General features: G+C 71.3%; 96 protein-coding genes, 5 tRNA genes and 4 pseudogenes (1 of these 105 cut by a window edge). 76 read left to right on the top strand and 29 right to left on the bottom strand.

Annotated features, from left to right (window positions below):
• The 3 genes from ACFCZF_RS02175 to ACFCZF_RS02165 form a co-directional block, all read left to right on the top strand.
• Window positions 1-814: the 3' portion of a methionine synthase gene (locus tag ACFCZF_RS02175; RefSeq protein ID WP_376670004.1), read on the top strand. It extends 188 nt beyond the left edge of the window; 814 of the gene's 1,002 nt are visible here — the last part of the coding sequence; its start codon lies beyond the left edge, outside the window; its stop codon occupies window positions 812-814.
• A gap of 15 nt (window positions 815-829) precedes the next feature.
• Window positions 830-3,025 carry an NAD-dependent DNA ligase LigA gene (gene ligA / locus ACFCZF_RS02170; protein WP_376670003.1) on the top strand — a complete coding sequence of 732 codons (2,196 nt, stop codon included), beginning with the start codon at window positions 830-832 and terminating at the stop codon, window positions 3,023-3,025.
• 259 nt (window positions 3,026-3,284) lie between these two features.
• The gene (locus tag ACFCZF_RS02165; protein ID WP_376670002.1) at window positions 3,285-5,513 is read left to right on the top strand and encodes a putative bifunctional diguanylate cyclase/phosphodiesterase; all 2,229 of its coding nucleotides are present in this window, start codon (window positions 3,285-3,287) and stop codon (window positions 5,511-5,513) included.
• A 495-nt stretch (window positions 5,514-6,008) separates the two neighbouring features.
• On the opposite strand, the gene ACFCZF_RS02160 is transcribed toward ACFCZF_RS02165, so the two are convergent.
• Entirely contained in the window at window positions 6,009-6,599 is a 591-nt protein-coding gene (locus ACFCZF_RS02160) for a TetR/AcrR family transcriptional regulator (RefSeq protein ID WP_376670001.1), read from the bottom strand.
• Window positions 6,600-6,684: 85 nt separating this feature from the next.
• On the opposite strand from ACFCZF_RS02160, the gene ACFCZF_RS02155 reads away from it, so the two are divergent.
• The 11 genes and pseudogenes from ACFCZF_RS02155 to ACFCZF_RS02105 all read left to right on the top strand — a co-directional run bounded on the left by ACFCZF_RS02155 (window position 6,685) and on the right by ACFCZF_RS02105 (window position 18,392).
• Window positions 6,685-7,056 carry a DUF4267 domain-containing protein gene (locus tag ACFCZF_RS02155; RefSeq protein ID WP_375908701.1) on the top strand — a complete coding sequence of 124 codons (372 nt, stop codon included), beginning with the start codon at window positions 6,685-6,687 and terminating at the stop codon, window positions 7,054-7,056.
• Window positions 7,057-7,255: 199 nt separating this feature from the next.
• Complete coding sequence (gatC, locus tag ACFCZF_RS02150; RefSeq protein WP_003973500.1) at window positions 7,256-7,552, top strand: Asp-tRNA(Asn)/Glu-tRNA(Gln) amidotransferase subunit GatC; 297 nt, start codon at window positions 7,256-7,258, stop codon at window positions 7,550-7,552.
• 5 nt (window positions 7,553-7,557) lie between these two features.
• Entirely contained in the window at window positions 7,558-9,051 is a 1,494-nt protein-coding gene (gatA, locus tag ACFCZF_RS02145) for an Asp-tRNA(Asn)/Glu-tRNA(Gln) amidotransferase subunit GatA (protein ID WP_375908705.1), read from the top strand.
• Window positions 9,048-9,287, top strand: a complete 240-nt coding sequence (locus ACFCZF_RS02140; protein ID WP_121749321.1) for a hypothetical protein — start codon at window positions 9,048-9,050, stop codon at window positions 9,285-9,287. Before gatA ends, ACFCZF_RS02140 begins: the two co-directional genes overlap by 4 nt.
• A 15-nt stretch (window positions 9,288-9,302) precedes the next feature.
• Window positions 9,303-10,817 (top strand): Asp-tRNA(Asn)/Glu-tRNA(Gln) amidotransferase subunit GatB, encoded by a 1,515-nt coding sequence (gene gatB / locus ACFCZF_RS02135; protein ID WP_376670000.1) that lies wholly within the window; start codon window positions 9,303-9,305, stop codon window positions 10,815-10,817.
• 274 nt (window positions 10,818-11,091) lie between these two features.
• Window positions 11,092-13,338: an MMPL family transporter gene (locus ACFCZF_RS02130; RefSeq protein ID WP_376669999.1), complete on the top strand. Its 2,247-nt coding sequence runs from the start codon at window positions 11,092-11,094 to the stop codon at window positions 13,336-13,338.
• On the top strand, window positions 13,316-13,900 hold the full coding sequence (locus tag ACFCZF_RS02125; protein ID WP_376669998.1) for a GNAT family N-acetyltransferase: 585 nt from the start codon (window positions 13,316-13,318) through the stop codon (window positions 13,898-13,900). Before ACFCZF_RS02130 ends, ACFCZF_RS02125 begins: the two co-directional genes overlap by 23 nt.
• A 35-nt stretch (window positions 13,901-13,935) precedes the next feature.
• Window positions 13,936-14,532, top strand: coding sequence for a hypothetical protein (locus ACFCZF_RS02120; RefSeq protein WP_376669997.1), 597 nt, complete (start codon window positions 13,936-13,938; stop codon window positions 14,530-14,532).
• A gap of 212 nt (window positions 14,533-14,744) precedes the next feature.
• On the top strand, window positions 14,745-14,930 hold the full coding sequence (locus ACFCZF_RS02115) for a hypothetical protein (protein ID WP_376669996.1): 186 nt from the start codon (window positions 14,745-14,747) through the stop codon (window positions 14,928-14,930).
• A gap of 113 nt (window positions 14,931-15,043) precedes the next feature.
• Window positions 15,044-18,171: pseudogene (locus tag ACFCZF_RS02110) on the top strand (AAA family ATPase).
• 38 nt (window positions 18,172-18,209) lie between these two features.
• Window positions 18,210-18,392: a DUF6191 domain-containing protein gene (locus tag ACFCZF_RS02105; RefSeq protein ID WP_375908724.1), complete on the top strand. Its 183-nt coding sequence runs from the start codon at window positions 18,210-18,212 to the stop codon at window positions 18,390-18,392.
• Between the two features lie 9 nt (window positions 18,393-18,401).
• Here ACFCZF_RS02105 and ACFCZF_RS02100 read toward each other — a convergent pair whose 3' ends face one another.
• The gene (locus tag ACFCZF_RS02100) at window positions 18,402-19,571 is read right to left on the bottom strand and encodes a PQQ-dependent sugar dehydrogenase (protein ID WP_376669995.1); all 1,170 of its coding nucleotides are present in this window, start codon (window positions 19,569-19,571) and stop codon (window positions 18,402-18,404) included.
• A gap of 104 nt (window positions 19,572-19,675) precedes the next feature.
• Window positions 19,676-20,674, bottom strand: a complete 999-nt coding sequence (locus ACFCZF_RS02095) for an aldo/keto reductase (protein WP_376669994.1) — start codon at window positions 20,672-20,674, stop codon at window positions 19,676-19,678.
• Window positions 20,675-20,750: 76 nt separating this feature from the next.
• Here ACFCZF_RS02095 and ACFCZF_RS02090 point away from each other — a divergent pair, with 76 nt between their 5' ends.
• The 6 genes from ACFCZF_RS02090 to serA all read left to right on the top strand — a co-directional run bounded on the left by ACFCZF_RS02090 (window position 20,751) and on the right by serA (window position 30,750).
• Window positions 20,751-21,692, top strand: coding sequence for a 2-hydroxyacid dehydrogenase (locus ACFCZF_RS02090; protein WP_375908732.1), 942 nt, complete (start codon window positions 20,751-20,753; stop codon window positions 21,690-21,692).
• A gap of 407 nt (window positions 21,693-22,099) precedes the next feature.
• Complete coding sequence (locus ACFCZF_RS02085) at window positions 22,100-25,123, top strand: putative bifunctional diguanylate cyclase/phosphodiesterase (RefSeq protein WP_376669993.1); 3,024 nt, start codon at window positions 22,100-22,102, stop codon at window positions 25,121-25,123.
• Window positions 25,124-25,373: 250 nt separating this feature from the next.
• Window positions 25,374-27,239, top strand: coding sequence for an acetolactate synthase large subunit (locus ACFCZF_RS02080; RefSeq protein ID WP_376669992.1), 1,866 nt, complete (start codon window positions 25,374-25,376; stop codon window positions 27,237-27,239).
• Between the two features lie 20 nt (window positions 27,240-27,259).
• On the top strand, window positions 27,260-27,784 hold the full coding sequence (gene ilvN / locus ACFCZF_RS02075) for an acetolactate synthase small subunit (RefSeq protein ID WP_121749334.1): 525 nt from the start codon (window positions 27,260-27,262) through the stop codon (window positions 27,782-27,784).
• Window positions 27,785-27,902: 118 nt separating this feature from the next.
• Window positions 27,903-28,901: a ketol-acid reductoisomerase gene (gene ilvC / locus ACFCZF_RS02070; RefSeq protein ID WP_376669991.1), complete on the top strand. Its 999-nt coding sequence runs from the start codon at window positions 27,903-27,905 to the stop codon at window positions 28,899-28,901.
• Window positions 28,902-29,160: 259 nt separating this feature from the next.
• Entirely contained in the window at window positions 29,161-30,750 is a 1,590-nt protein-coding gene (gene serA / locus ACFCZF_RS02065; RefSeq protein WP_375908741.1) for a phosphoglycerate dehydrogenase, read from the top strand.
• A 57-nt stretch (window positions 30,751-30,807) separates the two neighbouring features.
• Here the strand turns inward: serA and ACFCZF_RS02060 are convergent, their stop codons facing one another.
• A complete protein-coding gene (locus ACFCZF_RS02060; RefSeq protein ID WP_376669990.1) occupies window positions 30,808-32,355 on the bottom strand; it encodes an MFS transporter in 1,548 nt (515 codons plus the stop codon).
• A gap of 110 nt (window positions 32,356-32,465) precedes the next feature.
• On the opposite strand from ACFCZF_RS02060, the gene ACFCZF_RS02055 reads away from it, so the two are divergent.
• A complete protein-coding gene (locus tag ACFCZF_RS02055) occupies window positions 32,466-33,056 on the top strand; it encodes a TetR/AcrR family transcriptional regulator (RefSeq protein ID WP_376669989.1) in 591 nt (196 codons plus the stop codon).
• On the opposite strand, the gene ACFCZF_RS02050 is transcribed toward ACFCZF_RS02055, so the two are convergent.
• Entirely contained in the window at window positions 33,037-34,242 is a 1,206-nt protein-coding gene (locus tag ACFCZF_RS02050; RefSeq protein ID WP_376669988.1) for a PucR family transcriptional regulator, read from the bottom strand. The two genes, ACFCZF_RS02055 and ACFCZF_RS02050, sit on opposite strands and share 20 nt — an antisense overlap.
• Before the next feature lie 164 nt (window positions 34,243-34,406).
• On the opposite strand from ACFCZF_RS02050, the gene ACFCZF_RS02045 reads away from it, so the two are divergent.
• From ACFCZF_RS02045 to ACFCZF_RS02025, 5 genes are all read left to right on the top strand, one after another.
• Window positions 34,407-35,333, top strand: a complete 927-nt coding sequence (locus ACFCZF_RS02045) for a proline dehydrogenase family protein (RefSeq protein ID WP_375908752.1) — start codon at window positions 34,407-34,409, stop codon at window positions 35,331-35,333.
• A 180-nt stretch (window positions 35,334-35,513) separates the two neighbouring features.
• Window positions 35,514-37,154: an L-glutamate gamma-semialdehyde dehydrogenase gene (gene pruA / locus ACFCZF_RS02040; protein WP_375908755.1), complete on the top strand. Its 1,641-nt coding sequence runs from the start codon at window positions 35,514-35,516 to the stop codon at window positions 37,152-37,154.
• Window positions 37,155-37,462: 308 nt separating this feature from the next.
• Entirely contained in the window at window positions 37,463-37,594 is a 132-nt protein-coding gene (locus tag ACFCZF_RS02035) for a hypothetical protein (RefSeq protein WP_007444772.1), read from the top strand.
• Between the two features lie 75 nt (window positions 37,595-37,669).
• Window positions 37,670-38,713 carry a 3-isopropylmalate dehydrogenase gene (locus ACFCZF_RS02030; RefSeq protein ID WP_376669987.1) on the top strand — a complete coding sequence of 348 codons (1,044 nt, stop codon included), beginning with the start codon at window positions 37,670-37,672 and terminating at the stop codon, window positions 38,711-38,713.
• 273 nt (window positions 38,714-38,986) lie between these two features.
• A complete protein-coding gene (locus ACFCZF_RS02025) occupies window positions 38,987-40,075 on the top strand; it encodes a branched-chain amino acid aminotransferase (protein ID WP_376669986.1) in 1,089 nt (362 codons plus the stop codon).
• Window positions 40,076-40,129: 54 nt separating this feature from the next.
• Here the strand turns inward: ACFCZF_RS02025 and ACFCZF_RS02020 are convergent, their stop codons facing one another.
• Complete coding sequence (locus ACFCZF_RS02020) at window positions 40,130-41,584, bottom strand: cytosine permease (protein WP_376669985.1); 1,455 nt, start codon at window positions 41,582-41,584, stop codon at window positions 40,130-40,132.
• Between the two features lie 144 nt (window positions 41,585-41,728).
• Between ACFCZF_RS02020 and ureA the strand changes: the two genes are divergently transcribed.
• From ureA to ACFCZF_RS01985, 7 genes are all read left to right on the top strand, one after another.
• Window positions 41,729-42,430: an urease subunit gamma gene (gene ureA / locus ACFCZF_RS02015; protein WP_376669984.1), complete on the top strand. Its 702-nt coding sequence runs from the start codon at window positions 41,729-41,731 to the stop codon at window positions 42,428-42,430.
• Window positions 42,427-44,142 (top strand): urease subunit alpha, encoded by a 1,716-nt coding sequence (locus tag ACFCZF_RS02010; RefSeq protein ID WP_376669983.1) that lies wholly within the window; start codon window positions 42,427-42,429, stop codon window positions 44,140-44,142. Before ureA ends, ACFCZF_RS02010 begins: the two co-directional genes overlap by 4 nt.
• Before the next feature lie 11 nt (window positions 44,143-44,153).
• Window positions 44,154-45,191 carry an agmatine/peptidylarginine deiminase gene (locus tag ACFCZF_RS02005; protein ID WP_376669982.1) on the top strand — a complete coding sequence of 346 codons (1,038 nt, stop codon included), beginning with the start codon at window positions 44,154-44,156 and terminating at the stop codon, window positions 45,189-45,191.
• 37 nt (window positions 45,192-45,228) lie between these two features.
• Window positions 45,229-45,723 carry a hypothetical protein gene (locus ACFCZF_RS02000; protein WP_376669981.1) on the top strand — a complete coding sequence of 165 codons (495 nt, stop codon included), beginning with the start codon at window positions 45,229-45,231 and terminating at the stop codon, window positions 45,721-45,723.
• Window positions 45,720-46,337, top strand: coding sequence for a TetR/AcrR family transcriptional regulator (locus tag ACFCZF_RS01995; protein ID WP_376669980.1), 618 nt, complete (start codon window positions 45,720-45,722; stop codon window positions 46,335-46,337). Before ACFCZF_RS02000 ends, ACFCZF_RS01995 begins: the two co-directional genes overlap by 4 nt.
• A gap of 343 nt (window positions 46,338-46,680) precedes the next feature.
• The gene (cimA, locus tag ACFCZF_RS01990) at window positions 46,681-48,285 is read left to right on the top strand and encodes a citramalate synthase (RefSeq protein ID WP_375914310.1); all 1,605 of its coding nucleotides are present in this window, start codon (window positions 46,681-46,683) and stop codon (window positions 48,283-48,285) included.
• Between the two features lie 96 nt (window positions 48,286-48,381).
• Window positions 48,382-49,734: a hypothetical protein gene (locus ACFCZF_RS01985; protein ID WP_376669979.1), complete on the top strand. Its 1,353-nt coding sequence runs from the start codon at window positions 48,382-48,384 to the stop codon at window positions 49,732-49,734.
• 63 nt (window positions 49,735-49,797) lie between these two features.
• Here the strand turns inward: ACFCZF_RS01985 and ACFCZF_RS01980 are convergent, their stop codons facing one another.
• Complete coding sequence (locus ACFCZF_RS01980; RefSeq protein WP_376669978.1) at window positions 49,798-50,913, bottom strand: MFS transporter; 1,116 nt, start codon at window positions 50,911-50,913, stop codon at window positions 49,798-49,800.
• A gap of 188 nt (window positions 50,914-51,101) precedes the next feature.
• Window positions 51,102-52,076, bottom strand: a complete 975-nt coding sequence (locus ACFCZF_RS01975; protein WP_376669977.1) for a DMT family transporter — start codon at window positions 52,074-52,076, stop codon at window positions 51,102-51,104.
• 99 nt (window positions 52,077-52,175) lie between these two features.
• Between ACFCZF_RS01975 and ACFCZF_RS01970 the strand changes: the two genes are divergently transcribed.
• A complete protein-coding gene (locus ACFCZF_RS01970) occupies window positions 52,176-52,823 on the top strand; it encodes a TetR/AcrR family transcriptional regulator (RefSeq protein ID WP_376669976.1) in 648 nt (215 codons plus the stop codon).
• A gap of 4 nt (window positions 52,824-52,827) precedes the next feature.
• A complete protein-coding gene (locus ACFCZF_RS01965) occupies window positions 52,828-53,406 on the top strand; it encodes a cysteine hydrolase family protein (RefSeq protein WP_376669975.1) in 579 nt (192 codons plus the stop codon).
• Here the strand turns inward: ACFCZF_RS01965 and ACFCZF_RS01960 are convergent.
• Together ACFCZF_RS01960 and hpnR are read right to left on the bottom strand one after the other, a co-directional pair.
• Window positions 53,393-53,950 carry a YceI family protein gene (locus tag ACFCZF_RS01960; RefSeq protein WP_376669974.1) on the bottom strand — a complete coding sequence of 186 codons (558 nt, stop codon included), beginning with the start codon at window positions 53,948-53,950 and terminating at the stop codon, window positions 53,393-53,395. The two genes, ACFCZF_RS01965 and ACFCZF_RS01960, sit on opposite strands and share 14 nt — an antisense overlap.
• A 91-nt stretch (window positions 53,951-54,041) precedes the next feature.
• Window positions 54,042-55,544, bottom strand: coding sequence for a hopanoid C-3 methylase HpnR (gene hpnR, locus ACFCZF_RS01955; protein ID WP_376669973.1), 1,503 nt, complete (start codon window positions 55,542-55,544; stop codon window positions 54,042-54,044).
• A gap of 145 nt (window positions 55,545-55,689) precedes the next feature.
• Here hpnR and ACFCZF_RS01950 point away from each other — a divergent pair, with 145 nt between their 5' ends.
• The 3 genes from ACFCZF_RS01950 (at window position 55,690) to ACFCZF_RS01940 (ending at window position 60,018) form a co-directional block, all read left to right on the top strand.
• Entirely contained in the window at window positions 55,690-58,065 is a 2,376-nt protein-coding gene (locus ACFCZF_RS01950; RefSeq protein ID WP_376669972.1) for a polysaccharide lyase 8 family protein, read from the top strand.
• Window positions 58,066-58,219: 154 nt separating this feature from the next.
• Entirely contained in the window at window positions 58,220-59,803 is a 1,584-nt protein-coding gene (locus ACFCZF_RS01945; RefSeq protein WP_376669971.1) for an acyl-CoA carboxylase subunit beta, read from the top strand.
• 17 nt (window positions 59,804-59,820) lie between these two features.
• Complete coding sequence (locus ACFCZF_RS01940) at window positions 59,821-60,018, top strand: acyl-CoA carboxylase subunit epsilon (protein ID WP_375914341.1); 198 nt, start codon at window positions 59,821-59,823, stop codon at window positions 60,016-60,018.
• A gap of 218 nt (window positions 60,019-60,236) precedes the next feature.
• Here the strand turns inward: ACFCZF_RS01940 and ACFCZF_RS01935 are convergent, their stop codons facing one another.
• The 8 genes from ACFCZF_RS01935 to ACFCZF_RS01900 form a co-directional block, all read right to left on the bottom strand.
• Window positions 60,237-60,818 carry an ATP/GTP-binding protein gene (locus tag ACFCZF_RS01935; RefSeq protein ID WP_009314218.1) on the bottom strand — a complete coding sequence of 194 codons (582 nt, stop codon included), beginning with the start codon at window positions 60,816-60,818 and terminating at the stop codon, window positions 60,237-60,239.
• Window positions 60,799-61,371 carry a DUF742 domain-containing protein gene (locus ACFCZF_RS01930; RefSeq protein ID WP_376669970.1) on the bottom strand — a complete coding sequence of 191 codons (573 nt, stop codon included), beginning with the start codon at window positions 61,369-61,371 and terminating at the stop codon, window positions 60,799-60,801. The genes ACFCZF_RS01935 and ACFCZF_RS01930 overlap by 20 nt, the downstream gene beginning before the upstream one ends.
• A gap of 94 nt (window positions 61,372-61,465) precedes the next feature.
• Window positions 61,466-61,879, bottom strand: a complete 414-nt coding sequence (locus ACFCZF_RS01925) for a roadblock/LC7 domain-containing protein (RefSeq protein ID WP_004983065.1) — start codon at window positions 61,877-61,879, stop codon at window positions 61,466-61,468.
• A 10-nt stretch (window positions 61,880-61,889) separates the two neighbouring features.
• The gene (locus ACFCZF_RS01920; RefSeq protein WP_376669969.1) at window positions 61,890-65,174 is read right to left on the bottom strand and encodes a nitrate- and nitrite sensing domain-containing protein; all 3,285 of its coding nucleotides are present in this window, start codon (window positions 65,172-65,174) and stop codon (window positions 61,890-61,892) included.
• A 412-nt stretch (window positions 65,175-65,586) separates the two neighbouring features.
• A complete protein-coding gene (locus ACFCZF_RS01915) occupies window positions 65,587-66,162 on the bottom strand; it encodes an ATP/GTP-binding protein (RefSeq protein ID WP_055421789.1) in 576 nt (191 codons plus the stop codon).
• Window positions 66,143-66,541 carry a DUF742 domain-containing protein gene (locus ACFCZF_RS01910; protein ID WP_003973454.1) on the bottom strand — a complete coding sequence of 133 codons (399 nt, stop codon included), beginning with the start codon at window positions 66,539-66,541 and terminating at the stop codon, window positions 66,143-66,145. Before ACFCZF_RS01910 ends, ACFCZF_RS01915 begins: the two co-directional genes overlap by 20 nt.
• 111 nt (window positions 66,542-66,652) lie before the next feature.
• Window positions 66,653-67,066: a roadblock/LC7 domain-containing protein gene (locus ACFCZF_RS01905; RefSeq protein ID WP_003973453.1), complete on the bottom strand. Its 414-nt coding sequence runs from the start codon at window positions 67,064-67,066 to the stop codon at window positions 66,653-66,655.
• A gap of 9 nt (window positions 67,067-67,075) precedes the next feature.
• Window positions 67,076-71,035: a nitrate- and nitrite sensing domain-containing protein gene (locus ACFCZF_RS01900; RefSeq protein WP_376669968.1), complete on the bottom strand. Its 3,960-nt coding sequence runs from the start codon at window positions 71,033-71,035 to the stop codon at window positions 67,076-67,078.
• Between the two features lie 601 nt (window positions 71,036-71,636).
• Here ACFCZF_RS01900 and ACFCZF_RS01895 point away from each other — a divergent pair.
• From ACFCZF_RS01895 to ACFCZF_RS01850, 10 genes are all read left to right on the top strand, one after another.
• Window positions 71,637-71,825, top strand: a complete 189-nt coding sequence (locus ACFCZF_RS01895; protein ID WP_375914355.1) for a hypothetical protein — start codon at window positions 71,637-71,639, stop codon at window positions 71,823-71,825.
• Between the two features lie 394 nt (window positions 71,826-72,219).
• On the top strand, window positions 72,220-72,996 hold the full coding sequence (locus tag ACFCZF_RS01890; RefSeq protein ID WP_375914358.1) for a fumarylacetoacetate hydrolase family protein: 777 nt from the start codon (window positions 72,220-72,222) through the stop codon (window positions 72,994-72,996).
• On the top strand, window positions 72,989-74,476 hold the full coding sequence (gene gltX, locus ACFCZF_RS01885; protein WP_376669967.1) for a glutamate--tRNA ligase: 1,488 nt from the start codon (window positions 72,989-72,991) through the stop codon (window positions 74,474-74,476). The genes ACFCZF_RS01890 and gltX overlap by 8 nt, the downstream gene beginning before the upstream one ends.
• A 107-nt stretch (window positions 74,477-74,583) precedes the next feature.
• Window positions 74,584-74,979, top strand: coding sequence for a Rid family hydrolase (locus ACFCZF_RS01880; RefSeq protein WP_376669966.1), 396 nt, complete (start codon window positions 74,584-74,586; stop codon window positions 74,977-74,979).
• Window positions 74,980-75,039: 60 nt separating this feature from the next.
• The gene (locus ACFCZF_RS01875; RefSeq protein WP_376669965.1) at window positions 75,040-75,774 is read left to right on the top strand and encodes an HAD family hydrolase; all 735 of its coding nucleotides are present in this window, start codon (window positions 75,040-75,042) and stop codon (window positions 75,772-75,774) included.
• A gap of 91 nt (window positions 75,775-75,865) precedes the next feature.
• Window positions 75,866-75,937 (top strand) — tRNA-Gln (locus ACFCZF_RS01870).
• A gap of 39 nt (window positions 75,938-75,976) precedes the next feature.
• Window positions 75,977-76,049, top strand: a tRNA-Glu gene (locus tag ACFCZF_RS01865).
• 62 nt (window positions 76,050-76,111) lie between these two features.
• A tRNA-Glu gene (locus ACFCZF_RS01860) sits at window positions 76,112-76,184 on the top strand.
• A gap of 20 nt (window positions 76,185-76,204) precedes the next feature.
• Window positions 76,205-76,276: transfer RNA gene (locus ACFCZF_RS01855), tRNA-Gln, on the top strand.
• Window positions 76,277-76,321: 45 nt separating this feature from the next.
• Window positions 76,322-76,394, top strand: a tRNA-Glu gene (locus ACFCZF_RS01850).
• A 47-nt stretch (window positions 76,395-76,441) separates the two neighbouring features.
• Here ACFCZF_RS01850 and ACFCZF_RS01845 read toward each other — a convergent pair.
• A pseudogene (locus ACFCZF_RS01845) lies at window positions 76,442-76,822 on the bottom strand (transcriptional regulator); the annotation flags it as partial.
• Here ACFCZF_RS01845 and ACFCZF_RS01840 point away from each other — a divergent pair.
• Window positions 76,785-77,216: pseudogene (locus ACFCZF_RS01840) on the top strand (monooxygenase family protein). The pseudogenes ACFCZF_RS01845 and ACFCZF_RS01840 overlap by 38 nt on opposite strands.
• A 101-nt stretch (window positions 77,217-77,317) precedes the next feature.
• Here ACFCZF_RS01840 and ndgR read toward each other — a convergent pair.
• Entirely contained in the window at window positions 77,318-78,034 is a 717-nt protein-coding gene (gene ndgR, locus ACFCZF_RS01835; RefSeq protein ID WP_121749358.1) for an IclR family transcriptional regulator NdgR, read from the bottom strand.
• A gap of 197 nt (window positions 78,035-78,231) precedes the next feature.
• Between ndgR and leuC the strand changes: the two genes are divergently transcribed.
• From leuC to ACFCZF_RS01815, 4 genes are all read left to right on the top strand, one after another.
• Window positions 78,232-79,662 carry a 3-isopropylmalate dehydratase large subunit gene (leuC, locus tag ACFCZF_RS01830; protein ID WP_376669964.1) on the top strand — a complete coding sequence of 477 codons (1,431 nt, stop codon included), beginning with the start codon at window positions 78,232-78,234 and terminating at the stop codon, window positions 79,660-79,662.
• 5 nt (window positions 79,663-79,667) lie between these two features.
• Window positions 79,668-80,261: a 3-isopropylmalate dehydratase small subunit gene (leuD, locus tag ACFCZF_RS01825; protein WP_375914374.1), complete on the top strand. Its 594-nt coding sequence runs from the start codon at window positions 79,668-79,670 to the stop codon at window positions 80,259-80,261.
• Window positions 80,262-80,538: 277 nt separating this feature from the next.
• The gene (locus ACFCZF_RS01820; protein ID WP_375914377.1) at window positions 80,539-80,769 is read left to right on the top strand and encodes a hypothetical protein; all 231 of its coding nucleotides are present in this window, start codon (window positions 80,539-80,541) and stop codon (window positions 80,767-80,769) included.
• A 137-nt stretch (window positions 80,770-80,906) separates the two neighbouring features.
• Window positions 80,907-81,566, top strand: coding sequence for an HU family DNA-binding protein (locus tag ACFCZF_RS01815; RefSeq protein WP_376669963.1), 660 nt, complete (start codon window positions 80,907-80,909; stop codon window positions 81,564-81,566).
• 141 nt (window positions 81,567-81,707) lie between these two features.
• On the opposite strand, the gene ACFCZF_RS01810 is transcribed toward ACFCZF_RS01815, so the two are convergent.
• Together ACFCZF_RS01810 and cofC are read right to left on the bottom strand one after the other, a co-directional pair.
• On the bottom strand, window positions 81,708-81,929 hold the full coding sequence (locus ACFCZF_RS01810; RefSeq protein ID WP_376669962.1) for a hypothetical protein: 222 nt from the start codon (window positions 81,927-81,929) through the stop codon (window positions 81,708-81,710).
• 9 nt (window positions 81,930-81,938) lie between these two features.
• Complete coding sequence (gene cofC / locus ACFCZF_RS01805; protein ID WP_376669961.1) at window positions 81,939-82,577, bottom strand: 2-phospho-L-lactate guanylyltransferase; 639 nt, start codon at window positions 82,575-82,577, stop codon at window positions 81,939-81,941.
• Window positions 82,578-82,720: 143 nt separating this feature from the next.
• Between cofC and ACFCZF_RS01800 the strand changes: the two genes are divergently transcribed.
• From ACFCZF_RS01800 to ACFCZF_RS01790, 3 genes are all read left to right on the top strand, one after another.
• The gene (locus ACFCZF_RS01800) at window positions 82,721-83,614 is read left to right on the top strand and encodes a 1-acyl-sn-glycerol-3-phosphate acyltransferase (protein ID WP_376669960.1); all 894 of its coding nucleotides are present in this window, start codon (window positions 82,721-82,723) and stop codon (window positions 83,612-83,614) included.
• Window positions 83,611-84,621 (top strand): NAD(P)H-dependent glycerol-3-phosphate dehydrogenase, encoded by a 1,011-nt coding sequence (locus tag ACFCZF_RS01795; RefSeq protein WP_310871018.1) that lies wholly within the window; start codon window positions 83,611-83,613, stop codon window positions 84,619-84,621. The genes ACFCZF_RS01800 and ACFCZF_RS01795 overlap by 4 nt, the downstream gene beginning before the upstream one ends.
• 103 nt (window positions 84,622-84,724) lie before the next feature.
• A complete protein-coding gene (locus ACFCZF_RS01790) occupies window positions 84,725-85,882 on the top strand; it encodes a D-alanine--D-alanine ligase family protein (protein WP_376669959.1) in 1,158 nt (385 codons plus the stop codon).
• A 93-nt stretch (window positions 85,883-85,975) separates the two neighbouring features.
• On the opposite strand, the pseudogene ACFCZF_RS01785 reads toward ACFCZF_RS01790, so the two are convergent.
• Together ACFCZF_RS01785 and ACFCZF_RS01780 are read right to left on the bottom strand one after the other, a co-directional pair.
• A pseudogene (locus tag ACFCZF_RS01785) lies at window positions 85,976-86,118 on the bottom strand (DUF3515 domain-containing protein); the annotation flags it as partial.
• Window positions 86,115-86,348 (bottom strand): Lrp/AsnC family transcriptional regulator, encoded by a 234-nt coding sequence (locus tag ACFCZF_RS01780; protein ID WP_053137604.1) that lies wholly within the window; start codon window positions 86,346-86,348, stop codon window positions 86,115-86,117. The gene ACFCZF_RS01780 and the pseudogene ACFCZF_RS01785, both read right to left, overlap by 4 nt.
• A gap of 233 nt (window positions 86,349-86,581) precedes the next feature.
• On the opposite strand from ACFCZF_RS01780, the gene ACFCZF_RS01775 reads away from it, so the two are divergent.
• Together ACFCZF_RS01775 and thiD are read left to right on the top strand one after the other, a co-directional pair.
• Window positions 86,582-87,550, top strand: a complete 969-nt coding sequence (locus ACFCZF_RS01775) for a thiamine-phosphate kinase (RefSeq protein WP_376669958.1) — start codon at window positions 86,582-86,584, stop codon at window positions 87,548-87,550.
• Window positions 87,547-88,347 carry a bifunctional hydroxymethylpyrimidine kinase/phosphomethylpyrimidine kinase gene (gene thiD, locus ACFCZF_RS01770; protein ID WP_376669957.1) on the top strand — a complete coding sequence of 267 codons (801 nt, stop codon included), beginning with the start codon at window positions 87,547-87,549 and terminating at the stop codon, window positions 88,345-88,347. The genes ACFCZF_RS01775 and thiD overlap by 4 nt, the downstream gene beginning before the upstream one ends.
• 176 nt (window positions 88,348-88,523) lie before the next feature.
• Here the strand turns inward: thiD and rpmB are convergent, their stop codons facing one another.
• Complete coding sequence (rpmB, locus tag ACFCZF_RS01765; protein ID WP_013000438.1) at window positions 88,524-88,709, bottom strand: 50S ribosomal protein L28; 186 nt, start codon at window positions 88,707-88,709, stop codon at window positions 88,524-88,526.
• A gap of 268 nt (window positions 88,710-88,977) precedes the next feature.
• Here rpmB and ACFCZF_RS01760 point away from each other — a divergent pair, with 268 nt between their 5' ends.
• The 9 genes from ACFCZF_RS01760 (at window position 88,978) to mutM (ending at window position 98,267) form a co-directional block, all read left to right on the top strand.
• Window positions 88,978-90,708 (top strand): DAK2 domain-containing protein, encoded by a 1,731-nt coding sequence (locus ACFCZF_RS01760; RefSeq protein WP_376669956.1) that lies wholly within the window; start codon window positions 88,978-88,980, stop codon window positions 90,706-90,708.
• Window positions 90,709-90,837: 129 nt separating this feature from the next.
• Window positions 90,838-93,054: an ATP-dependent DNA helicase RecG gene (gene recG / locus ACFCZF_RS01755; RefSeq protein ID WP_376669955.1), complete on the top strand. Its 2,217-nt coding sequence runs from the start codon at window positions 90,838-90,840 to the stop codon at window positions 93,052-93,054.
• Window positions 93,055-93,119: 65 nt separating this feature from the next.
• Complete coding sequence (rsmD, locus tag ACFCZF_RS01750; protein WP_376669954.1) at window positions 93,120-93,707, top strand: 16S rRNA (guanine(966)-N(2))-methyltransferase RsmD; 588 nt, start codon at window positions 93,120-93,122, stop codon at window positions 93,705-93,707.
• A gap of 26 nt (window positions 93,708-93,733) precedes the next feature.
• Window positions 93,734-94,213 carry a pantetheine-phosphate adenylyltransferase gene (coaD, locus tag ACFCZF_RS01745; RefSeq protein ID WP_121749373.1) on the top strand — a complete coding sequence of 160 codons (480 nt, stop codon included), beginning with the start codon at window positions 93,734-93,736 and terminating at the stop codon, window positions 94,211-94,213.
• A 120-nt stretch (window positions 94,214-94,333) separates the two neighbouring features.
• On the top strand, window positions 94,334-95,452 hold the full coding sequence (locus ACFCZF_RS01740) for a cell division initiation protein (RefSeq protein ID WP_376669953.1): 1,119 nt from the start codon (window positions 94,334-94,336) through the stop codon (window positions 95,450-95,452).
• Window positions 95,453-95,608: 156 nt separating this feature from the next.
• Entirely contained in the window at window positions 95,609-96,253 is a 645-nt protein-coding gene (locus ACFCZF_RS01735) for a DUF177 domain-containing protein (protein WP_375914415.1), read from the top strand.
• Between the two features lie 2 nt (window positions 96,254-96,255).
• The gene (gene rpmF, locus ACFCZF_RS01730) at window positions 96,256-96,429 is read left to right on the top strand and encodes a 50S ribosomal protein L32 (protein ID WP_006139588.1); all 174 of its coding nucleotides are present in this window, start codon (window positions 96,256-96,258) and stop codon (window positions 96,427-96,429) included.
• A gap of 7 nt (window positions 96,430-96,436) precedes the next feature.
• Window positions 96,437-97,297, top strand: a complete 861-nt coding sequence (gene rnc, locus ACFCZF_RS01725) for a ribonuclease III (protein ID WP_310871012.1) — start codon at window positions 96,437-96,439, stop codon at window positions 97,295-97,297.
• A gap of 109 nt (window positions 97,298-97,406) precedes the next feature.
• Window positions 97,407-98,267, top strand: a complete 861-nt coding sequence (mutM, locus tag ACFCZF_RS01720; protein WP_376669952.1) for a bifunctional DNA-formamidopyrimidine glycosylase/DNA-(apurinic or apyrimidinic site) lyase — start codon at window positions 97,407-97,409, stop codon at window positions 98,265-98,267.
• Here the strand turns inward: mutM and ACFCZF_RS01715 are convergent.
• Window positions 98,257-98,661: a winged helix-turn-helix transcriptional regulator gene (locus tag ACFCZF_RS01715; RefSeq protein ID WP_376669951.1), complete on the bottom strand. Its 405-nt coding sequence runs from the start codon at window positions 98,659-98,661 to the stop codon at window positions 98,257-98,259. The genes mutM and ACFCZF_RS01715 overlap by 11 nt on opposite strands.
• Window positions 98,662-98,744: 83 nt before the next feature.
• Window positions 98,745-99,962 carry a CAP domain-containing protein gene (locus ACFCZF_RS01710; RefSeq protein WP_376670127.1) on the bottom strand — a complete coding sequence of 406 codons (1,218 nt, stop codon included), beginning with the start codon at window positions 99,960-99,962 and terminating at the stop codon, window positions 98,745-98,747.
• 196 nt (window positions 99,963-100,158) lie between these two features.
• On the opposite strand from ACFCZF_RS01710, the gene ACFCZF_RS01705 reads away from it, so the two are divergent.
• The 4 genes from ACFCZF_RS01705 to ACFCZF_RS01690 all read left to right on the top strand — a co-directional run bounded on the left by ACFCZF_RS01705 (window position 100,159) and on the right by ACFCZF_RS01690 (window position 106,459).
• Window positions 100,159-100,440 carry an acylphosphatase gene (locus ACFCZF_RS01705; protein ID WP_376669950.1) on the top strand — a complete coding sequence of 94 codons (282 nt, stop codon included), beginning with the start codon at window positions 100,159-100,161 and terminating at the stop codon, window positions 100,438-100,440.
• A gap of 379 nt (window positions 100,441-100,819) precedes the next feature.
• On the top strand, window positions 100,820-101,032 hold the full coding sequence (locus ACFCZF_RS01700; protein ID WP_003973418.1) for a hypothetical protein: 213 nt from the start codon (window positions 100,820-100,822) through the stop codon (window positions 101,030-101,032).
• A gap of 260 nt (window positions 101,033-101,292) precedes the next feature.
• Entirely contained in the window at window positions 101,293-104,847 is a 3,555-nt protein-coding gene (gene smc, locus ACFCZF_RS01695) for a chromosome segregation protein SMC (RefSeq protein WP_376669949.1), read from the top strand.
• A gap of 193 nt (window positions 104,848-105,040) precedes the next feature.
• Window positions 105,041-106,459 carry a sugar porter family MFS transporter gene (locus ACFCZF_RS01690; RefSeq protein WP_376669948.1) on the top strand — a complete coding sequence of 473 codons (1,419 nt, stop codon included), beginning with the start codon at window positions 105,041-105,043 and terminating at the stop codon, window positions 106,457-106,459.
• Between the two features lie 527 nt (window positions 106,460-106,986).
• On the opposite strand, the gene ACFCZF_RS01685 is transcribed toward ACFCZF_RS01690, so the two are convergent.
• A complete protein-coding gene (locus ACFCZF_RS01685; RefSeq protein ID WP_376669947.1) occupies window positions 106,987-108,444 on the bottom strand; it encodes a cytosine permease in 1,458 nt (485 codons plus the stop codon).
• 218 nt (window positions 108,445-108,662) lie between these two features.
• On the opposite strand from ACFCZF_RS01685, the gene ftsY reads away from it, so the two are divergent.
• Window positions 108,663-109,877: a signal recognition particle-docking protein FtsY gene (gene ftsY, locus ACFCZF_RS01680; protein ID WP_375925129.1), complete on the top strand. Its 1,215-nt coding sequence runs from the start codon at window positions 108,663-108,665 to the stop codon at window positions 109,875-109,877.
• A 562-nt stretch (window positions 109,878-110,439) separates the two neighbouring features.
• On the opposite strand, the gene ACFCZF_RS01675 is transcribed toward ftsY, so the two are convergent.
• Window positions 110,440-111,111: a bifunctional DNA primase/polymerase gene (locus ACFCZF_RS01675; RefSeq protein WP_376669946.1), complete on the bottom strand. Its 672-nt coding sequence runs from the start codon at window positions 111,109-111,111 to the stop codon at window positions 110,440-110,442.
• 444 nt (window positions 111,112-111,555) lie between these two features.
• Between ACFCZF_RS01675 and ACFCZF_RS01670 the strand changes: the two genes are divergently transcribed.
• The 4 genes from ACFCZF_RS01670 to ACFCZF_RS01655 form a co-directional block, all read left to right on the top strand.
• A complete protein-coding gene (locus tag ACFCZF_RS01670) occupies window positions 111,556-113,049 on the top strand; it encodes a hypothetical protein (RefSeq protein WP_375925133.1) in 1,494 nt (497 codons plus the stop codon).
• A gap of 314 nt (window positions 113,050-113,363) precedes the next feature.
• On the top strand, window positions 113,364-114,710 hold the full coding sequence (locus ACFCZF_RS01665; RefSeq protein ID WP_375925135.1) for an ammonium transporter: 1,347 nt from the start codon (window positions 113,364-113,366) through the stop codon (window positions 114,708-114,710).
• Window positions 114,707-115,045 (top strand): P-II family nitrogen regulator, encoded by a 339-nt coding sequence (locus tag ACFCZF_RS01660; protein WP_019328769.1) that lies wholly within the window; start codon window positions 114,707-114,709, stop codon window positions 115,043-115,045. Before ACFCZF_RS01665 ends, ACFCZF_RS01660 begins: the two co-directional genes overlap by 4 nt.
• 114 nt (window positions 115,046-115,159) lie before the next feature.
• Window positions 115,160-115,343: hypothetical protein (locus ACFCZF_RS01655; RefSeq protein WP_376669945.1), on the top strand; the 184-nt coding region annotated here is incomplete at its 3' end.

Here is a 115,343-nt window from a genome sequence, read left to right as displayed (position 1 = left end):
GCGCGTGGAGCCCAGCGGCTGGCGGCTCGGCGACCGGCCGGGACGGGACACCAAGCGGGCCCGGGCCTGGCTGGGGGAGGACCTCGACGCGCTGGAGGAGTTCACCCAGGGCTACGAGGGGCCGCTGAAGGTCCAGGCCGTCGGCCCCTGGACGCTGGCCGCCGCCCTGGAACTGCGCAACGGCGAGGCGGTCCTCTCCGACGCCGGCGCGTCCCGCGACCTCGCCGCCTCGCTCGCCGAGGGTCTGCGCCTGCACCTCGCCGAGGTCCGGCGCCGCGTGCCGGGCGCCCGGATCGCGCTCCAGCTCGACGAGCCGTCCCTCACCGCCGTACTGCGCGGCCAGGTACGGAGCGCCAGCGGCTACCGCACCCACCGGGCCGTCGACCGCCAGGTCGTGGAGGCCGCCCTGCGCGACGTCGCCGGGGTGCACGGCGACGACCCCGTCGTGGTCCACTCCTGCGCACCGGACGTGCCGTTCGCCCTGTTGCGCCGGGCGGGCGTCGCGGGCGTCTCCTTCGACTTCTCGCTTCTCACCGAGCGTGACGACGAGGCGATCGGCGAGGCGGTCGAAGGCGGCACCCGGCTGTTCGCCGGTGTCGTGCCGGGGACGGACGGCGCATTGTCAGACCCTGCCGGTAGCGTCATGGGTGTCAGGACGCTGTGGCGCAGGCTGGGGCTGCATCCGGGGCTTCTCGCGGAGGCGGTCACCGTCACGCCGACGTGCGGACTCGCGGGCGCGTCCCCCGGGTACGCCCGCCGGGCGCTCGCTCACTGCGCCCGGGCGGCGAGATCCCTCGCGGACAACCCAGAGTAACGGGAGGACCACACGGTGGCCGGCGACAAGCAAGCGGAGACGACGAGCGTGCCCGCCGAGGCGCGCGAGAAGCACGTGCAGCTCGCTGAGCAGATCGAGGAGCACCGCTTCCGGTACTACGTGAAGGACGCCCCCGTCGTCAGCGACGCGGACTTCGACCGGCTGCTGCGTTCCCTGGAGGAGCTGGAGGAGGAGTATCCGGAGCTGCGCACCCCGGACTCCCCGACCCAGAAGGTCGCCGGCTCCTACGAGACCGAGTTCACGGCCGTGGAGCACCGTTCCCGGATGCTCTCCCTCGACAACACCTTCAACGACGACGAACTCGCCGCGTGGACCGAGCGGATCGCCAAGGAGCTGGGCGAGCAGGAGTACCACTTCCTGTGCGAGCTGAAGGTCGACGGACTCGCCGTCAACCTCACCTACGAGCGCGGCCGCCTCGTCCGCGCGGCCACCCGCGGCGACGGCCGCACCGGCGAGGACATCACGCCCAACGTCCGCACCATCGCCGACATCCCGGAGCGCCTCAAGGGGGACAAGGTCCCCGACCTCGTGGAGATCCGAGGCGAGGTCTACTTCCCGATGGAGAAGTTCCAGGAGCTCAACAAGCGGTTGAACGAGGCGGGGGACAAGCCCTTCGCCAACCCGCGCAACGCGGCGGCCGGTTCGCTGCGCCAGAAGGACCCGCGCGTCACCGCCACCCGGCCGCTGCACATGGTGGTCCACGGCATCGGCGTCCTGGAGGGCTTCAAGGGCATGACCCGCCTCTCCCAGGCCTACGACCTCCTGAAGACCTGGGGCCTGCCCACCTCCCCGCACAACAGGGTGGTCGACGGACTCGACGGCGTACGGGACTTCATCGCGTACTACGGCGAGAACCGGCACTCCGTCGCGCACGAGATCGACGGTGTCGTCGTCAAGCTCGACGAGATCCGCCTCCAGGGACGGCTCGGCTCCACGGCCCGGGCGCCGCGCTGGGCCATCGCGTACAAGTACGCGCCGGAGGAGGTCAACACCAAGCTCGTCGACATCAAGGTGGGCGTCGGCCGAACCGGCCGCGTCACGCCGTACGCGCAGGTCGAGCCGGTCACCGTGGCAGGCAGCGAGGTCGAGTTCGCCACGCTGCACAACCAGGAGGTCGTCAAGGCCAAGGGCGTGCTCATCGGCGACACCGTGGTGCTGCGCAAGGCCGGTGACGTCATCCCGGAGATCCTCGGGCCGGTCGCCGACCTGCGCGACGGCAGCGAGCGCGAGTTCGTCATGCCGACCGAGTGCCCCGAGTGCGGGACGCCGCTGAAGGCGATGAAGGAGGGCGACATCGACCGGCGCTGCCCCAACGCCCGTACGTGCCCCGCCCAGTTGCGTGAGCGCGTCTCCTACCTTGCCGGCCGGGAGTGCCTGGACATCGAGCACTTCGGCGGCGTCGTGGCGGCCGCGCTGACCGGGCCGCTGGAGCCGTCCCGGCCACCGCTGGTGGACGAGGGCGACCTCTTCGGCCTCACCGTCGAGAAGCTGCTGCCCATCAAGGCGTACGTCCTCGACCCGGACAGCGGGCTGCCCAAGCGCGACCCCAAGACCGGCGAGGAGAAGATCGTCACGGTCTTCGCCAACAAGGAGGGCGAGCCGAAGAAGAACACCCTCGCGCTGCTGAAGCACATCGAGGAGGCCAAGGCCCGCCCGCTCGCCCGCTTCCTCAACGGGCTCTCCATCCGGTATGTGGGACCCGTCGCCGCCCAGGCCCTCGCCCGGGAGTTCCGCTCCATCGACCGCATCGAGCAGGCCACCGAGGAGGAGTTGGCGAACACGGACGGCGTGGGCGGCACCATCGCCACCGCCGTCAAGGAGTGGTTCGCCGAGGAGTGGCACCGGGAGATCGTCCGCAAGTGGAAGGCGGCCGGAGTCCCGCTGGAGGACCGGTCGACGGGGGAGGACGAGGGGCCGCGCCCACTGGAGGGGCTCACCGTCGTCGTCACCGGCACCCTGGAGAACTTCACCCGGGACGGGGCCAAGGACGCCCTCCAGAGCAGGGGCGCCAAAGTGACCGGATCGGTCTCCAAGAAGACGTCCTTCGTCGTGGTCGGTGACAACCCCGGGTCGAAGCACGACAAGGCGATGCAACTGAAGGTGCCGGTTCTGAACGAGGACGGTTTCACCGTCCTGCTCGAACAAGGACCCGAAGCGGCGGCCGACGTCGCACTTTCGGCTGAGGAATAGCGGTTGAAGGCCACCCGATCGGCGCATACCAGATGCATACGGGTGGCCGGGTCGCATTCGGGCAACCGTCGACGACCGGTGCCCCTGGAAGCCTTCCGCGGCCTACTGTTGAGGTGTGCGCCTGCCGTGCCCAGCTGCGGTCGGGGCATCCCCCTGCCCCCGAGGGGCAGGGGGAAGGGTTCTCCAACGCGGAGCCGTTGATGGATGTCGGGCGTCGGGCCGCGTGGCGTGGGCACCGCCGGCCGTGAGAGGGACGGGAATGGAACCGACCGAGAGCGCCGCCGCGGGCTCACGGCTGAGCCTGCGTCGCATGGTGGGCGCGTGGCACGTGAGCCGGTGGCTCGGGCAGCGCGGTGGTGGCGCACCGCATCCCGCGGCGGCCGCCCGCGGCTCCGCGCCGCCGGGCAACCACCATGCCTCCGTCCTGTCCGACACCGAGACCGACGGCGAACGGCACCTGCACTGGCCGGCGTTGCCCTCGGGGGTCGTCGCGGCCGCCGCCTTCGTCCTGGGCGCCGGCTTCTACCGGGCGTTCACCGACGGCCACGCCCTCTTCCCGTCCGGCACCGCCGGCTGGTCCCTGGCCGTGCTGACCGGCATCGTCGTCGGGCACCTGGTCATGCTCGGCCGCTCCCGCTGGTGGGGCGGCACCGGATCCGGCGCCGCCCTCACCCTCGCCGTCCTGCTGCTGTACGGCTGGGTTCCGGCCGGCATGGTCAGTCTCACCGTCGTCGTCCTGGTCGGCATAGCCCGGCGGGGCCGCTGGCGGCAGGGCGTCCTGCACGGCGCGGTGGACATCCTCGGCATCGCCGCGGGCGCCGGGCTGCTGGGCGTCTGCGGCTCCGTACCCTCCGTCGAGGACCCCTGGGACCCCAACACCTGGGGGGTGTACGCGGCGCCCAAGGTGGTGCTCGTCGCGGTCGCCTACCTCGCCGTCACCCGCGCCCTGTTGTGGTACCTGCAGACACCGCGCGTCGGCCTGCCCACCGTCGCCCGCACCGCCCTGGTCAGACAGGGCCTGGTCGCCGTCGCCCTGCTCGGCATCGCCCCGCTGGTCTGCGTGGTCGCGGTCGCCAAGCCGCTGCTGCTGCCGCTGTTCTCCATCCCGCTGATCGCCCTCGACTCCACCCTGTGGATCGCCCGCGCCCGGGCCGAGGAGCAGCTGCGCGACCCGCTCACCGGCCTGCCCAACCGGCAGTGGCTCCTTGAGCGGACCTGGACCGCGCTGGACGACGCCGAGCGCATCGGCGCCCGCGCCGCCCTGATGCTGATCGACCTCGACCGTTTCCGGTCGGTCAACGACACACTCGGTCACCTCGCCGGCGACCGGCTGCTGCTGCAGACCGCCGACCGGCTGCGGCAGGCCCTGCCGCGCGGGGCGGAGGCCGCGCGGCTCGGTGGCGACGAGTTCGCCGTCTTACTGCCCGTCGCCGACTCCACCACGTCGGCGACCCGGATCGCCCGTGCCCTGGTCGCCGCGCTCAGCTCTCCGATGGACCTCGACGGGCTCACCCTCGTCCTGGAGGCCAGCGCCGGAGTCGCCGTCTTCCCCGACCACGCGCTGGACGCCGAAGGACTGCTGCGCCGCGCGGACGTGGCGATGTACCAGGCGAAGCGGGACCGCACGGGCGTCGAGGTCTACGAGTCCAAGCGGGACTCCAACACCCCGGACCGCCTCGGGCTGCTGGGCGATCTGCGCCGGGCCCTGGACGCCCATGAGGTGCAGCTGCACTACCAGCCCAAGGTCCGCTTCGACGGACAGGTCGCGGGCCTTGAGGCCCTGGTCCGCTGGGTGCACCCCGAGCGCGGCAAGGTACCGCCGGACGAGTTCATAGCGATCGCCGAGTCCTCCGGGCTGATGCCCCACCTCACCGAGTACGTGCTGGAGACGGCGCTCGGACAGGTCGCCCGCTGGCGCTCCCAGGGCCTGTTCGTGCCGGTCGCGGTCAACGTCTCCCCGCGCGACGTCCACACCCCCGGCTTCGCGGGCGCGGTGGCCGCCCGGCTGGCCCGGCACGGTGTCCCCGCGGGAGCGCTCCAACTGGAGATCACGGAACACGTCCTCCTGGAGGACCCGCAGCGTGCCGCCGACACCCTCAACGCGCTGACCGGGCACGGCGTCAAGATGTCCCTGGACGACTTCGGCACCGGCTACTCCTCCCTCGTGCACCTGCGCCGGCTCCCGGTCAGCGAGCTCAAGATCGACCGTTCGTTCGTGGCCCGGCTCGCCGTCGACACCGAGGACGCCGAGATCGTGCGCTGCACCGTCGACCTCGCGCACTCCCTCGGCCTGCTCGTCGTCGCCGAGGGCGTGGAGGACGACGAGACCTGGGAGCGGTTGCGCGACCTCGGCTGCGACGCCGTACAGGGCTGGCTGGTCGCGGCCGCGATGCCGCCCGAGGAGACCACCGCCTGGCTGCTCGCCCGGGGATCCCGGGGCTGGGTGCGGGCCGCCGCCGCACTGCCCGCGGTGGCGACCGACGAGTGACCTGACCGCCGTGCGGCAGACGCGACGGGCACGCCTGCCCCGTAGGAGGCACCCGCCGTCGACTGCCCGGCGGAGGCGATGCGGAGCCGCTTCCCGGCCGTACCGCTCCCGAGTCCGGAGCCGTACCGCTCCCGGGCATGCTGCTCCCGAGCCGTGCTGCTCCCGGGCGTGCTGCTCCCGAGCCGTGCTGCACCCGGGCGTGCTGCTCCCGGGCGTGCTGCTCCCGAGCCGTGCTGCACCCGGGCGTGCTGCTTCCGGGCGTGTTGCGCCCGAGCCGTGCTGCACCCGGCCGTGTCGCTTCCGGGCGTGTTGCGCCCGAGCCGTGCTGCACCCGGCCGTGTCGCTTCCGGGCGTGTTGCGCCCGAGCCGTGCTGCTCCCGGCCGTGTCGCTCCCGGGCGTGCTGTTCCTGAGCCGTGCTGCTCCGGGCCGTGCTGTTCCTGAGCCGTACCGCTCCCGGCCGTGCCACTCCCCCGTACCGCTCCCGGCCGTACCGCTCAGCGCACGCTGTCCCGCGGCGCGAAGCGTCCGATCAGCAGGGCGAGCCGCTGGTCGTGCGCCTGCTCCGGTAGCCGGCCGCTGCGCATCAGGGTCACCAGCCCGTGCAGGCCCGCCCAGAACGTCTCCGTGAGCAGCGCCGGGTCCTCGTCCTCGGCGGCGAAGGGCTCGACGGCCCTCAGCAGCTCGGCGAACGCCTCCTGGAGGGCCGCCGGAGCCTCGGGCGTGGCGAACGGCAGGTCCACCCGGTGCGTGAACATCGCGTCGTAGAGCGCGGGCCGCCGTCGGCCGAAGGCGGTGTACGCCCTCCCGACCGCCGCCAGCGTCTCGCGCGCCCCCTCGGCCACCGCGGTCGCCGCCCGCAGTTCGTCCGTGAACTCCTCGCAGCCCCGCACCGCGACCGCCGCCATGATCGCGTCCTTGCCCTTGAAGTGGCTGTACAGGACCGGCTGGCTGTACTCGATCTCGGCGGCCAGCCGGCGGGTGGTGACCGCGTCCCAGCCCTCCGCCTCGGCCAGGTCCCGCGCGGCCGTCACGATCAGCCGCTCGCGCTCCGCTCGTTCGCGCTCCCGGCGCGTCTGGATCGTCATGACCGCGATTCTAGCAACGCTAGCCATCCTGTCGGCGCTCTGCTAGCGTCGCCATTGTTCCTAGCAGCGCTAGCGAGGAGAGATCGTGACCGTCACCGCGTACACCCTGGCCGTCGTGCTCAACCTGTTCTGCGTGTTCCTCGGTTACCGCTTCCTGTTCCAGCCCGGCCCCGCCGCCACCGGCTACGGGGTCCCGGCCGACCCCTCCGGTGATGCAGGCGCCTACCTGACGATCAAGGGCCTGAGGGACGGGACGTTCGGTCTGGTGGGCCTGGCCCTGCTGGCCTTCGCGGGCGCCCGCGCCGAGGCCTGGTTCATGCTCTGCGTGGCCGTCGTACCGCTCGGCGACATGCTCATAGTGCTGCGCCACGGCGGTGCGAAGGCCGTGGCCTTCGGCATCCACTTCGCCACCGCGGTCGTCATCCTGATCAGTGCCGGTCTGCTCTTCGCGGTCTGAGCACGACCCTGTCGTCGCCTCCCCGCGCGGCACCGCCCCGGACCGCGCGGTGCCGCGAGCGGGACGGCGCGGTGCCGCGAGCCGGCCCCGGGGGAAACCGTTTAACGGCCACGGGGCCCGGCCCCATAGGATTGGCCCGAACCGACTTGCCCAAGCCGATTTGCCCACACCACACACACTCACCCCAGAGGAACGCTGCATGCCTGGCATCACGCGCGAGGAGGTCGCCCACCTCGCCCGGCTGGCGCGTCTGGAGCTGAAGCCCGAAGAGCTCGAGCACTTCGCGGGACAGCTGGACGACATCATCGGCGCGGTCGCCCGCGTCAGCGAGGTCGCCGACCAAGACGTACCGCCGACCTCGCACCCGCTCCCGCTGACGAACGTCATGCGGCCGGACGAGGTCCGTCCGTCGCTCACGCCCGAGCAGGCGCTCTCCGGCGCCCCGGCCCAGGAGCAGCAGCGTTTCAAGGTGCCGCAGATCCTGGGGGAGGAGTAACCGCCATGAGCGACATCATCAAGCTCACCGCGGCCGAGATCGCCGCGAAGATCGCCTCCGGCGAGCTGACGGCCGTCGAGGTCACCGAGGCCCACCTGGCCCGCATCGAGGCCGTCGACGAGAAGGTGCACGCCTTCCTGCACGTCGACCGCGAGGGCGCCCTGGCCCAGGCCCGCGCCGTGGACGCCAAGCGCGAGCGCGGCGAGAAGCTCGGCCCGCTGGCCGGCGTCCCGCTCGCACTCAAGGACATCTTCACCACCGAGGGCATCCCCACCACCGTCGGCTCGAAGATCCTCGAAGGCTGGATCCCGCCGTACGACGCGACCGTCACCCAGCGTCTGAAGGCCGCCGACGTCGTCATCCTCGGCAAGACCAACATGGACGAGTTCGCCATGGGGTCCTCGACGGAGAACAGCGCGTACGGCCCGACCGGCAACCCCTGGGACCTCACCAAGATCCCCGGCGGCTCCGGCGGCGGGTCCTCCGCCGCGCTCGCGGCCTTCCAGGCCCCGCTCGCCATCGGCACCGACACCGGCGGCTCCATCCGCCAGCCCGCGTCCGTCACCGGCACCGTCGGCGTCAAGCCGACCTACGGCGGCGTCTCCCGCTACGGCATGGTGGCCTTCTCCTCCTCCCTCGACCAGGGCGGCCCCTGCGCCCGCACGGTCCTGGACGCGGCCCTGCTGCACGAGGTGATCGCCGGGCACGACCCGATGGACTCCACCTCGATCGACGCCCCGGTCCCCGCGGTCGTCGAGGCCGCCCGCAACGGCAGCGTCGCCGGCATGCGCGTCGGCGTCGTCAAGCAGTTCCGCGGCGAGGGCTACCAGGCCGGCGTCATCCAGCGCTTCGACGAGTCCGTCGAGCTGCTGAAGGAGCTGGGCGCGGAGATCGTCGAGCTGGACTGCCCGTCCTTCGACCTCGCGCTGTCGGCGTACTACCTGATCGCGCCCTCCGAGTGCTCCTCCAACCTCGCCCGCTTCGACGGCCTGCGCTACGGCGCGCGCGTCGGCGACGACGGCACGCACTCCGCCGAGGAGGTCACCTCCCTGACCCGCGAGGCCGGCTTCGGCCCCGAGGTCAAGCGCCGCATCATGCTCGGCACGTACGCCCTCAGCTCCGGCTACTACGACGCGTACTACGGCAGCGCCCAGAAGGTCCGCACCCTCATCACGCGGGACTTCGAGAAGGCCTTCGAGCAGGTCGACGTGATCGTCTCCCCGACGACCCCGACCACCGCCTTCGCGATCGGCGAGCGTGCCGACGACCCGATGGCGATGTACCTGGCCGACCTGTGCACCATCCCCACCAACCTGGCGGGCAACGCGGCCATGTCGCTGCCCTGCGGCCTCGCCCCCGAGGACAACCTGCCGGTGGGTCTGCAGATCATCGCCCCCGCCATGAAGGACGACCGGCTGTACAAGGTCGGCGCGGCCGTGGAGGCCGCCTTCGTGGAAAGGTGGGGCCACCCGCTGATCGAGGAGGCACCGTCGCTGTGAGCGCACTGACCAAGGCCAAGGGCTTCAAGAGCTCCAAGTCCGGCCTGTACGTCTCGATGGCCACGTCGGCGTTCGGCGCCGTCGGGGTGTACAAGCAGATCAAGAAGGCCCGGGGCGAGAGCGACACGCTGCGGCTGCTCGACGCCGTCGTGACCGGCGCAGCGGTCGTCACCAACCTCGCCATCCTGTACCGCGAGCTGAAGCGTCTGGGCGACGACGACGTCCTGCTGGGCTGAGAGGGAAGTTTCACCGTGACCACCACGACCGACCTGGTGTCGTACGAGGACGCGCTGGCGTCGTACGACCCCGTCATGGGCCTTGAGGTCCATGTCGAACTCGGCACCCACACCAAGATGTTCTGCGGCTGTTCGACCGCACTGGGCGCTGACCCCAACACCCAGACCTGCCCCGTCTGCCTCGGCATGCCCGGCGCGCTCCCGGTCGTCAACGCGACCGGCGTCGAGTCGGCGATCCGGATCGGTCTCGCACTGAACTGCGAGATCGCCGAGTGGTGCCGCTTCGCCCGGAAGAACTACTTCTATCCGGACATGCCGAAGAACTTCCAGACCTCCCAGTACGACGAGCCGATCGCCTTCAACGGCTACCTCGACGTGCAGCTGGAGGACGGCGAGACCTTCCGCGTGGAGATCGAGCGCGCCCACATGGAGGAGGACACCGGCAAGTCGCTGCACGTCGGTGGCGCGACGGGCCGTATCCACGGTGCCTCGCACTCCCTCCTCGACTACAACCGCGCGGGCATCCCGCTCATCGAGATCGTCACCAAGCCGATCGAGGGAGCGGGCGAGCGGGCCCCCGAGGTCGCGCGAGCCTACGTCCGTGAACTGCGCGAACTCATCCGTGCCCTCGGCGTGTCCGAGGCCCGCATGGAGATGGGCCAGATGCGCTGCGACGTGAACCTGTCGCTGCGCCCGCACGGCCGGGAGAAGTTCGGCACCCGCAGCGAGACCAAGAACGTCAACTCGCTGCGCTCCGTGGAGCGCGCCGCCCGCTTCGAGATCCAGCGGCACGCCGCCGTGCTGAACGACGGCGGCACGATCATCCAGGAGACCCGCCACTTCCACGAGGACACGGGGTCCACGACCTCGGGCCGGGTGAAGGAGGAGGCCGAGGACTACCGGTACTTCCCGGAGCCCGACCTGGTGCCGGTCGCCCCCTCACGCGAGTGGGTCGAGGAGATCCGTTCCAGCCTGCCCGAGCTGCCGCTGGTGCGCCGCAACCGGCTCCGCGAGGAGTGGGGGATCTCCGGCAACGACATGCAGTCGATCCTCAACGCCGGCGCGCTGGACCCGATCGTCGCCACGATCGACGCCGGTGCCGACGCGGCCTCCGCCCGCAAGTGGTGGATGGGCGAGCTGGCCCGCAGCGCCAACGAGTCGGGCCAGGCGCTCGACGAGCTGGCGATCACGCCGGAGCAGGTCGCGCGGGTCGCCGAGCTGGTCACGAAGGGCGACCTGAACGACAAGCTGGCCCGCCAGGTCATCCTGGGCGTCCTCGCCGGTGAGGGCACGCCGGACGAGGTCGTCGACAAGCGCGGCCTGAAGGTCGTCTCCGACGAGGGCGCGCTCACCACCGCCGTCGACGAGGCCATCGCCGGCAACCAGGGCGTCGTGGACAAGATCCGCGGCGGCAAGGTGGCCGCGGTCGGCGCTCTGGTCGGCGCGGTCATGAAGGCGACCCGGGGCCAGGCGGACGCGGCCCGTGTCAAGGAGCTGATCCTGGAGAAGCTGGGCGTCAGCGAGGGCTGAGCCACCCGGCATCGCATGTTCTGAGGGGTTGCACCCGGTCGGGTGCAACCCCTCAGGCGTTCGGCTACGAATCACCCATAGGGAACAACACGTTCATCCGATCGTCCTGCGTATCGTCTTCGCCTCTGTGAATAAGCCCACTAAATCCGCAAACGATCAATTCTGACTGAAAGAGTGGCTCCGCATTACTCATGCGTTCTTTGCGGGCCGTTCAGTTCATGAACAACTGTTCCCGGACAAAGATCCACAATCAGACACCCCTGGGAGCACGTTCGTGGCAGCCCTCGCACGCTGGTGTGTCCAACGCCGCCTCGTCGCCGTCCTGCTCTGGCTCCTCGCCTTCGGCGGGGTCGCCACGGCCGCCGTGGTCACCGGCTCCGCGTACTCCAACGACTACGGAGTCCCCGGCACCGACTCCGACCGTGCCTCCCAGCTGCTCGCCTCCGGCTTCCCCGACCTCGGCGGCGACGGCGACACGATCGTCTGGCACACGACGACCGACACCGTCCGCGCCACCGACGTCGAACAGACCATGACCCGCACCCTGGACCGCATCGCGGACCTGCCCGGGGTGGCCTCGGTGACCAACCCGTACGACGACCCCGACTCGCCCATGATCAGCGAGAACGCCCATACCGCGTACGCCTCGGTCACCTTCGAGGACGCCTCCCAGGACATCGACGCGGCCGAGGCGCGGGCCGTGGTCGACACCGCCGAGGCGGCCGCGACCGACGGGCTCCAGGTCGAACTGGGCGGCGGCGCCGTCGCGCTCACCGAGGCGCCGGACGGTCATCTCGCCGAGGTCCTCGGCGTGGCCGTGGCCGCGGTCGTCCTCTTCCTCGCCTTCGGCTCCCTCGCCGCCGCCGTACTGCCCATCGCCACCGCGCTGGTCTCCGTCGGCACCGCCTACGCCGGTATCACCCTGCTCGGCCACGCCATGACCGTCGCCGACTTCGCGCCCATGCTGGGCACCCTCATCGGACTCGGCGTCGGCATCGACTACGCGCTGTTCATCGTCACCAGACACCGGCGCGGCCTGAAACGGGGACTCACCGTCGCCGAGGCCGCCGAGAACGCCGTCGCGACCACGGGACGCGCGGTCGTCTTCGCGGGTGCCACCGTTTGCATCGCCCTGCTGGGCATGCTGATCCTCCGGCTGAGCTTCCTCAACGGCGTGGCCATCGCCGCCTCGCTGACCGTCGTCCTCACCGTGGCGGCGTCCGTGACGCTGCTGCCCGCGCTGCTGTCGTACATCGGTCCGCGCGCCCTGAGCCGGCGCGAGCGGCGCCGGCTCGCGGAGCACGGGCCCGAACCCGAGCTGCCCACCGGGTTCGCCGCCCGCTGGTCGGCGTTCGTGGAGCGCCACCCCAAGCTGCTGGGCGCCGTCGCCCTCGTCGTCATCACCGTCCTCGCGCTGCCCACCCTCGGACTGCGCCTCGGCACCTCCGACCAGGGCAACGACCCCAAGGGCAGCACCACCCGCCAGGCCTACGACCTCCTCGCCGACGGCTTCGGCCCCGGCGTGAACGGCCCCCTCACCCTGGTCACCGAGGTCGGCGGCGCCGAGGACCGGCTCGCCCTGGACAACCTGGACGCCTCCCTGCGCACCACCGAGGGCGTCTCCTCGGTGACCCCGGTGACGTACAACTCGGCCGGCGACACCGCGTACCTCGTCGTCGTACCCGAGTCCGCCCCGCAGTCCCGGACGACCAGCGACCTCGTCGAACGGCTGCGCTCCGAGGTGCTCCCGCCTGCCGAGGCCGGCACCGCGCTCGACGTGCACGTCGGCGGCGTCACGGCCGGCTACGACGACTTCGCCGACGTCATCGTCGGCAAGCTGCCCCTCTTCGTCGGCGTCGTCATCAGCCTGGGCTGCCTGCTGCTCCTGCTGGCCTTCCGCTCCGTCGGCATCCCCCTCAAGGCGGCCGCGATGAACGTCGCCGCCGTCGCAGCCTCCTTCGGCGTCGTCGTGGCGATCTTCCAATGGGGCTGGGGGAGCGAACTGCTCGGCCTCGGCAGCGCCGGCCCGATCGAACCCTTCCTGCCGGTGATCATGGTGTCGGTCCTCTTCGGGCTCTCCATGGACTACCAGGTCTTCCTGGTCAGCCGGATGTACGAGGAGTGGCTGGAGACCGGCGACAACCGCCGAGCCGTGCGGGTCGGCCTCGCCGAGACCAGCCGGGTGATCAACTCCGCCGCGGTCATCATGATCTCGGTCTTCCTCGCCTTCGTCCTCAGCGGTGACCGCGTGATCGCCATGTTCGGCATCGCGCTCGCCGCCGCCGTCGCCCTGGACGCCTTCGTCCTGCGCACCCTCCTGGTGCCCGCCCTGATGCACATGCTCGGCAGCGCCAACTGGTGGCTGCCGCGCCGGCTGGACAAGCTCCTGCCGCGCATCAGCATCGAGCCGCCCGAGTGCCGCGTCGCCCATGAGAGGCTGGCCGCGGCGACGGACGCCGAGGTGGCGGGCGTCCTTGCGGAGGAGGAGCGGCAGCGGGATGTACGCGATATCACTGGGTGACGACGGAGCCGAACTGCGCCCCCTGGAGACCTGGCACGCCGAGGAGTTCCTGGCCCACCTGGACCGGGGCAGGGAGTTCATCACACAGCACATCCCCTTCGGGACGAAGGCCACCGACGCCGACTCCGCGCGGCAGCTGATCCAGTCCTACGCCGACCGGCGCGCCGCCGACAGCGGCTTCCTGCACGGGCTGTGGCTGGACGGCAAACTCGTCGGCGGCCTGCTCTTCCGGGTCTTCGACGCGGCCACCGGCGTCTGCGAGATCGGCTGCTGGCTGGAGCCCGCCGGCACGGGGCGCGGCCTCGTCACACGCGGCGCGCGGGTCCTGATCGACTGGGCTTTCGACGAGCGCGGCATGCACCGCGTGGAGTGGCACGCGTCGTCCGCCAACACCCCGAGTGTCAACGCCGCCCGGCGACTCGGCATGATGCGTGAGGGGGTGCTGCGCCAAAGCTCCCACTACCGGGGCGTCCGCCAGGACATCGAGGTGTGGGCGGTGCTCGCGCCCGAGTGGCGTGCGGCACGTGAGGCACGCGCGTGTGCCGCTCAAACGGATCATTAAGGGACCTCTCAGACAGCGTCCGTACGGTGCGAGACATGGGAACGAAGACAGTGGACGAGACCGGCGTGAAGACCGACCTGCACAAGACGGACGAGGCGACGGAGGCTCCCGAGACCGCCGAGGCCGAGACCCCGGACGGAGCGGACGCCACGACGGACGACGCCACGACGGACGGCGCCACGACAGACGCCGAAGCGGCGGACCACGCCGACTCCGCCACCACCGGGAACGAGGGCCCCACCGGCGTCGGCCAGGGCGCGGGGGCCGTCGTCTCGGCCGGGCTCGGCATCGTCTCGCTGACGGGGAGCTGGGTCGGCACCGTGGCCTCCGCCCGCGAGTCGCTGATCGGCCAGCTGGAGACGTCCTCGTCCTCCGACGTCGGCATGCTGATCGAGAAGGGCTACGGCAACGCCTGGCACGCCACCGCGCTGTGGGGCGGACTGTTCGCCCTGGTCGCGCTGATCGTCGGCGTCGTGGTGCTGGCCCGCCCCGCGTTCGGCGCGCCCGGCCGCCCGCAGGCCCCGTGGATCAAGTCGGTCGCCTGGGCGGGCGTCGCCCTCGGCGTCATCGGCCTGCTCCTCGCCGTCCTGAAGTACACGGACGTCCTGCTCGGGCTGCCGTCCACCGGCTGACCAAGCCCTCTGAGGGGTCTTAGGGAATCAGTGCGCCCCCTGCGCACGCCCTAAGTCCCCTCACGCATGTCTAAGGCCCCACCCCCCGCCGAAGATGCGGAACTTACCCGATGTGGCGCACCCCCCTGGGAGACGAAGGTTGAGGCATCGCAAGCAAGCGAAGCCGAAACCGAAGCCGAGACCGGCTCTCACCGAGGGACACGAGGGACACCATGTTCGAGTACGAGATCCAGCAGACCCGTTCCGCCGAACTGATCCGCCGCGCCGACCAGGCCCGGCTGGCCCGCGAGGCCGTCCGCGCCCGTCGCGCCGCCCGCCGGGACGCGGCCAAGGGCACCGCCGAGGCCGAGAGCCATAGCTTCCGGTTCCGCCGGCACCGGTTCACCCGGGCCGCGTGAACGGGGTGAGCGGGGGGACCGGGGAGGACGGCCGTACGGCCGTCCTCCCCGTCGTCGTACCGTCCGCCGTCCACCTGCCGAAAACCGCTGCCCCGCTGTCACACCCGCGTGCGATGCTCGCTTCCGTGGAGACCAGGTCCGTCAGTCCCGTGTTCGTCGGCCGTGCCGGCGAACTGGACACGTTGCAGGACGCGCTCGTGCGCGCCGACGCCGCCGAGCCGCAGGCACTGCTGCTCGGCGGCGAGGCAGGGGTCGGCAAGACCCGCCTCGTCGAGGAGTTCGCCACCGCCGCACGCGGGCAGGACGCCGTCGTCGCGCTGGGCGGCTGCGTCGAGATAGGCGCCGACGGTCTGCCCTTCGCGCCGTTCTCCACCGCGCTGCGCGCGCTGCGCCGCCAACTGCCCGCGGAACTGGCGGCAGCCGCCGCCGGACAGGAGGAGGAACTCGCCCGGCTGCTGCCCGAACTGGGCGAGAGCACCCCGGGAGCCGGCGGCGGCCGGCACGACGAGGAGGGCATGGCCCGCCTCTTCGAACTCACCGCCCGCCTGCTGGAACGCGTCGCCGTCCGGCACACCGTCGTCCTCGTCCTGGAGGACCTGCACTGGGCCGACGCCTCCACCCGCCACCTGATCGCCTACCTCGTCCGCACCCTGCGCACCGGCCGCCTCGTCGTCCTCGCCACCTACCGCTCCGACGACATCCACCGCCGCCACCCTCCCCCACTGCCTGAACGGCGTGGGGGCACCCCCATCGCCCCCTGCTCGCCGAACTCGACCGGCTGCGCACCGTCCGCCGCCTCGAACTCGGCCGTTTCACCCGGGACGAGGTGGGCTGCCAGATCGCCGGCATCCTCGCCCACGAACCCGACCCGCTCCGGGTCGACGAGATCTTCGAACGCTCCGACGGCAACGCCTTCTTCGTCGAGGAACTCGCCGTCGCCGCCCACGAGGGCTGCCGCACCGGCCTCACCGACTCCCTGCGCGACCTGCTGCTGGTCCGCGTCGAAGCCCTCCCCGAGAGCGCCCAGCGGGTCGCCCGGATCGTCGCCGAGGGCGGCTCCACCGTCGAGTACCGGCTGCTCGCCGCCGTCGCCCGGCTCGCCGAGGACGACCTCATCGAGGCACTGCGGGCCGCCGTGAACGCCAACATCCTGCTCCCCGCGCCCGACGGCGACGGCTACCGCTTCCGCCACTCCCTGGTCCGCGAGGCCGTCGGCGACGACCTGCTCCCCGGCGAGCGCTCCCGCCTCAACCGCCGCTACGCCGAAGCCCTCGACGCCGATCCGACGCTGGTGCCCGCCACCGAGCGGGTGATGCGCCTGGCCAGCTACTGGTATCGCGCCCACGACCCCGCCAAGGCCCTGCCCGCCGTACTGGACGCCTCGGTCGAGGCCCGCCGCCGCCACGCCTACTCCGAGCAGCTCCGGCTGCTGGAGCGCGCGATGGAGCTGTGGGACGCAGCCCCCGACGACGTACGCGCCACCCTGCGCCCCGTCGACTACACCGAGGTCTACCCTCCCTGCGGCTGCGACCCCGCCACCAAGCCCCTGCGCTACCTGGACCTGATGGCCGAGGCCGCCGTCGCCGGGCGGCTGAGCGGGGAGCGCGAGCGCGCCATGAAGATCACCAAGCGGGCGCTGCGCCTGCTGGAGGACGAGCAGGAGGCGGGCGCCGGGGCGAACGCGAGCGGCCGGGACCCGCAGCGCGCCGCCTGGTTCTGGACGCAGCGTTCGCTGCTGGTCCAGGCGCAGGGCCGCGGCGACGGCTGGCGGGAGCTCGGCATCGCCCAGGAGCTGGTCCGCGGCCTGCCGCCCTCCGAGGTGCACGCCGAGGTGCTGTCCATGGCCGCCAACTGGTCGATGCTCCACAACCCCGGCCCCGACGCGGTGACCGCCGCCGAGCGGGCCGTCGAGTACGCGCGCATGGTCGGCGCCGACGACATCGAGCTCAACGCCCGGCTCACGCTCGGCGGCCTGATGGTCGACGCGGGGCACATCGAGGCAGGGCTCGCGGAGATGTACCAGGTGAGAGACCTGGTGGTGGCGCAGGGGCGGGCCCCCGTGGTGGCCCGGAGCCACGTCAACCTGCCCTCCGTACTGGAGAGCGTCGGCCGCTCCGAGGAGGCGCTCGGCATCCTGCGCGAAGGCGTGGAACTCACCCGGCGCATGGGCCTGCTGGAGTCCGAGGCCTTCGTGTGGGGCAATCTCGCCGAGTCGTCCATCTCGCTGGGCCGCTGGGACGAGGCGGTCGAGGCCGCGGTGCTGTCCGGCGCCCCGGGCCGCAGCGCCGCACCACGCGCCGGAGCCGCCCTCAAGCGGGCCACCGTGGCCCTCGCCCGAGGCGACACGGCCGAGGCCGCCGCCCGGATCGCCGAGGCCCGCGCCGCCTACGGCACCCACGACACCATGCCGCAGTACCGGCTGCCGCTGGCCGCCCTCACGGTCGCCCTCGCCGCCGCCGAGGGCCGCATCCTCGACGCCCGCGCCGAACTCGGCCGGGCCCTGGACGACGGCTTCCCACCCGGCACCCAGCGCTACGGCTGGCCCCTGCTGCTGTTCGCGGCCGAGGCCGAGGCCGACGCCCGCGCGCTGCCGGCCGCCGAGGAGGGCCGCGCCGAGAGCCTCGAACGCCTCGCCAGGACCGCCAAATCCCTCACCACGGGCGCCCCGGTCTGGCTCGCCCACGAGAAGTGGGTCCGCGCCGAACTCCACCGGGCCGAGGGCCGCGACACCCCGGAGACCTGGTCGGAGGCGGTCACCGCCTTCGAGTGCCTGGAGCGGCCCTACGAACTCGCCCGCGTCCGGCACCGGCTGGCCGGCACCCTGCTGGAGACCGGCGGCGAGGACGAGCGCGCCCGCGCCACGGAACTGCTCCGCCTGGCCCGCACCGTCGCCGACCACCTCGGCGCCCGCCCGCTGGCCGAGGCGGTCGGCCTGCTCGCCCAGCGAGCCCGCCTTCCCCTCGGCCGCACCCCCCTCGGCCGCACCCCCGGCGCCCCCGCCGACCCGGCCGAGGCCCTGGGCCTCACCAGCCGGGAACGCGACGTGCTGCGCCTGGTCTCCGACGGCCGCACGAACCGCCAGATAGCGGAGGAACTCTTCATCTCCCCGAAGACGGCCAGCGTCCACGTCTCCAACATCCTGGCCAAGCTCGGCGTCTCCGGCCGCGGCGAGGCGGCGGCGGTGGCCCACCGGCTGGCGCTGTTCCCGGCCGGACGGCTCACGTCCCGCTCCGCGGAGTGAGGCTTACGCTGTAAGGGACGCCGACCGACGGAGGCTCCGTGTTCAACGCATTCGAGGAACTCTTCTCCCCCGGCCGCAAGCACACCCGCGACGAGCAGAACCGTCTGGAACTGACCCGCGAGGACGTCGGCGACGGCGACCCCGGCCACGGCCCGATAGACCTCACCTCGGGCAAGGTCGTCGTCCACCTGCCGCGCCCCACGGAGGCGGCGGAGGAGTGACGGCGCCGGCTACGTCACCCGCAGCTCCAGGATCCGGTCGTCGCCCTCCTTCGCGTCGCCCCGGCCGTCCGTGTTGCTGGTCATGAGCCACAGCTTGTCGCCGCCCGCCGGTACCACCGTGCGCAGCCGCCCGTACTCGCCCGCCAGGAACGCCTGCGGATCGGCCGCGGCCTCCGTGCCCTTGAGCGGGACGCGCCACAGCCGCTCGCCCTGCAGGCCCGCCATCCAGATGGAACCCTCGGCGTGGGCGATGCCGCTGGGGGAGGCCTCGTCGGTGCTCCACTGGGCGAGCGGGTCGTGGAACTCCGAGCCGCCGGACTCGCCCTCCGCCTCCGGCCAGCCGTAGTTGTCGCCCGGCTTGATCGCGTTCAGCTCGTCCCAGGTGTCCTGGCCGAACTCCGCGGCGAACAGCCGCTGCTCGTCGTCCCAGGCCAGCCCCTGCACGTTCCGGTGGCCGTACGAGTACACCACGGAGTCGGGGAAGGGGTTGCCGGGCGCCGGGTCGCCGTCCGGTGTCATACGCAGGATCTTGCCGCCGAGGGACTCCTTGTCCTGGGACAGCCCGGTGTCACCGCTCTCGCCCGTGCCCGCGTAGAGCATCTTGTCGGGGCCGAAGGCGATCCGGCCGCCGTTGTGGACGACCCCCTTGGGGATGCCCCGGAACACCGTGTCCGGCGCGCCCAGCTGCTCACCGGACGGCCTCTTCTCGTCGTACCGCATGCGGACGATGCGGTTGTCGGAGGCCGAGGTGAAGTACGCGTAGATCATCCGGTCCGATGCGTAGTCGGGGGAGAGGGCGATGCCGAGGAGGCCGCCCTCGCCGGACGGAGCCACCCCGGGCACCTCGCCCAGCTCCGTCTTCTTGCCCGTCTTCTCGTCGACCCGCGTGACCGTGGCCTCGTCACGGGAGGAGACCAGCAGACCACCGCCCGGCAGCGGAGCCAGACCCCAAGGGCTCTCGAGCCCCGTGGTGACGGTACGGACCACCTTTACGGAGCCCTTCGCGGGCGGCGCCTCCTCGGCGGCCGCCGAGCCCGAGGGCGACGACTGGGCCGCCGTACTGCTCGGGGAGGCGCTCGCGTCCGCGCCCGACGGGTCCCCGTCGTCGGAGGAGCAGCCCGCCGTCAGCAGCAGGGCGGTGGCCAACACGGCCGTCACGGATCGACGTTGCACGATCATGGTCGACATGGTCCCTTCGACGCGGCGGGTTCTCCTTGTCATACACCGCACGCGCCCTCCAAGTTCCCGATCGCCGAATCCCGAACCCGGCAATCGCGCGCGCGTCACTCCCACGACCCCTGCGCCGCCGGCAGCGCACGCACCTCCGCCAGATCCCGCTCGGTCAGCCGCAGCCGTGCCGCCCCCGCGTTCTCGGTCACCCAGCGTTCCTGCTTGGTCCCCGGCACCGGCACCACGTGCCTGCCCTGCGCCAGCACCCAGGCCAGCGCCACCTGCGCCGGTGTGACCCCGTCGCCGTGCCGGGCCGCGATCCGGCGCAGGCCGGCCACGATCGGCTGGTTGGCCGCCATCATCTCGGCGGTGAAGCGGGGGTGCCGGGCACGCAGGTCCTCCGGCTCGAAGCCCTGCCCGGGGGTGAGCGTGCCGGTCAGGAAGCCGTTGCCGAGCGGCATCGCGGCGAGGAAACCGACGCCGCGCGTCACGCACCACGGCAGCAGCGTCCGCAGCGCCTCCGGCGACCACACCGACAGCTCGGCCTCGACCGCGCTCACCGGGAAGACCTGCTGCACCCGCTCCAGCTGCCGGATCGTCGCGTCGTGCAGCCGGGCCCCCGGACGCCGGGCCGACCGCGCACCGACCGCGCAGAGCCCGAGGGCCCGCACCTTCCCGGCCCGGACCAGCTCCGCCATCGCGCCCCAGGTCTCCTCGACGGGTATCTCGGGATCGGCACGGTGCAGTTGGTAGAGGTCGATGACGTCCGTCTGCAGCCGGCGCAGTGAGGCGTCGCAGGCACGTTTCACATAACCGGGGCGGCCGTTGGCCACGATGTGCTGATCGCCCACCAGCAGACCGACCTTGGTCGACACGAAGGCGTCGGACCGCCGCTCCTTCAACACCCGTCCCAGCAGCAGCTCGTTGGTGAACGGGCCGTACATGTCCGCCGTGTCCAGCAGGGAAACACCCAGGTCGAGGGCCCGGTGCACCGCCCTGACCGACTCTTCCCCCCGCTGCCGCGACGCGCTGTACGCCCAGTTCATCGGCATGCACCCCAGTCCGACGGCCCCCACCGCGAGCGCCGTCGCGCCGATCGTCCTGCGCTCCACCTGGTCGTGACCCTCCCTCGTCAGGCCACCCAACCTAACCTCTGCCCTTCCGCGCCCCTGACATAGCCTCCTGACCATGACTCCTGACGTGTGGCTGCCCATCCCGCCGGACGAGATCGAGGGCCTCCCCGAAGGCCCCGCCTACCGCTACTGGAACGGCGAGGAGGCCTTCCCCGCCGACCCCGCCGACTGCGCGTTCTACGTCGTCCCCTACATGAAGCCCAGCGGCATCGGCACCCGTCCGCTGCCCGGGATGCGCTCCGTCCAGGTCGTCCAGACCCTCTCCGCCGGCATCGACCACGTGGAGCCCGGACTGAAGCACCTGCCCGCGGGCGTACGGCTGTGCAACGCGCGCGGAGTGCACGAGGCCAGCACCGCGGAGCTCACCCTGGCCCTGATCCTGGCGTCGCTGCGCGGCATCCCCGACTTCGTCCGGGCGCAGGACCGGGGCGAGTGGCTCGGCGGGTTCCGGCCGGCGCTCGCCGACCGGAAGGTGCTCGTCGTCGGGTACGGCTCGATCGGCGCCGCGATCGAGGACCGGCTCGTGCCCTTCGAGGTCGCGCCGGTGGTGCGCGTCGCGCGCTCCGCCCGCACCACGGCACGCGGCCCGGTGCATCCGCTCACCGAACTCCCCGCCCTGCTCCCGGAGGCGGACGTCGTCATCATCTCCACACCGCTCACCGAGGCCACCCGTGGCCTGGTCGACGCGGACTTCCTGACCCGCATGAAGGACGGCGCCCTGCTCGTCAACGTCGCGCGCGGCCCCGTCGTCGACACGAAGGCGTTGCTCGCCGAACTGGAGAGCGGGCGCCTCACCGCCGCCCTCGACGTGACCGACCCCGAACCGCTGCCGCCGGGTCACCCCCTGTGGCATGCTCCCGGCATAGTCATCAGCCCGCACGCCGGCGGGCCGACCTCCGCCTTCCTGCCGCGCGCCAAGCGGCTGCTGGTGGACCAGTTGAGCCGTTTCGTGAACCAGGAGCCGTTGCGCAACGTGATCCTGACGACGGGCGCGTAATCCGTTTCAGGTACCCTCCGCAACTCCCCGGATGCGGTGGGTACGCGCATATCCGCTGGTCGTCACGGAGCGTAGAGAACCTATGTCCCTGAGTGACGAGACTGGTGTATCGTCCGACAGGGGATGCGCCGCGCACGGTTCGGCGCCGGGGATGGACATCTCAGACTGTGAGGGGGGCGACGGGCGATGCACGGCCTATGGACGAACAACCCGACGCGGCGAAGCCGCCGCCGGCGACCCTGGCGCACGACCACGACCGCGCGCAGACGAAGTCAGCACGGCCGGCACGGCGGCCACCACGGTCGGTGCGGCCCTCACCAGCGCCGGCCGAGCGGCCGCAAGAGGCAGGTCCAGCCGCCGCACCGGGGCCCGCGGGACACGGGGGCGGCGCGGACCGGGAGGTCCCGGTGAGTCCGCCGCCCCCCGTGCCGACTCTGGACGGAGCGCTGCGGACGCAGTCCCCGCCCCGACCGCTGCTGCCCCGGCCGTCGGCCGCCGCCGGCGGACCGACCTTCGTCCGTCAGCTCGTGCTGGCTCTGATCTGCGCGGGATACGCCGTCGGTTCCGCGCTCGGCTGGGGTTCGGACCACGTCGCCAAGATCATGGGCGACTTCGGGCTGAGCGCCGCCGCGGGCGCCGCCGCCGTCTCCTGCGTGCTCTACGCCCGTGGGCCCCGTGTCCGGTTCCGACCGGCCTGGCTGCTGTTCGCCCTCTCCTCGGCGATGGCGTCCCTGGGCAATCTGATCTGGGGGTGGTACGAGGTCGTCCTGCGGCAGCCGGTGCCCAGTCCCAGCTACGCGGACCTGTTCTTCCTGTGCTTCGCGCCGCCCGCCATCGTGGGGCTGCTGGTGCTGGCCAAGCGGCCGGTGACGAAGGCCGGCTGGATCTGCCTGGGCCTGGACGCCTGGCTGATCGGCGGTTCGCTGCTGACCCTGGCGTGGAGCCTGGCGCTCGCCCAGGCGGCGAAGGCCGGGGGCGGCTCCAGTGTGGCCCACTCCGCGCTCTCGGTGGCCTACCCGCTGCTCGACATCGCTCTCGTCAGCATGGTGCTCGCCCTGCACTTCCGGCGGTCGCCCGTCTGCCGGTCCGCGGTCAACACCGCCATCGGCGCGCTCGCCCTGACGGTGGTCTGCGACGCCCTGTTCACCTCACCGCTGATGCACAACAACTACCGCTCCGGCCAGTTGCTCGACGCGGGCTGGTTCGCCGGCTCGCTGCTGCTGGCGTACGCCCCCTGGGCCGCGTCCCGGCGCGGGCGGCCGTCGGACGGGGAGGGGCCCGGCGGGCACACGCGCGTGGTGCGCGAGCACGTGCCCGGGCAGCGCGGCACCACTCACCGGTCCGCACCCACACCGGTGCCCGCGTCCGGGCCGGTCCCCGCGCCCGGGGGTGAGCGCGGCCGCTACCCGGCCTCCCGGCCCATCGCCGGGTCGCTGGCCGCGCTCACGCCGTACCTCGCCGCCGCGGTCTGCACCCTGGGCATCCTCTACAACGTGCTCAACGGCCGCAGCGTCGACCGCGTGGTGCTGCTGACCGGCGGCACCGTGGTCCTCGCGCTGGTCGTGCGACAGGGCATCATGCTGCTCGACAACATCACCCTCACCCAGGAACTGGCCCAGAAGGAGAACCACTTCCGCTCCCTGGTACAGGGCTCCAGCGACGTCATCATGATCGCCGCGCCCAACGGCATCCTCCGCTACGTCTCCCCGGCCGCCGCCGGGGTCTACGGAAGCCCCGCCGAGGAACTCGTCGGCAGCGAACTGGCCGGTCTCATCCACCCGGAGGACCTCGGCTGCGTGGTGCACGAGGTACGCCGGTTCCTCGCCGCGAGCCCGGTCGAGGAACCCACCACGCGCATCGAGTGCCGCTTCCGCTCCGGGGACGGCGGCTGGCTCAACGTCGAGTCCACCGTCAACCGCCACCACGGGGGCCTGATCTTCAACAGCCGGGACGTGACCGAAAGAGTGCGCCTTCAGGCGCAGCTCCAGCACAACGCCGAACACGACCCGTTGACCGACCTGCCCAACCGCGCCCTGTTCACCCGGCGCGTCCAGCAGGCCCTGTCCGGCCGACGCGCCTCCGACCGCGGCGCCGCCCTGCGCGGCACGGCGGTGCTCTTCATCGACCTCGACGGCTTCAAGGCCGTCAACGACACCATCGGGCACCAGGCAGGCGACGAACTGCTCGTGCAGGCCGCCCGCAGACTCCACGAGGCCGTCCGCAAGGGGGACACCGCCTCCCGGCTGGGCGGCGACGAGTTCGCGGCCCTGATCGTCGGGGACGGCGCCCGGGACCGGGCCGCCCGCGAGGGTCACATCCTGGAACTCGCCGACCGTCTCAGGATGACGCTCTCGCAGCCCTACCTCATCGACGGCAACGAGGTCCGTGTCAACGCCTCCATCGGGGTCGCCTTCGCCGAACCGGGCCTCGGCGCGGGCGAGCTGCTGCGCAACGCCGACCTCGCGATGTACCGCGCCAAGGCGGCCGGCAAGGGACGCGTCGAGCTGTACCGACCGCAGATGCAGCAGGACGTCGTACGCAAGGCCGAGCTGGCCACGCGCCTGCGGGCCGCGCTGCACGACGGCGAGTTCGCGCTGCTGCACCAGCCGGTGGTCTCCCTGACGGACGGCCGGATCACGTCGGTCTGCGCCCAGCCGCGTTGGCGCTCCTCACAGGGGGTGCTGTTCACCCCCGCGGAGTTCCTGCGCGTGACCGAGGACGGCGACAAGACCGCCGAACTGGACCGCTGGGTGCTCCAGGAGGCCGTCGAGCAGGCCGCCGAACGCGCGGCGGCCGGACTGTCCGCGGCCGTGGCCATACGCATCGGCGCCCGTCGGCTGCTGGACCGTTCCATGCCGCTGGGATCGGTGGAGGCCCTGCTGACCCGGCACGGACTGCCACCCGGCTCACTTGTGATCGAACTGTCGGACATCGACCCACGGGTCGGCCTGGACGAGCTGGACCGCCGGCTGAACGCCCTGCGAAGGGTCGGCGTCCGCATCGCCCTGGACGGCTTCGGCAACGGCTACGCGGCGATCACCGCGCTCCGGCGCCTCCCTGTGGACGTCCTCAAACTCGACCGCGGCCTGATCGAGGGCGTCGTGGAGTCCGCGCGGCTGCACAAGATCACCAGTGGTCTGCTGCGCATCGCCACCGACCTCGGGCTGAAGTCCGTGGCCGACGGGGTGGACCTGCCCGAGCAGATCGTCGCCCTGCGCGCGATGGGCTGTACGCACGGGCAGGGCATGGCGTTCTCCGGGCCGCTGGACGAGTACCGGCTGCGCAGAGCGCTCAAAACCGGCCACTACCCGGTGCCGCACGGCCCGGCCGAACCGGCCTTCGCGGGCGGCGTCACCTCCGGGCTCCCGACCGTCCTGCGTGGTGGTACGCCTTTGCGCTCACATAATGAGACTCCCGTCCCACCCACTTGACAGTGAGGGCGTGCCGGGAGGAAGGTCAGTGCCATGCGCACCCGAATTCTCGTACTTGGAAAGCGCGTCGGCTGAGCTGGTGCAGTCCGGACCGATCCGGACTCCCAGCGACCCACACCCGGCGCGCTCCCCTCGCTTGCCTTATGGCACGAGGGGTTTTTTGTTGCACCAGCACCGCTGAGCAACAGCCACACACCGCCCGAAACCTCGCAAAAACCTCAGCATCAGAACCCTCAGCATCGAGAAGAGAATGCCGATGACCGAGCAGGCCACCGGGGCCCATCACCCGCAGCCCCGGCCCCGATCCGGAGGACAGTCCGCCCCCGAGCACGTCACGGGTGCGCAGGCCCTCATCCGCTCCCTCGAGGAGGTCGGCGCCGACACGGTATTCGGCATTCCCGGCGGGTGCATCCTTCCGGCGTACGACCCGCTGATGGACTCGGCCAAGGTGCGTCACGTCCTGGTCCGCCACGAGCAGGGCGCCGGCCACGCGGCCGAGGGCTACGCGCAGGCCACCGGGAAGGTGGGCGTCTGCATGGCGACCTCGGGACCCGGCGCCACCAACCTGGTCACGCCGCTCGCCGACGCGCACATGGACTCCGTGCCGATGGTCGCGATCACCGGCCAGGTCGCCTCCAAGGCGATCGGCACGGACGCCTTCCAGGAGGCCGACATCGTCGGCATCAGCATGCCGATCACCAAGCACAACTTCCTGGTCACCAAGGCCGACGACATCCCCCGGGTGATCGCGCAGGCGTTCCACATCGCCTCCACCGGCCGTCCGGGGCCGGTCCTGGTCGACATCGCCAAGGACGCGCTCCAGGCGAAGACGACGTTCTCCTGGCCGCCCGTCATGGACCTGCCCGGCTACCGCCCGGTCACCAAGCCGCACGCCAAGCAGATCCGCGAGGCCGCCAAGCTCATCACCGCCGCGAAGCGCCCCGTGCTCTACGTCGGCGGCGGCGTCCTCAAGGCGCGGGCCACCGCCGAGCTGAAGGTCCTCGCCGAACTCACCGGAGCGCCCGTCACCACCACCCTGATGGCGCTCGGCGCATTCCCCGACAGCCACCCGCTGCACGTGGGAATGCCGGGCATGCACGGTGCGGTCACCGCCGTCACCGCGCTGCAGAAGGCCGACCTGATCGTCGCCCTCGGAGCCCGCTTCGACGACCGTGTCACCGGCAAGCTGGACAGCTTCGCCCCGTACGCCAAGATCGTCCACGCCGACATCGACCCGGCCGAGATCGGCAAGAACCGCGCCACCGACGTGCCGATCGTCGGCGACGCCCGGGAGGTCATCGCCGACCTCGTGCAGGCCGTCCAGAAGGAGCACAGCGAGGGCAACACCGGCGAGGCCGCCGCGTCGAGGTATGCAGCCTGGTGGAAGGACCTCAGCCGCTGGCGCGACACCTACCCCCTCGGCTACGACCAGCCCGACGACGGTTCGCTCTCCCCGCAGCAGGTCATCGAGCGCATCGGGCAGCTCGCGCCCGAGGGCACGATCTTCGCGGCCGGCGTCGGCCAGCACCAGATGTGGGCCGCGCACTTCGTCCAGTACGAGCAGCCCGCCACCTGGCTGAACTCCGGCGGCGCCGGAACCATGGGCTACGCCGTCCCGGCCGCCATGGGCGCCAAGGCCGGCGTGCCCGAGCAGACCGTCTGGGCGATCGACGGCGACGGCTGCTTCCAGATGACCAACCAGGAACTCGCCACCTGCGCCCTGAACAACATCCCGATCAAGGTCGCCGTCATCAACAACGGCGCCCTCGGGATGGTCCGCCAGTGGCAGACCCTGTTCTACAACCAGCGGTACTCCAACACGGTGCTGCACTCCGGCCCGGAGGACGTCAACCCGGACGCCCGCGGCACCCGCGTCCCCGACTTCGTGAAGCTGTCGGAGGCCATGGGCTGCTACGCCATCCGCTGCGAGGACCCCGCCGACCTCGACAAGGTCATCGAGGAGGCCAACTCCATCAACGACCGCCCCGTCGTCGTCGACTTCATCGTCCACGAGGACGCGATGGTCTGGCCGATGGTCGCCGCCGGCACCTCCAACGACGAGATCCTGGCCGCCCGGGACGTCCGCCCCGACTTCGGCGACAACGAAGACGACTGAGCGAGAGAGACCCAGAGATCATGTCCAAGCACACGCTCTCCGTCCTGGTGGAGAACACGCCCGGCATCCTCGCCCGGATCGCCGCCCTGTTCTCCCGCCGCGGCTTCAACATCGACTCGCTCGCCGTCGGCGTCACCGAGCACCCCGACATCTCCCGCATCACCATCGTGGTGAGCGTCGAGGAGTTCCCGCTGGAGCAGGTCACCAAGCAGCTCAACAAGCTGGTCAACGTGCTCAAGATCGTCGAGCTGGAGCCCACCCAGGCCGTCCAGCGCGAACTCGTCCTGGTGAAGGTGCGCGCCGACAACGAGACGCGCTCCCAGATCGTCGAGATCGTCCAGCTGTTCCGGGCCAAGACCGTCGACGTCTCCCCGGAGGCCGTCACCATCGAGGCCACCGGCAGCAGCGACAAGCTGTCCGCCATGCTCAAGATGCTGGAACCGTACGGCATCAAGGAACTCGTCCAGTCCGGCACGATCGCCATCGGCCGCGGCGCCCGTTCGATCACGGACCGCTCGCTGCGCGCACTCGACCGGTCCGCATAACGACGGAAACGGGCGGTCGCGCACACCACCGGCCGCCCGCATTCCGAGACCCCGAAACGTCCCTTCCCCTCACCGGCATACGGTGGGACGCAACACCTGCACACAAGGAGAGAACCCAGTGGCCGAGCTGTTCTACGACGCCGACGCCGACCTGTCCATCATCCAGGGCCGCAAGGTCGCGGTCATCGGGTACGGCAGCCAGGGCCACGCCCACGCCCTGTCGCTGCGCGACTCCGGCGTCGACGTGCGCGTCGGTCTGCACGAGGGCTCCAAGTCCAAGGCCAAGGCCGAGGAGCAGGGCCTGCGCGTGGTGAGCCCGTCCGAGGCCGCCGCCGAGGCCGACGTCATCATGATCCTCATCCCGGACCCGATCCAGGCCCAGGTCTACGAGGAGCACATCAAGGACAACCTGAAGGACGGCGACGCGCTCTTCTTCGGTCACGGCCTCAACATCCGCTACGGCTTCATCAAGCCCCCGGCCGGCGTGGACGTCTGCATGGTCGCCCCCAAGGGCCCGGGCCACCTGGTGCGCCGTCAGTACGAGGAGGGGCGCGGGGTGCCGTGTCTCGTGGCGGTCGAGCAGGACTCCTCCGGCGGTGCCCTGGCGCTGGCGCTGTCGTACGCGAAGGGCATCGGCGGCTCGCGGGCCGGGGTCATCAAGACGACCTTCACGGAGGAGACGGAGACCGACCTGTTCGGTGAGCAGGCCGTCCTCTGCGGTGGTACCGCGGCGCTGGTGAAGGCGGGCTTCGAGACCCTGACCGAGGCCGGCTACCAGCCGGAGGTCGCCTACTTCGAGTGCCTGCACGAGCTGAAGCTGATCGTGGACCTCATGTACGAGGGGGGCCTGGAGAAGATGCGCTGGTCGGTCTCGGAGACCGCCGAGTGGGGCGACTACGTCACCGGCCCGCGGATCATCACCGACGCCACCAAGGCCGAGATGAAGAAGGTCCTCGCCGAGATCCAGGACGGCACGTTCGCCCAGCAGTGGATGGACGAGTACCACGGCGGTCTGAAGAAGTACAACGAGTACAAGCAGCAGGACTCCGAGCACCTGGTGGAGACCACCGGCAGGGAGCTGCGCAAGCTCATGAGCTGGGTCGACGAGGAGGCGTAAGCCTTTTCGCCCCCGCGACGGTGCCGTGCGCCGCAGGCGCCGTCGCGGGGCTCAGCGCCGGATTCTTGTTGGCCGACCTGTACAGCCACTTCCGGGTGATCCTTCCGCGGAGGCGCAGGACGACCCCCGTCACGCCACTAGACTGCTGAACAACATACGCGTCAGGCCCACAGCGTCGTGCGTCTTCCACGCGGCTAGCAAACCTCCACCGCATGCGGCCGTCGGGACGGCCGTCCGCATTGGACTTGTGAGGACTCACGTGAGCTCGAAACCTGTCGTACTCATCGCTGAAGAGCTGTCGCCCGCGACCGTGGACGCGCTTGGCCCCGACTTCGAGATCCGCCAGTGCAACGGCGCGGACCGGGCCGAACTGCTCCCCGCCATCGCCGACGTGGACGCGATCCTGGTCCGCTCCGCGACCAAGGTCGACGCCGAGGCCATCGCCGCCGCGAAGAAGCTCAAGGTCGTCGCCCGCGCCGGTGTCGGCCTGGACAACGTCGACGTCTCCGCCGCCACCAAGGCCGGCGTGATGGTGGTCAACGCCCCGACCTCCAACATCGTGACCGCCGCCGAGCTGGCCTGCGGCCTGATCGTCGCCACCGCCCGCAACATCCCGCAGGCCAACGCCGCGCTCAAGAACGGCGAGTGGAAGCGCAGCAAGTACACCGGCGTCGAGCTGGCCGAGAAGACCCTCGGCGTCGTGGGCCTCGGCCGCATCGGCGCCCTCGTCGCGCAGCGCATGTCGGCCTTCGGCATGAAGGTCGTCGCCTACGACCCCTACGTGCAGCCCGCGCGGGCCGCGCAGATGGGCGTCAAGGTGCTGTCCCTCGACGAGCTGCTCGAGGTCTCCGACTTCATCACCGTCCACCTGCCCAAGACCCCCGAGACCCTCGGCCTGATCGGCGACGAGGCGCTGCGCAAGGTCAAGCCGAGCGTCCGCATCGTCAACGCCGCGCGCGGCGGCATCGTCGACGAGGAGGCGCTGTACTCGGCGCTCAAGGAGGGCCGCGTCGCCGGCGCCGGTCTGGACGTGTACGCCAAGGAGCCGTGCACGGACTCGCCGCTGTTCGAGTTCGACCAGGTCGTCGCCACCCCGCACCTCGGTGCCTCCACCGACGAGGCCCAGGAGAAGGCCGGCATCGCCGTCGCCAAGTCCGTCCGCCTCGCCCTCGCCGGTGAGCTGGTCCCCGACGCGGTCAACGTCCAGGGCGGCGTCATCGCCGAGGACGTCAAGCCGGGCCTGCCGCTCGCCGAGCGCCTCGGCCGCATCTTCACCGCGCTCGCCGGGGAGGTCGCGGTCCGCCTCGACGTCGAGGTCTACGGCGAGATCACCCAGCACGACGTGAAGGTGCTGGAGCTGTCCGCCCTCAAGGGCGTCTTCGAGGACGTCGTCGACGAGACCGTGTCGTACGTCAACGCCCCGCTGTTCGCCCAGGAGCGCGGCGTCGAGGTCCGGCTGACCACCAGCTCGGAGTCCCCGGAGCACCGCAACGTCGTCACCGTGCGCGGTACCCTCTCGGACGGCGAGGAGGTGTCGGTCTCCGGCACGCTGGCCGGCCCGAAGCACCTCCAGAAGATCGTCGCCGTCGGCGAGTACGACGTCGACCTCGCCCTCGCCGACCACATGGTCGTCCTGCGCTACGAGGACCGTCCGGGCGTCGTCGGCACCGTCGGCCGCGTCATCGGCGAGGCCGGCATCAACATCGCCGGCATGCAGGTCGCCCGCGCGACGGTCGGCGGCGAGGCGCTGGCCGTGCTGACCGTCGACGACACGGTGCCCTCCGGGGTGCTGGCGGAGGTCTCGGCGGAGATCGGCGCGACGTCGGCCCGTTCGGTGAACCTGGTCTGACGTGGCCCGGGGGCTTCGCCCCCGGCCCCCCCCCGTTCGCCCTGAACGGGCTCGTCCTCAAACGCCGGACGGGCTGACTCGATCAGCCTGTTCGGCGTTTTCCGTGGGCGCTTCCTCCCGCACCCGGATGCGCCGCAGTCCGGCCGCCGCCAGTCCGGCCGCCACGACCAGCAGCAGCGCCGCGGCGATCGCGGCGCCCCGCATTCCGTCCGTGAACGCCTCCCGCGCCGCCGTCGCCAGGGCGTCCCCCGCGCGCCCCGGCAGTTCGGCGGCGACGGCCAGCGCGCCGCCCAGGGTCTCCTGGGCCGGAGCGGGCGCGTCCGACGGCATGCCTTGGCGGTAGAGGGCCGTACCGATGGAGCCGAGGGCGGCCATGCCCAGGGCGCCGCCGAACTCGGTGCCGGTCTCCAGCAGGGAAGACGCCGCCCCCGCCTTCTCGACCGGGGCGGAGCTCAGGGCCAGGTCGGTGAGCTGGGACATCACGATGACGATGCCGCCGGCCAGGACACCGCACGCGGCCAGCACCAGCCACAGCGAGTCCGTGCCGGCCAGGGCCAGCAGCCCGTAGCCGGCCGCCGCGACGAGGAAGCCGCCCGTCACCACGTACGCGCGCTCGACGCCCCGCTGGACCAGCTGGGCGGCGACCGGTGCGGCGGCGCCGATGAGCACCGACGGCAGCAGGCTCCACAGCGCGGCCTCCAGCGAGCTCTTGCCCAGGACCGACTGCAGGTACTGGGTGGTGAAGTACGCCGAGCCCATCATTCCGAAGGCCGACACGGTGTTGAGGACGAGCGCCGGGGTGAAGCCGTGCCCGCGGAAGAGGGCGGGGGAGATCATCGGCGAGGCCGAGGTGCGCTGGCGCCGCACGAACAACGCGGCGAACAGCAGGCCGACGGTGATCGAGACGACGTACCGGACGTTCCAGCCCTCGGCGGCCAGTTCCTTCAGTCCGTAGATGACGGGCAGGACCGCCGCCATCGACAGGGGCACGCCGAGCAGGTCGAAGCGGCCGGGGGACGGGTTCTTCGACTCGGGGAGCAGGACCGGGCCGAGGACCAGCAGCAGGGCCATCGCGGGCAGGTTGACCAGGAAGACCGAGCCCCACCAGAAGTGCTCGACGAGAACGCCGCTCATCACCGAGCCGAGTGCGATCCCGGCCGTCATCACCCCGGACCACAGCCCGATCGCCTTCGCCCGCTGGACGGGGTCGGTGAACATCGTGCGGACCAGCGCCATCGTGGTCGGCATCAGCGTCGCGCCGCCGATGCCGAGGACCGCGCGGGCCGCGATCAGGGTCTCGGCGCTGTGCGCGTAGGCCGCGAGCAGCGAGGCGGCGCCGAAGGCCACCGCGCCGATGAGGAGCAGTCTGCGGCGGCCGATGCGGTCGCCCAGCGAGCCCATCGTCATCAGCAGGCCGGCCAGTACGAAGCCGTAGATGTCGAAGATCCACAACTGCTGGGTGCCGCTCGGCTCCAGGTCCGCGCTGATCTCCGGGATCGCGAAGTAGAGGACCGAGACGTCCATCGAGACCAGGAGCAGCGGAAGCATCAGCACGGCCAGCGCGGTCCATTCGCGTCGGCCGGCGCGGGGCGGGTTCGTTGTCATGGCGGTGACTGTACGCACGTCTTATACAACTGTCTAGTACGCGCGTATGAGACGTACGTATAGGACGAGTGTATAGGACAGGCGTATGGATCGGAGGGTAGAGTGGTCCGATGGGACACCGTGAGGATCTGCTGGAAGGCGCCAAGCGCTGCCTGCTGGAGAAGGGCTTCGCGCGCACGACCGCGCGGGACGTCGTCAGGGAGTCGGGGACCAACCTGGCGTCCATCGGCTACCACTACGGCTCGAAGGACGCGTTGCTCGCGCAGGCCTACGTCTCGCTGGTCGAGGGGATGGGCGACGCCTTCGAGGGGGACCGGGCCGCGCTGGACGAGACCGCGCCCGGCTCGACCGAGCGGTTCCAGGTGGTGTGGACCAACATCATCCAGACCATGCGGGAGCCGGGGTCGATCTGGCACCTCAGCATGGAGATCCTGGTCATGGGCGACCGGATGCCCGAGGTGCGCGACCATCTGGCGCGGGCCCAGCGGGAGGCCGGGCGCGGCCTCATCCCCTCGCTCATGGGCGGACGGGAGGAGGACGTCTCCGACGAGACGGCGGACACCCTCGGGACGTTCTACGTGACCCTGATGACGGGTCTCATCGCGCAGTGGACCTTCGATCCCAAGTCCGCCCCCGAGGCGGCCCAGCTCACCGAGGGCCTGCGCCGGGTGATCGAGGCCGCTACAGGCGGTACGCCTTGAGCGCCATGTGGAGCAGCAGCCGGTCCTCGCCGTCGTCCAGGTCCAGGCCCGTGAGCTGTTCGACGCGGGAGAGGCGGTAGTACAGCGTCTGGCGGTGGATGCCCAGCTCGGCGGCGGTGCGGCCGGCCTGGCCGGCGCAGTCGAGGTAGACCTCGGCGGTGCGGGTCAGTTCGCGGTGGGCGGGGGAGAGCAGTACCCGTACGGCGGGGTCGTGGGCGGACCGCGGGGGCAGCGCGGTCAGCAGGCGGAACGGGCCGATGGACGTCCACTCGGCGACCGGGCCGAACCGGGTCTCGGCGAGCGCCGCCCGGGCCGCCGCCGACGCCTCCCACCAGGCCGCCCCCAGCTCCGCCAGCCCGGTGCGCGGCGCGGAGATCCCGGCCGCGGTGGCGCCCGCGGCCCCGCTCGCGCCCCGCGTCCGCTCCAGCAGCCGCCCCGCCGCCGACGTCGCCGGGGTCAGTACGTCCGCCGAGCGCAGTCGGACCAGCAACGCCAGTGACTGGCCCGCCGCTCCCCACGGCACCGTGCACAGCGCCGTCGCCCCCGGCACCGTGCGGACCGAGGGCGCGTCGTCGGGGTCGGCCGACGGCCAGGGGGCGACGCAGACCACCGCGTGCGGGGTCGCCGCGCGGGAGCCGAGGGCGGTGCGCAGTTCCGCCACGGCCATGTCCCGCTGCCAGTCGCGCTCGGCGGTCAGCACGGCCCGCAGCTCCCGGCTCAGGTCCGCGCCGTGCTGCGCCTCGTCCGCGAGCAGCGCGCCGATCCGGGTGGTGACCTCCATGGCCGCCGCCAGCTGCCGATCGGTCGGACCGGGGTCGGTGTCCAGCAGCCACACGTAGCCGAGGACGACACCCCGGTGGCGTACCGGCAGGCACGTGCGCCCCCGGTACACCCCCGCCTCAGGGGTCGGCGGAATGCGGACCGGGCCGGTCGCGCGGGTGATGCCGAAGCCCTCGAACCAGGCCCGGACGGCCGCGGTGGAGCGCCGGGTCAGGATCGAGCGGGTGCGCACCGGGTCGAGGGCGGACGGATCGAGGTCGCCCTCGCTGTCGTAGGCGCCGAAGGCGATCAGCTCGAAGTCGCGGTTCTCCAGGGTCGCGGGCGCGCCCAGCAGCTCGGAGATCTCGTCGACCAGCTCCTGGTAGTCATCCTTGGAATCCGACATCACCCGGGCATTCTGCCGCATTTGCGCGTGCTCTTCATACATCTGTCTGAGATCTGCGGCACGGATGCGTGACAGCTGTCGATGGCCGACGATCGGGTGGATCCTTAGATTTCACGGTGGTTCTCCGTGCCGTCCCCCGTTCGTCGGGCAGCGGCCTCGTGTTGGTTGGTAAGTGGAGGTGCCCCGTGCTGGGTCCCGTGATTCTCGCCGCGTCGCGCAGCGACCGGATGCGTCGGCTGGTCTCGGCCGCGCCCGTGACCAAGCCGGTCGTCGACCGGTTCATCCCCGGCGAGACGGTCGACGAGGTGCTGCCGATCATCCAGGGCCTCACCGACCAGGGTCTGGAACTGACGATGGACGTCGTCGGCGAGGACATCACGAACCCCGCGCAGGCCGAGGCCGCCCGCGACGCCTACCTGGAGCTGGTCGACCGGCTGGGGCCGCTCGACCTCGGCGCCCGCGCCGAGATGTCGGTCAAGCTGTCCATGTTCGGCCAGGCGCTGGACGGCGGCCACGAGCTGGCCCTGAAGAACGTCCGCCCGGTCGTCGAGGCCGCGGCCGAGATCGGCACTACGGTCACCCTGGACGCCGAGGACCACACCACCCTCGACTCGATGTTCGCCATCCACGACGAGCTGCGGAAGGACTTCCCGCAGACCGGCTGCGTCATCCAGTCCTACCTCTTCCGCACCGAGGCCGACGCGCGCCGGCTCGCCGACAACGGCAGTCGCGTACGGTTGGTGAAGGGCGCCTACAAGGAGCCCGCCGAGGTCGCGTACCAGCAGCGCCACGAGATCGACAAGGCGTACGTGCGCATCCTGCGGACGCTGATGGAGGGCGAGGGCTACCCGATGATCGGGTCCCACGACCCGCGCCTGATCTCCATCGCGCAGGAGCTGGCCCGGACCGCCGGGCGAAAGCTCGACGAGTACGAGTTCCAGATGCTGTACGGCATCCGCGGCGACGAGCACCTGCGGCTGGCCGCCGAGGGCCACCGCATGCGCGTCTACACCGCCTACGGCACCGACTGGTACGGCTACTTCATGCGCCGTCTGGCGGAGAAGCCGGCGAACCTCCGGTTCTTCGCGCGGAGCGTGATCGGCCGTGGCTGATACGACCGGGCTGTGCCGCGGCGACTGCCGGGGGTCCGGGGGTCGCCCCCCGGGAAAGCACAGCATGCGCCGTCTGGCGGAGAAGCCGGCCAACCTCCGGTTCTTCGCCCGCTCGATGGTCAGCAAGGGCTGAGCCCGCACCCGCTCGCAAGACCGCTCAGTTAAGGAGTTACGGAAACTATGGACGCTGTGACCCAGGTCCCCACCCCCGTCAACGAGCCGGTGCACGGCTACGCGCCCGGTTCGCCCGAGCGTGCCCGTCTGGAGGTCAAGCTCAAGGAGCTGGCCGACAACCCCGTCGACCTGCCCTGCACCATCGGCGGCGTCAAGCGGATGGGCGGTGGCGAGCGCTTCGACGTCGTGCAGCCGCACAACCACAAGGCGCGCCTGGGCACCTACGCCAACGCCACCCAGCAGGACGCCCAGGACGCGATCGACGCCGCCCTGGCCGCCGCCCCGGCGTGGCGCGCGATGTCCTTCGACGACCGCGCGGCGATCATCCTGCGCGCCGCCGAGCTGCTGTCCGGCCCGTGGCGCGAGACCATCGCCGCCTCCACCATGCTCGGCCAGTCCAAGACGGCCCAGCAGGCCGAGATCGACAGCCCCTGCGAGCTGATCGACTTCTGGCGGTTCAACGTCCACTACGCCCGCAACATCCTGGCCGAGCAGCCCCCGGCCAACTCCCAGGGCGTGTGGAACCGCATGGACCACCGCCCGCTGGAGGGCTTCGTCTACGCGATCACGCCCTTCAACTTCAGCGCGATCGCGGCCAACCTGCCCACCGCCCCCGCCCTGATGGGCAACGTGGTGGTCTGGAAGCCGTCCCCGACCCAGACCCACGCCGCCGTGCTGCTGATGCGGCTCCTGGAGGAGGCCGGGCTGCCCAAGGGCGTCATCAACCTGGTAACCGGCGACGGCATCGCGGTCTCCGAGGTCGCCCTGGAGCACCGGGACCTCGCGGGCATCCACTTCACCGGCTCGACCCCGACCTTCCAGCACCTGTGGAAGACGGTCGGCAACAACATCGCGAAGTACCGCACGTACCCGCGCCTGGTCGGCGAGACCGGCGGCAAGGACTTCCTGGTCGCCCACCCGAGCGCCGACCGCGCCGTGCTGAAGACCGCCCTGACCCGCGGCGCCTTCGAATACCAGGGCCAGAAGTGCAGCGCCACCTCCCGCGCGTACATCCCGGCGTCCATCTGGAACGACGGCTTCAAGGAGGAGTTCGCCGCCGAGGTCGACTACCTCACCATGGGTGACGTCACCGACCTGTCGAACTTCATGGGCGCCGTCATCGACGAGCGGTCCTTCGCCAAGAACAAGGCCGCCATCGACCGCGCCAAGGCGGACGACACCTGCACGATCGTCGCGGGCGGCTCCTACGACGACTCGGTCGGCTACTTCGTCCGCCCGACGGTCGTCGAGTGCTCCGACCCGGAGAACGAGGTGTTCCGCACCGAGTACTTCGGCCCGTTCCTCGCCGTGCACGTGTACGACGACAGCGCCGACGACGCGTACGACGCGATGCTGACCCAGATGGAGTCGGTCTCCGACTACGCCCTCACGGGCTCGGTCGTCTCGGGCGACCGCGCGGCGGCGGCGTACACGATGGAGAAGCTGCGCTACGCGGCCGGCAACTTCTACATCAACGACAAGTCGACCGGCGCCGTGGTCGGCCAGCAGCCCTTCGGCGGCGGCCGTGCCTCCGGCACCAACGACAAGGCCGGCGCCCCGCAGAACCTGATGCGCTGGACGCTGACCCGCGCCATCAAGGAGACGCTGGTCGCGCCGACCGACTACGCGTACCCGCACATGGGCTGACGCCCCGTGGAGCAACGCCCGACGGGCCAGGTCACCCGACCTGGCCCGTCGGGCGTTTTCGCAGGTCGGAGACGGGTGACCGAGTGCACCGTCTCAGATAGTAGGAAGTCCGAGTAATTGTGGAGACAGTCGCTCCGTACTCCCTTAACTTTGTAGGAGCCGAACGTCCCGCTCGATCGAGCGAATGGCGGTCGTGAGCCGGGCCCCGTGCAGGCAACCCCTGCGGCACCGCGCTCCCCGCCCCTTCCGGCGTCTCTCCGTACCACTCGCTTTCCGCGCTCTCCCGCGTGCCGAAGGAGTCGATTCCCATGGCCGAGACGACCGTCCGCCGCCGAGTCCGCCACCTCTCCCGCACCAGTGACTCCGACCGCAAGAACGCCGCGGCCGCCCTCCAGCGCGCTCTCGACCGCCGGGACAACGGCGGCGCCACCGGCCACTGAGCCGGAGATGACGGGCCGGCGTCCGCATGCCGGACGCCGCATGTCATCCCGTGGGACGAGGGGTAGGGTGCCGTCATGTCTCGCAGCCTCAATCTCGCAGTGATTCCCGGTGACGGCATCGGCCAGGAGGTCGTGGCCGAAGGTCTCAAGGTCCTCTCCGCCGTCCTTCCGCAGGATGTGAAGCTGGAGACCAAGGAGTTCGACTTCGGCGCCCGGCGCTACCACGCCACCGGTGAGACCCTCACCGACGCCGACCTCGACGCCCTCAAGGCGCACGACGCCATCCTGCTCGGCGCGATCGGCGACCCGTCGGTGCCGTCCGGCGTCCTGGAGCGCGGCTTCCTGCTCAAGCTCCGCTTCGCCTTCGACCACCACGTCAACCTGCGGCCGTCCAAGCTGCTGCCGGGTGTCGCCACCCCGCTCGCCGGACAGCCGGAGATCGACTTCGTCGTCGTCCGCGAGGGCACCGAGGGCCCCTACACCGGCAACGGCGGCACCATCCGCAAGGGCACCGAGCACGAGGTCGCCACCGAGGTCTCCGTCAACACGGCCTTCGGTGTCGAGCGCGTCGTCCGCGACGCCTTCGCCCGCGCGCAGGCCCGCCCGCGCAAGAAGCTCGCGCTGATCCACAAGAACAACGTGCTGACCTTCGCGGGTCACCTGTGGACCGACGTCTTCAACAAGGTCGCCGCGGAGTACCCCGAGGTCACCACCGAGTACATGCACGTCGACGCGGCGACGATCTACCTCGTCACCCAGCCCGAGCGCTTCGACGTGATCGTCACCGACAACCTCTTCGGCGACATCATCACCGACCTCGCCGCGGCCGTCTCCGGCGGCATCGGCGTCGCCGCGAGCGGGAACATCAACCCCTCCGGCGACTTCCCCTCGATGTTCGAGCCGGTCCACGGTTCCGCGCCCGACATCGCCGGCCAGGGCAAGGCCGACCCCACCGCCACGGTGCTGTCCGTCGCCCTGCTGCTGCGCCACCTCGGTTACGAGGCCGAGGCCGCCCGGATCGAGGCCGCCGTCTCCGCCGACCTCGGCGAGCGAGGCGACGGGCCCGCCCGGAGCACCTCCGAGATCGGCGACGCACTCGCCGTACGAGTAGCCGGCTGACACCCGCCGCGCCACTCGATCGAATCCGTTTCGAAGCCGCCGGGTCCCAAAACAAGGCACCCGGCGGCTTTCTCCTGCGTCCGCCAGGTGCGACCATCGAACCCTGGGCCGCATTCACCCCGTTTCAGCCGTCGCCGCCTGCGCGTCCGTCCGTGCGCGATAATCGAACGCGAAGCCGCGACATGAGGGAATGCTCGGACGTCCTAGCACCGGCCACCGGCCGTACGGGCGTGACCGCGGCCCGTCACGACAACCGGTGAAGGACATCAACCCATGACGACGCCCACGATCGAGCTCAAGCCCTCCGCCAACCCGCTCTCCGACACGGAGCGCCAGGCGATCCTGGCCAACCCCGGGTTCGGCCGCCACTTCACCGATCACATGGTGACGGTCAGGTGGACCGAGGGCCGGGGCTGGCACGACGGTCAGCTCGTTCCGTACGCCCCGCTCTCCCTCGACCCGGCCACCATGGTCCTGCACTACGCGCAGGAGATCTTCGAGGGGCTGAAGGCCTACCGCCGCCCCGACGGATCCGTCGCCACCTTCCGTCCGGAGAAGAACGCGCAGCGCTTCCAGGCCTCCTCGCGCCGGCTCGGCATGCCGGAGCTGCCGGTGGAGATGTTCATCGAGGCGTGTGACGCCCTTGTCCGGCAGGACCGGAACTGGGTGCCCGGGCACGGCGGCGAGGAGTCCCTCTACCTTCGCCCCTTCATGATCGCCACCGAGGTGGGCCTGGGTGTGAAGCCGGCCAACGAGTACCTCTTCATCGTCATCGCCTCCCCGGCCGGCGCCTACTTCCCCGGCGGCGTCAAGCCGGTCTCCATCTGGGTCTCCGAGGACCGGGTCCGCGCCGTCCCCGGCGGCATGGGCGACGCCAAGACCGGCGGCAACTACGCCGCCTCCCTGCTCGCCCAGGCCGAGGCCGCCGCGAAGGGCTGCGACCAGGTCTGCTACCTCGACGCGGTCGAGCATCAGTGGGTCGAGGAACTCGGCGGCATGAACCTGTACTTCGTCTACGGTGACAAGATCGTCACCCCCGCCCTCACCGGCTCCATCCTGGAGGGCGTCACCCGCGACTCCCTCCTCACCGTCGCCCGCGACCTCGGCTACGAGGCCGAGGAGGGCCGCGTCTCGGTCGAGCAGTGGCAGCGCGACTCGGAGAACGGCACCCTCACCGAGGTCTTCGCCTGCGGCACCGCGGCCGTGATCACCCCGGTCGGCACGGTGAAGCGGGCCGGTGCCCAGTGGCAGCAGAGCGGGGGCGAGCCCGGCGAGGTGACGCAGCGGCTGCGTAGCGCGCTGCTGGACATCCAGCGGGGTACGGCCGAGGACAAGCACGGGTGGATGCACCGCTTGGCGTAAGGCCCCCGGCGTCGGGGCGGGCGTCGCCGGGGGCTCCGCCCCCGGACCCCCGGCCTATGCCCGCCTGCCACCCGACTCGGTCGGGCAAGAAGCGGGCTCGGCCACGCCCGCTCCGGGTGCCGTCGCCGCGACGGCACCCGGAGTCGACAGCACGTACACCACCCCGCCCACCAGCCCCGACAGCAGGAAACTGCAGTCCACCCCGCCGGTGAAGGCCAGCAGCGGGCCCTCGTACGACGGCAGGGACACCGCCAGCAGACCGACGGCCGCGCCCACCGCCCAGGCGACCGTGGCGGGGACGTTCCAGCCGGCCCGGTACCAGTAGGCGCCGCCGCGGGCCCGGCGGTTGAAGACCTGGAGCGCTTCGGCGTCGTAGATCCCGCCGCAGCGGGCGAAGCCGATCATCGTGATGACCGCCCACGGCGTGCCGATCGCCGTCAGCAGCAGCACGAACGACGTCATCGCCGACTGCGCGTCCCAGGCGTAGTGCCCGACGAAGACACAGGCCGTGGCGACGACGGCGACGGCGCAGGTGGCCCGGGCCCGGGAGGCGCGCGGCAGGATGGCGTCCAGGTCCAGGCCCATGGAGTACAGCATCAGCCCCGCGTTGCCGACCGAGCCCGCGGAGGCGGCGAGCAGCAGCGGGACCAGGTACCAGGTGGGGGCGGCGTCGACCAGCGGCCCGGCGTAGTCCAGGGCGGCGCGGGCGGCGTACGAGGTGAAGGTGCCGAAGAGCTGCGGCACCAGCAGGCCCAGCATCAGCCCCAGCCAGGTCGCGTGCAGTACCCGGCGGGAGGAGAAGCGGGCCGGGGAGATGTAGCGGGTGTAGTCGCCGAGCAGCGTGATGAAGGCGACCGGCCCGGACAGGCCGGCGGCCACGGCCGCGAGCAGCCACGTCGGCCAGAACCCGCCCAGCAGGTACCCGCCCGCGTCCGGCAGCGCGGCGGTCGTGAAGTCGGGGGCGTAGGCGATCACGCCCAGGACCAGCAGGGCGGTCATGCCGAAGGCCAGCACCCGGGACATGGCGAGCAGCACCCGGTAGCCGTAGACCGCGCCCGCGACGGTCGCCGCGGCGAGCAGCCCGTAGACCACGGCGTACGCGGCCCCGCCCTGCGGCAGGCCGAAGAGCCGGCCGAGCACGCCCATCATCACGTCGCCGCCGATCCACACGGTCAGCGCGGTGTAGCCGAGGGCGAGGAGCAGGCCGACCACCGAGCCGACCAGTCGTCCGCGCACGCCGAACTGGGCGCCGGACGACGTGGACAGGTTGGTGCCGGTGCGCAGGGAGACCAGGGCCAGCGGAGCCGTGAAGACGGTGCCGGCGACCGTACCCGCCACCACCGAGCTGACCGACGCCCACCAGCCGAGGCCGAAGGACGGCGGCAGCCAGCCGAAGACGATCACGCCCAGGCAGAGGTTGGACCCCAGCAGGATCGAGACCAGGTCCCGGGGCCCGCTGGTGCGTTCCCCTTCGGGGATGGTGTCGACTCCGCGCTGTTCTATCGGCATGGCTGGTCTCCTTCGACGGCCGCCCGAGGTTTAGAGCGACGTTCAATGTGACGTCTGCCCCGTCGGTCCGTCAATCCTTCCGTTGTAGGAATCGCATATTTAGAGTGGTGCTCTAATGTCATGTCGGCAAGGAGGTACCGCGTCGTGAGACTGACTCCCACGGAACGTGACCGGCTGCTGCTCTTCGGAGCGGCGGAGCTGGCCCGTGCCCGCCGCGCGCGCGGGCTCAGGCTGAACGTGCCGGAGGCGACCGCGCTGATCGCGGACACCGTGTGCGAGGCCGCCCGCGACGGTGCCCGCCTCGCGGAGGCGATCGAGCGCGCCCGGTCCGTACTCGGCCCGGACGACGTGCTGCCCGGTGTCGCGGACGTGGTCACCGAGGTGCACGTGGAGGCCGTCTTCGACGACGGCTCCCGGCTCGCGGTCGTCTCCGACCCCATCGGGGGCGGGGCGCTCGGACCGGCGGGCCCGGGGGCCCTGCTGCCGGGCCCCGACCACGCCGAACCCGAGGCCGCGGTGCGCGTCCCGGTCACCAACACCGCGACCGTGCCGGTCTCCGTGACCTCGCACTTCCACTTCTTCGAGGCCAACCCGCGGCTGGACTTCGACCGTGAGCGGGCCTACGGCATGCGCCTCGCCGTCCCCGCCGGGTCCTCGGTCCGCTTCGGACCCGGGGAGAGCGCCGAGGTCGGCCTCGTGCCCATAGGCGGCCGGCGGATCGCGATCGGCTTCGCCGGTCTGGTCGACGGTCCGCTGGACGCGCCGGGGGCGAAGGAGGAGGCACTGCGGCGGGCCGCGGCCTGCGGATACCTGGGGATCACCACACCGGAAGGAGGCGGGCGATGAGCCGCTCGAAGGGACGCGAGATCAGCGAGTCGATCCACGTCGACCCCCACGCCTACGCCGCCACGCACGGCCCCCGCGCCGGCGACCGCGTCCGCCTCGGCGACTCGGGCCTGGTCATCCGCGTCGAGTCCGACGCCCAGCGTTACGGCGACGAGTTCCTCGCCGGGTTCGGCAAGACCGCCCGGGACGGACTGCACCTCAAGGCCGCCGCCGTCCGCGAGACCTGCGACGTCGTGATCAGCAACGTCGTCGTGATCGACGCCGCGCAGGGGATCAGGAAGGTCTCCATCGGCATCCGCGAGGGCCGGATCTGCGGGATCGGCCGGGCCGGGAACCCCGACACCCTCGACGGGGTCGACGTCGTGGTCGGCACGGGCACGTCCATCGTCTCCGGCGAGGGCCTCATCGCCACCGCCGGCGCCGTCGACACCCACGTCCACCTGCTCTCCCCGCGCATCATGGAGGCGTCGCTCGCGTCCGGCGTGACGACGATCATCGGGCAGGAGTTCGGCCCCGTCTGGGGCGTCGGCGTCAACTCGCCCTGGGCGCTGAAGCACGCGTTCGGCGCGTTCGACGCCTGGCCGGTCAACATCGGGTTCCTCGGACGGGGTTCGTCGTCCCACGAGGCGCCGCTCATCGAGGCGCTGGCCGAGGGCGGCGCGAGCGGCTTCAAGGTGCACGAGGACATGGGCGCCCACACCCGCGCCCTCGACACCGCCCTGCGCGTCGCCGAGGAGCACGACGTGCAGGTAGCCCTGCACAGCGACGGCCTGAACGAGTGCCTCTCCGTGGAGGACACCCTCCGCGTCCTGGAGGGCCGCACCATCCACGCCTTCCACATCGAGGGCTGCGGCGGCGGACACGTCCCCAACGTGCTGAAGATGGCCGGTGTCCCCAACGTCATCGGCTCCTCCACCAACCCCACCCTGCCCTTCGGCCGGGACGCGGTCGCCGAGCACTACGGCATGATCGTCTCCGTCCACGACCTGAAGACCGACCTGCCGGGCGACGCCGCCATGGCCCGCGACCGCATCCGCGCCGGGACCATGGGCGCCGAGGACGTGCTGCACGACCTGGGCGCGATCGGCATCACCTCCTCCGACGCGCAGGGCATGGGCCGGGCCGGCGAGACCGTCCGCCGCACCTTCGCGATGGCCGGGAAGATGAAGGCCGAGTTCGGCGCCCCCGACGACGACCACGACAACGAACGCGTCCTGCGCTACATGGCGAAGCTGACCATCAACCCCGCCATCGCCCACGGCCTCTCCCACGAGGTCGGCTCGATCGAGGTCGGCAAGCTCGCCGACATCGTCCTGTGGCGCCCGGAGTACTTCGGCGCCAAGCCGCAGCTCGTCCTCAAGTCGGGCTTCCCGGCGTACGGCGTGGTGGGCGACCCCAACGCCGCCACCGACACCTGCGAACCCCTCGTCCTCGGCCCGCAGTTCGGCGCGCACGGCGCCACGCCCGCCGACATATCGGTGGCCTTCGTCGCCCAGGCCGCCCTCGACCAGGGCGGCGACACGATGCCGACCCGTCGCCGCAGGGTCGCGGTGCGCGGCACGCGCGGCATCGGCCCGGCCGACCTGCGCCTGAACTCCCGTACCGGCGCGGTCGACGTCGACCAGCGCACGGGCCTGGTCACCCTGGACGGCGACGCGCTGCGCTCCGAACCGGCCGAGTCCGTCTCCCTCAACCGCCTCTACTTCCTGTGAAGGAACCCGCGATGACCGCTGCCGCCGACGGCTTCCGCATGCCCCCCGAATGGGCTCCGCACGAGCGCACCTGGATGGCGTGGCCGGGCCCCAACCACACCTTCGAGAGCCCCGAGGAGCTGTCCGCCGCGCGTATCGCCTGGGCGTCCGTCGCCCGTGCCGTCCGCCGCTTCGAGCCGGTCACCGTGGTGTGCGGCCCGGGTCAGTCGGCCGAGGCGCGCGCCCTGCTGGGCGACGGGATCGACACGGTCGAGCGCGACCTGGACGACGCCTGGATGCGCGACATCGGCCCCACCTTCCTCACCGACGGCACCGAACTGGCCGCCGTCGACTGGACCTTCAACGGCTGGGGCGCCCAGGACTGGGCCCGCTGGGACCACGACGCGAAGATCGGCGCGTACGTCGCCGACCTCGCGGGCGCCCGTACGTACGCCTCGCCGCTGGTCAACGAGGGCGGCGGCATCCACGTCGACGGCGAGGGCACCGTCCTGCTCACCGAGACCGTGCAGCTCGGCCCCGAGCGCAACCCCGGCTGGACGAAGGAGCGGGTCGAGGCGGAGGTCCACGGCCACCTCGGCACCCGCAAGGCGATCTGGCTGCCGCGCGGCCTGACCTCGGACTACCCCCCGTACGGCTTCGGCACCCTCGGCCACGTCGACATCGTCGCCGCCTTCGCCGCCCCCGGTGTCGTCGTCGCCCACCACCAGCCCGACCCGGCCCACCCCGACCACGAGGTGACCAAGGAGGCCATCGGCATCCTGCGCTCCGCCACCGATGCCCGGGGGCGCCGCCTGGAGGTCGTCGAGGTGCCCGCCCCGACCGTCCTGGAGGCCGACGGGCACTGGGCGGACTACTCCTACATCAACCACTACCTCTGCAACGGCGGCGTCGTGCTCTGCGGCTTCGACGACCCGCGCGACGAGATCGCGGCCGGCATCTTCCGCCGGCTCCACCCGCAGCGCACGGTGACCCTGGTGGACGCGCGCACGATCTTCGCGGGCGGCGGCGGCATCCACTGCATCACGCAGCAGCAGCCGAAGACGGGCTGACGGCGGGGCGGCTTCGGTGATCGGGTAGAACGTACGGGTGGATGTACTGCTCTGCACGGCCTGCGGACACCGACTGACCGAGCCGCTGCGTCTGCTGCCCGAGGTGCCACCGCACCCGGAGTACGACGGACTCAAGAACCCCGACGGCTCGCGGCACGCCCCGCCGACCCTCCCGCCCGGCGGGTACGCGGTGGACCCCGAGCCGAGCGGGGCGCCTTACGTGCCGCACCCGGACCCGGAGTGGGAAGGGGCGACCCTCCCCGGCGTCTCGGTGGGGGAGCCGGACGGCCCCCGCACCATGGTCTCCAGGGGGCCGCGCGGCACTCTGGTGGTCAACCCGGAGGACGCCCGCGAGCGGCTGTCCGGCAACCCGGACGTCCAGGAGTCGGGGTGCTGCGGAGCGCTCGGCATGGAAGGGCCCAACCAGGTGTGCGGGGGGTGCGGAGCAGCGGTGGCCACCTGGCACAGCGAGTGTTACGGACCGTGGGAGATCCGCTTCCTCCCGGACGCGGTCCGGGTGGCCTCCGCATGAGCACCCCGGGCGCCCGCCGCCGCAACACCGCCCCGCCGCGCGAGGACGTCCTCGCCGCCGCGATGGAGATGATCGCCGAGCGCGGTCTGGAGAAACTCACCATGGCGGCTCTCGGCCGCGAGGTCGGCATGAGCAGCGGCCACCTCCTCTACTACTTCCACTCCAAGGACGAACTGCTGCTGCGCACCCTGGAGTGGAGCGAGGGCCGGCTCGGCGTCGAACGCGGCCGGCTGCTCACCCGGCCCGGCACGGCCCGCGAACGCCTCGACGCCTACGTCGACCTGTACGTCCCCGAGGGCCACCGCGACCCGCACTGGACGCTCTGGATGGAGGTCTGGAACCGCTCGCAGAGCGCCGCCGACGAATCCGCCGCCCGCGACCGGCAGGCCGCCATCGAGGGCGCCTGGCACCGCGACCTGGTCGCACTGCTCGCCGAGGGCGTCTCGCGCGGCGAGTTCCGCCCCGTCGACCCCGACCGCTTCGCCGCCCGGCTGCGCGCCCTCCTCGACGGCTTCGCCATCCACGTGGCGATCGGGCTGCGCGGGACGGACCGGGGGAGGGTCCTCGGTCATGTACGGGAGTTCCTGGACGAGAGCCTGGCCACGGACGCCTGAACACGCGCCCGGGTCGTACGGCCTACGGCACGCGCTGACCAGCACAGCGCCCGCATCCTGAGACGGTCGGTGAACACGGGGGCGGTCTGTGCCAGACTGCGTCCGTGCTCTCGTTCGCCATGATTATTGGCAGCAGGCGCGCCGGTCCGCAGTGACCACCACGTACGACCAGGTACGGGTGGACACCGTCGTCCTCGACCCGCGCGCAGACCTCTCGCACCCGCGAGAGGTTTTTCGTTTTCCTGGCCCACCCCCAGCCGGGAAGAGAGCGTGCGGGATCATAGACGGACGGTGGAACCGGTCATTCCGGTAGACCGAGATCCCATACAGGAGCCTTCAGATCATGACCGCACCCAGCGAACTCGACGATTCGTTCCACGTCTTCGACACCACCCTGCGCGACGGTGCGCAGCGCGAGGGCATCAACCTCACGGTCGCGGACAAGCTGGCCATCGCACGGCACCTGGACGACTTCGGTGTGGGCTTCATCGAGGGCGGCTGGCCCGGCGCCAACCCGCGGGACACCGAGTTCTTCGCCCGCGCGCAGCAGGAGATCGACTTCAAGCACGCCCGGCTGGTCGCCTTCGGCTCCACCCGCCGCGCGGGCGCGACCGCGGCCGAGGACCACCAGGTCAGGGCGCTCCTGGAGTCCGGCGCCCAGGTGATCACTCTGGTCGCCAAGTCCCACGACCGGCACGTCGAACTCGCCCTGCGCACCACGCTCGACGAGAACCTGGCGATGGTGCGGGACACCGTCTCCCACCTCGTCGCGCAGGGCCGCCGGGTCTTCGTCGACTGCGAGCACTTCTTCGACGGCTACCGCGCCAACCCCGAGTACGCGAAGGCCGTCGTCCGCGCCGCCTCGGAAGCGGGCGCCGACGTCGTCATCCTCTGCGACACCAACGGCGGCATGCTCCCGGCGCAGATCCAGGCCGTGGTCGGCACGGTGCTGGCCGACACCGGCGCCCGGCTCGGCATCCACGCCCAGGACGACACCGGCTGCGCCGTCGCCAACACCCTCGCCGCGGTCGACGCGGGCGCGACCCACGTCCAGTGCACGGCGAACGGCTACGGCGAGCGCGTCGGCAACGCCAACCTCTTCCCGGTCGTGGCCGCGCTGGAGCTGAAGTACGGCAAGCAGGTCCTCCCCGAGGGCCGGCTGCGCGAGATGACCCGCATCTCCCACGCCATCGCCGAGGTCGTCAACCTGACCCCCTCCACCCACCAGCCCTACGTCGGTGTCTCCGCCTTCGCGCACAAGGCCGGCCTGCACGCCTCCGCGATCAAGGTCGATCCCGACCTGTACCAGCACATCGATCCCGAGCTGGTCGGCAACACCATGCGGATGCTGGTCTCCGACATGGCCGGCCGCGCCTCCATCGAGCTCAAGGGCAAGGAACTCGGCATCGACCTCGGCAACGACCGTGAGCTGGTCGGCCGGGTCGTCGAGCGCGTGAAGGAACGCGAGCTGGCGGGCTACACCTACGAGGCCGCCGACGCGAGCTTCGAACTCCTGCTGCGCGCCGAGGCCGAGGGCAGCCCCCTCAAGTACTTCGACGTCGAGTCCTGGCGCTCGATCGCCGAGGACCGCCCCGACGGCACCCACGCCAACGAGGCCACGGTCAAGCTCTGGGCCAAGAGCGAGCGCATCGTCGCCACGGCCGAGGGCAACGGGCCGGTCAACGCCCTGGACCGCGCCCTGCGGGTCGCCCTGGAGAAGATCTACCCGGAGCTGGCCAAGCTCGACCTGGTCGACTACAAGGTCCGCATCCTGGAGGGCGTGCACGGCACCCAGTCCACGACCAGGGTCCTCATCTCCACGAGCGACGGGACGGGGGAGTGGTCCACGGTGGGCGTCGCGGAGAACGTCATCGCCGCCTCGTGGCAGGCCCTGGAGGACGCGTACACGTACGGGCTGCTGCGGGCGGGGGTCGCGCCCGCCGGGTGAGCCGGTGTCCCGGTCCGGTCCTCCCTTCGGTGTCCCGGTCGGTTTCCTGACCCGCACTGATGTCTTATTGAGGTCGATTCGGGTACTTTCGAACGTATGAAGGACGCACGCGTTCGAGTCCTCATACGCCTCCTGGTCGCGCCGGTCATCGCCGCACTGGCGGTGCTGATGGCCGGTGCGCCCGGCGCGCAGGCGGCCACCGACGTGTCCGAGATCGGCGCGGCCCTGCGCGAGAGTCCCGTGTACGTGGACCCGGCCGCCTCCGACCTGCTGTCGTCGGCGGACGCCGAGGCGCTCGCCGACAAGATCGAGGACGCGAACGAACCCGTCTTCGTGGCGGTCCTCCCCGCCGATTACCCGACCGAGAACCTCTTCCGGAACCTCCGCACCGAGACCGGCATCACCGGTCTGTACGGCGTCCGGCTCGGCGACGAGTTCGACGCGCGCGCCGACAGCAGGGTGCTGAGCCGCCAGGGCGTGGACAACCTGGTCACGGCGGCGCAGGGCGCGGGCGACACCAAGGCCCAGCTGAACGACTTCGTCGACGACGCGCTGCGCAGCGTACGCGGCTCCGCACCCTCCTCCTGGGACTCCGGCGGTTCCTCCGCGCCGACGGGCGCCCTGATCACCGCCGGCGCGGTGGTGGCCGTCGGCGGCGCGGGCGTCTACGCCCTCTCCCGGCGCAACCGGCATCGCCGCGAGGAGGAGCAGCGGGAGGCGCTGGAACGGCTGCGGGTGGTGGTCGACGAGGACATCACGGCGTTCGGCGAGGAACTCGACCGCCTGGACTTCCACCCGGCGGAACCGCGCGCCGACGACGCGATGCGCACCGACTACGAACGCGCCCTCGACGCCTACGAGCAGGCCAAGACGTTCATGGCGGACGCCCGTAAACCCGAGGACGTCCGCGCGGTCACCCAGGCCCTGGAGGACGGCCGCTTCTCGCTCGCACAGCTCGCCGCCCGCCGCGAGGGCAGGCAGCTGCCCGAACGCCGCCCGCCCTGCTTCTTCGACCCGCGCCACGGCCCGTCGGTCGCCGACGTCACCTGGACCCCCCAGGGCGGCGCCACCCGCCAGGTCCCGGTCTGCGCCGCCGACCAGGCCCGCCTCTCCGACGGACGCGACCCGATGATCCGCGAGGTGGAGACCGAGTACGGCCGCCGCCCCTACTGGGACGCGGGCCCGGCCTACGGCCCCTGGGCGGGCGGCTACTTCGGCGGCGGCATCCTGCCCGGTCTGCTGGTCGGCACCATGCTGGGCAGCATGATGGCGGGCCCCGCCTACGGAGCCGGTTACGGTTCCGGCTACGGCGACTTCGGCGGCCACGAGGGCGGCGACGTCTCCGGCGCGGACTTCGACCCCGGCGACTTCGGGGGCGGTTTCGGGGGCGGCGACTTCGGCGGGGGCGGCGGCTTCGGCGGCGGGGGCGACTTCGGCGGAGGCTTCTGACGGGGCGCTCCTGAGGGTGCCCCGCCGCCGGACGGAGCCGGAGTCAGACCGGTATTCAGATATTCAGACCGGCGTCACGCGGGAGGCCCGGGACGTCCGGGATACCCGGGACGCCCGCACAGCCGACGCCGCGACGACGAGCGCGAGGGCCGAGGCGACGAGCCCCGCGCTGACCCACACCGGCGACCGGTACCCGAACCCCGCGCCGATCGCCGCACCCCCGGACCACGGACCCAACGCCGCCCCCACGTTGAAGGCGGCCGTCGCGAAGCCCCCGGCCAGCGTGGGCGCACCCGGTGCCGCGTACAGCACCTGCGAGATGAGCGTAGAGCCGACCCCGAAGGACAGGGCGCCCAGCAGGAACACGAGCCCGAGGGCCGGTACCGGGTCACCGGCGCCGAGCGCGAGCGCGCACCACCCGGCGCACAGCACGGCACCGCCCGCCGTCACCACCAGCGCCGGACGCCGGTCGGCGAACCGCCCACCCGCACTCACCCCGGCGAACGCCCCCGCCCCGAACAGCGCCAGCACGCCGGGCACCCACGCGTCGTCCAGCCCGCCGACCTCGGTGGCCAGCGGCGCGAGATACGTGAACGTGCAGAAGGTCGCCCCGTTCACCAGGGCTCCCAGCAGCAGCGTGCCCAGGAGGCGCGGGCTGCGCAGTGCCCGTACCTCGCCACGCAGCGGAGGAGGGGCGACGCCGGCGGCCCCGCCCGGAACCGACCGGGCGACCGCCACCACGGCGGGCACCCCGACCACGCAGGCCAGCGTGACCCCGGCGAGCAGAGTGGACGTGGCCCGGCCCTTGGCCTCCGGGGCGACCATCCCGGTGGCGGCCACCAGGGCGACGGCCAGGAACCCGGCGTTGGCCAGCGCTCCGACCACCCGGGTGGCCAGCAGCACTCCGAAACTGTCGGTGACGGCACCGACGACATGAACGGCGAGGAAGACGATCAGGAAGCCCAGCAGGGCACCCCGTCGTGACCAGCGCCGGCCGAGCACCGCCATCAGCGGCGCCCCGACGACCATGCCCACCGCGAAGGCGGAGGTCAGCGACCCCGCCGCCGGCACGGTGACCTGTAGATCCCTGGCGATGTCCGGCACCAGCCCGGACAGCATGAACTCGGACGTTGCCTGGGCGAACACGGCAAGGCCCAGCAGAAGAAGAGCGAACGGCATGAGGAAACTCCGCACCCGGAAGTCGACGTCGAACACGACACGGCGGTCGGTCGTCCGGCGGGCGGCGGTGGAGACAGCGGCGACTACGGGTACGCGCGCGGCGCGTCCCTCAGCCCGGCATCGCGAACAGCCACCGGAGGACCGGTGGCCGGAGTCTGGACGCTTCGGGGCTGTTCACGTCGGGCAGGTTAGCGCCTCTCGGCACAGGTCACGACCGAATAATCGGCGGCGGACTGGGTGGGCGGTGCGGGCCGGGCGGACCGGACGGGCCGGGTCCGCGACTCGCCGCCGCCCCCGCCCCTGCCCCCGCGCCGGACGACGACGACCGCCGCGAGGCCGACCGCCAGGCCGAGCGCGGTCTGTACGCCGAAGGGTTCACCGAACATCAGGGCGCCCCACACGGCCGTGACCGGGGCCATGAGGAACATGAGGGTGTTGACCTCGGTGATTCCGGACCGTCGCAGGATCAGCCAGTACAGCCCGTAGCCGCCGAAGGTGGGCAGCACGATGAGCCAGGCGGTCGCCACCCAGAACGAGGAGTCGGCCGGTGGGGCGGCGGCCCCGACGCCGACCGCCATGCCCGAGAAGAGGACGGCGCTCGTCACGCAGTGGATCGTCATCGCCACCCGGGGCTGGACCGGCGCGCGTGAGCGGCCCTCCAGGAAGGTGGCCGCCACCAGCGACAGCATGCCGAGGAAGGGCACGAAGTACGCCCACCAGGCCACGTCCGCTCCCGCCGCCGCGGCGTCGGCGACCGTGACCGTGGCGACGCCGGCCAGCCCCAGCCACAGTCCGAGCCACTGCCGACGCGAGACGTACTGCCGCAGCAGGGGGCCGGCGAGCGCACCGGCGACGAGCGGCTGGACGCCGTCGATCAGCGCGGTGGTGCCGCTGGAGACACCGAGCTGGATGGCGTAGTAGACGCTGAGCAGATACCCGCTCTGCGACAGCGCACCTACGGCGATCTGCCGGCCGGCGTCCCGGAGCGTCAGGCCCCGCCACGCCGCGCGCGAGACGACCGCGGCGGCCACCAGGGCCACGGCGAGTGGCAGGAAGCGCCACATCAGGAGCGTGGTCGCGTCCGCCGTTCCGGCGCCGAGCTTGGCGCCGATGAAGCCGGAGCTCCAGCACAGTACGAAGGCGACCGAGAGCAGTGCGTTCACGTCGACCACATCCAGGATCAGGTAGACAGATGATCAGGTAGACAGACCGGTTTACTCGCGTTCCGGGTGCCCACTATACAGATCGGTATACTCGTGAACATGGAGCCTGTGGAGAAGCAGAAGAAGCAGGAGAAGCCGCACCGCGTCCGCATGACGCCCGGTGCGCGACGCGTTCTGGAAGCCGCCGAGCGCCTGTTCTACGAGCGCGGCATCCATGCCGTGGGCGTGGACCTCATCGCCGCCGAGGCCGGGGTGACCAAGAAGACGCTGTACGACCGGTTCGGCTCGAAGGAGCAGATCGTCGTGGAGTACCTGGCCGGGCGCGACGAGCGCTGGCGGGAGCTGCTGGCCGGCCGTCTGGAGGCGGCCTCGGGGCAGGAGCCGGCCGCCCGGGTCCTGGCCGTCTTCGAGGCCTCGCGCGCGTGGGCGGCGGAGTACGGGGCCAAGGGGTGCAGCATGATCAACGCCCACGCGGAGATCAGCGACCCGGCCCACCCGGCGTATCCGGTCATCACCGGGCAGAAGCGGTGGATGCTCGACCTGTTCACCCGCCTGGCCCGGGAGACCGGCGCGGCCGGAGAGGCCGACGCGGACCGGCTGGCGCGCACGCTGATGCTGCTGCACGAGGGCGCGCTGGTCACGCACGGGCTGGGCGTCTTTCCCGACCCCTTCGGCCAGGCCCTCGACCAGGCGAGGGACCTGCTGGAGAACGGGGCGGCGGCCGGGCGGGACGCACCGCTACGGTGAGCCCATGCCGTCCAGCACCGCGCTCCTCGTCATGGACATGCAGAACGCCATGGTCGCGATGGCGCACCGGGCCGCCGGGACGGTCGCCGCGATCGCGGGGTTGAGTGAGCGGGCCCGGGCGGCCGGTGTGCCGGTGGTGACGGTCCGGCACCGGGGCGAGGAGGTGGTGCCCGGCACCGAAGGCTGGCGGGTCGTGCCCGAGCTGGCGCCGCGGGAGGGGGAGCCGGTCATCGACAAGACGACCCCGGACGGCTTCCTGGCCACCGACCTCGACGGGGCCCTCAAGGCGCTCGGGATCACCGAGGTGATCGTGACCGGGTTCGCCACGGAGGTCTGCGTGGACACCACGGCACGGCAGGCGCTGAGCCGGGGGTACGACCTGGTCGTCGTGGCCGACGGGCACACCACGTCACGGCGGAGCGCGGCGGACGCCGAGGGCCTGGTTCCCGCGGACCGTTCGATCGCGCAGTACAACACGGTCTACCGGACGATCGGCTGGCCCGGCCGGCGTATCCGGGTCCGGGCCGCCGTCGACGTGGACTTCGCCGCCCCCGAGTGGGTGCGGGGCGTCACGCCTGCTTGATCGCCGAGATGTCGAAGTTGAGCTTGATCTTGTCGGAGACCAGCACGCCGCCCGTCTCCAGCGCCGCGTTCCAGGTGAGCCCCCACTCCGAGCGCTTGATCTCCGCCTTGCCCTCGAAGCCGACGCGCTCGTTGCCGAACGGGTCCTTGGCCGCGCCGTTGAACTCCAGGTCGATGGTGAGCGGCCTGGTGGTCCCGAGGATCGTGAGGTCGCCGGTGACGCGGTAGTCGTCGCCGCCCAGGGTTTCCGCCTTGGTGGAGCGGAAGGTCATCTTCGGGAACTCGTCCGTCTTGAAGAAGTCGGAGCTCTTGAGGTGACCGTCGCGGTCGGCGGAACCCGTGTCGATGCTGTCCATCGTGATGTCGAGGGACGCCGTGGAACGGGTCGGGTCGGCGCCGTCCAGGTGCAGGTCGCCGCTGAAGTCGAGGAACTTGCCCTTGACGTTGGTGACCATGGCGTGGCGCGCCGTGAAGCCGATCGTGGTGTGCGCGGGGTCGATCGTGTACTCGCCGGTCAGGGTGGTGAGGTCGGGGGTGGTGGTCATGGCGTCCTCCGGAAGGATCGAGTCGTGATGTTGAATGTTCAACCAGTTCAACGGTCCCGACTGTAGACCTATTCCGTTCAGCCTTCAACGGTTACGCGCGGGGCGGCGGCGATGTCCGCGATGCCTGCGGTGCCGTCCGCGTGTGGACGTACAACTGCCGCCGGTCGCCGACGTCGACGGGCTTGGGCAGGGGAAGTTCGTAGCGCACGGGCATGCTGTGGTCCGCGAACTGCCGGCGCGGGTTGTAGACCTGGTTGAACTTCCACAGCATGCGAGCGAAGTTCGTCTGCCCGTGCAGCAGGTTCCGGCCGAGGATCCGGGCCGCGCCGAACGCCGTCCGCAGGCCCAGGTGCTTGCGGTTGATCACGGCCTGGGTGCGCACCAGTTCCTCGTAGAACCGGTCCAGCGGCAGCGTCGTCGGCACCACCGCGTGCTGGATGTCGAAGAGGCGGTAGTCGCGGGTGGTGAGGCGGCGCGACTCCGTGTGCCAGATCTCCGTCCCCGGGTACGGGGTCATCACCGTGAAGTGCACGATCTCCGGCACCGACAGCGCGAACTCCCGCACCACCCGGAAGCGCTCCTCGTCCCAGGCCGGGTCCACGATGAGGTTGATGGCGACCTGGATGCCCAGGCGCCGAGCCGTCTCCAGCGCCCGGAGGTTCTCGTCCGGGCTGATCCGCTTGCGGAACAGGTCCAGGCCCTCGGCGTCGATGGCCTCCATGCCCAGGAACATGTAGCGCAGGCCGAGCCGCGCCCACCGCTCGAACACCTCGGGGTGGCGCAGCAGCACGTCGCTGCGGGTCTCCAGGTAGTACTGCTTGCGGATGCCGCGCCGTTCCACCTCGGCGGCGATGGCGTTGCCGTGCTCGGGCCGGATGAAGGCCACGTCGTCCACGATGAAGACGTTGGGTTCGCGGATCCTCGCCAGGTCCTCGGCCGCGGCCTCGGGGGAGGCCTTGCGGTAGCTACGGCCGTAGAACGTCCAGGCGGAGCAGAACGAGCAGTCCCAGGGGCAGCCGCGGGTGAACTCGATGGAGGCGCACGGGTCCAGCTCGCCGATGAAGTAGCGGCGCCGGTTGCGCATCAGGTCGCGGGCCGGGAGCGGGGAGTCGATGCCGTGCATCATCAGGGGCGCGGGTCCGCGTCCGGCGGCGGTGATGATCCCCGGGACGCCCTCCACCCCGCCGTCGCGCACCGCCTCCAGCAGCGGCGCGATCACCGGCTCGCCCTCGCCCCGGACCACCGCGTCCACCGCACCGGCCGACTGCTCCAGCACGTCCTCGGCGACGAAGGAGACGCTGTGCCCGCCGAAGAAGACGAAGCAGCCCGGCACCTCCCGCTTCACCTTCGCCGCCAGGTCGATGGCCTCCGGGATGTTCGCCAGGTAGTTCAACGAGACGCCGAGGGCCTGGGGCCGGAACGACCGCACCTCGTCGCGCAGGGTCGCCAGGCTGAGCACCTGGAGGTCCACGACCCGCACCTCGTGCCCCGCCTCGCGGGCCGCGCCCGCCACCCGTTCGAGCCCCAGGGGCTCCAGGCGCAGGAAGATCTCGGAGTACATCAGGGCGCTGGGATGGACGAGCAGCAGGCGCATGGTCACCTCGTCGCGGATCGGAACGCACCGGAACGGAGGCGAACCGGAACGGCGGTCAGGCCTCCCCTTGGTAACCCGGCGGACCCCTCCCCGCAGCACGCGTACCGCCGCCTGGCGGACCCCGGATCGGGGAAAGGTCATGGGCATGACCTCCAAGTGGCCGTACGTCCGCCGAACCGGCGCCGAACCCACCCGCCGCACCGTCCTCCTCGCGACCGCCCTGGCCGCCGCACTCACGCCCGCCCTCGGCACCCCGTCCGTCGCCGCCCCCGCCGCAGCCGCCGCCGACCCCTACGACACCCTCCGCCGGCGCTGGCTCGGCATCGCCCTCGGCGACGGCTACGACCCGGCCGCCGAACCGTACGCCTCCCGCCTCGCGGAAACCGGCGACCGCGCCCGCGCCCACCGCGCCACCATGGCCCCCACCCCCACCTCCCTGTGGCCCGGCCACCCCTTCGACCCACCCGCCGGCATCACCTTCGCCTACGGCCGCCTGTGGACCATGACCGAGGCGTACGTCCAGCAGGGCACCGGCTCCACCGGCGACGAGACCCTCCTCGCCGACATCCTGCGCGGCCTCGACCACCTCTCGGCCACCGTCTACCACCCGTCCACCACCCGCTACGGCAACTGGTGGGAGTGGCAGATCGGCAGCCCCCGCCTCCTGATGGACATCACGGCCGCCCTGTACGACCACCTCGGCGCCGACCGTGTCACCGCCGCCTGCGCCGCCGTCGACCACTTCGTCCCCGACTCGATGCTCGGCGACTACACCGGCACCTCCACCGGCGCCAACCGCGTCGACCTGTGCCGCTCCGTCGCCCTGCGCGGCATCCTGGGCCGGGCCCCCGCCAAGCTCGCCCTCGCCCGCGACGCCCTCTCGCCGGTCTTCCCGTACGTCACCAAGGGCGACGGCCTCTACGCCGACGGCTCGTTCGTCCAGCACACGTGGGTCGCCTACTCGGGGACGTACGGCCAGGTCATGCTGGACGGACTGGGCCGGCTGTTCACCCTGCTCGCCGGCTCGGAGTGGGAGGTGACGGACCCCGGCAGGCAGATCATCCTCGACAGCGTCGAGCACGCCTACGCGCCCCTCATCCACGACGGCCTGGTCATGGACGGCGTCAACGGACGGGCCATCAGCCGGGGTTACCTCAAGAGCGACGATCTGCACGTCATGCGCAGCGACCACTTCCACGGGCAGCAGCTCATCGCCGCCATGGCGGTCCTCGCCGGCGGCGCGAGCGACGCCGAGCGCGAACGCTGGTACGCGCGGATCAAGGGCTGGATCGAACGGGACACCGTCACCCCCGTCCTGACGGCACCCCAGTTCGGGGTCGCCGACCTGGCCCGGCTGCACGAGATCGCGGACGCCCCCGTCGAGGCCGCACCCGAGCCCACCGGGCACCGCCTCTTCGCCGCCATGGACCGCTCCGTCCACCGCCGCCCCGCCTTCACCGCGCACCTCGCCATGGCCAGTGACCGCATCGCCCACTACGAGTGCGGCAACGGCGAGAACCCGCGCGGCTGGCACACCGGCGCGGGCCTGCTCACCTGGTGGGCGAACGGGACGGGAGCGGGCCGCTCCGATCAGTACACCGACTGGTTCTGGCCGACCGTCGACTGGTACCGGCTGCCCGGCACCACCGTCTCCACCAAGCGCCTGGCCGACAAGGCCGGCGGCGAGTGGGGCGCGCCCAAGCCCGACGCGCGCTGGGTCGGCGGCACGACCGACGGCGAGTACGCGGCCGTCGGGCAGCACCTCAAAGGGCTCGGCTCGACCCTCGAAGCCCGCAAGTCCTGGTTCTTCCTCGACGACGAGGTGGTCTGCCTGGGAGCCGGCATCACCTGCGCGGACGGCGTCCCGGTCGAGACGGTCGTCGACAACCGCAACCTCGGGGAGGTCGGCCGCCAGGCACTCGTCCGCGGCCGTGGCTGGGCCCATCTGGCGGGCCACGGCGGCTGGATCGTGCCCGAGGGCGAGCTGCGGACCCTGCGCGAGGACCGCACCGGCGCCTGGTCCGACATCAACACCACCAGCACGACCGAGCGCCGGACCCGCCGCTGGCAGACCCTCTGGCTGGACCACGGCACGGACCCGGCCGACGCGGACTACGTCTACGTCCTCATGCCGGGCGCCTCCCGCCGGGACGTCGCACGCCGCGCCGCCGACCGCCACCGGCTCACGGTCCTCGCCAACGACGACAGCCGACAGGCGATCGCCGTTCCCCCGCTCGGCCTCACGGCCGCGAACTTCTGGCAGGCCGGCACGGCGGGCCCGCTCACCGCGACGGCGGGGGCCAGTGTGCTGGTCCGCCGCCGGGGCCGTACCGCTACCCTCTGCGTCAGCGAACCACCGCGTACCGGAGAGCCCCTGGAGATCATCTGGGACCATCCGGTGCGGACGACGGTACGGGCCGACGAGACGGTCGAGATCGTCGCGACGGGCCGCCGACTGCACCTCCGCGTCACTCCAGGGGTGGTATGTACCACCCATGAATGTGAGGTGACTCTCAGCTGACGGCTTTGTGCGACCCCTACAAGCATCAGGCCCCCTGAGCAGTCGAAACGGCTGCATGCCGTGAGGGTTCTGTTCAGTGCTACCAGGAAAACGCTTCGAGGACTGTACGGAGTCGACGGCTCGCAATCCTTGGTCGGCTTCGTAGAGTCGCTACATGACCGTTTTGGATGAGGCGCCGGGTGAGCCGACGGACGCGCGCGGGCGAGTGGCCGAACTGCACGAGATCCGTGCGCAGGCACTGGCCGGACCGAGCGAGAAGGCGACGGCGGCGCAGCACGCCAAGGGCAAGCTGACGGCACGGGAACGCATCGAGCTGGTCCTGGACCCGGGGTCCTTCCGCGAGGTCGAGCAACTGCGCCGGCACCGGGCGACCGGGTTCGGCCTGGAGGCCAAGAAGCCGTACACCGACGGCGTCATCACCGGCTGGGGCACGGTCGAGGGCCGCACGGTCTTCGTCTACGCGCACGACTTCCGGATCTTCGGCGGCGCGCTGGGCGAGGCCCACGCCACCAAGATCCACAAAATCATGGACATGGCCATCGCGGCCGGTGCCCCGCTGGTCTCCCTGAACGACGGCGCCGGCGCCCGCATCCAGGAGGGCGTCAGCGCCCTCGCCGGGTACGGCGGCATCTTCCAGCGCAACACCAAGGCGTCCGGGGTCATCCCACAGATCAGCGTGATGCTCGGCCCGTGCGCGGGCGGCGCCGCCTACAGCCCCGCCCTCACGGACTTCGTCTTCATGGTCCGCGACACCTCGCAGATGTTCATCACCGGACCGGACGTCGTCAAGGCCGTCACCGGCGAGGAGATCACCCAGAACGGCCTGGGCGGCGCCGACGTGCACGCCGAGACGTCCGGCGTCTGCCACTTCGCCTACGACGACGAGGAGACCTGCCTCGCCGAGGTCCGCTACCTCCTCTCCCTCCTCCCGCAGAACAACCGGGAGAACCCGCCCCGCCACGAGTGCGGCGACCCCGCGGACCGCCGCGGCGACACCCTCCTCGACCTGGTCCCGGCGGACGGCAACCGGCCGTACGACATGGCCAAGGTCATCGAGGAGATCGTCGACGACGGCGAGTACCTGGAGGTCCACGAGCGCTGGGCGCGCAACATCATCTGCGCCCTGGCCCGCCTGGACGGCGAGGTCGTCGGCATCGTCGCCAACCAGCCGCAGGCCCTGGCCGGCGTCCTGGACATCGAGGCGAGCGAGAAGGCCGCGCGCTTCGTGCAGATGTGCGACGCCTTCAACATCCCGATCATCACTCTCCTGGACGTACCGGGCTTCCTGCCGGGCGTCGACCAGGAACACGGCGGCATCATCCGCCACGGCGCCAAGCTCCTGTACGCCTACTGCAACGCCACCGTCCCGCGCATCTCGCTCATCCTGCGCAAGGCGTACGGAGGTGCTTACATCGTCATGGACAGCCAGTCCATCGGCGCCGACCTCACCTACGCCTGGCCGACCAACGAGATCGCCGTGATGGGCGCCGAGGGCGCGGCCAACGTCATCTTCCGCCGTCAGATCGCCGACGCCGAGGACCCCGAGGCCATGCGGGCCCGCATGGTCAAGGAGTACAAGGCCGAGCTGATGCACCCCTACTACGCGGCCGAGCGCGGTCTGGTCGACGACGTCATCGACCCGGCGGAGACCCGCGAAGTCCTCATCCGCTCCCTCGCGATGCTCCACACCAAGCACGCCGACCTGCCCTCCCGCAAGCACGGCAACCCGCCGCAGTGACCCGAGGAGCCACGTCCATGTCCACTCCCGACATCCGCGTCGAGAAGGGCCACGCCGAGCCCGAGGAAGTCGCCGCCATCACGGCCCTCCTCATGGCCCGCGCCGCCGCCCACCCCACCGAGCTCGCCCCGACCCACGGCGGCGGCCCCGTCCGAGCAGGCTGGCGCCGCCTGGAACGCGAGCCGGGCTTCCGCGCGCCCCACAGCTGGCGCTGACCTGAACATACGTAGAGGCCCCCTCCGCACAGGAGGGGGCCTCTACGTATGACCAGGGGCTGGGCAGCTCACCTAGGGGCGCGGGGAACTGCGCGACCAGCCACAACTCACCCGCACCCGGCAACGAAACCGCCCCCGGCAGCCCAGTGGCCGCAGGGGGCGTCGCGCAACCCGGCGTAGCGGGGTGCCGCCTGCGCCCACAGGCTAGGCGGATGGGGCTAGCGCAGCCGCGCCATCAGCGCGTGCTCCACGAGAGTGATGAGCGCCGACTTCGCATCGGCCCGATGCCGCGCATCCGTCGTGATGATCGGCGTGTCCGGACCGATCTGCAGCGCCTCCCGGACCTCGTCCGGGTTGTACGGCTGCTGCCCGTCGAAGCCGTTCAGCGCGATCACGAACGGCAGGCCGCTGTTCTCGAAGTAGTCGACGGCGGGGAAGCAGTCGGCGAGCCGCCTCGTGTCGACCAGGACGATCGCGCCGATGGCGCCGCGCACCAGGTCGTCCCACATGAACCAGAAGCGGTCCTGGCCGGGCGTACCGAAGAGGTACAGGATCAGATCCTGGTCGAGCGTGATGCGTCCGAAGTCCATGGCGACCGTCGTGGTCGTCTTGTCCCCCGTGTGGGTGAGGTCGTCGATGCCCGCGGACGCGGACGTCATCACGGCCTCGGTGCGCAGCGGATTGATCTCCGAGACGGCGCCGACGAACGTCGTCTTGCCCACGCCGAATCCGCCCGCCACCACGATCTTCGCGGAAGTGGTGGAGCGGGAAGGCCCTCCGCTAGAGCTTGCGAAGTCCACTGAGCACCCTTTCGAGCAGTGTCACGTCTGGCTGGCCGCCGGCGTTCTCGTCGCCGCCGGGCTGATGGATGGCGACCAGGCCCGCCTCCGCCAAGTCGGCGACGAGGATCCTGGCCACGCCGAGAGGGATCGTCAGGAGGGCCGAGACCTCGGCCACCGACTTGATCTCCCGGCAGAGGTTGCAGATCCGCTGATGCTCGGGCAACTGGCCCTGCATCTGGTGCGGCTGCGCGGTGGTGTGCACCAGCGCCTCGATGGCGAGCTGGTACCGGGGCCTGGTGCGGCCGCCCGTCATGGCGTACGGGCGCACCAGGGGGTTGTTCGACGCCCCGGCGGGCGCCGGCTCAGGGGTGCGGCGCTGCGGCTGCACGGGCTGGATGCGCGGAGCGTGCGGCTGGTCGTACGGCGAAGGGCCGGGGCCCTGCGGCGCGTACGGCTGCCGGTGGCCCGGCACGGAGGGGTAGCCGTATCCGTTCGCCGAGCCGTCGTTCTGGCCCTGGCCAGGGCCGTACGACCAGTTGCCCGTAGACGGACCACCTGGGGGTGTTGCCACTTTTTCCTCCTCCGACTGTGCCTGGCATCCATCACTGTGGAGCCGCGTCCCGAAACTTTACGGCCACGGGACGCCAAAACGCACCGTCTGTCCTTTAGTTGAGAAGGCTCCCTTGGAGCTCAGCCCGCAGATCCGGCGTCAGAACCGTGCCGGCACGGTCCACCAGAAGGGCCATCTCGTACCCAATGAGACCGATGTCCGCCTCGGGGTGTGCGAGAACCGCGAGCGATGAACCGTCGGAGATGGACATGATGAAGAGGAATCCCCGCTCCATCTCCACAACCGTCTGGTTCACGCTGCCGCCCTCGAAGATGCGCGAGGCACCGGCGGTCAGCGACGTCAGACCGGACGCGACGGCCGCGAGCTGATCGGCACGGTCGCGCGGGAACCCTTCGGACATCGCCAGAAGGAGTCCGTCGGCGGAGACCACCACCGTGTGGGACACCCCCGGGGTGTTGTCCACGAAGTTGGTGATCAACCAGTTCAGGTTCTGCGCCGCCTGGCTCATCGGGCTCACACTAACGCTCCTGGTTGTAGGTGCTGTCAGGACCACGGTGTTCATTCCTTGTGTCCTGGCCGTTCGTTTCACTGCCTGCCGTGCGGCCTCGTTCGACGCCGCGCCGCAGGTTGCTCAGCCTGCCCCGGACGTCCTCCGGAGCGCGGGAGACCTGTGGGCCTCCCTGTGGAGTGGTTTCGGCGGCGCCCTCGACCAGGTTGGCCTTGGGTACCCGTCGCGGCAGGCCCGAGGAGGTGACCCCGCCCGCCTTGGGCTTGCGCAGCGCCGAGGCCTGCTGCCAGCGGTCGTCGTTGGCCGACCGCCAGTTGTCCGTACCGTTCGCCCCCGGAGCGGCGGCGGCCGGCGCCTCGTGGCCCACGTGCCCGGCATCGCCCGCGCCGCTCGCGGTGGATCCGCGGCGGGGAAGACCGGCGTCGGTCATCTCGTGGGCGGCGGAGTGGGCCGGCCCCGGACGGTCGAAGCCTACGCGGTCCGCCTCGTTCACGTCAGCGGCCTGCGCGGATTCCGCCTCCGGAGCACCCGTGGGGTACTGGTCCGGATAACCGTTCTGGTTCTGGTACCCGTTCTGATAGCCGTCCTGCTGGGGCCAGTCGTCCTGGTGGCGCCGCTGTTCGAAGGGCGAGTACGCCTCCTGGGCGCCGGCGCCCGCCGGCTGGTGTCCGTTCCGGCCCTGCTCCGGGTAGGAGGGGTCCGGGTAGCCGCCGCCCGCCGGGTACGCCTCGCCCTGCGGCATGTTGCCGCCCGGCGCGTAGTACTGCTCGTCGTACGACGTCTGCTGCTGATCGGCGTACGACGATCGCTGGTCGTAGCCGGTCTGTCCGGTCTGCTGCTCCTGGTAGCCGCTCTGACCCTGGTCGTACACCGGCTGCTGTCCGGTGAACTGGTCCTGGTACCCGGGTGTCGCGGCCTCCTCGCGGCCGCCGTGGTCCGCCGGACCGGGCAGCTCGGGGTTCGACTGGGACTCCAGGGCCGCGCGGCGCTCCTCGCGCATCAGCGAGCGGCCGACCGGGTCGAGCTCGCGTATGTCGTCGGGGACCTCGGAGTACCGGCTGTCGTCGAAGCCCAGCTCGGCGGCGGTCCGCATGGGCTGACCGACCTGACCGAAGCTCTCGCCGCCCTGGAAGTTCTGCTCCGGGATGATCTGCGAGACGGTGAACTCGTCGCGCGGCTGCTGCTCGCCACCGCCACCGTGCGTGATGGCGTCCGGGAGCATGACCAGCGAAGTGGTGCCCGCCTGCTCCCCGGAGGGGCGCAGCTGGACGCGGATACCGTGCCGGTCGGACAGCCGGCCGACCACGAACAGGCCCATGCGCTGCGAGATCGCGGCGTCCACGGTCGGCGGGTTGGCCAGCTTGTGGTTGATGTCCGCGAAGTCCTCGGCGGTCAGGCCGATGCCCTTGTCGTGGATCTCGACCATCACGCGGCCGTCCGGCAGCCGGGTCGCGGTGACGCGGACCTTGGTTTGGGGTGAGGAGAACGTCGTGGCGTTCTCAAGGAGCTCGGCCAGCAGGTGCACGAGGTCGGTCACGGCACGGCCGTGGATCTCGGCCTCCGGGACGCCGGACAGCTCGATGCGCTCGTACTGCTCCACCTCGGAGGAAGCGGCGCGCAGCACGTCGACCAGCGGCACCGGCTGGTCCCAGCGGCGGCCGGGCTCCTCGCCGGCGAGGACCAGGAGGTTCTCGCCGTTGCGGCGCATACGGGTGGCGAGGTGGTCCAGCCGGAAGAGGTTCTCCAGCTGGTCGGGGTCGGCCTCGTTGTTCTCCAGGTCGGTGATCAGGCTCAGCTGGCCCTCGATCAGCGACTGGTTGCGGCGCGACAGGTTGGTGAAGATCGCGTTGATGTTGCCCCGCAGCAGGGCCTGCTCGGCGGCGAGCCGGACGGCCTCGCGGTGCACCTGGTCGAAGGCGCGGGCGACTTCGCCGATCTCGTCGGTCGAGGTGATCGGGATCGGCTGGACCCGGGTGTCGACCCGGCCGGGGTCGGTACGGGAGAGCTGGTCGACCAGCATCGGCAGACGCTGCTCGGCGATGCCGAAGGCGGCGTTGCGCAGCTGGCGCATCGAGCGGCTCATCTGGCGGGCCACCATGCCGGCCAGGATGAACGCGGCGAGCAGCGCGATGACGACCGCGGCACCCGTAATGTAGGCGTCCCGCTCGGCGTCGTCGGCGATCGTGGACGCCTCGGACACCGCCTTGTCGGCGAGGTCCGACTCGATCTTGCCGTACGCGTCGAACTTGAGGGTGTTGACCGCCCACCAGTTTTCCGGCGTGATGCCCTGCTCGGCCAGGTCGGCCCGCGCACTGGGGTCCGTCGATTCCAGCCGGGCCAGCTCCGAGATCATCGTGGTCGGGTTGGCCGGCGGCGGCACGTAGTCCGGGTCCTTGGCCTTGGCCTCCTTGGCCATGGCCGCCCCGTCCTCCTTGAGCTGCGCCTCGGCGTCCTCGAGCTTCTGCGCGTCCGCCTCGGTACCGCCGCCGATGTACTCCTCGATGGCGATGCGCTCCAGGTAGGCGTACGAGGAGAGCGCGACGCGCTGGCTGGCGAGGTGGCTGGGGTCCGGACCCGGCTTGACCAGCATGTGCATACCGATGGAGCGCTCCAGGGAGAGCGCCGCCTTGGTCAGCGAGATCGCGTAGACGGTACGGCCGTAGGAGGTGATGTTGCCGGTGCCCAGACCGAGCTCGTTGGCGAACTCCATCAGGGGGTGGGCGATCCCGGTGTAGCCCTCCTCGGTCTCCACGCCCTTGAGCTTGGCGGTGTAGGCGGCCGCCCGCAGCGTCTGGAGCTTGGGCTCCTGCTCGCGGAACACCTTCAGCCGGCGCTCCAGGCCCGCCTTGCCGGGCATGCCCTGGGCCGCCTCGTCGAACGCGTCGGCCGCCTCGTCGGTCGCCTGGCGCGCCTTGACGACGGTGGCGTCCTTCTCGCCCTTGCCCTGCAGCAGCGGGGCGGCGGTGATGTCGCGCTCGTTGTAGAGGGCGTTGGCGTAGCCGAGGGACGCCTGGACCAGGCGCGCGGTGCTCTCGGCGTCCTGGGCGTCCGACCAGGTGTCGATCGAGCTCTTCACCTGGAAGCCGCCCATGACCAGGCCGACCAGCACGGGAATGAGCAGGATCGCGTTCAGCCGGGTGGTCACCCGCCAGTTGCGCGGGGAGAAACGGCCGCCGCTCGGGGCGGGCTCGGCCTTCGGTTCCGAAGCGGGCACGGGGGCGGGCGCCGCTGTGCGCGGCGGCGGGGTGAAGTTGCCCCGGGCCGATGGCTCGGGACTGTTCTTGCTTCGCCTCACTCGACCAACAACCTCTCGGCGGTCGGCACCTATGTCGTGCCGCTGTGTCTCAGAGCCCAGTCCGTCGACGAGTACGTGCTACTGCTGAGTACGTCTCGTGCGTCTTTGACCAACGGGCAGTTCTGGCATTCCAGCACGGCGACCAGCGCTCTTCCAAACAGTGGAACGCGGGGGTTACAGCAGATGTAAGCCCCGCGTAAAACGGTCATAAAGAGCGAGGCCCGTCAAAAGACGGGGCGTTCGTGCGCGCAGCGAGACCAGTTGACCGCGTCGCGTGTCGATACCACCCGATTCCTCTGCCGAAACGTTATGAACGGCGGAGCCGACCGTGTCAAAGGACACAGTCGGTTCCGTCCGGCCTACGACAAGTGCCGTAGAGCCCTGCCGACTTGGCTGGGACCGCCCGGCGGACCTACCGCAGCCGCGCCATCAGCGCGTGCTCCACCAGCGTGATCAGCGCACTCTTCGCGTCGGCGCGGTGCCGGGCGTCGGTCGTGATGATCGGGGTGTCCGGACCGATCTGCAGCGCCTCGCGCACCTCGTCCGGGTTGTACGGCTGCTGGCCGTCGAACCCGTTGAGCGCGACGACGAACGGCAGGCCCGAGTTCTCGAAGTAGTCCACCGCGGGGAAGCAGTCGGCCAGCCGCCGCGTGTCCACCAGCACCACGGCGCCGATGGCCCCGCGCACCAGGTCGTCCCACATGAACCAGAAACGGTCCTGGCCCGGCGTGCCGAACAGGTACAGGATCAGGTCCTGGTCGAGCGTGATGCGGCCGAAGTCCATGGCGACCGTGGTGGTCGTCTTGTCCCCGGCGTGCGTGAGGTCGTCGATCCCGGCGCTGGCAGAGGTCATCACGGCCTCGGTGCGCAGCGGGTTGATCTCGGAGACGGCGCCCACGAACGTGGTCTTGCCGACGCCGAAGCCGCCGGCCACCACGATCTTCGCGGAGGTGGTCGCCCGACCCCCGTCAGAGCTTTCGAAGTCCACTGAGCACCCTTTCGAGCAGTGTCACGTCCGGCGCACCGCCGTTGTTCTCGTCGCCGCCCGGCTGGTGAATGGCGACGAGCCCGGCCTCCGCGAGGTCCGCGACGAGGATCCGGGCCACGCCGAGCGGCATCGCCAGCAGGGCCGACACCTCGGCCACCGACTTCACCTCGCGGCACAGGTGGCAGATGCGCTGGTGCTCGGGAAGCAGCCCCATGAGCGCTGCCGGGTCGGCCGTCGTGCTGATCAGCGCCTCGATGGCGAGCTGGTAGCGCGGCCTCGTCCGGCCGCCGGTCATCGCGTACGGACGTACCAGCGGCTGGTCGCCCTCGTCCTCGTACGGCTCCGCGTACGGATCATGAGAGGCGGTGGGCGGGGTCATGAATCCTCCGGGCGGGACAGCAGGTTGGTCAGTCGTGCCGTCTGACGAGGCCGGTGGGGGGATTGTGGCGGCCGGACGGTGATTTGGTAACACGGGTGGTGCCGGGGCCGTTCAGTGGAGCAGACTTCCTTGTAGTTCAGCGCGCAGGTCGGGCGTGAGTACCGCCCCCGCGCGGTCGACCAGGAGTGCCATCTCGTAGCCGACGAGGCCGATGTCGCACTCCGGGTGGGCGAGGACGGCCAGGGACGAGCCGTCCGAGACGGACATGAGGAAAAGGAACCCGCGTTCCATCTCCACGACCGTCTGTGCCACGTTGCCGCCCTCGAAGATCCGGGATGCCCCGGCGGTCAACGAGGTCAGCCCCGAGGCGACGGCCGCGAGCTGGTCGGCGCGGTCGCGCGGGAAGCCTTCCGACATCGCCAGAAGGAGTCCGTCGGCGGACACGACGACGGTGTGGGACACCCCCGGGGTGTTGTCCACGAAATTCGTGATCAACCAGTTGAGGTTCTGTGCCGCCTGGCTCATCGGGCTCAACTAACGCTCCTGCTGGTGAGTGGGCCGCGGATAGCTGCCGGTCTGGTTGGTCCCGGCCTGACGGCCCTGTGCGATTCCCCGACGGAGATTGGTCAGCCGGCCGCGCACCTCGTCGGGCGCACGTGATACCTGCGGACCGTTCTGGTGCGACTGCTGCTGAGCCGTGCCCGGGACCAGGTTGGCCCGGGGCACCCGGCGCGGCAGACCGGATGTGGTGATCCCGCCGGCCGCCGGCTGCCGGACGCGCTCGGCCTGCCGGACGAGGTCGTCGTTCGGCGAGCTGCGCCAGGAGGAGGTGGCGGGCCGCTGGGGGGCCGCCGGGGTCTGGGGCTGGGGGGCCTGCGGCTCCGTGGCCGCGGCCGGGGCGCCCTGCTGGGCCCTCGCCTCGCGGTCGCCGTGGAACCAGTTGGTCTCCAGCGTGTCGTACAGCGGCGTACGTCCGTCACCGGGGCCGGAGGCGGGGGGCAGGGCCCATCCGTCGCCCGGCCGCTGCGCGGCGGTGCCGTTGGCGTTCCCGTTGGCGTTCCCGCCCGCGGGCTCCTGGTGGGCCGGACGCTGCTGCGGGGCCGGCGGCTGCGGGGCGCCGAAATCGTTCCCGCCGTGCGTGCCGTTGACCTGCGGGCGCTCGAACTGGCCGGTGGGGGCCGGGTTCTGGCGCTCCGGCAGGCGGTGCTGCCCGGTGGAGCCGTTGTCGAAGCCCTGGGCGCCGGTGAAGGGGCCGGTCGAGGCCGGGCCGGGCTGTCCGGGCTGTCCGCCGAAGACGTCCGAGCGGACGAAGGATCCGCCGTTCTGCTGCGGGGCGGCCGGCTCGGGCCGCGCGAACTGGTCGTTCTGCGGGGCGTGCATACCGCCCTGGCCGTACTGGTCCTGGCCGTACTGATTCTGACCGGGCTGGTTCGGGCCGGACTGGTTCGGGCCGGGCTGGTTCTGGCCGGGCTGGGCGAACCGCCCCGTGTTCTGCGGGGCGTCCCGGCGAGGTGCCGGGGCGTCGAAGTCCGGGCGGGCGAACTCGGCCGTGGCGCCGGGGCCCTGCGACTCACCGAGGCGGGGGACCGCCGGCATCTCGGTGGTCGAGCCCGGACCCTGCCGGTCGTCGAAGCGGGGCGTGCGGTCCGTACGCGAGCTGTCCGGCTCCTCGTGGCCGCGCGGTGCGTCCAGCGAGGCGCGCGGTACGGCCGGCTGCGCGTTCTCGTCGCTCCAGCTGGGCGTACGGGGCTGCGGGTTGCCGCCGGGCAGCTCGGCCCGCGGACCGCCGCGCGGCGGCAGCTGCGGACGACGGCCCTGCTCGGCGTCGCCGTTCCCGTTGCCGCGGCGCTTGCCGCGCTGCGGGGGCGCGGAGGGACCGCGTCCGCCGCCGAAGGCGTCCTGGCCGCCCTGCGGCGCGTTGCCCTGGGGCGCGTTGCCCTGCGGTGCGTTCATGCCCGCGGCCTGCAGGCCCTGCGGAGCACCGGGCGCCTGACCGGCACCGGCACCGGCTCCCGCACCCGCGCCGGCCGGAGCCGGGCGGTTCTGCTGGTTGGGCCCCGCCGGGGACTGCGGCCCGCGCGCGCCGCCCGGCGCACCCGGGCGACCGCCCGCGTCACGCCCGGGCAGTGCGGCCCGCGGCCCCTGACCGGCACCGAGCCGGCCACCGCCCGGCGCACCGGCGCCGAGGGCACCGCCACCGCCGCCGAAGGCACCACCGCCACCGAGAGCGGCACCGCCCTGGCCACCACCACGCCGGGCCGCCGCGACACCGGCCGCGGCCTGCGCGGCGGCGGGACCGCCGTTGCCCGTGGCGGGCTGTCCCTGCTTGGGCTGCGGCTTGCGGCCGCCCTGGGCGACGTCGACGGGGAGCATGACCAGCGCGGTCGTACCACCGGAGTCGGAGGGGCGCAGCTGGATGCGGACGCCGTGGCGCTGCGAGAGGCGGCCGACCACGAACAGACCCATGCGGCGGGAGACGGAGACGTCCACGGTGGGCGGCGAGGCGAGCCGCTCGTTGATCGCGGCCAGGTCCTCCGGCGAGAGGCCGATACCGGTGTCGTGGATCTCGATCAGCACGCGGCCGTCGGGCAGCGCGTGACCGGTGACCTTGACCTTGGTCTGCGGGGAGGAGAACGAGGTCGCGTTCTCCAGCAGCTCGGCGAGCAGGTGCACGAGGTCGTTGACCACGCGGCCGGCGACCTCGGTGGTCGGCACGGAGGCCAGCTCGATGCGCTCGTACTGCTCCACCTCGGAGGCGGCGGCGCGGAGCACGTCGACCAGCGGGACCGGACGGGTCCAGCGACGGCCCGGCTCCTCACCGGCGAGGACGAGGAGGTTCTCACCGTTACGGCGCATGCGGGTCGCGAGGTGGTCGAGCTTGAACAGCGAGGAGAGCTGGTCCGGGTCGGCCTCGCGGGACTCCAGTTCGGAGATCAGCGACAGCTGGCGCTGGATGAGGCCCTGGGAGCGGCGCGAGAGGTTGGTGAACATCGCGTTGACGTTGCCCCGCAGCAGGGCCTGCTCGGCGGCGAGGCGGACCGCCTCGCGGTGCACGTCGTCGAAGGCCGCGGCCACTCGGCCGATCTCGTCCCGGGAGTGCACACCGACCGACTCCACGGAGGTGTCGACGTCCTGCGGGTCGGTCTCGGAGAGCTGCTTGACCAGCTCGGGCAGACGGTCCTGGGCGACCTTGGTCGCGGTGTCCTCCAGGCGGCGCAGCGACCGGATCATGGAGCGGGCCACGACGAAGGCGCCGACCAGCGAGACGCCGAGGACGAGCAGGATCAGCACACCCGAGATGATCGCTTCGCGCTCGGACTCGTTGCGCAGCTCGCGGGCCTGCTGCTCCATGTCCTCCAGCAGCTTCAGCTCGATGTTCTTCATCTGCTGGATCTTGGTGGAGCTGTCGTCCAGCCAGTCCTGGTAGGACCGGACCTTCAGGTCGGCCAGGCCGTTGACCTGGCCGAGGGCGCGTCCGGCGTACTGGTCGGACGTCTCGATCACCGGGTTGCCCTCGGAGATCGGCTTGAGGAGTTCCTCGGCGCCGTCGCCGTAGATGCTGGTGAAGCTGCGGATCTCGGACGTCTGGCTCTGCAGCGCCGACTGGGCGTAGAGCCGGTCGTTCTCGGAGAGGTTGCCCTTGCTCTTGGTGTTCGCGGGGAGCGCCGCCGCGAGGACCGCGCGCTGGATCGACGCGTACTCCTTGGCCGAGGAGAAGGCCGACAGGGCGCGCGTGCGCTGGATCATGTCGGGGTTGCTGGTCGCCTCCGCCATGTCCTGCGAGAGGTCGAGCAGGTGCGTGATCAGGCGGTGGTAGGCCTCGACGGTCTGGGTCGAGTTCTCCTGGGCCTTGTAGGCGGTGCTGCGGATCTTGTTGAGGTCGTTCAGGTCGCTGGCGAGGCCGACGAGGCTGTCGCGGACGCCGACGAGGTTGCCGTCCTTGCTGGCGGCGTCGATCTCCTCGGACTGGTCGAGGAAGTTCTTCAGGGCCCGGTCGGTCTTCTCCCGGTCGCCCTTGACCGCGATTCCGCTGGACGTCGAGCCGTGCGCCAGGGGACCGGCGGACTGGTCGCGCTCCTCCTGGAGCGCGGCGGCCAGCTCGGTGGCCTGCTTGGTCATCTCGGTCAGCAGCTTCATGTTGTCGAGCTGCTGGATGTCGTCCATCGACTGGTTGATGCGCAGCGCGCCCAGCGACGTGGCCGCGACCACCGGAAGCGCGAGCAGCGACACCAGACGGGTGGAGATCCGCCAGTTGCGCAGGGCTATTCGCGGGCCGGGGCCGGTCGAGCCCCTGGCCGGCTTCGCGGGCGGCTTCTGGCCGGCGGCGGACGACGTCCCGGCCTGACCGGGGCGGTCGCCGTTGTCGCCGGACTGGGCCTGGCCCGGGTTCTGGGCGTGCTGGGGCGAGGAGCTGACGGCCTTGGGGCCAGTCCCGCCGTGCTGCGGCTCCGGCTCCGCCGAAGCGCTGCCATCCCTCTTGAAACGTCCCTGCACTAGCGTCGCAACCTCTGGACCAGGCGCCCCTCCGCGTGAACGGACGGGCACGGTGTCGGCGTCATAGGGGCGCCCTGAATACGCCCCCGTGGTGGTCGTGAGTGACCGGCGCTGGTTCCCCCATCTCGCCGCCGCTCGGCGCTGGTGTGCGCCCCCTGTGCGCCGGCTCGATCCCGCAGCGGTCCGTGGAATTCCAGCACAGTGCAGGATCTCCAACAAGGCCCATGGGTCAGCCCGTGACATACGTGACAGCACGTGAGGGCCGAGTTACCGGACGTAGAAAATGATCACCCGCAAAGCGGACGTATGTCCGCGAGTCGTCAACGCCCGGAAGGTGTCCCAGTCGACATGATCAGGAGCGGAATGATGGGTTCAGGTGGGCAATGTCGCTTTCGTCGCGGTGATGCACGAGCCTGAATTGACCGGTTTGACCCTTGATAAGTGAGCAAACTCACACAGAGATCAGGGGCCTCGCTCGGGTTGGCGGGGAATCGCATGTTTAGCCTGACGCTTTACAGAGAAGGCAAAACCGACAACCCGCGCCCTCGCAAGGGTTCTTGCAGCCCTCCGGCGCCCGGACACGACAGGGTCTCGTACAACCGTGAAGACGACGATGATGTTCCACAAGATCGCCAACCCGCGACGCACGACGCTGGCGCACCTCGACGGCGCCGACGACCTGCGGACGCCGGAGCAGCCGGAGCACGCCGTCGAGCTCCCCGCCCAGACCGCCAACCCCCGGCGCACGACGCTCATGGAGCTCCCCGTCGCGGCCGCGGTCGCAGAGTAGTACGTCACCCGGCCGCCAGACGTTCAGGGCGGCCGTACGGGCACACGGGCGCCCGCGCTCACGAACCGCCGCCCCCGGGGCCACGGCACGTAATGCGCGAGGCGCCCCCGTCTTGAGGGCCTGCCCGGCGGATCATGCCGGAGGCGCGGGGTGTGGCACGCACATCTGCGGCGTTGTCGTCGGTTGTCGACTCCCCCACGCTCGACTGCGCTCGCGCGGGGGGACCCCCATCGCGTCGCCGCCCTCCTCCGCCTTGCAGCTGCACGCACCACACCCCGCTCAGCCGCACTTGTGAAGCACCGTCGCTTTCCTCCGGCCTGATCCGCCGGACAGGCCCGCCGCGTTAGCCTGGAGCGTCAGACTTCAGCCAGCTCAGCAAGGGGCCAAGCAACCCGTGCGCATCGCCAGGTTCTCCATCGACGGGAACGTCGCCTTCGGCGCGGTCGAGGGCGACCAGCCGGACCAGCTCGTCCTCGACATCATCAAGGGCATCCCGTTCGCGGACTTCGAGCTCTCCGGCACCAAGGTGCCCCTGAGCAAGGTGCGGCTCCTGCCGCCCGTACTCCCCAACAAGGTCGTCGCCTTCGGCCGCAACTACGCCGAGCACGCCCGCGAACTCGGCAACGAGGTGCCCGACGCCCCGTTCGCCTTCTTCAAGCCGTCCACCTCGGTCATCGGCCCCGGCGACGCCATCCAGTACCCCTCCTTCTCCGAGGAACTGCACCACGAGGCCGAGCTCGCCGTCGTCATCGGCCGCATGTGCCGCGAGGTCCCGCGCGAACGCGTCAAGGACGTCGTCTTCGGCTACACCTGCGCCAACGACGTCACTGCCCGCGACGTGCAGCGCCGCGAGAAGCAGTGGGCCAGGGCCAAGGGCTTCGACTCCGCCTGCCCGCTGGGCCCCTGGGTGGAGACCGACCTCGACCCGGGCGACCTGACCATCCAGCTCACGGTCAACGGCGGCCAGCGCCAGCTCGGCCGCACCAGCGAGATGATCCACTCGATCGAGGATCTGATCGTCAACATCTCCGAGGCGATGACGCTGCTCCCCGGCGACGTGATTCTCACGGGCACCCCGGCCGGCGTCGGCCCCCTCAACGTCGGCGACGAGGTCGCCGTCACCATCGAAGGCATCGGCACTCTCACCAACAAGGTTGTCAAGCGTGGCTAGCGCATCCGGCTCTCCCGTACGCGTCCGTTTCTGTCCGTCCCCCACCGGCAACCCCCACGTGGGCCTGGTGCGTACCGCCCTGTTCAACTGGGCGTTCGCCCGGCACCACCAGGGCACGCTGGTCTTCCGCATCGAGGACACCGACGCGGCCCGCGACTCCGAGGAGTCGTACCAGCAGCTCCTGGACTCGATGCGCTGGCTCGGCTTCGACTGGGACGAGGGCCCCGAGGTCGGCGGCCCGCACGCGCCGTACCGCCAGTCGCAGCGCATGGACGTCTACCAGGACGTCGCCGCCAAGCTCCTCGACGCCGGCCACGCCTACCGCTGTTACTGCTCCCAGGACGAGCTGGACACCCGCCGCGAGGCCGCCCGCGCCGCCGGCAAGCCCTCCGGCTACGACGGCCACTGCCGCGACCTGGGCGACGCGCAGGTCGAGGAGTACAAGGCGCAGGGCCGCGAGCCCATCGTCCGCTTCCGGATGCCCGACGAGACGATCACCTTCACGGACCTGGTCCGCGGCGAGATCACGTACCTCCCCGAGAACGTTCCGGACTACGGCATCGTCCGCGCGAACGGCGCCCCGCTCTACACGCTCGTCAACCCGGTCGACGACGCCCTGATGGAGATCACCCACGTCCTGCGCGGCGAGGACCTGCTCTCCTCCACCCCGCGCCAGATCGCCCTGTACAAGGCGCTGACCGAGCTGGGCATCGCCAAGGAGACCCCCGCCTTCGGCCACCTGCCGTACGTCATGGGCGAGGGCAACAAGAAGCTCTCCAAGCGCGACCCGCAGTCGAGCCTGAACCTCTACCGGGAGCGCGGCTTCCTCCCCGAGGGCCTGCTCAACTACCTCTCCCTGCTCGGCTGGTCGCTCTCCGCCGACCAGGACATCTTCTCGATCGAGGAGATGGTCGCGGCCTTCGACGTCTCCGACGTCCAGCCCAACCCGGCCCGCTTCGACCTCAAGAAGTGCGAGGCGATCAACGCCGACCACATCCGCCTCCTCGAGGTGAAGGACTTCACCGAGCGCTGCCGCCCGTGGCTGAAGGCCCCCGTGGCCCCCTGGGCGCCGGAGGACTTCGACGAGGCCAGGTGGCAGGCGATCGCGCCGCACGCGCAGACCCGCCTGAAGGTCCTCTCCGAGATCACCGACAACGTCGACTTCCTGTTCCTGCCGGAGCCGGCCTTCGACGAGGCGAGCTGGACGAAGGCCATGAAGGAGGGCTCCGACGCCCTGCTCCGCACCGCCCGCGAGAAGCTGGACGCGGCCGACTGGACGTCCCCCGAGTCCCTCAAGGAGGCCGTCCTGGCCGCCGGCGAGGCCCACGGCCTCAAGCTCGGCAAGGCCCAGGCCCCGGTCCGGGTCGCCGTCACCGGCCGCACGGTCGGCCTGCCCCTCTTCGAGTCCCTGGAGGTCCTGGGCAAGGAGAAGGCGCTGGCCCGGATCGACGCGGCGCTGGCGAGGCTGACGGCGGCGTAGCGCACGGAAGCATGAGGGGCGGCGGCCGCGACGGCTGCCGCCCTTGCCGTACCCCGCCCGGGTCACGCAGACCGGCGCCGCCGGCGTCGTCTCGGCAGACTGGGGGCATGCGCCGTGAGGACATCGACCCACGCTTCTTCGGAGACCGCCTGGCCTACAACCGGGCGGTCGTCCTCGAACAGCCGCGGCGCTGGCTCGTGGTCGCCGGTCACGAGGCCCGGGACGACGAGGGCGGTATCGCCGCCGTGGGCGACATCCGAGGCCAGATCCGGCTGACGTTCCGGCGCCTGGGCGAAACGCTGCACACCGCCGGGTTCGCCCTGAGCGACCTCGTCCAGATCATGATCTTCACCGTCGACATCGAGGCAGTCACGGCCAACTACGACGCCGTGCTGAGCGTGCTGGCCGAGGCGGACTGTCGTCCGGCCAGCCTGCTGGCCGAGGTCCGTGCCCTGTCCGATCCGCGGATGCTCATCGAGATCGAGGGCCTCGCCGCTCAGTAGACGTCCCTCCCGGTCGACTTCTCCCCACGCCCGCCGCCCTGGCCACCTAGGCTGGGCCTCATGCCGATCAAAGCCGTGGTCTGGGACGTCGACGACACCCTCTTCGACTACACCACCGCCGACCGCGAGGGCATGCGCGCCCATCTGGTGGCCGAAGGGCTGCTCGCCGGGTACGGAACGGCCGAGGAGGCCCTCGTGCGCTGGCGGGAGATCACCGACCAGCAGTGGGCCCGGTTCGCGGCCGGCGAGGTCGACTTCGTCACACAGCGCCGCGACCGCACCCGGGTCTTCCTGGGCCGGCCGGAGCTGACGGACGCCGAGGCCGACGACTGGTTCCAGCGGTACGTCACGCATTACGAGGCCGCCTGGTCCCTGTTCCCGGACGTCCTGCCCGTCCTCGACGCCCTCGCCGCCAGTCACCGGCACGCGGTGCTCTCCAACTCCAGCCTCACCGTCCAGGACCGCAAACTGCGCGTCCTCGGCGTGCACGACCGCTTCGAGGCCATCCTGTGCGCCGCGGAGCTGGGCATCTCCAAACCCGAGCCCGGCGCCTTCCTGGCCGCCTGCGACGCCCTCGGCCTCGCCCCGCCGGAGGTTGCCTACGTCGGCGACCACCCGGAGATCGACGGACGCGGCGCCGCCGACGCCGGGTTGCTGTCGGTGTGGATCGACCGCGGCGGCGTGTACGCGACCGTCGACCCGCCCGTCGGGCCCCGCCGCATCGCCTCGCTCTCCGAACTCCCCGCGCTCCTCGGCGCCGATACCCGTTTTGGAGCCCCGTCCACCTTCGGGTAATGTTCTTCCTGCGCCGCCGGAGAGCGGGCCGAAAAGGCCGGAACCGGAAGCGCAACGCTAGAACAAGATCCCCTCGGGGCTTGCGTTCCAGTGGCCTATGGTGTAATTGGCAGCACGACTGATTCTGGTTCAGTTAGTCTAGGTTCGAGTCCTGGTAGGCCAGCTCGCAGAGCTTATCTGCGCCGCGGAGATCATCCGCAAGGCCCCCGTTGTGTAGCGGCCTAGCACGCCGCCCTCTCAAGGCGGTAGCGCCGGTTCGAATCCGGTCGGGGGTACAGATCCTTCCCGCGGGGACGGTCAGGGTAGCTCCCGCCGTCGCTGATGCAGGATCGCTAGGGCCCCCGTTGTGTAGCGGCCTAGCACGCCGCCCTCTCAAGGCGGTAGCGCCGGTTCGAATCCGGTCGGGGGTACGAACTGGTCTAAACCACATTGGTCTATGGTGTAATTGGCAGCACGACTGATTCTGGTTCAGTTAGTCTAGGTTCGAGTCCTGGTAGACCAGCTCGGATCTGCGGCGATGTAGCATTCAAACGCTTGCAAGATCCACGCCCCCGTTGTGTAGCGGCCTAGCACGCCGCCCTCTCAAGGCGGTAGCGCCGGTTCGAATCCGGTCGGGGGTACATGAGTCCAAGGGGGCTCCCGCTGAGGCGGGAGCCCCCTTCGGCGTTCACTCGATGCCGTAGCGCCGCGCCGACTCCTCCTCCACTTCGAGCATCAACTCCGCGTACGTCGCCATCAGTTCGGCGTCCCAGGGGTAGTCCAGCCGCCTCAGCGCGGCCACCGCCGTCACCAGCGAACGGTGCACGGGGGAGAGGGAGGCCAACTCCCGGGAGGTCTCCCAGCCGAGCAGCTCCAGCAGCCGGCCCACCTCGGCCCGCGCGGCGATCACGGCCGGGTCGTCCTCGTCCGGCTCGGGCTCCCGCGGCAGCGCCCACAGGGCGGCGCCGAGCCGGATGGTGCGGCCCAGCGAGTCGTCGTCCACATGACCGAGCACCTCGCGCGCCGTGGCCATCCCAAGAGGGGAGACCGGCACCGCGGTCCGCACCACAGCCGCGGCCGAGGGCGACGTGGTCGTGCTGCTGATCGGCATGCGGATCAACCACTTCTGGGCGGTCCACCACTGGCTGCCGGCACTCCTGGCCTGTGGCGCCCGCGCAGCGGGGGCGTGGCCGCGCATGCTTCGCGAGCTGGCGAAGAACCCGGCGGGCGGCCTGCTGGGACACGTCCTGCTGACGGCCTCGCCGCGGACGCGCGGGCACGTGGGGCTGTGGCACGAGGCGTACGTCGTGCCCGAGGGGTCGTAAGAGTCGGTCTACGCGGACATGCCGGCCTTCGGGCCGGCGGCGGCGCACGGGCAGGTGCCGCTGGAGCGGCGGGGCAAGCGGGCCAGGGACCGGCTCGCGCACCGCTCGGGGGAGCGGGCGGCGCCGGAGAAGGCGTGAGGAAGGGGAGGCATGGGGGCGGACAGGCGTGAGGGCGGGGAAGGGGCCGCCGCGGCGTTGGGGCGGGCCCGTTCCCGGTCACGTATCGAAAGGGGGTGTGGTCAGCCCGTGCGGCGCAGCGCCTCCGAGAGGCGGCCGGCGGCGTCGATGATGGCCTGGGCGTGCATGCGGCCCGGGTGGCGCGTCAGGCGCTCGATCGGGCCGGAGACGGACACGGCGGCCACCACGCGGTTGGAGGGGCCGCGCACGGGCGCGGAGACGGACGCCACGCCCGGCTCCCGCTCGCCGATGGACTGGGCCCAGCCGCGGCGCCGCACGCCCGACAGGGCCGTCGCCGTGAAGCGGGCGCCCTGCAGTCCGCGGTGGAGCCGCTCGGGCTCCTCCCAGGCCATGAGGATCTGCGCGGAGGAGCCGGCTTTCATCGTGAGCGTGGAGCCGACCGGGACCGTGTCCCTGAGGCCCGAAAGGCGCTCGGCCGCGGCCACGCAGATGCGCATGTCGCCCTGGCGGCGATAGAGCTGAGCGCTCTCGCCCGTGACGTCGCGAAGGTGGGTGAGCACCGGGCCCGCCGTGGCAAGCAGGCGGTCCTCGCCCGCCGCCGCGGCCAGTTCGGCCAGGCGCGGGCCGAGAATGAAACGGCCCTGCATGTCGCGCGCCACCATACGGTGGTGTTCCAGCGCCACGGCCAGGCGGTGGGCCGTGGGTCGTGCCAGTCCGGTCGCACCGACCAACCCCGCGAGGGTGGCCGGGCCGGACTCCAGAGCGCTCAGGACGAGGGCCGCCTTGTCCAGAACGCCGACGCCGCTACTGTTGTCCATGAAACGATACTCCCGTCTCACTCTGTGAAACGCAAGTTCAATTTTCCATGGAACCCGCCACTCTTGATGGCAGGAAGTCACAACGGCCCGTGACGAATGGGCCTGGTGGCGGTTGCCCGGAAACACAGGGGTGAGGGCACCGCTTCCCCAAGATCTCTAGTTGGGTCGGCGCTTCGTCGCCGGCCGGAGGGAAAGCGATGGGTAGGACACTCGCGGAGAAGGTCTGGGACGACCACGTCGTCCGGCGCGCCGAGGGCGAGCCCGACCTCCTCTTCATCGATCTGCACCTGCTGCACGAGGTGACCAGCCCGCAGGCCTTCGACGGCCTCCGCAAGAGCGGCCGCCCCGTGCGCCGGCTCGACCTGACCATCGCCACCGAGGACCACAACACCCCGACGCTCGACATCGACAAGCCCATCGCCGACCCGGTCTCCAGGGTCCAGCTGGAGACGCTGCGCAAGAACTGCGCGGACTTCGGCGTCCGGCTGCACCCGCTGGGCGACGTCGAGCAGGGCGTCGTGCACGTCGTCGGCCCGCAGCTCGGCCTGACCCAGCCCGGCACCACCGTGGTCTGCGGCGACTCGCACACCTCCACGCACGGCGCCTTCGGCGCGCTGGCGTTCGGCATCGGCACCTCCCAGGTCGAGCACGTGCTGGCCACTCAGACGCTGCCCATGGCCCGTCCGAAGACCATGGCGATCACCGTCAACGGCGAACTGCCCGACGGCGTCACGGCCAAGGACCTGATCCTCGCGATCATCGCGAAGATCGGCACCGGCGGCGGCCAGGGCTACGTCCTGGAGTACCGGGGCGAGGCCATCGAGAAGCTCTCGATGGAGGCCCGGATGACCATCTGCAACATGTCGATCGAGGCCGGCGCCCGCGCGGGCATGATCGCCCCCGACGAGACCACCTTCGCCTACCTCCAGGGCCGCCCGCACGCCCCCGAGGGCGCGGACTGGGACGCGGCGGTGGAGTACTGGAAGACGCTGCGCACGGACGACGACGCCGAGTTCGACGCCGAGGTGGTCGTCGAGGCCGCCGAGCTGTCGCCGTTCGTCACCTGGGGCACCAACCCGGGCCAGGGCTCGCCGCTCTCCGCCGCCGTCCCCGACCCGGCTTCGTACGAAGACGCTTCGGAGCGCTTCGCCGCCGAAAAGGCCCTGGAGTACATGGGGTTGGAGGCCGGGCAGCCGCTGCGCTCCATCAACGTGGACACCGTCTTCGTAGGTTCCTGCACCAACGGCCGCATCGAGGACCTGCGCGCCGCCGCCGAGATCGTGCGGGACCGCAAAGTCGCCGACGGCGTACGGATGCTGGTCGTACCCGGCTCCGCGCGGGTGGGTCTGCAGGCCGTCTCCGAGGGCCTGGACGTGGTCTTCAAGGAGGCCGGTGCCGAATGGCGGCACGCGGGCTGCTCGATGTGCCTGGGCATGAACCCGGACCAGCTGGCCCCGGGTGAGCGCTCCGCGTCCACCTCCAACCGCAACTTCGAGGGGCGGCAGGGCAAGGGCGGCCGTACCCATCTGGTGTCGCCGCAGGTCGCGGCCGCGACGGCGGTCCTGGGCCATCTGGCCTCCCCGGCCGACCTGTCCGCCGCCGACGTCCCCACGCCCGCTGGAGTCTGAGAGTCATGGAAGCATTCACCACGCACACCGGCCGGGCCGTCCCGCTGCGCCGCAGCAACGTCGACACCGACCAGATCATCCCCGCCCACTGGCTCAAGAAGGTGACGCGGGACGGGTTCGAGGACGGGCTGTTCGAGGCCTGGCGCAAGGACCCGGAGTTCGTGCTCAACCGGCCCGAGCGCGAGGGCGCCACGGTCCTGGTCGCCGGTCCCGACTTCGGCACCGGCTCCTCCCGTGAGCACGCCGTCTGGGCGCTGCAGAACTACGGCTTCAAGACCGTGATCTCCTCCCGCTTCGCCGACATCTTCCGCGGTAACTCGCTGAAGAACGGCCTGCTCACGGTGGTCCTCGACCAGAAGATCGTGGACGCCCTGTGGGAGCTGGCGGAGAACGACCCGCAGGCCGAGATCACGGTCGACCTCCAGGCCCGTGAGGTCCGCGCGGAGGGCATCACCGCCTCCTTCGAGCTGGACGAGAACTCCCGCTGGCGGCTGCTGAACGGCCTGGACGACATCTCGATCACCCTCCAGAACGAGGCGGACATCGCCACGTACGAGGCGAAGCGCCCGTCGTTCAAGCCGCAGACCCTCCAGGCCTGACCCCGGGGCCTCTTCGAAGGCCCCCGCAAGGTCGAGTTTCGGCCACCCCAACACCCCGGCTGTACCCCCGATCGGCCCGATCGGGGGTACAGCCGTTTCTGCTGCCGTTCGCGCTCGTGCGTCACGGCTGGGTCGCTCAACTTCCCACGTTAGAGGCGTGGTTGCTGGGGTACGCGAGTCGTGGAGGCGCGGCTTCCGTGTGTGCTCGGAAGGCCGTTTGAGGCGGCAGTTGCCCCCTGCGCAGGCGACAACTCGCCCCAGATGGCACAATCTGTGCATGGAACACGACGGCCAACTCGAGCTCTATGCGGCGGTCGCGGTCCGGCTCAAGGAAGCGCACACAAGAGTGCGCGCACTGCAAGTCCCGGAGGGCGTACGGATGGCGCTGACCCGGAAGCTGCTGGTCATTACGGCCGCGGCCAAACACGATCTCGCCGGTGCGGCAAGGCGCCTGGATCGGTTCACCGCCGACCTCGACGAGGGTCGATTCCCCGAAGAGGAAGGCTGAACAGACCGGGACCGCCCGAGTCCGTTGCGGCACAAGGGTGATTAGCCCGTTTCGTGTTTGATTTGCGGTATATATCTGCCTAACGTGCGAAAAAGCTTGAACACATTCGTTCTGGCGATGTCTCCGAAGGGGAAGACGTGAACAAGGCGCAGCTCGTAGAAGCGATTGCCGACAAGGTGGGCGGACGGCAGCAGGCCGCCGACGCCGTCGACGCGGTCCTGGACGCCCTCGTCCGTGCAGTGGTCTCGGGCGACCGGGTCTCGGTCACCGGCTTCGGTTCCTTCGAGAAGGTCGACCGCCCGGCCCGCTACGCCCGCAACCCTCAGACGGGCGAGCGGGTTCGGGTCAAGAAGACCTCCGTGCCGCGCTTCCGCGCGGGCCAGGGCTTCAAGGACCTGGTGAGCGGCTCGAAGAAGCTCCCGAAGAACGACATCGCGGTCAAGAAGGCCCCCAAGGGCAGCCTGTCCGGCCCGCCGCCCACCATCTCCAAGGCCGCGGGCAAGAAGGCCGCCGCCAAGAAGGCCACGAGCGCCGCGAAGAAGGCCACGGGCGCGGCCAAGAAGACGACCGCGGCGGCGAAGAAGACGACCGCGAAGAAGACCGCCGGTGCGGCGAAGACGGCGACGGCGAAGAAGGCCCCCGCCAAGAAGTCCACCGCCAAGACCACCACGGCGGCGGCGAAGAAGTCCACGGCCAAGAAGGCCCCCGCGAAGAAGGCGACCGCCAAGAAGGCCCCGGCCAAGAAGTCGACCGCCCGCAAGACCACCGCCAAGAAGGCCACCGCCCGCAAGAAGTAGCAGGTAGCAGCCGGTAGCAGCCGGCGACCGGGCACAGGGGCACTCACGCGCCGGGCCGGACTCCCTCTCGGAGTCCGGCCCGCGGCGTGTTCGGGGCCCGCGGGTCCCACAGGGCCCGGCGGAGCAGGCGGAGCAGAACGCTCAGAACGTCTGGAGCGTCACCAGCGTGATCCGGCGCTCCGCGCCCGCGCCCTCGTTCTCGCCCACGCCCTCGATCTCGATCCGCACCCGCTGTCCGGGCCGCAGCAGTCTCAGGCCCCCGGCGTCGAACGCCGCCGCGTCGAAGGGCACGGGCGTGCCGTCGTCGAGCAGCACCTGCCCGCTACGGCTTTCGGGGTCGTACGTGTATGCGGTCGCCTGCATGTCGGCAGCCTACTGCCCGGCGATCAGCAACCGCGCCGCCACCGCGGCCGTACGGGGCCCCACCCCCAGCGCCAGCGCGATGCGCAGGTCGCCGCCGGTGTCGACGTCCTGCCGTACGGAATCCACCGCGCCGAGGCACAGTTCCACCGCGCCGGACGCCCGGTGGCGGGCCCGGGAATCCGTACCGAATGCGGGGGCCAATTCCCGGCCCGGCGCCGCGGCCAGCAGGGTCGTCCCGATTCCGGCCGCGTCCGCGAGAAAAGCGCGCGGGAATTGTGTGGCCGCCGCCAGGACCCGCGCCAATTCCGCCGGCCGCAGCGCGGGCAGATCGGCGTTGAGCGCGGCCACCGGACTTTCGGGACGCGCCGCCCGTACCGTGGCCGCGCCGTGTGCCAGGGCGGCGTTCAGGCCGCCGCCGGGCTCGTCCGGGACGACCCTGGCGCCCAGCGCCGCCAGCTCCCGTCCGGCCCGCGCGTCGTCCGTGACTACTGCCACATCCGCCACCGCCGGGCAGGCCAGCACGGCTGCCACGGTGTCCTGGGCGAACGCCAGCGCGAGGTCCGGCCGCACCTCGCCGTCCGCGGTGTCCGACAGCCTGCTCTTGGCCCGGGCAAGGGGCTTCACGGGTACGACCAAGGTCCACTGCACGGGCGTTCCGTCCTTCTCTCGTCGCCGTCATTGTCACCTGGGGGACCTGGCGGTTCACTCTCCGGGGCGTACGGTGTTCTCGACAGACGGGCGGCCCGGGGCGACACTTGTCCGGCCCCAGGCCCTGGAGGAAAGGTGTCAGCGTGCCCCGCCGCAGAATCGGCTTCTGGTACCGCTTCGCCGCGGTGATCTGCAAACCGCCGCTGGTAGTTCTGATCAAGCGGGACTGGCGGGGAATGGAGAACATTCCGGCCGACGGTGGATTTATCACCGCCGTGAACCACAATTCGCACGTCGACCCCTTCGCGTACGCGCACTACCAGTACAACACCGGGCGCGTCCCGCGATTCCTGGCGAAGAGCGGCCTTTTCAAGAAAGGATTCGTCGGTGCCGCGATGCGGGGCACCGGACAGATCCCCGTCTACCGCGAGAGCACGGACGCGCTGAGCGCCTTCCGGGCCGCGATCGACGCCGTGGAGCGCGGCGAGTGCGTCGCCTTCTACCCCGAGGGCACCCTCACCCGCGACCCGGACGGCTGGCCGATGACCGCCAAGACCGGTGCCGCGCGCGTCGCCCTGCAGACCAAGTGCCCGGTGGTCCCGGTCGCCCAGTGGGGCTGCAACGAACTGCTGCCGCCGTACGCCAAGAAGCCCAGCCTTCTCCCGCGCAAGACCCACCGCGTGCTGGCGGGTCCGCCGGTCGACCTGTCGCGGTTCTACGACAAGGAGATGACCGCGGAGCTCCTGAAGGAGGCCACCGAGGTCATCATGGCCGCCGTCACCCGCCAGCTGGAGGAGATCCGCGGCGAGAAGGCACCCGAAACCCCCTACGACCCGCGCCGGGAGCGGATCGAGCAGCGGCGCCGGACACAGGCCCAGAACGAGCAGGCGCCGAACCAGCAGGCACAGAACCACCGGGCACAGAACCACCAGGCCCAGAACCACCAGGCGCCGAACCAGCAGGCACGGAATCAGCAGTCGCCGAACGAGCAGGCACAGACCCGGCGGTCGCAGCAGGCAGAAGGGCAGAGCGCGTGAGCAACCCGGTCAAGGCGGCCGTCTTCGGCACCGGATCGTGGGGCACGGCCTTCGGCATGGTCCTCGCCGACGCGGGGTGCGACGTCACCCTGTGGGGGCGCCGCGCCGAACTCGCCGACGCCGTCAACTCCACCCGGACCAACCCGGACTACCTGCCGGGCGTGGAACTCCCCGCGGGCCTGCGGGCCACCACCGACGCCGCCGAGGCCGCGCGGAACGCCGACTTCACCGTCCTCGCGGTGCCCTCCCAGACGCTGCGCGCCAACCTCGCCGACTGGGCACCCCTGCTGGCGCCCGGCACGATCCTGGTGTCCCTGATGAAGGGCGTCGAACTCGGCTCCGCGATGCGGATGAGCGAGGTGATCGACGACGTCGCCAAGGTGGGCGCCGAGCGCATCGCCGTGGTCACCGGGCCCAACCTGGCCCGGGAGATCGCCGCCCGCATGCCGGCCGCCGCCGTGGTCGCCTGCCCGGACGAGTCCGTCGCCCAGCGCCTCCAGACTGCCTGCCACACGCCGTACTTCCGCCCGTACACCAACACCGACGTCATCGGCTGCGAACTCGGCGGCGCCGTCAAGAACGTGATCGGGCTCGCCGTCGGCATCGCGGACGGCATGGGCCTCGGCGACAACGCCAAGGGCTCCCTCATCACCCGCGGCCTCGCCGAGACCACGCGCCTCGGTGTCGCCCTCGGCGCCGACCCGCTGACCTTCTCCGGACTGGCCGGACTCGGCGACCTGGTGGCGACCTGCTCCTCGCCGCTGTCCCGCAACCACACCTTCGGCACCAACCTCGGCAAGGGCATGACCCTCCAGGAGACCATCGCGGTCACCAAGCAGACCGCCGAGGGCGTCAAGTCCTGCGAGTCGGTGCTCGATCTGGCCCGCAGGCACGGCGTCGACATGCCGCTCACCGAGACGGTCGTCGGCATCGTGCACGAGGGCAAGCCGCCGGTGGTCGCGCTCAAGGAGCTGATGTCGCGCAGCGCGAAGCCCGAACGACGTTGAGCGACGCCGAGCGGCACCGGAACGGAAGCTGGGCGTCCACCCGCGCCACGCGGCCCCGCCGACGCTGTCTCGCGGCCCTACGGACGGGTACCCTCAACGCGATATGAGCACCGAGAACCTCCCCCAGAGCCCCGAGCAGCCGCCTCGCAAACCGCGTGTGGCCGTCGTGTTCGGCGGGCGCAGCTCCGAACACGGGATCTCCGTGGTCACCGCCGGCGCCGTCCTCGCGGCCATCGACCGGACGCGGTACGACGTCCTGCCGATCGGCATCACCAGGGACGGCCGCTGGGCCCTCACCGCCGACGAACCGGAACGCATGGCGATCACCGAACGCCGTACGCCCGACGTCGAGGAACTGGCCGAGTCGACCGAGGGCGGCGTGCTGCTGCCCGTCGACCCCGCGAGCCGCGAGGTCGTCTACAGCGAACCCGGCTCGGTGCCCAAGGCGCTGGGCGAGGTCGACGTCGTCTTCCCCGTGCTGCACGGCCCGTACGGCGAGGACGGTACCCTCCAGGGCCTGCTGGAGCTGTCCGGTGTTCCCTACGTCGGCGCGGGCGTGCTCGCCTCGGCCGTCGGCCAGGACAAGGAGTACATGAAGGCGGTCTTCACCTCCTACGGGCTGAAGGTCGGCCCGTACGTGGTGATCCGGCCCCGCGAGTGGGAGCAGGACCGTTCCGGCGCCCGCAAGAGGATCGTGGACTTCGCCGGCGAGCACGGCTGGCCGCTGTTCGTGAAGCCCGCGCGCGCGGGTTCCTCGATCGGCATCACCAAGGTCGACGACCTCTCCGGACTCGACGAGGCGATCGAGGAGGCCCGGCGCCACGACCCGAAGATCCTCATCGAGGCGGCGCTGCGCGGCCGGGAGATCGAGTGCGGGGTGCTGGAGTTCGAGGACGGTCCCCGCGCGTCCGTCCCCGCCGAGATCCCGCCGCCCTCGGAGCATGCGTACTACGACTTCGAGGCCAAGTACATCGACTCCACGCCCGGCATCGTGCCCGCCCCGCTCACGCACGAGGAGACCGCCGAGGTCCAGCGGCTCGCCGTCGAGGCGTTCGACGCGGCCTCCTGCGAGGGCTTGGTGCGCGCGGACTTCTTCCTCACCGAGGACGACGAGTTCGTGATCAACGAGATCAACACGATGCCCGGCTTCACGCCGATCTCCATGTACCCGCAGATGTGGCAGGCGAGCGGCGTGAGCTACCCGGAACTGGTGGACCGGCTGGTCCAGGCGGCGCTGCGGCGGCCCACGGGACTGCGCTGACGTATCGCCTCACGCACGACCCGGAAGGCGATCCCCTCGGGGATCGCCTTCCGCAGTATGATCAGCGGGTTTCCCCGGCCTGCCGCCCGTCGGTGGCAGCGCCTTGTCCGGGTTCCGGCACAGCTCGGTGACCTTGTGTCCGGGCCGGGAACCACCGCCGACCCGCTGTCGTCTGCTGAGGAGCAGCCCGCGGCGGCGATCAGCAGAGCGAGAGCGAGCGGGCGGAAGGGGGTCAGAGATGAACGACCGGGCAGGTCAGAGTACGGGTGATGCCGTCCACTTGCTGGACCTTGGCGACCACCATGCGACCCAGGTCGTCGACGGTGTCGGACTGGGCGCGGACGATGACGTCGTAGGGTCCTGTCACGTCCTCGGCCTGGATCACTCCAGGGATCTTGCTGATCGTCTCGGCGACGGTCGACGCCTTGCCGACCTCCGTCTGGATCAGGATGTACGCCTGTACCACGGAACCTCCAGAGCGGCCACGAGGATCATGTGGGGAAAAGGAACGCCACGGTATCGCGTCACCGCTCTTCGCGGGGAGACCCGTGGGGCGCGGGCCCCGCGCGCCGGGGTGCGGGAATGACACGAGTTGACGATCAGGCCGACCGCGGTGACGGTCATTTCGACCGTAACGAGGACAGAGATGACGCGCGACCGGGCACGGACAGGGACAGGGACAGAAGGGGAGCCAAGGCGATGAAGGGCACTGTTGGTGAGCTGGGGGAGTTCGGGCTCATCAGGGAGCTCACCTCCCGTCTCACCACCACCCCGGCGGTCCGGGTCGGCCCCGGCGACGACGCCGCCGTGGTGGCCGCGCCCGACCGCCGGGTGGTGGCCAGCACCGACATCCTCGTGGAGGGGCGGCACTTCCGCCGGGACTGGTCCACCGCGTACGACGTGGGCCGCAAGGCGGCGGCGCAGAACCTGGCCGACATCGCCGCCATGGGCGCCGTACCGACCGCACTGCTGCTCGGCCTGGTCGTGCCCGCCGAACTGCCGGTGACCTGGCCGACCGAGCTGATGGACGGGCTGCGCGACGAGTGTCAGGTCGCGGGCGCCTCCGTGGTCGGCGGCGACGTGGTGCGCGGCGACACGATCACCGTCTCCATCACCGCGCTCGGCGATCTGCGCAACCAGGAGCCCGTCACCCGCAGCGGCGCCCAGCCCGGCGACCTCGTCGCGGTGACCGGCTGGCTCGGCTGGTCCGCGGCCGGGTTCGCCGTACTGTCCCGGGGCTTCCGCTCGCCGCGCGCCTTCGTCGAGGCCCACCGCCGCCCGGAGCCGCCCTACCACGCGGGCCCGGCCGCCGCGGGCCTCGGCGCCACCGCGATGTGCGACGTGAGCGACGGACTGATCGCGGACCTGGGCCACATCGCGGAGGCCAGCAAGGTCAGGATCGACATCCGCTCCGGCCAGATCGACATCCCGTCCCAGATGAACGACATCGGCCAGGCCGTCGGCGTCGACCCCATGCAGTGGGTGCTCACCGGGGGAGAGGACCACGCGATCGTGGCGACCTTCCCGCCGGACGTGAAGCTGCCCGCCCGCTGGAAGGTCATCGGCGAGGTCCTCAACCCCTCCGCGCTGCCCCAGGTGACCGTCGACGGGGCGCCCTGGACGAGCAAGGGCGGCTGGGACCACTTCGGAGAGGACGTGGACGCATGACACCGCCCCTGGTGCTCACCGTGGCCGGCTCGGACTCCGGCGGCGGCGCCGGCATCCAGGCCGACCTGAAGACGATGCTCGCCCTGGGCACCCACGGCATGAGCGTGCTCACCGCGGTGACCGCGCAGAACTCCCTGGGCGTGCAGGGTGCCTGGGAACTGCCCGTGGACGCCGTGCGGGCCCAGTACCGCAGCGTCGTGGACGACATCGGCGTCCAGGCGGTCAAGACCGGGATGCTGTCCTCCGCGGAACTGGTCGAGACGGTCGCCGAGTTGATCGGCGGCACGGACGCACCGGCGGTCGTCGACCCGGTCGGCGTCTCCAAGCACGGCGACGCGCTGCTGGCCGCCTCCGCGCTGGACTCGGTCCGCACCAAGCTGCTGCCGGTCGCCACCGTCGCCACCCCGAACCTCGACGAGGTCGCCCAACTCACCGGCGTACGGGTCGAGACGGACGCCGATCTGCGCCGGGCCGCGGCGGCCGTGCTGGAGTACGGGCCGCGCTGGGTGCTGATCAAGGGCGGCCATCTGGCCGGCGACGCCGTCGACCTGCTCACCGACGGCTCCGAGGAACACTGGCTGCGCGCCCCCCGTCTCGACAACCGGCACACGCACGGCACGGGCTGCACCCTCGCGTCGGCCGTCGCCTGCGGTCTGGCGAAGGGGCGGTCGGTACCCGAGGCGGTCGCGGCGGCCAAGGAGTACGTCACCGGGGCGATCGCGGCCGGATTCAAGCTCGGCGGCGGCATCGGGCCGGTGGACCACGGCTGGGCGCTCGGGCGGGACCACGGCTGCTGAAAGTCCGGGCGAGGCCACAGGGGGCGTTCTGGCGGGACGCCCCCCTGTGACGTGGGCGGGGCGTGGGCGGGACTACCGGCCGGGCAAGGTCTCCGGCACGGCAAAAAGCCGGCCCACCCGAGGTGGACCGGCTCCATGCAGCGGACCAGGCAGTGGCCGCGCGCTCAGCTGACGCGTCAGCGCGAGACCTTCCCGGCCTTGATGCACGAGGTGCAAGCGTTCACGCGCTTCGGCGTCCCGCCGACCACGGTACGCACACGCTGGATGTTCGGGTTCCAGCGACGGGACGTACGGCGGTGCGAGTGCGAGATGTTGTTGCCGAAGCTCGGCCCCTTGCCACAGACGTCGCAGTTGGCAGCCACGGGTCACTCCAAAGACTTCAGATGCACTTACGGTTGACCCCGGCATGCCGGGATCAAGGTTCCGGGGCCGCGAGCGGTCCGGGGTCTGAGTGGCGGTGCCAGGGGGGAGAGCCCGATCGGGATCGGGCAACCGGAGCAGCATACAACGGCTGCTCCCGTACAACGAAACTACCATGGCAGCTCAGGGGCCCGCCCCCGGCCCACTTCCGGTGGGCACCCTCCCAAGGTCTACGCTGCCTGCCACGTCCAGCAGCTCAGGGAGGCGCAGGTGGCGCAGGTGCCGCAGAGGTTCTTCGACGCTCTGGCGGTGCGTACCTGGTGCGGTCTGTCGCTGCGCGCACTGGGGCAGGCACGCGAGGAGATCGACGCGATCAACGTCTATCCGGTCGCGGACGGGGACACCGGCACCAACCTGTATCTGACCGTCGAGTCGGCCGTCGCCGCGGTGGAGGCGGTGTTCGCGGCGCACGCGGTGGACGCCGGGGAGCCGGACGCCGAGGAGCCGGACGCGGGCGGCGGTCCCTCGCTGGCCGATGCCGTGGGCGCCATGGCGCACGGCGCGCTGATCGGCGCGCGCGGCAACTCCGGGACGATCCTCGCGCAGCTGCTGCGCGGCATGGCCCAGGTGCTCACCGCCGGGGGTGAACCCGCTCACACCGATGGTCCGGGCCTGCGGCTGGCCCTGCGGCACGCGGCCGAATCCGCCCGGCAGGCCGTGGCCCACCCGGTCGAGGGCACCGTCCTGACCGTCGCCTCGGCCGCCGCCGACGCGGCGGACGACGCGGCCGAGGGTACGGAGGGCGGTGCGGAGGGCGACTGCGAGGCGGTGGCCCGGGCGGCCTACGAGGGCGCCCGCGCGGCACTCGCCGCGACCCCGGGCCAGCTGCCCGTCCTGGAGCGCGCCGGAGTCGTCGACGCCGGCGGACACGGTCTCGTGACGGTCCTCGCGGCCCTGGTGGAGACGTTCACGGGCCGTGCGCCGGGGCCGAAACCGGTCGCCGTGCCGCACGCGCGCGTGGCGCACGGCGACGAGGCCGCCGCGGGGGAGTGCGCCACGGAGGAGGGCGACGAGAGCGGCCCGGCCTTTGAGGTGATCTACCTCCTGGAGGCCGAGGACGCGGCCGTGACGCGGCTGCGGCAGCGGCTCGACGCCCTCGGGGACTCGCTCGTCGTGGTCGGCGGCGACGGACTGTGGAACGTCCACGTGCACGTCGACGACGCGGGTGCCGCCGTGGAGGCGGGCGTCGAGGCCGGGCGGCCGTACCGGATCCGGATCACCCACTTCGGGCACGGCGACGCGCACACCAGCGCGGCCGAGCGCATGCCCCGTGAGCGCGCCCAGCGGGCCGTGGTGGCCGTCGTGCCGGGGGAGGGCCTGGCCGGGCTCTACACCGAGGCCGGCGCGACCACCGTGCTCGCGCGCCCCGGGGAACCGCCCGCGAGCGGGGAACTCGTCCAGGCCGTACGGCGGGCACACGCGCGCGAGGTCGTCCTGCTGCCCAACGACGCCGAGCTGCGCCACACCGCCGCCGCGGCGGCCGAGCAGGCCCGCACCGAAGGCATCCGCGTCGCCCTGATCCCGACCCGCTCCGCGGTCCAGGGCATCGCCGCGCTCGCCGTGCACGAGCCCGAGCGGCGCTTCGACGAGGACGTGGTGGCGATGACCTCGGCGGCGGGCGCCACCCGCCACGCCGAGGTCGCCGTCGCCGAACGCCAGTCGTGGACCACGGCCGGCATCTGCCAGGCCGGTGACGTGCTCGGCCTCGTCGACGGCGACGTGGCCGTGATCGGCGCGGACGTCACGGAGGTCGCCGCGACCGTCCTGGACCGCATGCTCGCGGCCGGCGGCGAGCTGGTCACCCTGGTCCTCGGCGACGAGGCCCCCGAGACCGTCACCGCCCACCTGGAGGCCCGCGTCCGGGGGGCGTATCTCGCCGTCGACACGGTGGTCTACCGGGGCGGCCGGCAGGGTTCGCTGCTGCTGATCGGCGTGGAGTAGGGCGGTCGCGGTCGGCGGCGCGGGTTTCCCGGGAGGTGGGCGGCCGTACCGCCGGGTTCCGGGAGGTAGCCGGCCGGTACCGCCGGTTTCCGGGGAGGTGTGGGGCCATTGTCAGTGGCGTGGTGTGCAATGGATCTCGTGCCCGCACTGCGAGAACCCCTGAAGAAGGTGCTCGGCCCCGCCACCGCGAAGGTGATGGCCGAGCACCTCGGCCTGCACACCGTCGGCGACCTCCTCCACCACTACCCCCGCAGATACGAGGAGCGCGGCCAGCTCACCCACCTCGCCGACCTGCCGATGGACGAGCACGTCACGGTGGTGGCCCAGGTCGCCGACGCCCGCCTGCACACCTTCGCCTCGTCGAAGGCGCCGCGCGGCAAGGGGCAGCGCCTCGAAGTCACCATCACGGACGGCCACGGCCGCCTCCAGCTCGTCTTCTTCGGTCACGGCGTCCACAAGCCCCACAAAGAGCTGCTGCCGGGCACCCGCGCGATGTTCGCGGGCAAGGTCTCCGTCTTCAACCGCCGACTGCAACTGGCCCACCCGGCGTACGAGTTGCTGCGCGGCAATGATGACGACGACCCGGCCGAGAGCGTCGAGTCCTGGGCGGGCGCCCTTATCCCCCTCTACCCGGCCACCGCCAAGCTGGAGTCCTGGAAGATCGGCAAGGCGATCCAGACGGTGCTGCCCAGCGCGCAGGAGGCCGTCGACCCCCTCCCCGGCTCCCTGCGCGAGGGACGTGGCCTGGTCTCCCTCCCCGAAGCCCTCCTGAAGATCCACCGCCCGCACACCAAGGCGGACGTCGAGGACGCCCGCGCCCGCCTGAAGTGGGACGAGGCCTTCGTCCTCCAGGTCGCCCTCGCCCGCCGCCGCCACGCGGAGACCCAACTCCCCGCCGTCCCCCGGAAACCGAGTCCGGACGGCCTGCTCACGGCCTTCGACGACCGTCTCCCCTTCACCCTCACGGACGGCCAGCGGAAGGTCTCCCGGGAGATCTTCGACGACCTGGCCACCGACCACCCGATGCACCGGCTCCTCCAGGGGGAGGTCGGCTCCGGGAAGACGATGGTGGCCCTGCGCGCCATGCTCGCCGTCGTCGACGCGGGCGGGCAGGCCGTGATGCTCGCGCCCACCGAGGTGCTCGCCCAGCAGCACCACCGGTCGGTCGTCGAGATGATGGGGGAGCTGGCCGAGGGAGGCATGCTCGGCGGCGCGGAGCACGCCACCAAGGTGGTGCTGCTCACCGGGTCCATGGGCGCCGCCGCCCGCCGCCACGCCCTGCTCGACCTGACCACCGGCGAGGCCGGCATCGTCATCGGCACCCACGCGCTGATCGAGGACAAGGTGCAGTTCCACGACCTCGGCCTGGTCGTCGTCGACGAACAGCACCGCTTCGGCGTCGAGCAGCGCGACGCCCTGCGCGGCAAGGGGAAACAGCCGCCGCATCTGCTCGTCATGACCGCCACGCCGATCCCGCGCACCGTCGCCATGACCGTCTTCGGCGACCTGGAGACCTCCGTCCTGGACCAGCTCCCGGCCGGTCGTTCCCCGATCGCCAGCCATGTCGTCCCGGCCGCCGACAAACCGCACTTCCTCGCCCGGGCCTGGGAACGGGTCCGCGAGGAGGTGTCCAACGGCCACCAGGCGTACGTCGTCTGCCCGCGCATCGGCGACGAGGACGACGCCCCGACGAAGGGGTCTCAGAAGCCCCCCGAGGGTGATGCGGAGAAGCGGCCTCCGCTCGCGGTCCTCGACATCGCCGAGCAGCTGGCGCAAGGCCCGCTCCAGGGCCTCAAGGTCGAGGTCCTGCACGGCCGTATGCAGCCCGACGACAAGGACGCCGTCATGCGCCGCTTCGCAGCCGGGGAGACCGACGTCCTGGTCGCCACGACCGTCATCGAGGTAGGCGTCAACGTCCCCAACGCCACCGCGATGGTGATCATGGACGCCGACCGCTTCGGCGTCTCCCAGCTCCACCAGCTGCGCGGCCGCGTCGGCCGAGGCTCCGCCCCCGGTCTGTGCCTGCTGGTCAGCGAGATGCCCGAGGCGAGCGCCGCCCGGCAGCGCCTGGGCGCCGTCGCCGGCACCCTCGACGGCTTCGAGCTCTCCCGCATCGACCTCGAACAGCGCCGCGAGGGCGACGTACTCGGCCAGGCCCAGTCCGGCGCCCGCACCTCCCTGCGCGTCCTCGCCGTCATCGAGGACGAGGAGATCATCGCCGAGGCGCGGGAGGAGGCGGCAGCGGTGGTGGCCGCCGACCCGGAGCTGACGGGCCTGCCCGCGCTGCGGACGGCTCTGGACGCACTGCTGGACGACGAGCGGGAGCAGTACCTGGAGAAGGGCTGACAGACTGGGAACGGACACCGTCCGCACACCCGAGCACACCCGAGCACACCGACAAGGACCCGAAGATGACCCGCGTGATCGCCGGCAAAGCCGGCGGACGCCGCCTCGCCGTCCCGCAGGGAACCGGCACCCGCCCCACCTCCGACCGTGCGCGCGAGGGCCTCTTCTCCACCTGGCAGTCCCTGCTCGGCGGCCCGCTGGACGGCGAGCGGGTCATCGACCTGTACGCCGGTTCCGGCGCCGTCGGCCTGGAGGCGCTGTCCCGGGGCGCGGGGCACGTCCTGCTCGTCGAGGCCGACGCCCGCGCCGCCCGCACGGTCCGGGAGAACGTCAAGGCGCTCGGCCTGCCCGGCGCCGAGGTCCGGGCGGGCAAAGCGGAACAGATCATCCGTACCCCGGCCCCGGCCGAGCCGTACGACATCGTCTTCCTCGATCCGCCGTACGCCGTCTCGGACGACGATCTTCGGGAGATCCTGCTCACACTCCGCTCGGAGGGGTGGCTCACCGGGGAAGCGCTCGTCACCGTGGAGCGCAGCACCAGGGGCGGCGAATTCCACTGGCCCCAGGGCTTCGACGCGATCCGGTCCCGTCGCTACGGCGAGGGAACGTTTTGGTACGGTCGCGCCGCCTCTACGTGCGAAGACGCACGATGACCGGACCGGAGAGCGAGGGAACTCAAGTGCGCCGCGCCGTCTGTCCCGGGTCATTCGACCCGATCCACAACGGACATCTCGACATCATCGCCCGTGCCTCCAGCCTCTATGACGAGGTCTACGTCGCGGTGATGATCAACCGGTCCAAGAAGAGCCTGTTCGAGATCGAGGAGCGGATCGACCTCATCCGCCAGGTCACCGCCGAGTACGGGAACGTGCGCGTGGAGTCCTTCCACGGCCTCCTCGTCGACTTCTGCAAGCAGCGCGAGATCCCGGCCATCGTCAAGGGCCTGCGCGCCGTCAGCGACTTCGACTACGAACTGCAGATGGCCCAGATGAACAACGGCCTCTCGGGCGTGGAGACCCTCTTCATCCCCACCAACCCCACCTACAGCTTCATGTCGTCCTCCCTGGTCAAGGAGGTCGCCACCTGGGGCGGCGACATCTCCCACCTGGTGCCGCCGCTGGTCCTCGAAGCCCTCTCCGGACGCCTGAAGAAGGACTGACGCCCCCGTCGGACAGCTGCCGGGGCTGACAAGCCGTCACCCGGTGTCCCCCGGACACCCCAGGGTCGTACAGTCGTCCCGTCCGTCTCCAACACAGCTGTAGAGAGTGGCGAGCACACGGTGGACGTGCAGAAGAAGCTCGACGAGATCAGCGCGATGGTCTCCGGCGCCCGCGCCATGCCCATGTCGGCCTCGTGCGTGGTCAACCGCGCCGAACTGCTCTCGATGCTGGAAGAGCTGCGCGCCGAGCTGCCCGGATCCCTCGCCCAGGCCCAGGAGCTGATCGGCGACCGCGACCAGATGGTCGCGCAGGCCCGCCAGGAGGCCGACCGGATCATCGAGGGCGCGCAGGCCGAGCGCGGTTCCCTGATCTCCGACACCGAGGTCGCCCGCCGCTCCCAGGCCGAGGCCGACCGGATCCTCGCCGAGGCCCGCCAGGAGGCCGAAGAGGTCCGCGCCGAGGCCGACGACTACGTCGACTCCAAGCTCGCCAACTTCGAGGTCGTCCTCACCAAGACCCTCGGCTCCGTCGGCCGGGGCCGCGAGAAGCTCCTCGGCACCGGACCCGGCCTCGACGAGAACGGCTACGAGGACGAGGACGCCCCCGAGCGCAGCCACGACCCGGAGATCCTGCGCCGCGACGCCGACACCTACGTCGACACCAAGCTCGGCGCCTTCGAGGCCGTACTGGCCAAGACCCTGGACGCGGTCGGCAGGGGCCGCCAGAAGCTGCACGGCCGGATCGCCACCGACGACCTCGGCGCCCTCGCGGACGACATGAGCACCGTCCAGCACTCCAGCGACGCGGACTACCTCGCCGACCTGGCCGGCCTCTCCGACGCCCCCGCCGGGCAGCCGCAGCAGCGGGAGTACGGCGAGCAGCAGCCGGCGGCGGCACAGGTACCGGCGCAGGCCGTGCCGGAGATGCCGACGCAGCAGCCGGCGTACGGCTACGCCCAGCAGCAACCCGATCCCTACGCGGGCTACCAGCAGGCCTACGGCGGCCAGCAGGACCCGTACGGTTACCAGCAGCAGACGGCGGACCCGTACGCCTACCAGTACGACGCCCAGCAGCAGGCGTACGACGGCCAGCAGGGCTACGCCCAGACCCAGCAGCCCCCGCAGCCGCAGCAGCCCCCGCAGGCTGAGCCGCAGGCCCTCGACGAGACCAGTCTCTTCGACACCAGCATGATCAGCGCCGAGCAGCTGAGGGCCTACGAACAGGGCCGCGGACTCTAGCCGGGGGCTCCGCCCCGGACGCCGCCCCGGGCCGGATTGGGCCGAAAGCGAATGGTCCAGTATCCTGGCTCTTCGGTCGCGCGTACGTCCGCGATCGCCGCTGCCCGGGAACACCGAAGGGCGGCACCCCCACACTCACGAAGACCGAAAGCAGGAATGGTTCTGAACGCGCGCCTCGACCACCGCAACCCCCTCGTGTTCGACACACACGAGCTGGGACGGCGGCCCGGTGCGCTGCAGCGCCTGACCCGCACGGTCGACGCTCCCAAGGACTTCGGTATCCAGGGAGTCATCGGAGTGCCGGAAGGCGCCCCGGTGGAACTCGATCTCCGGCTCGAGTCGGTCATGGAAGGGGTGCTCGTCACAGGCACCGCCCGTGCCAAGGCCGAGGGGGAGTGCGTAAGGTGTCTGGAGCCGCTCGAGCAGCAGCTTGTGGCGGACTTCCAGGAGATGTTCTCGTACCCTGACGCCGACGACCGGGGCCGCCCTGCGGCGGAACCGGCCGACGACGCCGAGGAAGACGAGGACAGGCTCTTCGTCGAGGACGGACTGATCGGCCTCGAACCCGTGCTGCGCGACGCGGTGGTGCTCGCACTGCCGATGCAGCCGGTGTGCCAGGAAGACTGCCCGGGTCTGTGCTCCGAGTGTGGAGCACGCCTGGCGGACGACCCGGACCACCACCACGATGCCGTCGACATTCGTTGGGCGGCTTTGCAGGGACTCGCCGGTTCACTCGGAGACGGCGAGAAGGACGAGATGAGCGGCGCCGAACCTGGCGTCGACGAGAAGCAGGAGAAGTAGCCGTGGCTGTTCCGAAGCGGAAGATGTCGCGCAGCAACACGCGCCACCGCCGGTCGCAGTGGAAGGCTGCGGTCCCCACCCTGGTTGCGTGCGAGCGCTGCCACGAGCCCAAGCTGCAGCACATCGCGTGCCCCGCTTGCGGCACTTACAACAAGCGCCAGGTCCTCGAGGTCTGAGCGGCTGGTGAGAGGCACTGTGTCAGTCCCCAAGAAGGCGGAAGACGCCAAGGCGGACCCACCCGCCAAGAAGAAGGCGGACACCCAGGCCTCGTCCCACACGCTTCTGGAAGGGCGGCTCGGCTATCAGCTCGAGTCCGCCCTTCTGGTGCGTGCACTGACCCACCGTTCCTACGCGTACGAGAACGGCGGTCTGCCGACGAACGAGCGGCTGGAGTTCCTCGGTGACTCCGTCCTCGGCCTCGTCGTCACGGACACGCTGTACCGCACCCACCCCGACCTGCCCGAAGGCCAGCTGGCCAAGTTGCGGGCCGCGGTGGTCAACTCGCGTGCGCTGGCGGAGGTGGGCCGTGGGCTCGACCTCGGCTCCTTCATCCGGCTCGGCCGCGGTGAAGAGGGCACGGGTGGCCGGGACAAGGCATCCATCCTCGCCGACACCCTTGAAGCGGTGATCGGCGCGGTCTATCTCGACCAGGGCCTCGACGCGGCCTCCGAACTGGTACACCGCCTGTTCGACCCGCTGATCGAGAAGTCCTCGAACCTCGGTGCCGGCCTGGACTGGAAGACCAGCCTCCAGGAACTCACCGCGACCGAAGGGCTCGGCGTCCCCGAGTACCTGGTCACGGAGACCGGCCCGGACCACGAGAAGACCTTCACTGCTGCCGCCCGCGTCGGAGGCGTCTCGTACGGCACCGGCACCGGCCGCAGCAAGAAGGAGGCGGAGCAGCAGGCCGCGGAATCCGCGTGGCGGTCCATCCGGGCCGCGGCGGACGAGCGCGCCAAGGTGACCGCGGCCGAAGCGGCGGCCCAGCCCGCCGCCGAAGCAGCGGCCCAGCCGAGCGCCGACGCCCCGTCGGCCTCTGCCTGATCCGTCCGATCCATCTGAGCTCCATCTGATTCATCGCGCGTTCCGAACGCCCGCCCCACTCCAGGGGCGGGCGTTCGGGCTCGTCCACCGGACCGTCCGAGGGGATGCCATGCCCGAGTTGCCCGAGGTCGAGGTCGTCCGGCGCGGCCTGGAGCGCTGGGTCGCCCACCGCACCGTCGCCGACGCCGAGGTACTGCACCCGCGCGCGGTACGCCGGCACATCGCGGGCCCCGACGACTTCGCCCAGCGCCTCAAGGGCCACCGCATCGGCACGCCCAGCCGCCGCGGCAAATACCTGTGGCTGCCACTGGAGGACACCGGCCAGGCGATCCTGGCCCACCTCGGCATGAGCGGCCAGCTGATGGTCCAGCCGCACGAGGCACCGGCCGAGAAGCACCTGCGCATCCGCGTCCGCTTCACCGACGCCCTGTCCACCGAACTCCGCTTCGTCGACCAGCGCACCTTCGGCGGCCTGTCCCTGCACGACACCACCCCCGACGGACTGCCCGACGTCATCGCGCACATCGCCCGCGACCCCCTCGACCCGCTCTTCGACGACGAGGCGTTCCACCTCGCGCTGCGCCGCAAGCGCACCACGATCAAACGGGCCCTGCTCGACCAGTCACTGATCAGCGGCGTCGGCAACATCTACGCCGACGAGGCCCTGTGGCGCTCCCGCCTGCACTACGAACGCCCCACCGCGACCTTCAACCGCCCCCGCACCGCCGAACTCCTCGGCCACGTGCGCGACGTGATGAACGCGGCCCTCGCCGTGGGCGGCACCAGCTTCGACAGCCTCTACGTCAACGTCAACGGCGAGTCCGGCTACTTCGACCGGTCGCTCGACGCGTACGGCCGCGAGGGCCTGCCCTGCCGCCGCTGTGCCACACCGATGCGCCGCCGGCCGTGGATGAACCGCTCCAGCTACTTCTGCCCGAAGTGCCAGCGGGCGCCGAGGATCACACCGTAGGGATCTGCCGGGCGTCGTACCGCTCACGCGAGGCCAGCACCTCGTCCATCCGCCCCTCCAGGCACTGGATGAGCGCGATGAGCCGCCCGGCCACCGCGTGTCCCAGGGACGTGAGTTCGTAGTCCACGCGGGGTGGGTTGGTGGGCTGGGCCTCGCGGTGCACCAGACCGTCGCGCTCCAGCGCGTGCAGGGTCTGGGCCAGCATCTTCTCGCTGACGCCGTCGACGCGGCGCCGCAGCTCGTTGAACCGGAAGGAGCCCTCGTGCAGCGCGCCGAGCGTCAGCGCGCCCCAGCGCCCCGTGACGTGCTCCAGGGTGCCGCGCGAGGGACAGGCCCTGGAGAACACGTCGTACGGGAAGTCCTGCTCCTCCGTGCGCTCCTGCGTGGTCGACATACGCCCAGCGTACGTGAGCGCAGCGCTGAGTCGCAGGTCGCGCTGAGCCCCGGACAACGCTCCAGCGCTCCCCCGGGGTATCGCTAGTAGCCGAAGTTCTGGGTCCACCAGGGGCCGCCGGAGCCGAAGTGGACTCCGACCCCCAGGGTCTGGAAGTCGCAGTTCAGGATGTTGGCCTTGTGGCCCGGGCTGTCCATCCAGGCGTCCATCACGGCCTGGGCGTCGGCCTGTCCGCGGGCTATGTTCTCGCCGCCGAGGCCGCTTATCCCGGCCGCCTCGGCCCGGTCCCAGGGGGTCGCGCCGCTGGGGTCGGTGTGGTCGAAGAAGCCCTGCGTGGCCATGGCCTCGCTGAAGTCCTCGGCCAGTTCGCGCAGCGCGCTGTTCGCGGCCACCGGGCTGCAGCCCACCTTGGCCCGCTCGTCGTTGACGAGCTTGAGCACCTGGGCCTGGGCGACGGCCTCGTCCGACACGGCGGCGGGCGCGCTGGGCTGCTCGGGCTTCTTGTCGGCCGGCCGCGACGGCGTGGGCTTCGGCTTCGTGCTGGGGGTCGTCTCCGGCTTCGCGGGCTTCTTCGTCTTCGACGGCGTCTCGGCCGGGGCGGCGGGCTTCGAGGCCGATGCCGAGGGCGAGGACGGCGAAGGGGAGGAGGACCCGGGCGAGGAGGGCTCGGCGGACCCTGAGGACTCGGCGGACTCGGCGGACTCGGAGGGCGACGAGGACCGGTCGGTGCCGCGGCTCGTGGAGGCGTCGCCGCCGCGGCCGGTCTCGGCGCTGCCGGAGGCGCCGCCCTGCTCGGACGGCGTGTTCGTCGGGGCGTCCTGGGACTGCACCCGGTCGCCCCCGCCGCTGCCGCCGCCGATCCGGTAGTTGTCGAGCCCGGGCACCGCGCCCGTGGCCACCGCCACCGTGCCGATGGCGACCGCGGCCGAGACACCGAGCAGGCCCGTGCGGACCGGGGTGACGCCCTTCTTCTTGCGGCGGCGGTGCGTGCCCGCGCGCTGCGGACCGTCGTCGGGGGAGAAACCGTCGCTCGGGAAGGGGACCGTGCGGCCGGCCCGCGGGTGGCCCTCGCCCCCGTCGCCGTCCGGGTCGTCCGGCGCGAACAGGTAGGCGTCGCTCTTCGCACGGACCTCGGCGTACGCCTCGGGGTTCAGATAGGGCGCGATCCCCATGGTGGGGCGATCGCCCGCGTCCGGGGCCTGCGGGTCACGGCCCCGTCCCGTCGCACCGTCCGGCTGATGGCCCCCCGCGGCGCGGCCCGTGGCGGCGCGGCCGGCGGCGGAGCGTCGGTGGCGTCCCATGTTCTGGCCTTCCTCGTCCTCGCGGCCCTCGCGGTCCTCGCGCTGGACGTGTCCTCGCGGTCGACGTGTCCTCACGATCAACACGGAACTCACACGATCGAGTGAGTTTCAGGTGAGATTCGTTGGGTGGGGACGGTACCGCATGGCGCCAGGGGGTGAAGTGTCCGGCGAGACATTGACTGGTTAGGTTGCAGTCATGAGCGAGGATGTACGGCTGGTCGCGTGGGTGCGCGGACAGGTCCAGGGTGTGGGTTTCCGCTGGTTCACGCGGGCCAGGGCGCTGGAGCTCGGTGGGATGAGTGGTTTTGCTCTCAATTTGGCCGACGGGCGAGTCCAGGTCGTCGCGGAGGGCCCGCGCGAGCGCTGCGAAGGACTGCTCGCCTGGCTGCACGGTGCCGACACGCCCGGACGAGTGGACGGTGTCACAGAGATCTGGGACACACCCCGCGGGGGCTACGAGGGCTTCGCCATCCGCTGACACCGGACCGCGCGGAGGCTCTCCGGAGCCCGGTGCGACCGTCCGGGGAGAGGCGTCCGGAGCGGAAACGGGCAGGTGGTTGCCAAGAACGGCATGGCGTGGCAGGCTCCGCACGCAGGATGATCGCCACGCCCCCAGGGGCCCGCAGGAGTCGCCGCGTCGCCGTTTCCAGGCCGCGTGCCCCCGGGTGCCCACCGATACGGGGCGTGATCGTGTTGACCGTCAAACTTTTTGGTGAGACGCTGAAAGCCCCGCGCACCTTAGCTGTTTGGCATGGTTGAACGGCAGGAAAAACTCCAAAGTGCCAAGCACCGCGGGTGCGATCCCTACACGACCCACACCGCTTCGGTCGGTCACTCATTGTGGAGGACCATCCATCATGGCAAAGGCGCTTCTCGGTTACGTCGGCGGCTCCGACCCTCGACTCCTCGCCGAGATGCGACGGCTCCAGCAGCGCGTCCAGGACCTGGAATCCGAACTCGGACGGATCCAGGCGGAGAACGACGCGCTGGCGGCTGCCGCTTCTCACGACAGGATCATGGAGAGCATGGAGAGCGTTGACGCACACCAGGCGGAGCCTGCGCTCACCTGATCACTGCATCGCTCCATCACGGCACGGCAGTGGTTGGGCCCGTCCGTACAACCGCTCAGGTGTCAGAGTCTGCAAGGGACGCTTCGGCGTCCCTTCTTTCTTTCCTGCCCCCGTCTCCGCCACCCGGCCCGCCCCGGTCCACCCCCGCGCATCCTTTCACCCTCTTCAACGTCTGATGTGCCCTGCACGTTCACCGGTGAAACCGCGGCGGTTCACCGGTTCATGGAGTGAGACACCCGTGAAAGGTAGAGTCCGACGGCGTGCACCTGAAGGCCCTGACCCTCCGCGGGTTCAAGTCGTTCGCCTCCGCGACCACGCTCCGGTTCGAGCCGGGCATCACCTGCGTCGTCGGGCCGAACGGTTCGGGCAAGTCCAACGTCGTCGACGCGCTCAGCTGGGTCATGGGCGAACAGGGCGCCAAGTCGCTGCGCGGCGGCAAGATGGAGGACGTCATCTTCGCCGGCACCACCGGCCGCCCGCCGCTCGGCCGGGCCGAGGTGTCGCTGACCATCGACAACTCCGACGGGGCCCTGCCCATCGAGTACGCCGAGGTCACCATCACGCGGATCATGTTCCGCAACGGCGGCAGCGAGTACCAGATCAACGGCGACACCTGCCGCCTCCTCGACATCCAGGAACTGCTCTCCGACTCCGGCATCGGCCGCGAGATGCACGTCATCGTCGGACAGGGCCAGCTCGACTCCGTCCTGCACGCCGACCCCATGGGGCGCCGCGCCTTCATCGAGGAGGCCGCCGGCGTCCTCAAGCACCGCAAGCGCAAGGAGAAGGCGCTGCGGAAACTGGACGCGATGCAGGCCAACCTCGCGCGCGTGCAGGACCTGACCGACGAGCTGCGGCGCCAGCTGAAGCCGCTGGGCCGGCAGGCGGCGGTGGCGCGCCGGGCCGCCGTCATCCAGGCCGACCTCAGGGACGCGCGGCTGAGGCTTCTCGCCGACGACCTTGTACGGCTGCGTGAGGCGCTCCAGGCCGAGATCGCCGACGAGGCCGCGCTCAAGGAACGCAAGGAAGTCACCGAGCGGGATCTGAGCAGGGCGCTGCGCCGCGAGGCGGACCTGGAGGACGAGGTGCGCAGGCTCGCCCCGCGCCTCCAGCGCGCCCAGCAGACCTGGTACGAGCTGTCCCAGCTCGCCGAACGGGTGCGCGGCACGATCTCGCTGGCCGACGCGCGCGTGAAGAGCGCCACCTCCACGCCCCCCGAGGAGCGGCGCGGCCGGGACCCGGAGGAACTGGAGCGCGAGGCCGCCCGCGTCCGAGAACAGGAGGCCGAACTCGAAGCGGCCCTGGAGGCGGCCGAGCACGCCCTGGAGGACACGGTCGCCCACCGCGCCGACCTCGAACGCGAACTGGCGTCGGAGGAGCGCCGCCTCAAGGACGCCGCCCGCGCCATCGCCGACCGCCGTGAGGGCCTGGCCCGGCTCAGCGGCCAGGTCGGTACCGCCCGCTCCCGCGCCGCCTCGGCACAGGCCGAGATCGAGCGGCTGGCCGAGGCCCGGGACGAGTCCCAGGAGCGGGCCGCCGCCGCCCAGGAGGAGTACGAGGCGCTCCAGGCCGAGGTCGACGGCCTCGACGCCGGTGACCAGGAACTCGCCGAGCGGCACGACGCCGCCAAGCGCGGGCTGGCCGAGGCCGAGGCCGCCCTGAGCGCCGCCCGTGAGGCGGCCACCGCGACGGAACGCGAGCGCGCCGCGACGCGGGCCCGCCACGAGGCCCTCGCGCTCGGACTGCGCCGCAAGGACGGCACCGGGGCGCTGCTCGCCGCCAAGGACCGGCTCACCGGCCTGCTCGGCCCGGCCGCCGGACTCCTCACCGTGACGCCCGGTTACGAGGCCGCCCTGGCCAGCGCCTTCGGCGCCACCGCAGACGCCCTCGCGGTGACGTCCCCGGCCGCAGCCGCCGACGCCATCCGCCTGCTCCGCAAGCAGGACGCCGGACGGGCCGCCCTGCTGCTCGCCGGCGCCCCCGACGACGTAACGGAGGAGTCGCGGAGCGAAGGGCCGCCGTACGCCGCCGACCTCGTCCGTGGTCCCGCCGACCTGATGCCCGCCGTACGGCGGCTGCTGCGCGGGATCGTCGTCGTCGGCACCCTGGAGGACGCCGAGGACCTCGTCTACGCCCGGCCCGGGCTGACCGCCGTCACCGCCGAGGGCGACCTGCTGGGCGCGCACTTCGCGCAGGGCGGGTCCGCCGGGGCGCCCAGCCTGCTGGAGGTGCAGGCCTCCGTGGACCAGGCCGCCGCCGAGCTGGAGGAACTGGGCGTGCGGTGCGAGGAGCTCGCCGAGGCGCAGGACGCGGCCGTCGAGCGGCGCCGGGAGTGTGCGGCGCTGGTGGAGGAACTGGGGGAGCGGCGCCGGGCGGCCGACCGGGAGAAGTCGGCCGTCGCCCAGCAGCTGGGCCGGCTGGCGGGACAGGCGCGGGGCGCCGCGGGGGAGGCCGAGCGGTCCGCCGCGGCGGCGGCCCGGGCGCAGGAGGCGCTGGACAAGGCGCTGATGGACGTCGAGGAGCTGGCCGAGCGGCTGGCGGTCGCTGAGGAGATGCCGGTCGAGGCGGAGCCCGACACCTCCGTGCGCGACCGGCTCGCCGCCGACGGCGCCAACGCCCGCCAGACCGAGATGGAGGCCCGCCTCCAGGCCCGTACGCACGAGGAACGGGTCAAGGGGCTGGCCGGACGGGCCGACTCCCTGGACCGAGCCGCCCGCGCGGAACGCGAGGCACGCGCGCGTGCCGAACAGCGGCGGGCCCGGCTGCGGCACGAGGCGGCCGTCGCCGAGGCCGTGGCCACCGGCGCCCGGCAACTGCTCGCGCACGTCGAGGTCTCCCTTACCCGCGCCGACGCGGAGCGCACCGCCGCCGAGGCCGCCAAAGCCCGGCGTGAGCAGGACCTGACCGCCGCGCGCACCGCCGGACGCGACCTCAAGGCCGAGCTCGACAAGTTGACGGATTCAGTCCACCGGGGCGAGGTACTCGGCGCCGAGAAGCGGCTGCGCATCGAGCAGCTGGAGACCAAGGCGCTGGAGGAACTCGGTGTGGAACCGGCGGGGCTCGCGGCCGAGTACGGCCCCCATCAAGAGGTGCCGCCCTCGCCCCCCGCCGAAGGCGAGGAGCTGCCCGAGGACCCGGACCACCCGCGCAACCGCCCCCGGCCCTTCGTCCGCTCCGAGCAGGAGAAACGCCTGAAGGCCGCCGAACGTGCCTACCAGCAGCTCGGCAAGGTCAACCCGCTGGCCCTGGAGGAGTTCGCGGCGCTGGAGGAGCGGCACCAGTTCCTCAGCGAGCAGCTGGAGGACCTGAGGAAGACCCGCGCCGACCTGCTCCAGGTCGTCAAGGAGGTCGACGAGCGCGTCGAGCAGGTCTTCACCGAGGCCTTCCGGGACACGGCCCGGGAGTTCGAGGGCGTCTTCAGCCGGCTGTTCCCGGGTGGTGAGGGCCGGCTGATCCTGACCGACCCCGACAACATGCTCACCACGGGCGTGGACGTCGAGGCCCGGCCGCCGGGCAAGAAGGTCAAGAGGCTCTCGCTGCTCTCGGGCGGGGAACGCTCGCTGACCGCCGTGGCGATGCTCGTGTCGATCTTCAAGGCGCGGCCCAGCCCGTTCTACGTCATGGACGAGGTCGAGGCGGCGCTGGACGACACGAACCTGCAGCGGCTGATCCGGATCATGCAGGAGCTGCAGGAGGCCTCGCAGCTGATCGTCATCACGCACCAGAAGCGCACGATGGAGGTCGCCGACGCGCTGTACGGCGTGTCCATGCAGGGCGACGGCGTGTCGAAGGTCATCAGCCAGCGGCTGCGTTAGTTCCTCAGCACATTAACTTCAACTCTTGAACACGCGCCCCCCTCCAGCATCGGAAAACTCATAGCTCTCGCCCTATTGACTTCGAAACTTGAAGGCATAGTCTCTGCAGCGTTGCATTTACCTTCAGGTCCCTTCAGTGGCATCTCGAAGGCGATCCACCCCGGCAGCGTTGCCGGTAGCCCGAGGAGTACACGTGGCCAGCACATCGCAGGCACCCAGTTCAGGAGCCAGGACGGCTCACCCCGATCATCTCGGGCACGTCATCTTCATCGCGGCGGCGGCCGCGATGGGCGGCTTCCTGTTCGGCTACGACAGTTCCGTGATCAACGGAGCCGTCGAGGCCATCCGGGACCGCTACGACGTCGGCTCCGCGGTGCTGGCCCAGGTCATCGCCGTCGCACTGATCGGCTGCGCCATCGGCGCCGCGACCGCCGGCCGCATCGCCGACCGCATCGGCCGCATCCGCTGCATGCAGATCGCGGCCGTCCTCTTCACCGTCAGCGCCATCGGCTCCGCACTGCCCTTCGCGCTGTGGGACCTCGCCATGTGGCGTGTCATCGGCGGCTTCGCCATCGGCATGGCCTCGGTGATCGGCCCCGCCTACATCGCCGAGGTCTCACCGCCCGCCTACCGCGGCCGCCTCGGCTCCTTCCAGCAGGCCGCGATCGTCATCGGCATCGCCGTGTCGCAGCTGGTCAACTGGGGTCTGCTCAACGCCGCCGGCGGCGACCAGCGCGGTGAGCTGATGGGCCTGGAGGCCTGGCAGGTCATGCTGGGCATCATGGTCATCCCGGCCGTCCTCTACGGCCTGCTCTCCTTCGCCATCCCGGAGTCCCCGCGCTTCCTGATCTCCGTCGGCAAGCACGAGCGCGCCAAGAAGATCCTCGAAGAGGTCGAGGGCAAGGACGTGGACTTCGACGCCCGCGTCGCCGAGATCGAGCACGCCATGCACCGCGAGGAGAAGTCCTCCTTCAAGGACCTGCTCGGCGGCAGCTTCCTCTTCAAGAAGATCGTCTGGATCGGTATCGGCCTGTCGGTCTTCCAGCAGTTCGTCGGCATCAACGTCGCGTTCTACTACTCCTCGACGCTGTGGCAGTCGGTCGGCGTCGACCCGACGCAGTCGTTCTTCTACTCGTTCACGACGTCGATCATCAACATCGTCGGCACCGTGATCGCGATGATCTTCGTGGACCGCATCGGGCGCAAGCCGCTCGCCCTCATCGGCTCGGTCGGCATGGTGATCGGCCTGGCGCTGGAGGCCTGGGCCTTCTCCTTCGACCTGGTCGGCGGCAAGCTCCCGGAGACGCAGGGCTGGGTCGCGCTGATCGCCGCCCACCTGTTCGTGCTCTTCTTCGCCCTGTCCTGGGGTGTGGTCGTCTGGGTCTTCCTCGGCGAGATGTTCCCGAACCGGCTGCGCGCCGCCGCGCTGGGCGTGGCCGCCTCCGCGCAGTGGATCGCCAACTGGGCCATCACGGCGAGCTTCCCGTCGCTGGCCGAGTGGAACCTCTCCGGCACCTACGTGATCTACACGATCTTCGCCGCGCTCTCCATCCCCTTCGTCCTGAAGTTCGTGTCGGAGACGAAGGGCAAGGCACTGGAGGAGATGGGCTGACCGCCCACCCCGAACCCGGGGAGAAGGGCCAAGTCCCCGCTGCCCCTCTCCTCGTACCGTCCGCCGCCCCCGGCCCGGGTCACCGCCCGGACCGGGGGCGGCGGTGTCGTACGTCCGGGGCCTGACGGCCGGCTCACCAGATGATGATTCCCCCGCCGATCCTCAGGGCTTCCCTGGCGGACTCCTCGATGACGCGCAGGGATGCGCAGGGATGCGCAGGCGGTCCTCGATCTGGCTCCGGTGTTCCGCCACCGACCGCGGTTGGTCGGTGGCGACCGCGATCCGGTCGAGACGGGACCGCGGCAGGGCGACCTCGCGCGGCAGGGCCTGGCACCTGCTCGTGCTCCATCTCCCGTTCCCGCTCCGCCGGAACCGGCAGGAGGCGGGCGCCCAGCGAGCGCACCAGGTCCGAACCGCACACCGGGGTGCGGTTCGGACCTGGTGCGCACGGCGACGCCCCCGTCCCGCGGTGCTCGAGGAGTGGTCCTCGGCGCCGTGCGCGGAAGGGGGGCGTCGGCCGGTGTACGTCAGACGGTCGCGGTCTCCGGCTGCTCGGCCGCCCGGTCCGCGGTCGCCGCCGCGGGGACGACTACGGCAGGCTTCGGCAGTACGACGTACAGCAGGCCGGAGATCACCACGGTGGCGACCCAGCCGAGGCCGTACTCGCCGATGAAGTTGTTCGCGGCGAGGGGGCCGGTGAACCAGTCGGAGGTCGTGAACATCAGCCCGGCGATCAGACCCACGGCCCAGGCGGCGACGGCGGCGGGGGAGAAGCCGCCGCGGTACCAGTAGGCGCTGGTGCGGCCGGTGTCGGCGAGGGCCTCGCCGTCGTACTCCTTGCGGCGCAGCATGTCCGCGCCGAAGACGCCGACCCAGGCGGAGAAGGCGACCGCGAGCAGCGACAGGAAGGCGATGAAGGAGCCCATGAAGCTGGTCGCCACCAACATCAGCACGCCGCCGAAGATCAGCGAGATCACGGCGTTGACCGAGACCGCCCAGTGCCGCGGGACCTTGAAGCCCAGGGTCTGTGCGGTGAAGCCGGCCGAGTACATCGACATCGAGTTGATCAGCAGCATGCCGATCAGCGCGATCAGCAGGTACGGCACCGCGATCCAGGTCGGCAGGATCTCACCGAGGAAGGAGACCGGGTCGGAGGCCGAGGCCAGGTCCGGCGTGGAGACGGCCATGACCATGCCCATCAGGACCATGGGCAGGACGACGATGCCGGCGCCGCCGATCGTCACGCCCACGATCCCCTTGGAGGAGGCCGTGCGCGGCAGGTACCGGGTGAAGTCGGGGGCGGACGGGATCCAGCTGACGCCGCCGGCCGCGATCAGACCGACGCCCGTGATCATCGCGGCCACCGAACCGGCGGACCGGTCGAACACCGCGGACCAGTCGGTGTCGACGACCAGGTAGCCGAGGACCAGGATCGAGAAGGCGGCGAAGAGGTAGGCCGCGTACTTGTTGCACTTCTGTACGGCGTTGATGCCCAGCCCGGAGATCGCGAAGGTCGCCACGACGAACGCGAGCAGCGTGACCATGTCCAGCACGCTGTTGGCCCGGATGCCGAACACGATGTCCAGCACGGTGAGCAGGGCGTAGGCGCCGGTCACCGCGTTGATCGTCTCCCAGCCCCAGCGGGCGACCCAGATCAGCGAACCCGGCAGCAGATTTCCCCGCTGCCCGAAGACCGCCCGGGACAGTGCCATTCCGGGTGCGCCACCGCGCTTGCCCGCGATGCCGATCAGCCCGACCAGGCCGTAGGACAGGAGCGGCGCTGCGGCCGCGACGACGAGGGCCTGCCAGAAGTTCAGCCGGTACGCCACGACGAGGCTCGCGCCCATCGTGAGCAGCAGCACGCTGATGTTGGCGCCGACCCAGGTCGGGAAAAGCTCACGGGTCCGGGCGGTGCGCTCGTGGTCGGGCACCTGCTCGATGCCACGTGTTTCCAGGGCGCCTTCGGTCTCGGCGGTCTTGCTCATGTGGGGGGTCCGTGCCTCGATCGTGGGAGAAGAGGGGGTGTTCGGGACTCTACGCGCGTTGACGTGGCCTCTTCCATCGTACTTTGATCCGACTCCGTCCCTCCAGGGGCCTTTGTCCCTTGGAGGAAGTCACAAGTGGCCATGTCGTCGGACCGGGGCACGCCTGCCCCGCCGACCAATGAAGGGCCGGGGCAGGGGTCACGCATACTGGAGCCGTTATGGAAATCGTCATCCTTGCTGTAGTCATCGCCGTGGTCGTGATCGGCGCGCTCGGCGGGCTGGTCATCGGCAGTCGCCGCAAGAAGCAGCTGCCTCCGCCGCCTCCCGCCACGCCCGACATCACCGCCCCTCCGGCCGAGCCGCACGTCGGCGACGAGGCCGAGACGCCGCGCGACGAAACGCGCCGGACGATAGAGGAGGTAGACCTCCCGGACGGCGGCACCGCTCCCGCCACCGTCGAGGAGCCGCCCGTCGTCGAAGAGCTCGAGATCCCGCAGATCGAGGTTCCCGAGCCCACCGCCGGCCGTCTGGTCCGGCTCCGTGCCCGCCTCTCCCGCTCGCAGAACGCCCTCGGCAAGGGCCTGCTCACCCTGCTCTCCCGGGAGCACCTCGACGAGGACACCTGGGAGGAGATCGAGGACACGCTGCTCACCGCCGACGTCGGCGTGCAGCCCACCCAGGAGCTGGTCGAGCGGCTGCGCGAGCGTGTGAAGGTGCTCGGCACCCGCACGCCCGACGAGCTGCGCGGCCTGCTGCGCGAGGAGCTGATCACCCTCGTCGGTCCCGACATGGACCGCGAGGTCAAGACCGAGCCCGCGTCCAGCAAGCCCGGCATCGTGATGGTCGTCGGCGTCAACGGCACCGGCAAGACCACCACCACCGGCAAGCTCGCCCGCGTGCTGGTCGCCGACGGCCGCAGTGTCGTCCTCGGCGCCGCGGACACCTTCCGTGCCGCCGCCGCCGACCAGCTGCAGACCTGGGGCGACCGGGTCGGCGCGCACACCGTGCGGGGCCCGGAGGGCGGCGACCCCGCCTCCGTCGCCTTCGACGCGGTCAAGGAGGGCAAGGAGATGGGCTCGGACGTCGTGCTCATCGACACCGCCGGCCGCCTGCACACCAAGACCGGTCTCATGGACGAGCTCGGCAAGGTCAAGCGCGTCGTGGAGAAGCACGCGCCGCTGGACGAGGTGCTGCTCGTCCTCGACGCCACCACCGGCCAGAACGGCCTGATCCAGGCGCGGGTCTTCGCCGAGGTCGTCGACATCAGCGGCATCGTGCTCACCAAGCTGGACGGCACGGCCAAGGGCGGCATCGTGGTCGCCGTGCAGCGCGAGCTGGGCGTGCCGGTCAAGCTGATCGGGCTCGGCGAGGGCGCGGACGACTTGGCGCCGTTCGAGCCCGCGGCGTTCGTGGATGCCCTTATCGGCGAGTGACGCCGCCTGCCGGACTCCGGTGCGCACCAGAACGCGCGCCCGCGTGCGAAGAAGCGCCCGCCTCCCCGTGACCGGGGGACGGGCGCTTCGCGGTGCCGGGGCTCGGGCTCGGGTGGGGGTCGGCGCCACTTGCCGGGTCCGGTGTAGCCGGGGACGCGGCGGGGTGCGGCAGGGGCGTGCTGCGCGGGGCGGGAGGGGGCGTGCTGCGCGGGGCGGAAAGGGGCGTTGCTGCGCGGAGCGGAAAGGGGCGTTGCTGCGCGGAGCGGAAAGGGGCGTTGCTGCGCGGAGCAGGAGGGGGCGTGCTGCGCGGAGCGGGAGGGGGCGTCTGCGCGGGGCGGAAAGGGGCGTGCGCGTAGCGGTCCGTGCGGACAGGCCTGTGCCCAGGATGCTGTGCGAAGAAGCCTGTGCCAGGAAGTCTGTGTCGGGATGCTGTGCGAAGAAGTCTGTGCCAGGAAGTCCGTGTCGGGATGCCGGGCGAAGAACCCTGGGCAGGATGCCGCGCGCGAAGAAGCCCGTGTCCGGAAGCCCGCGTGGAAGAGCGCGCGCCCTCCCGGCCGGAGGCCTACGCCCGCGACCGATGGGCGACGTACGCCAGTGTCCCCAGCAGCAGCCGTGCCGCCGGCGGCTTGGTCGCCGAGTCGAGGGCCGGCGGACGCAGCCAGCGCACCGGGCCGAGGTCACCGCGGTCGGACGGCGGGGCGGTGACATGCGTACCGGGGCCCAGTCCGCGCAGATCCAGGGCGGACGGGTCGTCCCAGCCCATGCGGTAGAGCAGCCGGGGCAGCTCGGCGGCGGCGCCCGGGGCGACGAAGAAGTGGACGCGGCCCTGAGGGGTCGCCGTGACCGGGCCGAGCGGGAGGCCCATGCGCTCCAGCCGGGCCAGTGCCCGCAGCCCGGCGGGCTCGGCCACCTCGATCACGTCGAAGGTCCGACCGACCGGCAGCATCACCGCGGCGCCCGGGAACTCGGCCCAGGCCTCGCTCGCCTCGCCCAGGGTCGCCCCTGCGGGCACCTCCGGCGCGAAGCCGAGCGGATGCGCGCCCGGCGCCGGGCAGTCACGCCGGCCGCACGAGCAGGCGCCCGCGGCGGCCCGGGCCCCCGGCACCACGGCCCAGCCCCACAGTCCGGTGAACTCGGCCACGACGGTGCACTCCGACGCGCGGCCGCGGCGGCGCGCGCCGGACCGGATGTCGCGCATGCCCCGAGTGCTGCCGATGCCGATAGTGAAGCCCATGCCCCCTCCAACGGGTCGACGCAGCGGCGGTTACGCAGCGGACGTGAAACGTGACTCTCTGCTTCCAACTCCCCAGTCCGGCGCGGTTCAGACAGCGTCCGGAAGCACGCCGGGTGGTGTGCTCGCCCGCGCACGCCCCGGTGTGCACCGTTGCGCCGACTCCCGGGTGGCCTATGTCAAGTGAATCGTGTGCAGGCCACTGGGAGTTCATCCGAAGGGGTGGCGAATGGTGGCGATTCCGCAATCGCCATGGCTGGACGGGTGATCGTAGGATTACTTTGTGTGCATGGAGCCGTGGGGCACATGCACTTGTGGGTATGCCGGAGGCAACTCGGCTTTCCGTTCGAAGGGTGGCAACCACCGGACGGAGGGCCCCAACCACCGGCATTCTGATAGGGCTTGGCGCACTCGGCGACAGGTGGGTTCAGGGATGGGGGCGTTCCAGTGAGCGGCAACGGCGGAAGCGGTACGAGCGCGGGAAGCGCGTCGCCCGCTGACAAGCGCCCCAACGAGCTGCTCACCTCATGGTTCGCCCGCAGCGGCTGGTCCAAGGGCGAGCTGGCCCGCCAGGTCAACCGCCGGGCACGCCAGTTGGGCGCCAACCACATCTCCACGGACACCTCACGAGTACGCCGCTGGCTCGACGGCGAGAACCCGCGCGAGCCGATCCCGCGGATCCTGTCCGAGCTGTTCTCCGAGCGCTTCGGCGTCGTCGTCTCCGTCGAGGACCTGGGCCTGCGTTCCACCCGCCCGACGCCCTCCGCGACCGGAGTCGACCTGCCCTGGACGGGCCCGCAGACCGTGGCCCTGCTCAGCGAGTTCTCGCGCAGCGACCTGATGCTGGCGCGGCGCGGCTTCCTCGGGAGCTCGCTGGCCCTCTCCGCGGGCCCGTCCCTCATCGAGCCCATGCAGCGCTGGCTCGTCCCCTCGCCGTCGGCCTCCTCCTCCGGACGCGAGCCGGCGCCCGCCTCCCGCGCGCGTGGGCGCCTGTCCAGGCCCGAGCTGGACCTGCTCGAGTCGACCGCCGTGATGTTCCGCCGCTGGGACGCCCAGTGCGGCGGCGGTCTGCGCCGCAAGGCGGTCGTCGGCCAGCTGCACGAGGTCACCGACCTGCTGCAGGAACCCCAGACGGAGGCCACCCGGTCCAAGCTGTTCAAGGTCGCCGCCGAACTCGCCGAGCTGGCCGGCTGGATGTCGTACGACGTCGGGCTCCAGCCCACCGCGCAGAAGTACTTCGTCCTGGCCCTGCACGCCGCCAAGGAGGCCGGTGACCGGCCACTCGGCTCGTACGTCCTCTCCAGCATGAGCCGCCAGATGATCCACCTCGGCCGGCCCGACGACGCCCTGGAGCTGATCCACCTCGCGCAGTACGGCAGCCGGGACTGCGCGAGCCCCCGCACCCAGTCGATGCTGTACGCGATGGAGGCCCGCGCCTACGCCAACATGGGGCAGCCGGGCCGCTGCAAGCGTGCGGTGCGCATGGCCGAGGACACCTTCGCCGAGGCCGACGAGTGGGACGAGCCGGACCCCGACTGGATCCGCTTCTTCTCCGAGGCCGAGCTCTACGGGGAGAACAGCCACTCCTTCCGCGACCTCGCCTACGTCGCCGGCCGCAGCCCCGCCTACGCCTCCCTGGCCGAGCCGCTGATGCGCCGCGCGGTGGAGCTGTTCGCCAAGGACGACGAGCACCAGCGGTCGTACGCGCTGAACCTGATCGGCATGGCCACCGTGCACCTGCTGCGCCGCGAACCCGGGGAGAGCACCGGCCTGGCCGTCGAGGCCATGGGCATCGCCAAGAAGGTCCGCTCCGAACGCGTCAACACCCGCATCCGCAAGACCGTCGACACGGCCGTACGCGATTTCGGCGACCTCGGTGAGGTCATCGACCTCACCGAGCGGCTCGCCGTCGAGTTGCCGGAGACCGCCGAAGCGGTCTGAACCCCCACCAGCCCCGGCCGCGGCCGGCCCTCCCGAACTGCCCGACTCGGCTCCCCCATGCCAGGTCATTCGGAGGCCGCCGCGGCCGGCTTGTGTCCCCGGCCGGGACGCCGCTTCACGACAACGATCGCGCGGCCCCGCATCCGGCAGTTCACCCACGCGTAACACGCACAGCGCCTTCGTCACGGCGGCGAAACAACGAGGGGCGCCCACCGAAACGGTGCTGAGCCAATCTCGTGGCTCATAACCGGCCCACCCCTCATTCCGCTCAGGCTTCGCCCGCACGGGGCCGTACCAATGACGAGGAGACGCCGATGGCTCCAGCCATCACGCTCGCCGCAGAGACGGAGCTCTCTGCCGCCAACACGGGCTTCATGCTCATCTGCTCCGCCCTGGTGATGCTCATGACCCCGGCCCTGGCCTTCTTCTACGGAGGCATGGTCCGCGTCAAAAGCACCCTGAACATGCTGATGATGAGCTTCATCAGCCTCGGCATCGTCACCGTCCTGTGGGTGCTGTACGGCTTCTCCATGGCGTTCGGCACGGACACCGGCGGCATCGTCGGCTGGAACTCCGACTGGCTCGGTCTCAGCAACATCGGCCTGACCGAGCTGTGGGACGGCTACACCATCCCGGTCTTCGTCTTCCTGGTCTTCCAGCTGATGTTCGCCGTGCTCACGCCCGCCCTGATCAGCGGCGCGCTCGCGGACCGGGTGAAGTTCACGGCCTGGGCGCTGTTCATCGCCTTGTGGGCCACGATCGTCTACTTCCCGGTCGCCCACTGGGTGTGGGGCGCCGGCGGCTGGGCCTTCGAGCTCGGTGTGATCGACTTCGCCGGTGGTACGGCCGTGCACATCAACGCCGGTGCCGCCGCGCTCGGCGTGATCCTGGTCATCGGCAAGCGGGTCGGCTTCAAGAAGGACCCGATGCGCCCGCACAGCCTGCCGCTGGTCATGCTCGGCGCCGGCCTGCTGTGGTTCGGCTGGTTCGGCTTCAACGCCGGCTCGTGGCTGGGCAACGACGACGGCGTCGGCGCGCTGATGTTCGTCAACACGCAGGTCGCCACGGGCGCGGCCGTCCTCGGCTGGCTCGCCTACGAGAAGATCCGGCACGGTGCGTTCACCACGCTGGGCGCCGCCTCCGGCGCCGTCTCCGGACTGGTCGCCATCACCCCGGCGGGCGGCGCGGTCTCCCCGCTGGGCGCGATCGCCGTCGGCGTCATCGCCGGTGTGCTGTGCGCCATGGCGGTCGGCCTGAAGTACCGGTTCGGCTACGACGACTCGCTCGACGTCGTGGGCGTGCACCTCGTCGGCGGCATCCTCGGCTCCCTCCTCGTCGGGTTCTTCGCCACCGGCAAGGGCCAGTCCGACGTCGCGGGCCTCTTCTACGGCGGCGGCCTGGACCAGTTCTGGAAGCAGTGCGCCGGTGTCTTCGGGGTCCTCGCCTACTCCCTGGTCGTCTCTGCCATCCTCGCCTTCGTCCTGCACAAGACGATCGGCATGCGAGTGCCGGAGGACGACGAGGTGGCCGGCATCGACCAGGCCGAGCACGCCGAGACCGCATACGACTTCAGCGGCGCCGGGGGCGGTGCCGCCCGGACGACCGCCACGCCGGCCGCTTCCACGGCCGCGCAGGCCGAGAGCAAGAAGGTGGACGCATGAAGCTCATCACCGCCGTCGTCAAGCCGCACCGGCTCGACGAGATCAAGGAGGCCCTCCAAGCCTTCGGGGTCCACGGCCTGACCGTCACCGAGGCGAGCGGCTACGGCCGCCAGCGCGGCCACACCGAGGTCTACCGCGGCGCCGAGTACACGGTCGACCTGGTGCCCAAGATCCGCATCGAGGTGCTGGTCGAGGACGACGACGCCGAGCAGCTGATCGAGGTCGTGGTCAAGGCGGCCCGCACCGGCAAGATCGGTGACGGCAAGGTCTGGTCGGTCCCGGTCGACACGGCCGTACGGGTCCGGACCGGCGAGCGCGGCCCCGACGCGCTCTGAACAGCTTCGCAGCAGCTCTGAGGCAGCTCTGAGGCAGCTCTGAGGCAGCTCTGACGCAGCTCTGACGCAGCTCTGGGGCAGCTCTGAGGCACGAGAACGGAACGGAGTCGCCGGGTGACGAGTACGGATGTGACGAAAGAAGCAGAGGACTCGGGACCCAGCGGCTACGCGGCGGCCCGGCTGCGCCTCCTCACCGAGGAGACGCGGTCCGGGCCGCCGCGGCGTGCCGCCCCCGCCGGACTGCAGGACGAATGGTTGTCTGGGCTTTTCGCCGCGGGCACCGACAGGCCCAGAGAGG

This window comes from Streptomyces sp. NPDC056296 (assembly GCF_042268605.1).
Taxonomy (GTDB): Bacteria; Actinomycetota; Actinomycetes; order Streptomycetales; family Streptomycetaceae; genus Streptomyces.
Note: the sequence above shows the minus strand (reverse complement) of the source record. Positions and strands in the feature narration are given on the sequence as shown.

Coding starts and splice junctions, on each gene's coding strand:
- ACFCZF_RS02165 (WP_376670002.1), top strand. CDS start 3,285: ATGGAACCGACCGAGAGCGCCGCCGCGGGCTCACGGCTGAGCCTGCGT.
- ACFCZF_RS02160 (WP_376670001.1), bottom strand. CDS start 6,599: ATGACGATCCAGACGCGCCGGGAGCGCGAACGAGCGGAGCGCGAGCGG.
- gatC (WP_003973500.1), top strand. CDS start 7,256: ATGCCTGGCATCACGCGCGAGGAGGTCGCCCACCTCGCCCGGCTGGCG.
- gatA (WP_375908705.1), top strand. CDS start 7,558: ATGAGCGACATCATCAAGCTCACCGCGGCCGAGATCGCCGCGAAGATC.
- ACFCZF_RS02125 (WP_376669998.1), top strand. CDS start 13,316: ATGTACGCGATATCACTGGGTGACGACGGAGCCGAACTGCGCCCCCTG.
- ACFCZF_RS02120 (WP_376669997.1), top strand. CDS start 13,936: ATGGGAACGAAGACAGTGGACGAGACCGGCGTGAAGACCGACCTGCAC.
- ACFCZF_RS02115 (WP_376669996.1), top strand. CDS start 14,745: ATGTTCGAGTACGAGATCCAGCAGACCCGTTCCGCCGAACTGATCCGC.
- ACFCZF_RS02100 (WP_376669995.1), bottom strand. CDS start 19,571: ATGATCGTGCAACGTCGATCCGTGACGGCCGTGTTGGCCACCGCCCTG.
- ACFCZF_RS02090 (WP_375908732.1), top strand. CDS start 20,751: ATGACTCCTGACGTGTGGCTGCCCATCCCGCCGGACGAGATCGAGGGC.
- ACFCZF_RS02080 (WP_376669992.1), top strand. CDS start 25,374: ATGCCGATGACCGAGCAGGCCACCGGGGCCCATCACCCGCAGCCCCGG.
- ilvN (WP_121749334.1), top strand. CDS start 27,260: ATGTCCAAGCACACGCTCTCCGTCCTGGTGGAGAACACGCCCGGCATC.
- ACFCZF_RS02060 (WP_376669990.1), bottom strand. CDS start 32,355: ATGACAACGAACCCGCCCCGCGCCGGCCGACGCGAATGGACCGCGCTG.
- ACFCZF_RS02055 (WP_376669989.1), top strand. CDS start 32,466: ATGGGACACCGTGAGGATCTGCTGGAAGGCGCCAAGCGCTGCCTGCTG.
- ACFCZF_RS02050 (WP_376669988.1), bottom strand. CDS start 34,242: ATGCGGCAGAATGCCCGGGTGATGTCGGATTCCAAGGATGACTACCAG.
- pruA (WP_375908755.1), top strand. CDS start 35,514: ATGGACGCTGTGACCCAGGTCCCCACCCCCGTCAACGAGCCGGTGCAC.
- ACFCZF_RS02035 (WP_007444772.1), top strand. CDS start 37,463: ATGGCCGAGACGACCGTCCGCCGCCGAGTCCGCCACCTCTCCCGCACC.
- ACFCZF_RS02030 (WP_376669987.1), top strand. CDS start 37,670: ATGTCTCGCAGCCTCAATCTCGCAGTGATTCCCGGTGACGGCATCGGC.
- ACFCZF_RS02025 (WP_376669986.1), top strand. CDS start 38,987: ATGACGACGCCCACGATCGAGCTCAAGCCCTCCGCCAACCCGCTCTCC.
- ACFCZF_RS02020 (WP_376669985.1), bottom strand. CDS start 41,584: ATGCCGATAGAACAGCGCGGAGTCGACACCATCCCCGAAGGGGAACGC.
- ACFCZF_RS02010 (WP_376669983.1), top strand. CDS start 42,427: ATGAGCCGCTCGAAGGGACGCGAGATCAGCGAGTCGATCCACGTCGAC.
- ACFCZF_RS02005 (WP_376669982.1), top strand. CDS start 44,154: ATGACCGCTGCCGCCGACGGCTTCCGCATGCCCCCCGAATGGGCTCCG.
- ACFCZF_RS01995 (WP_376669980.1), top strand. CDS start 45,720: ATGAGCACCCCGGGCGCCCGCCGCCGCAACACCGCCCCGCCGCGCGAG.
- cimA (WP_375914310.1), top strand. CDS start 46,681: ATGACCGCACCCAGCGAACTCGACGATTCGTTCCACGTCTTCGACACC.
- ACFCZF_RS01985 (WP_376669979.1), top strand. CDS start 48,382: ATGAAGGACGCACGCGTTCGAGTCCTCATACGCCTCCTGGTCGCGCCG.
- ACFCZF_RS01980 (WP_376669978.1), bottom strand. CDS start 50,913: ATGCCGTTCGCTCTTCTTCTGCTGGGCCTTGCCGTGTTCGCCCAGGCA.
- ACFCZF_RS01970 (WP_376669976.1), top strand. CDS start 52,176: ATGGAGCCTGTGGAGAAGCAGAAGAAGCAGGAGAAGCCGCACCGCGTC.
- ACFCZF_RS01965 (WP_376669975.1), top strand. CDS start 52,828: ATGCCGTCCAGCACCGCGCTCCTCGTCATGGACATGCAGAACGCCATG.
- ACFCZF_RS01960 (WP_376669974.1), bottom strand. CDS start 53,950: ATGACCACCACCCCCGACCTCACCACCCTGACCGGCGAGTACACGATC.
- hpnR (WP_376669973.1), bottom strand. CDS start 55,544: ATGCGCCTGCTGCTCGTCCATCCCAGCGCCCTGATGTACTCCGAGATC.
- ACFCZF_RS01950 (WP_376669972.1), top strand. CDS start 55,690: ATGACCTCCAAGTGGCCGTACGTCCGCCGAACCGGCGCCGAACCCACC.
- ACFCZF_RS01945 (WP_376669971.1), top strand. CDS start 58,220: ATGACCGTTTTGGATGAGGCGCCGGGTGAGCCGACGGACGCGCGCGGG.
- ACFCZF_RS01940 (WP_375914341.1), top strand. CDS start 59,821: ATGTCCACTCCCGACATCCGCGTCGAGAAGGGCCACGCCGAGCCCGAG.
- ACFCZF_RS01925 (WP_004983065.1), bottom strand. CDS start 61,879: ATGAGCCAGGCGGCGCAGAACCTGAACTGGTTGATCACCAACTTCGTG.
- ACFCZF_RS01910 (WP_003973454.1), bottom strand. CDS start 66,541: ATGACCCCGCCCACCGCCTCTCATGATCCGTACGCGGAGCCGTACGAG.
- ACFCZF_RS01905 (WP_003973453.1), bottom strand. CDS start 67,066: ATGAGCCAGGCGGCACAGAACCTCAACTGGTTGATCACGAATTTCGTG.
- ACFCZF_RS01880 (WP_376669966.1), top strand. CDS start 74,584: ATGCGCCGTGAGGACATCGACCCACGCTTCTTCGGAGACCGCCTGGCC.
- ACFCZF_RS01875 (WP_376669965.1), top strand. CDS start 75,040: ATGCCGATCAAAGCCGTGGTCTGGGACGTCGACGACACCCTCTTCGAC.
- ndgR (WP_121749358.1), bottom strand. CDS start 78,034: ATGGACAACAGTAGCGGCGTCGGCGTTCTGGACAAGGCGGCCCTCGTC.
- leuC (WP_376669964.1), top strand. CDS start 78,232: ATGGGTAGGACACTCGCGGAGAAGGTCTGGGACGACCACGTCGTCCGG.
- leuD (WP_375914374.1), top strand. CDS start 79,668: ATGGAAGCATTCACCACGCACACCGGCCGGGCCGTCCCGCTGCGCCGC.
- ACFCZF_RS01820 (WP_375914377.1), top strand. CDS start 80,539: ATGGAACACGACGGCCAACTCGAGCTCTATGCGGCGGTCGCGGTCCGG.
- ACFCZF_RS01810 (WP_376669962.1), bottom strand. CDS start 81,929: ATGCAGGCGACCGCATACACGTACGACCCCGAAAGCCGTAGCGGGCAG.
- ACFCZF_RS01790 (WP_376669959.1), top strand. CDS start 84,725: ATGAGCACCGAGAACCTCCCCCAGAGCCCCGAGCAGCCGCCTCGCAAA.
- ACFCZF_RS01775 (WP_376669958.1), top strand. CDS start 86,582: ATGAAGGGCACTGTTGGTGAGCTGGGGGAGTTCGGGCTCATCAGGGAG.
- thiD (WP_376669957.1), top strand. CDS start 87,547: ATGACACCGCCCCTGGTGCTCACCGTGGCCGGCTCGGACTCCGGCGGC.
- recG (WP_376669955.1), top strand. CDS start 90,838: ATGGATCTCGTGCCCGCACTGCGAGAACCCCTGAAGAAGGTGCTCGGC.
- rsmD (WP_376669954.1), top strand. CDS start 93,120: ATGACCCGCGTGATCGCCGGCAAAGCCGGCGGACGCCGCCTCGCCGTC.
- ACFCZF_RS01735 (WP_375914415.1), top strand. CDS start 95,609: ATGGTTCTGAACGCGCGCCTCGACCACCGCAACCCCCTCGTGTTCGAC.
- mutM (WP_376669952.1), top strand. CDS start 97,407: ATGCCCGAGTTGCCCGAGGTCGAGGTCGTCCGGCGCGGCCTGGAGCGC.
- ACFCZF_RS01715 (WP_376669951.1), bottom strand. CDS start 98,661: ATGTCGACCACGCAGGAGCGCACGGAGGAGCAGGACTTCCCGTACGAC.
- ACFCZF_RS01710 (WP_376670127.1), bottom strand. CDS start 99,962: ATGGGACGCCACCGACGCTCCGCCGCCGGCCGCGCCGCCACGGGCCGC.
- ACFCZF_RS01705 (WP_376669950.1), top strand. CDS start 100,159: ATGAGCGAGGATGTACGGCTGGTCGCGTGGGTGCGCGGACAGGTCCAG.
- ACFCZF_RS01700 (WP_003973418.1), top strand. CDS start 100,820: ATGGCAAAGGCGCTTCTCGGTTACGTCGGCGGCTCCGACCCTCGACTC.
- ACFCZF_RS01685 (WP_376669947.1), bottom strand. CDS start 108,444: ATGAGCAAGACCGCCGAGACCGAAGGCGCCCTGGAAACACGTGGCATC.
- ftsY (WP_375925129.1), top strand. CDS start 108,663: ATGGAAATCGTCATCCTTGCTGTAGTCATCGCCGTGGTCGTGATCGGC.
- ACFCZF_RS01675 (WP_376669946.1), bottom strand. CDS start 111,111: ATGGGCTTCACTATCGGCATCGGCAGCACTCGGGGCATGCGCGACATC.
- ACFCZF_RS01665 (WP_375925135.1), top strand. CDS start 113,364: ATGGCTCCAGCCATCACGCTCGCCGCAGAGACGGAGCTCTCTGCCGCC.
- ACFCZF_RS01660 (WP_019328769.1), top strand. CDS start 114,707: ATGAAGCTCATCACCGCCGTCGTCAAGCCGCACCGGCTCGACGAGATC.